Genomic DNA, 112,804 nt, shown 5'->3' with positions numbered 1-112,804 from the left:
TTGTGATATTGGCGCCATTATCATTTTTTGTTATGCCCTTACGCTTGCAATAAGGATTACCGAAATCATATGAAAAATAACCAAAGAGAAAACATGTTTATTGGATTAATATCTATTCCCAAGGTTTATGGGGGTTTCTTAAATTAATCTTGTTATATATCTTTTGATTGAGGCAGGTTCAGTATTGATACTTAAGTTATGCGTATAAACGAAAGTTGATGGCGCGGGCTGCCCGATCGAAAGCAAACGAAAGAGGCACGGAAGATTGGGGAAACCGCGTGCTGAAAGACCGCTCCGGCCCCAAATCGTCATCAAGCGGTTGCTTTCTTATTCAAAAAGAAGAAATTACCAGCTTGCGATCCGAAAAAACCTGTTGCCGGAAACAATATGCAGCTTACGCCTCGCCACAACGCCATTCTGGACATTGCCCGCCGTCAGGGACAGGTTCTGGTCGATGACCTTGCCGGAACTTTCGATGTGACGCCGCAGACCGTGCGCAAGGATCTCAACGATCTTTGCAAGGCGCGCCTGTTGCGCCGCATTCATGGCGGGGCGCTCTATCCGTCCGGTGTGGAGAATATGGAATATGAGGCGCGCCGCCGAATCGCCGCACACCAGAAAGAGCAGATCGGCCACGCCGCCGCCGCGATGATCCCGGAAGGCGCTTCGCTCTTCATCAATATCGGCACGACGACCGAGGCCGTCAGCCACGCGCTGATCGATCACGATCACCTGATGGTCATCACCAATAATATCAATGTCGCCAATACGCTGCGCGTCTATCCCCAGATTGAAGTGGTCATCGCGGGCGGGGTGGTGCGCGCCTCCGATGGCGGTATCGTCGGCGAAGCGGCAGTGGACTTCATCCGCCAGTTCAAGGTCGATTACGCAATTGTCGGCGTCTCCGCCATGGATGAAGATGGCGCGCTGCTCGATTTCGATTTCCGGGAAGTGAAAGTGGCGCAGGCGATCATCGCCAATGCCCGCCATGTCATTCTCGTGACCGATTCCACCAAGCTGGAACGCACGGCGCCGGTGCGCCTTGGGCATATTTCGCAAATCGGCACCTTCATCACCGACCGCTGCCCTTCGCAGCAATTGCGCGACATTTGCCGCGAGCATAATGTCGAACTCATCGAAACGGCGGTGGAAGCGGAAAGCGAAAAGAAAGTTTGACGCTTTCGTTTCATTTTCATTTTGCTTTCATATAAGATGAATTATATTCGCTTTGGTGGACAGGAAGCCTTCAGGATTCGCCATGGCGCAGGAACAGATATTCGACATTTTCATTATCGGCGGCGGCATCAATGGCTGCAGCATCGCGCGCGATGCGGCGGGACGCGGCTTTTCCGTGAGACTTGCGGAAATGAACGATCTGGCGAGCGGCACTTCCTCGCGGGCGACAAAGCTCATTCATGGCGGCTTGCGCTATCTGGAACATTACGAATTCCGGCTGGTGCGCGAGGCGCTGATGGAGCGCGAGGTGCTCTGGGCCAATGCGCCGCATATCATCCACCCGATGCGTTTCGTGCTGCCCTATCACAAGGGCGGCGTGCGTCCGGCATGGCTGCTGCGCCTTGGGCTGTTCTTCTATGATCATCTCGGCGGGCGCAAGGAACTGCCTGCCACGCGCACGCTCGACATGCACACCGATCCGGCAGCGGCTCCCCTCAAGCCGCTTTTCACCAGGGCGTTTGAATATTCCGACTGCTGGGTTGATGACGCGCGTTTTGTGGCGCTGAGCGCGCGTGATGCAGCTGATCGCGGTGCCGCGATCCAGACCCGGACAAAGGTGGTTTCTGCGCACCGCGATGCGCGCGCCTGGACGCTGACGCTTGAACATGCCGATACGGGTATGCAGGAAGAGGTTCGTGCGCGCCTTCTCGTCAATGCCGCCGGTCCATGGGTGGATCAGGCGTTGCAAAAGATCGAAGGCGAACGCCAGTTGCACAATGTCCGTCTCGTGCAGGGCAGCCATATTGTGGTGCGTCGGAAATTTTCCGATCCACGCTCCTATTTCTTCCAGAACAATGACGGGCGGATTATTTTCGCAATCCCCTATGAGGACGATTTTACGCTGATCGGCACGACCGATCAGGATTATCACGGTGATCCGGCAAAAGTAGCGATCACCCCGCAGGAAACCAGCTATCTCTGTGCCGCCGCCAGCGAATATTTCCGCGAGCCGGTGGAGCGCAAAGACATCGTCTGGACCTATTCCGGCGTGCGCCCGCTTTATGATGATGGTGCAAGCAAGGCGCAGGAAGCGACGCGCGATTATGTGCTCAAGGAAGATGCGCCACAGGGCGCGGCCCCGCTCATCAATGTCTTTGGCGGCAAGCTGACGACGGCGCGAAAGCTGGCGGAACATATGCTTGAAAAGATCGGGCAGCGGCTGGGCCGCAAAGCCGCACCATGGACCCATGCAGCGCCTTTGCCGGGCGGCGATTTCCCGCAAACAGCCTTCGAGCGCGAGTTGAAAAAGCTGCTTGCCGCTTATCCTTTCCTCTCGCCCGCCCATGCCCGCCGCCTGTTTCGCCTTTACGGCACGCGTGCCCGGATATTGCTTGGAAATGCCGCTTCGCTTGCCGATCTGGGGCAGCATTTCGGTGCTGATCTTTATGAGGCGGAAGTCCGCTATCTGATTGAAAACGAATGGGCCTGCACGGCGGAAGATATTTTGTGGCGCCGCACCAAGCTGGGACTGCGGCTTGCCAGCGCGCAAATCTCCATGCTGGAGACTTTCATGCTGCCCGAGACCGTTTCACATCGGTAACCCGCAACCTTAAAGAGCCGCCCGGCATAATAAATTGACTTTACTCTTTTCCTTGGCTTTCAAACTGTCTAGTTAGGTCGTGGAGTTTTGGGAGGAGCGATGACCGGGCATGGCCGCGACAGGTAAGAGGGCGACGATCCATGATGTGGCGCGGCTCGCCGGAGTATCGATCAAAACCGTATCGCGCGTCTATAATGACGAGCCCAATGTGCGCGATGCCATCCGCGAAAAGGTCCGTCAGGCAGGCGCGGAGCTGCGCTATCGTCCCAATGCGGCGGCGCGCAATCTGGTCGAACGCCGCTCGCATCTGATCGGGCTGTTCTTTGAAAATCCCAGCCAGAGCTATGTTTCGGAATTGCAGGTCGGCGCGCTCGACCGGCTGCGCGGCACGCGCTACCGGCTGCTGATATTCCCCATCGAAAATCGCGATGATATTCGCGGTTCCCTGATCGAAACCGCCCATGCATCCGGTCTGGACGGCATTATCGTAACCCCGCCAATGTCGGATGATCCGGAAATCTTGCAGGAACTTATCGCCTCGGCCATGCCTTTTGCGCGCGTGGCGGGCGATTTCAATGTGCACCCCACCGATAGCGTGGCCATTGACGATGACGCCGCCACCGTCGAACTGATGCAATATCTGCTCGATCTCGGCCATGAAAGGATTGCCATCATCACCGGCGATCTTTCGCACCGCTCGGCGCAATTGCGTCTTGAAGCCTATCGCCAGACCTTGCAAAAGGTCGGAATCACGCGCAATCCCGCTTATGAAGTGGAGGGCGGCTTTAGTTTTGCAAGTGGCTTGCAGGCGGGGAAAACCCTGCTTTCCTTAAAAGATCGGCCCACGGCCATTTTTGCATCGAATGACGATATGGCTGCGGCGGTGGTGCAGGTCGCCCATGAGCGCAAGATCAAGGTGCCTGACGATCTGACGGTCGTGGGCTTTGATGACAGCAGCATCGCCAGCATGGTGTCGCCGCAGATCACGACCATCCGTCAGCCCATTCTGGAAATGACCCGCGATGCGGTCGATATGCTGCTTCGCCAGATCGACACGAATGAAACATCTCCCTCGCGCCGCATCGACTACCAGCTTGTCATCCGCCAGTCTTCCGGCAAGGCGCGATTATAGCTTTTTGGGCCATGCCGCGAGCCTGTGGGCAAGATGCGAAACCGCCCCATGCAGGATCATGGTGAAAGCGGCCAGAACCAACAGGCAGGCGAACATCAGGTCCACCTTGGCGCGCCCATTGGCCAGCAGCATCAGATAGCCAAGCCCTTTGGACGCTCCCACCCATTCGCCGACCACCGCGCCGATGGGGGCATAGACGGCTGCAAGGCTAAGGCCCGAAGCAAGCGCGGGAAAAGCCGCCGGTATGCGCACGCAAAACAGGATGGCGTTCGGCTTTGCGCCAAGATTTTCCGCCGCATCGATCAGATTGCGGTCGGTGCGCTGCATACCATCGAAAAAGGTGGAAACGACCGGAAAAAAGATCATCAGCAGGATGACGGCGATTTTTGATGTGGGTCCATATCCGAACCATAGGGTGAGGATCGGCGCGAGCGCGAAAATCGGGATGGCCTGACTGAACACCAGCAAAGGCATCACCAGCCTTTGCATGAGCGGTGACATCATCAGGGCGATGGCGGTAATCGCTCCCACCGCACTGCCAAGCACAAGACCGCCCAGAACCTCGCCAAAGGTGACAATGGCATTATCCACGATCAGCCGCCCATTGGCGAAAAGCGCATGAAACACATCGAGCGGGCCGGGCAGGATGAAGCGCGGCATCTGCCAGAGGCTCACCACCGCCTGCCATAGTAGCAGAACGGCGCCCGCCGACAGAAATCCGTCGGCAATGCGCCTTTTGCGGGGGCGTTTTGAGAGAACGCTTTCCACCTATGCGGCCTTCAAGCCCATCTGCCAGAAGGAAGCCTCAAGCCTGCTTGCGGTTGCAAATATCTGGCACAGGCGCGGCCAGCGCGGGCTGTTCTCGAAATCCTCGCCGATACGATCCTTTGCCGCCTGATCAAACAGCTTGCCGACATCATGGCACATCTGCTGAAAATCATCGCCCGCATAGGTATCGATCCACTCCCGATAGGGCGTGTCGGGGGCGGCGCTGGCAGCGAGATTGAGGCCGATCTCGCCATAGCCATGCGCGCAGGGAACGAGTGCTGCCAGAAGATCGAGAAAATCTCCTGCCTGTCCGCAATCGAGCACATAGCGCGTATAGGCAAGGTTTTCCGGCTCTTCGCGCGTGATGAAAAGCTCTTCCTCGCTGATCCCCTCACGCGCGCAGATGCCGATATGCAGCGGCAGTTCCACGCTGGCCAGACCATGCATGATGTCGGCGCAAAGGCGGCTTTCCTGCAAGGTCGTGGCCTTCACGACGCCAAGCGCCCATGCGCGCGCATAATGATGCAGATAGACATAATCCTGCCTGAGATAATGCAGGAAAGCAGATTTCGGCAAGGTTCCATCGCCCAGCCCGCGCACGAATGCGTGGCCGATGAAGGGCTTCCAGTCCTCTATTGTCGCAGCACGCAGGCGGCTGAAAAGCTTTGACGAAAAATCCGGTTGCGGCAGGTTCATGACTTGTCTCCTTCAGCATTTACATCGATGGCGAGCTGTTCGACGGGCAGGATGGATGGGACGAGGCCATTCTCATGCAGATAGGCCTCGTAGCGGCTCCAGCGCCCATGATCGAGGCTGGCGGGTGCACGCGAAAAGCGTGCAACCGTGTCTTTCCATGCGCGCTGGTTCAACTCATCCTTGAGTTCGCTGCTATAGGACGAGAACAGCGCATAGCCCTTGTCGGGATGGTTGACGATGAATTGCGCGGCCTTTTCCGTGGCGCCCAGAAAGCGCGATATTTTATCTTTCTCCAGCCGGTCCTTGTTGGCGACATAGACCAGTTCGTCATAGACCGGCACGCCTTCCTCCTCGACGAAGAAGCACTTGCCTTTGACGCCTTCGATTTCCATCTGGTTCAATTCGACGTTGCGATAGGCTCCCATCACCGCATCGACCTGTTTCGACATCAGCGCCGGCGCGAGCGAGAAATTGACATTGATCAATTCGACGTCGGACATTTTTACGCCATGCCCGCCCAGAATGGTTTCGAGCAGGACTTCCTCCACCCCGGCGACGGAAAAGCCGATCTTCCTGCCCTCAAGATCGGCGATTTCGTTCACCGAACCATCGTCACGCACCATCAGGCAGTTGAGCGGGGAATCGACCAATGTGCCAACCCGGATGAGCGGCATGTCGGCGTGCACATCCAGATGCACCTGCTGCTGATAGGAAATGGCAAGATCGGCCTGCCCCGCCGCCACCATTTTCGGCGGCACCGAGGCATCGGCGGGCGCGATGATTTCGACATCCAGCCCCGCATCGGTGAAATAGCCCAGCTTCTCTGCGACGATGATCGGGCCGTGATCGGGGTTCACATACCAGTCTAAAATGAGCTTGAGCTTGTCATTGGCCTGCGCGCCTGTCGTCAGGGCGGCAGAAAGGGTGGCGCTGAAAAGCGCGGCAAAAATCAGTTTTTTCATGCATTCCTCCGTAAAAGATCAGGCCATGATCTTGTCAGTTACATGGGCGCGGGTGATGTCGATCCATTCCCGCACGCGGGCTTCAGGGTCGGCATTCAGCGTGATGTCGGTGACGACAGACACAATATCGGCCCCCGCGGCAAAGACGCCGGGCGCGCGCTCGACGCTCATGCCGCCAATGCCGACAAGCGGAATATCGCCAATGCGCGCCTTCCATTCGCCAAGGCGCGGCAGGCCCTGCTGCTCCCATTTCATCTTCTTGAGAATGGTCGGATAGATCGGGCCGAGCGCGATATAATCAGGCTTGAGCGCAAGCGCGCGGTCGAGTTCCGCTTCGTCATGGCTGGAGACGCCAAGCTTCAGCCCGCCCGCGCGGATGGCTCCAAGATCGGCTTCATCAAGGTCTTCCTGTCCCAGATGAATGAAATCGCAGCCTTCTTCCAGCGCCAGTTGCCAGTAATCATTAACGATCAACTGGCAGTCATGGGCCGCGCAAAGTGCGCGTGCTGCGCGAATTTCTGCGCGCAGTTCCGCCTCGCTTTTGTCTTTGATGCGAAGCTGCACCAGCTTGATGCCCAATGGCACCAGCCGCCTGAGCCAGTTCGTACTGTCGAAAATCGGGTAAAAGGGATCAAGAACCATCACAGAAACGCCTTTCCAATAAGGGGAGTGGAGGGAGCGGCCATGTCGCGCGCTTCGATCGGGTCCGCCTCATAGGCGATGCGTCCGGCCTCGATGGCCAGGGCGAAGGCGCGTGCCATGGCCGCAGGCTCGCCTGCCTTGGCAACCGCGGTATTGAGCAGCACCGCGTCATAACCAAGTTCCATCGCTGCTGCCGCGTGTGACGGCACGCCGATGCCTGCATCGACCACGAGCGGAATATCGGTAAAATGCGCGCGCATGGTTTTGAGCGCATAGGGATTGTTCAGCCCGCGCCCGGAGCCGATCGGCGCGCCCCATGGCATCAGCACCTTGCAGCCTGCCTCGACGAGTTTTTCCGCGACCACCAGATCGTCATTCATATAGGGAAATACCTCGAAACCCTCGTCGCAGAGGATGCGGGCGGCTTCGACAAGGCCGAACGGATCGGGCTGCAATGTATCGTGATCGCCAATGACTTCGAGCTTGATCCAGTTGGTGCCGAACACTTCACGCGCCATTTTTGCGGTGGTGACGGCTTCGCGTGCCGTGTGGCAGCCAGCCGTATTGGGCAGAACCTGCGCGCCAAGCTGGCGGATCAGCGCCCAGAAATCCTGCCCCGCGCGCGCTTCGCCGCTTTCACGCCTGAGCGATACGGTGACGATCTGGCATCCGGAGGCACGCACCGCATCGGCCAGAATGGCGGGCGAGGGATAAAGTGCTGTGCCGAGCAGCAGGCGGCTTTCAAATTGTTTGCCGTAAAATTCCAGCATTTCAGCCTCCCTGCATCGGGGCGAGCACTTCGATGCGGTCGCCTTCGGAAAGGACGGTTGCAGCGCGCTCATCGCTTGCGATGAATTCGCCATTGAGCGCGGTTGCCACCACCGCTTCATCAAGCTCGATTTCATTGAGCAATGCTGCAAGATTGCTTGATTGCGTTTTATGCGCTTCGCCGTTCAGAACGATATTCATGCATGGTCCTCCATGAATTCAGGATGAGCTTGGGGATCGGTTGCGGCTGCGACTGCCATGCGCGCCACCGCTGGCGAAAGCAGAAAGCCGTGCCGGTAAAGCCCGTTGAGGAAAATGGTTTTGCCGCGCCTGTGCACACGCGGCAGGTTGTCGGGAAAGGCCGGACGCGCATCGACGCCGGTTTCAAGAATTTCCGCTTCGCCAAATGCCGGATGCAGCGCGTAGGCGGCGCTGAGCATTTCCAGCGTCGAGCGCACGCTGATATGGCCTTTCTGGTCGCTTTCGATCATGGTTGCGCCGACCATATGCACGCCGTCGCCGCGCGGCACGATATAAAGCGGAATGCGCGGATGCAGCAGCCGCACGGGACGCGAAAGATTGATGTCGCGCGAGCGGATGAGCAGCATTTCCCCCTTCACGCCGCGCAATTCCGGCAGCATGTCGCGGGCGGCAAGCCCGCGCGCATCGACAATAATATCGGCATCGATTTCCGCCTCTTTCGCATCCGTGCCGAGGCGAAAAACCACGCCCTGTTTTTGCAGATGGTCGGCAAGCTCGATCAGCGCCTTGCGCGGATCAAGATGACCTTCGCCGGAAAAGAACAGCCCCTGCCGGAAACGGCCTGCAAGGTCTGGTTCCAGCGCGTCGATGCGTTCCTGATCGATGATGCCGAAGGCGCTGGTGCGGCGGGAAAAGCGGCGTAACTCGCTGGCATCGCGGCTGTGCGTAAGCACCAGCGTGCCCTCGCGCCTGACGCCTGAAACATGCCGCTCCCACCAGTTTAAGGCTTCCTGCCCAAGACGCACCACCGGTTCTTCCGCGCTTTCGCCCTCGCACCATGGGGCCAGCATCCCGCCTGCAAGCCATGAGCAGCAATCGGCCCCGATTTGCGCACTGCGGGCAATCACGGTGACGGCATGGCCGTGATCGGTAAATTCTGCGGCAGCGGCAAGTCCTGCCACGCCTGCGCCGATGATCGTAACCCGCATCACACCCTCTCCCACAGATTATGGAAGTGGTGCACCGGGCCGTGGCCGCTGCCGACCGCAAGCTGGTCTGCTGCACGGATTGCGCCTTGCAGATAAAGATGCGCTTGCGAAAGCGCGTCGTCGAGCGGCAGCTTTCGCGCCAGCCCCGCCGCAATGGCCGAAGACAGCGTGCAGCCCGTGCCATGGGTGTTTTTGGTTGAAATGCGTGTTGCTTCGAGCCGCAGGGTCGGCTGGTCCGGGCGGATGAGAAGATCGGTGCAGACGTCCCCTTCCGCATGCCCGCCCTTCATCAGAACCGCTTTCGCGCCAAGCGCAAGCAGGGCGTGACCCTGTTCTTCCGCCTCGTCTTCGTTGCGTGCTGCATCGACATCGAGCAGGCAGGCTGCTTCCGGCCTGTTGGGGGTAAGCAATGTTGCCAGCGGAAAGAGCATCTCACGCAAGGCCGAGATCGCGGTGTCGCTTAAAAGCCGGTCGCCCGATTTTGCCACCATCACCGGATCGAGCACGACAGGGCCGGAAAAATGTGCAAGTCCGCCTGCAATGGCTTCAATGGTTTCCGGCACCGACACCATGCCGATCTTCACCGCCGCCACATCAAGATCACCGAACACGACATCGATCTGCGCCGAAACGATTGGCGCGGGTACATCATGGACCGCCGTGACGGTGCGCGTATTCTGCGCGGTAATGGCGGTAATCACGCTTGCGCCATAGACGCCAAGCGCCGAGAATGTCTTGAGGTCGGCCTGAATGCCCGCACCACCGCCGCTGTCGGAACCGGCAATGGTTACGCATATCGGCGCAGATGCGGCATTGCCGTCAATCAGTTTGGTTTGGGAGAGGTTTTGTATCTGGTTCATCGTGACGTCTCTCATTCCGAACGGAAAGTGAGACGTCTTGAACTGGTATGGAGCCTAAGCTCCATTGAGGGATTGCCCCTCATCCGCGACGCGTCAAACTCCGTTCCCTACGCAGGTATTACCCGGATCAGGTTCAATGGGTTAACGCGTAGCCGCGTCTCTCAGCCTCGAAAGGCACCCCAACGAATTTTGTGCCTCTAGGCATAGGCCGGAAACTCGGACGGGTCAAGGGGCGCGAAAAGACCGGGCCAGAGGGGCTTGACCTTCCAACGGTGGGAAGGCTTATTTATAGAGCAACTCTTGATATTGCGCCCTTCCTGCGAGGGCGAAAGGAATTGCCATGAACCAACAAATCAAAACGGATCTTGCCAGCTTTGCCGTTCCCGTCGAGGGAATGAATTGCGCCTCCTGCGTTTCATCGGTTGAAAAAGCGGTCGCGAAAGTGCCGGGTGTCGACAGGGTTTCGGTCAATCTTGCCACCGAGCGCGCCGATGTGACCTTCAAGGATGCGCCGGACATGCCCGCCGTGATCGAGGCCATTCGCAAGGCGGGCTATGACGTTCCATCCGCCAGCATGGATCTTGCGATTGAAGGCATGAGCTGCGCTTCCTGCGTGAGCAAGGTCGAAAAAACGCTCCTTGCCGTTCCCGGCGTCACGCGCGCCAGCGTCAATCTGGCGACAGAGCGCGCACATGTGGAACTGGCCGGTGCGGTGTCGACTGCCGATCTGGTCGGGGCGGTTAAAAAGGCAGGCTATGAAGCGCATGCACTGAATGAGGCGGGCAGTGACGCCAAGGCGCAAACCCAGTCCGACAAGCGCGATGCGGAAGCGGCAGAGCTGAAAAAGAGCGTCATTGTGGCCGCTATCCTCACCTTGCCGGTTTTTGTGCTGGAAATGGGTTCGCACCTTTTTTCGGCGGTCCATATGTTCGTCATGGACACGATCGGCATGCAGAATAACTGGTATCTGCAATTGGTACTGACCACGCTGGTCCTGTTCGGGCCGGGCCTGCGTTTCTTCAAGAAAGGCATCCCCGCATTGCTGCGCGGCACGCCGGATATGAATTCGCTCGTTGTGGTCGGCACTGCGGCGGCATGGGGATTTTCGGTCGTGGCCACCTTCTGGCCCGACCTGCTGCCGGAAGGCACGGTCAATGTCTATTTCGAGGCGGCGGCGGTCATCGTTACGCTCATTCTCATTGGCCGCTACCTGGAAGCGCGCGCCAAGGGCCGCACCAGTGCTGCAATCGGGCGTCTCGTCGGCTTGCAGGCAAAGTCGGCGCGTGTGGTGCGCGATGGCGCAGCGCTTGACGTGCCGCTGGAAGATGTGCGCGAAGGCGACATCGTGCAGGTGCGTCCGGGCGAAAAAGTGCCGGTCGATGGCGAGGTGATCGAAGGCTCGTCTTATGTGGATGAATCGATGATTACCGGCGAACCGGTGCCGGTCGCCAAGGAAGCGGGCGCGCAAGTGGTGGGCGGCACCATCAACAAGACGGGCGCTTTCACTTTCCGCGCCACCAAGGTCGGGCGCGATATGGTGATCTCGCAGATCATCCGCATGGTCGAGGAGGCGCAGGCCGACAAACTGCCCATTCAGGCCATGGTCGATAAGGTCACAGGCTGGTTCGTCCCGGCGGTGCTGGCCGCAGCAGCGCTCACCTTCGTGGTCTGGCTGGCTATAGGCGGCACGGCCATGATGGGCTATGCGCTGGTCAATGCCATCGCGGTCGTCATCATCGCCTGCCCCTGCGCGATGGGGCTTGCAACGCCGACCTCCATCATGGTCGGCACTGGCCGCGCTGCTGAATTTGGCGTCCTGTTTCGTCGCGGCGACGCATTGCAAACCCTGCGCGACGCATCGGTGATCGCGGTCGATAAGACCGGAACGCTGACGCAGGGCAAGCCCGCTCTGGCGCATTTTGCGGTTGCAGAGGGTTTTGACGCCGATGCAGTGCTGGCGCAGGTGGCTGCGGTCGAGGCGCGTTCCGAACACCCCATCGCCCATGCGATTGTCACGGCGGCGAAGGAAAAAGGGCTGAGGCTCGCGGATGTGTCATCGTTTGAATCCGTCCCCGGCTTCGGCCTGAAGGCCAGCGTGTCCGGTCAGGAAATTGCCATCGGGGCCGACCGCTATATGGCGAAGATCGGTGCTGATGTCGGAATATTTGCCGATGACGCACAGCGTCTGGGCGACGAAGGCCAGACCCCGCTTTATGCGGCGATTGATGGCCAGCTTGCCGCCATCATCACGGTTGCCGACCCGATGAAGGAAACCACGCCCGCAGCCATTGCCGCCATGCATGAGCAGGGGCTGAAAGTGGCAATGATTACCGGCGACAATCGCCGCACCGCGCAGGCGATCGCCAAGCGCCTCGGCATCGATGAAGTGGTGGCGGAAGTTCTGCCCGATGGCAAGGTCGATGCCCTGAAGCGGCTTTCGGCGGGGGGCGCGCGCATTGCTTTTGTCGGCGACGGCATCAATGACGCGCCAGCGCTTGCTGCCGCCGATGTCGGCATCGCGATTGGCACCGGCACGGATATTGCGATTGAAAGCGCCGATGTGGTGCTGATGTCGGGCGATCTGCGCGGCGTCGTCAATGCCATTGCCATCTCGAAGGCGACGATCCGCAATATCGGCGAGAACCTGTTCTGGGCCTTCGCCTATAATGTGGCGCTGATTCCGGTTGCGGCAGGCATCCTTTATCCGTTCACCGGCACGCTGCTCTCGCCAGTGCTGGCGGCAGGCGCCATGGCGCTTTCAAGCATCTTCGTGCTGTCCAATGCACTGAGATTGCGCGGCTTCAAAAGCCCGATGGCGTCTTAATGTGTTCCCACTGCCTTGCCATAGGTACGGATGACATTGCGCACGGCTTCGAGCATGAGCGCGCGGGGGTTGGCTTCAACCGCCCCCGCAGCCACAGCCGGATAAAGCGTTCCCAGATATTGGCTGATGAGCGTTTGCGGAATCCTGCGCCCTTCAAGCTGCTTTAACAGGGCATCGACCGCTGCCGCCGCATCCTTGTGCGGCCAGTAATAGCGGATGCGGTCGCTATAGGAAAAATGACGCTGGAGGCGGAGTTCGTCTGCATCGCCATGGTAATATTTTTCCCAGTTCTTCGGCTCTGCAAGCAGCAGCCTTTCCATCTTGCCGCGCAATGTTTCTTCCTCTGGCAGCTTGTCGAGGAAAGCTGCGATCTGGTCCAGCCCATAAAGCGCTTCGCGCAGGGCGAAGGTGAGGCCGGGGCCGACCTTGAGAATGGCAAAACCGTCATGCACCAGTGCAGACAAGGCTTCCACCGGCTGATAGTCGGTCGAATGGGCCTCAAAGACGAATTGCGGCATCTCCTTGAGAGCGCTGCTCAATGAAGCCGCTTTTTTGCTGTCGTAAAAGACGACATTCTCATTGCCGAATTCCACACCCGGCTGCACCACTGCGCCGATGGCGCGTGAAAAGGCGTCCTGAAGCCCAAGGGCTGCAAAAGCCTCGCGGTGAATGGCGACAGTCTCAAGTGCCGCTTGCGGCGCGGTCAGTTCGAGGTCCTCGATCTCTTCCATCGCGCCGCCGGGGATCGGAACCTCGGTGCCGATCACATAGACGGGCAGGTTGAAGCCCGCTTCACTGGCGGCTGCTTCCGATATTTTCGCAAGGCGCGCCGCGCGTTGTGCGGTGACGGCATCGGGCAGCGCCACCGGCTCGCCCGCACAGCCCATGGATGTGTCGAGGTGGATTTTGGTAAAGCCCGCGCGCACGAAGGCGTCGATCATGGCTTCGGCCTTTTGCATGGCTTCCTCGGCGGAAAGATGCTTCCACGGATTGGGGCCAAGATGATCGCCGCCCAGAATAAGACGTTTTACGTCGAAACCGATGCGTGCGGCGATTTCTTCCACGAAGCGGCGGAAATCGGCGGGCGTCATGCCGGTATAGCCGCCATCCTGATTGACCTGATTGCAGGTCGCCTCGATCAATACATCCGTATTGGTTGCAATGCCTTCGAGAAGTGCTGCTTCAATGACGAGCGGATGGGCGGAGCAGATCGACGTGATTCCGCCGTGATTGCCTTTGGCAAAGCGCGCGGGCAGGGTGCTCAGACGTTGGGTGCTGCTCATGCCGATGCTCCCTGTGCTTCAAGAAATGCTTCGATTTCGGCCATGGTCGATGTGCCTTCCATCGGGCCTTTGACGCTGACCGCGCGCGCACCCGCGGCATTGGCAATGCGCAGTGCGGCAGCGGGTTCCATGCCGCGCAGCCAGCAGGTGACGAAGGCCGCGCCAAAACTGTCGCCAGCGCCGGTCGGGTCCACTTCCTCGACCTTGAACGCGGGCGAAAACACTTCACCGGCGCGGTCGAAATAGCTTGCGCCTTCCGCTCCGCGCTTGATGACGACGGCCTTGATGCCGCGCGCCAGCAATTCGTCCACGGCGGCTTTTTCCTCGGTGGCCTTGGTGAAGAGAAAGATTTCCGCGCCGCTTGGCATGAAGAGATCGGTATTTTCCAGCGCATGGGCGAGCGCCTGGCGCATACCGGGAAGATCGAGCATTTCCTTGCGGATATTGGGATCGAACGAGACGGTGCCGCCCCTGGCCTTGATGCGCACGGTCGCTTCATGAATGGCTGCGACGATGCCGTCCGAAAACAGCGCCGACCCCATAATATGCAGGTGATCGGCGCTTTCGATGAGCTTTTCGGCATCCGCCGTGAGGCCAATGGCGCTGCATGCGCTGTGCCTGATATTGAAGATGAAATCGCGCTCGCCATCGGGGCGATAGCGCACGAAGGCGCTGCCCGTCGCTGCTGTCGGGTGCACGAGGATAGCCGAAACATCCACGCCATCGCGGCGCAGCCGCTCAATATTGAGCGCGCCGAAATCATCATTGCCCACCGCACTGACAAGCCCGCCGGGCTGGCCCATTTTTGCAGCCTGATCGATGAAGATCGCAGGCGCGCCGGAAGGGAAGGGACCAATCAGCGGTATGGCTTTTTTAAAACCTTCGCCCGGCTCCAGAGCCATGATTTCCACGACGATCTCGCCGAAAGTGACGATCTTTTTCATATGACACTATTCCAGACGCAAAAGCGCATTCAGACTGGTAGAGAATATGCATCGAGTCAATGTAAAACTTGTCGCGCGTAAATTTACTTACGCCCACCTTGCAATGAAGGAAATCAGACCTTGCTTTGCAGCAATTCGCCCTTTCGCGGTGCATGGCTGCGGATTTTCTGCGAACCGCGATCGGCCAGTTGCTGGATGATCGGGCAATCGGGGCGGTCGTCACCATGGCAATTATGGGCGAGATGGCGCAGCGTATCGGCCATTTCCTGCAACTGGCGCATCTTGGCTTCCAGTTCCTCGACATGCGCGAGCGCCACTTTTTTCACATCGCCAGAGGCCCGGTTGCGATCGCGCCACAGCGCGAGCAATTCCCTGATCTGGTCAACCTGAAAGCCCAGATCCCGGCTGCTGCGGATGAAGCGCAGTGTTTCGACGTCTTTTTGCGTGTAAACCCGATAGCCCGAACTGGTGCGCTCGGCGGCTTCGATCAGCCCTATGGCTTCATAATGGCGGATCATCTTGGCCGAAATGCCCGAGGCCGTTGCGGCTTGTCCGATATTCATCGCGTTCCTCACCGGTCTGTGCGTTCAGCCGTATATAAGAACGCCGCGCGGCGATGCAACGCGCAGACAAGGAAAACTCCCGCCCGGTGAGGGGCGGGAGCGAAGTTCATTGAGCTTTTCAGCCTGCGAAATCGTTCTGCGTGCCGTGCGCCTCGATGGCCTGCGCCAGACGGACAAGCGCATGCACATAGGCTGCGGTGCGCAGGGTCAGGCCATGTTCCTTGGCATGATTCCAGATGGCGCGGCCTTCACGCTCCATGATCCTTTGCAGGCGCTCATGGATTTCTTCCAGACCCCAATAATAGCCCTGACGGTTCTGAACCCACTCGAAATAGGAAACCGTGACGCCGCCGGCATTGGCAAGAATGTCGGGCAGGATGACGACGCCCTTCTTGCCGAGGATTTCGTCGGCTTCCGAGGTCAGCGGACCGTTGGCGAGTTCGACGATGAGCTTGGCGCGAACCGAAGCGGCATTGTCCTCGTCGATCATGTTTTCCATGGCGCTTGGAACCAGCACGTCGCAATCCACGCCGACCAGTTCCTCGCCGCGCAGGGCCTCATGGCCCTTCTGGCCGATGGTGGCGATCACGGACTTGTTTTCGTTCTTGACGGCGAGCAGAAGATCGAGATCAAGACCGTCCGCGCAATAGACCGCACCGGCGGAATCCGACACGGCGACGATTTTGTGACCGTCGCTGGCCATCAGCCTGGCAATATGCTGACCCGCATTGCCAAAGCCCTGAATGGCGACGCGAAGCTGCGGCGCAAGGCCGAGATCGGGCGCGAGATGACGCACCAGATAGAAGCCGCCGCGCGCGGTTGCATCGTCGCGGCCGAGCGAACCGCCCAGCGCCAGCGGCTTGCCGGTAATAACGGCAGGGGAAGACTGGCCGACGATCTGCGAATATTCGTCTGCCATCCAGCCCATGATCATGGAATTGGTGTAGACGTCCGGTGCCGGAATATCGCGGTCGGGGCCGATAATGCCGGAGAAAGCCTGAATATAGGCGCGCGAAAGGCGTTCAAGTTCGGCCTTGGAAAGCTGGCGCGGATCAACCTGGATCGCACCCTTGCCGCCGCCATAAGGCAGGTTCATGACCGCGCATTTGAAGGTCATCCAGAAGGCAAGTGTCTCGACTTCCTCGTCGGTTGCATGCGGATGATAGCGGATGCCGCCCTTGGTCGGGCCGCGCGTGTCGTCATAACGGCAGCGCCATGCAAGAAAGGATTTTCGCGATCCGTCGTCCATACGAATCATGAGACGGACCTTCATCGTCTCGCGCGCAAATTTGAGCTTCTCAATAACGTCCGGGTCGATATTGATGTGGCTTGCTGCGTCATCGAGACGGACGAGCGCGCTTTCGAGCAGATTCTCCTTGGTCACGAAATCACCTTTCTTGCGTTTAATTTTTTAAAATGCGCTTTTACGGACATCTGACTATCGTTTTACGCAATAAAAGAAAAGCAAAAAGGACAACCATGTTGTCCTATTTTTCATTTTTTTGCCTGTTCGACTGATCTGCCCCGTCAGGTGGGGCCGGTCAGGCAGGCAGGTGAAATCCATCGCGGAATGTCATGTCGCAAGATGGTGTTGATGTCGCATTTATGACCGGTTTTGACGCAAGCCTGCTGTCGGGCTTTCGCGCGAAGCCATACAAATATCATCAATGGCTTCAAGCGGCCCATAAGTCCTCAAAGGGCCTGTGGCGCCCTGTGTAACTGGTGGTGGTTCATGTCCCGCTTTTCTTTAGCTTCTGTCGTCAGCAATGCCTTTTCGGGCAATAAAAAATGGGAGCCGCAATGGCCGGATGCCGAACCCAAGGCCGAATATGATGTCATCATCGTCGGCGCTGGCGGGCATGGTCTTGGCACCGCCTATTATCTTGCCAAAGAGCATGGCATCACCAATGTCGCGGTGATCGAAAAAGGATGGCTTGGCGGCGGCAATACCGGGCGCAACACCACCATCATCCGCTCCAACTATCTTTATGACGAAAGCGCCCATCTTTATGATCACGCCGTCAAGCTCTGGGAAGGGCTGAGTCAGGAACTCAATTATAACGTCATGTTCTCGCAGCGCGGCGTCATGATGCTGGCCCATACGGTGCACGACGTGCAGAGCTTCAAGCGCCATATTTATGCCAACCGCCTCAATGGCGTCGATAATGAATGGCTGACAAAAGAGCAGGCAAAGGAATATTGCCCGCCGCTCGATATTTCCCCCAATGCCCGCTATCCCGTCATGGGCGCCACCTTGCAGCGGCGCGGTGGCGTGGCCCGCCACGATGCGGTGGCCTGGGGCTATGCGCGCGGTGCGTCGCAGCGCGGCGTCGACATCATCCAGAATTGCCCCGTAACCGCGATCCGCCGCGACCCGACGGGCCGTGTTTCCGGCGTCGACACGCCGCGCGGCTTTATCAAGGCAAAGAAGGTCGCGGTGGTGGCCGCAGGCAGTACATCCGTGGTCATGGATACGGCGGGCGTGCGCATGCCGCTTGAAAGCTTCCCGCTTCAGGCGCTGGTTTCCGAGCCGGTCAAGCCGATCTTCCCCTGCGTGGTCATGTCGAACACGGTCCATGCCTATATCAGCCAGTCCGACAAGGGCGAGCTGGTGATCGGTTCAGGCACGGATCAATACGTCTCCTATAGCCAGCGCGGCGGCCTGCCGCTGATCGAGCATACGGTCGCCGCCATCTGTGAGGTGTTTCCGATCTTCACCCGCATGCGCATGCTGCGCAAATGGGGCGGCATCGTCGATGTCACGCCTGATCGTTCGCCGATCATCGGCAAGACGCCGGTGCCGGGGCTTTACGTCAATTGCGGCTGGGGCACGGGCGGCTTCAAGGCGACGCCGGGATCGGCCCATGTTTTCGCCCATACGGTTGCGCGCGATGAGCCGCATTGGATCAACGCGCCCTATACGCTTGAGCGTTTCAAGACCGGTCGCCTCATCGATGAAGCGGCAGCCGCCGCTGTGGCTCACTAAAGGAAAAGGAATAGGGGAAACCTCATGCTTCTTATCCGTTGTCCCTATTGCGAAATGGAACGGCCTGAACTCGAATTCGCCTATGCGGGCGAGGCGCATATTGCGCGGCCTGCCGATCCTTCGGCGCTTTCCGACGATGAATGGCGCGATTTTCTGTTCATCCGTTCGAACCCGCGCGGCACCCATCATGAACGCTGGCGGCATATCAATGGCTGCGGCTGTTTCTTCAATGCCGTGCGCGACACGGTGAGCGACAAGTTCGTGACGACTTACAAGGCGGGAGAACCGCGTCCGGTGCAGGTTGAAACTGCGGCTGCGGAGACGAAATGATGACCGATATGCGTATTCAGGATAAAGGCCGCGTCAACCGTTCAAAGCCGGTGCGTTTTTCTTTCAACGGCCAGAATTATAATGGCTATGAAGGCGATACGCTCGCCTCCGCCCTGCTTGCCAATGGCGAGCATCTGGCGGGCCGCTCGTTCAAATATCACCGTCCGCGCGGCATTCTCTCCGCAGGCTCCGAAGAGCCGAACGCGCTGATGGGCGTTTCACGCGGCGGCGGGCGCTATGAGCCGAACACGCGCGCAACCGTGCTTGAGCTTTATGACGGGCTGAAAGCCGAAAGCCAGAACCATTGGCCCTCGCTCAAACACGATGTCGGCGCGGTCAATGACGCGCTTTACATGTTCTTTTCGGCGGGCTTCTACTACAAGACCTTCATGTGGCCCAAAAGCTTCTGGAACAAGGTCTATGAGCCCTTCATCCGCGGCGCTGCCGGTCTTGGAAAGTCGCCCTCCGAGCCTGATCCGGATAGCTATGCCAGCCGCTATGCCTATTGCGATGTGCTGGTTGTGGGCGCTGGTCCCGCCGGTCTTGCGGCCGCACTTGAAGCTGCAAAAAGCGGCGCAAAGGTCATGCTGGTTGACGAACAGGCCGAAATGGGCGGTTCGCTCCTTTCCGAGCCGGAGCCGGTCGTCAATGGCCGCGCAAGCTGGGACTGGCTGCAAGAAACGCTGGCAACGCTTGGCGCGATGCCCAATGTCACGCTTTTGCCGCGCACCACGGCGATTGGTTATTATCATCAGAACATGCTGGGCCTCTGCCAGCGCCTGACCGATCATCTGTCGAAGCCTGCGAGCAGCGCGCCGCGCGAACGCATGTGGCGGGTGCGCGCAAAGCAGGTGGTGCTGGCGCAGGGTGCAATCGAAAAGCCGCTGGTCTTTGCAGGCAATGACCGTCCCGGCGTCATGCTGGCAGGGGCCGCGCGCACCTATCTCAACCGCTATGGCGTCAAGGTCGGCAACAAGGCTGTTGTCGTCACCTCGCATGACAGCGCATGGCTTGCGGCCTTCGATCTGGCGGTCGCGGGCGTCAAGGTTCCCGCGATCATCGATATACGCGAAAATGTCGCCGACAGTCTTCTCAACCGCGCCAAGATGCTGGGCATCGAAACGCTGACGGGCTGGACGGTGACCGACACGGCGGGCCGTCTGCGTGTCTCTTCCGTGCGCGCCAACCCTGTAAAGGGAGGCACGGTCGGAGCAGCGCGCACCATTGCCTGCGATGTGGTGCTGATGTCGGGCGGCTGGAATCCGAGCGTGCATCTTTTCTCCCATACCAAGGGCCAGCTTGTCTGGGACGAGGAACGCCAGATCTACCTGCCGGGCGAGCCGACCGAAGAAAGCCGCTGCGCGGGTGCGGGCAACGGCAATTTCGACCTTGCGGCCGCCTTGCGCGAAGGCGCGCAATGTGGTGCTGCCGCCGCAGCCGATGCAGGCCATAAGGCCCGGGCGGGAGAATATGCGGTGGCGGGTGATTTCATCTGCTCCGGCGTCAATTGCCGCGAATTGCCCACCGATCGCGATCCGGGCAAGGCCAAGGCTTTCATCGATTTCCAGAATGACGTGACCGCCAAGGATATTCGACTGGCCGTGCGCGAGGGCTTCCGCTCCATCGAGCATATCAAGCGCTATACCACCAATGGCATGGCGACCGATCAGGGCAAGACCTCCAACATCAACGGTCTGGCGGTTGCCTCCGATGCGCTCAGCCGCCCCGCGCCGCAGGTGGGCCTCACGACCTTCCGCCCGCCCTATACGCCGACGACATTTGGCGCATTCTGCGGCTATAATCGCGGGCCGCTATTCGACGTCACGCGCAAGACGCCGATCGATTCATGGGCCGAGCAGCATGGCGCGGCCTTTGAGCCGGTTTCGCTGTGGCGCCGCGCCTGGTATTTCCCAAAGCCCGGTGAGGATATGCATCAGGCTGTGGCGCGTGAATGCAAGGCAACGCGCCAATCGCTTGGCATGTTCGATGCCTCGACGCTCGGCAAGATCGAAGTGGTCGGGCCTGATGCTGCCGAATTCATGAACCGCATGTATACCAACCCATGGACCAAGCTTGGCGTCGGTCGCTGCCGCTATGGCCTGCTTCTGGGCGAGGACGGCTATATTCGCGATGACGGCGTTGTGGGCAGGCTCTCGCAGGACCGTTTCCACGTCACCACCACGACGGGCGGGGCGGCGAGCGTGCTTAATCTGATGGAGGATTATCTCCAGACCGAATGGCCGGAGCTGAAAGTTTCGCTGACTTCCACCACCGAACAATGGGCGGTGGTGGCGATCAACGGGCCGAATGCGCGCAAGCTCATCGAGCCAATGGTCGAAGGGCTGGATATTTCGGATGAAGCCTTCCCGCATATGTCGGTTGCGCAATGCACATTCCTCGGCGTGCCCGCGCGCCTGTTCCGCATGAGCTTCACCGGCGAACTGGGCTTTGAAATCAACGTGCCCGCGCGCTATGGTCTGGCGCTCTGGAAGGCGCTCTATGAAGCCGGCCAGCAATATGACATCACGCCCTATGGCACCGAAACCATGCACGTTCTGCGCGCTGAAAAGGGCTATATCATCGTCGGGCAGGACACCGACGGCACGGTGACGCCGGACGATGCCAGCCTTGGCTGGGCCATCGGCAAGCAGAAGGCCGATTTCGTCGGCAAGCGCTCATTGTCCCGCCCCGATATATTGAAAACGGATCGCAAACATCTGGTCGGCCTGCTGACCAGCGATCCGAAGGTCGTGCTTGAAGAAGGCGCGCAGATCGTTGCCGATCCGAAACAGGCGGTGCCGATGACCATGCTTGGTCATGTCACCTCGTCCTATTGGAGCGAGCCGCTGGGCCGTTCCATCGCCATGGCGCTGGTCGCGGGCGGCAAGGATCGTATGGGCGAGACACTTTATATGCCAACCACCGATGGCCGGGTGCTGGAAGCCACCGTCACGGGAACGGTGTTCTATGACCCCGAAGGCAAGAAGCTGAACGGATAAGGATTAAATCATGCTCGAACAATTCAACCCTTATTCGAATCGCCGCATCGCCATTTCCGGGCGTCTTGACGTGCGCCCGGCGCAGGATACGGCACGCTTCATTTTACGCATTGCACCCGCCCGGCTGGCGCTGGCCGAAAAGGCGCTGGGCGCAAAAATTCCGGCAAAAATCGGCGAACTGGTGAAAACCGGCGAAACAGCGGTCGCCTGTATCGGCCCCGATGAATGGTATATCTGGGCCGAAGAATCCAAAGCTGGCGCAATCACCGGGGCGTTCGGCAAGCTTTATGAAAGCGAACCGCATAGTCTGGTCGAAGTCAGCCATCGCGAGACGGGCATCGACATCAGCGGCCAGCAGGCGGAATGGCTGCTCAATGCCGCTTCGCCGCTCGATCTGTCGGCCATGGCGGCACCGGGTGCCGCACGCACGATCTTCGATCGCGTGCAGATCATTTTGATCAAATGGGATGCCGATCATTACCGGATCGAAGTGTGGAACTCGTTTGCCGATTATGTCTGGACCTTGCTGGAAGCGGCAAGCCGTGAGGTCGAACTGGCAGTCTAATCCGCGCTGCCCAGATCCGCGCCCACTAGTTTGGACAAGTCCCGAACCGTGTCGAGAAGCAGGGTAATGGTCTGCGTTATATCGGGTGCGGATGCGGGATTGGCGAGCGTGACGAAGGGGCAGGTAAGGGCGGCGATGCAGGCGTCGTCCGGACCGAGAATGGGAGCGGACAGATTATAAACGCCAGCCACTTGCGCGCTGGGCATCATCTCATAGCCGCGCTCCCTGATCTGGTCGAGATGTTCGTAAAAGCCTTCGCCAAGCTCGGCGGAGCCGCCTTCCATGCCGTGGGCGGCGATCATCATCCTGCGCTCCTCGGGCGAGCGGAAGGCCAGCAGCACATGTCCTGAACCTGTATCGAACAGGCTGATGTGAGAGCCGACGCGAATGGAAATCCCCCAATAATCGGGGGCTTCCTGCTGGGCGATGACGACGACCGAGCCCCGGTCGAAAACCACCAGTTGATTGGCCTGTCTGGAGCGCTCGGCAAGATCGCGCATGAAGGGCGCTGCAAATGAGGCGAGCCTGCGCACGGGCGCATGCAGCTGCGCAAGACCGAACAGCTTCAGCGTCAATGAATAGCGGTCGCCATCGAGCTTTGTCACATAGCCGCGCTTCACCAGCCGGTCGAGCATGCGGTAGAATTCATTCGGGCTGCGGTCGAGATTCTTTGCGATCTCCGCCTGACTAAGCCCGCCATCCACACTGGCCAGCAATTCGAGAATATCCAGCCCTTTGTCGAGCGCAGGGGCGCGGTAGCGATCATCTGTCTCCAAACCTGTCCCCTTCATGAATAATTTCTTCGATATGAATGACAACATGGATGAGGTCGCTGGTACAGAATGCGCCTTGACCGCTTTTGAATATTATGTTTGCATATAAATACCGAATTGACAATCGGGCATGGATCGGAGGAGTTGTCCGTCCTGGCGAGGAGAAGCATGCGGCATTTCAAGGCATCTCTTCGGGCTGATTCTATCCTGCCGGTGAGGGGGATGGTATCCGCTGGGGCGGTTTGCTGCGACCATATCCTGCCTGCCGAGTGGAAGGCTTGAGAATGACGATACGATTTGACGGAAAAACCGCCCTTGTGACCGCTGCGGCACAGGGTATTGGCCGCGCCAGCGCGCTGGCTTTTGCCGAGGCTGGCGCAAAGGTCTATGCAACCGACATCAATATGGATGCATTGCAGGAGATCGAAGGTGTGTCGGGCATCGTCACGCGCAAGCTTGACGTTCTCGATGAGGCGGCAGTCAATGCGCTTGTGGCCGAGATCGGACAGGTCGATATATTGTTCAATTGCGCGGGCGTCGTCCATGGCGGCTCCATTCTGGAAATGAAGGATGAAGACCTCGACTTCGCCGTCAATCTCAACGTCAAGGCGATGATCCGCACCATTCGCGCCGTGCTTCCGGGCATGCTGGAGCGCAAGGACGGCTCGATCGTCAACATGGCCTCGGTCGCATCCAGCGTTAAGGGCGTGCCTAACCGCTTTGCCTATGGCGTCACCAAGGCTGCCGTCATCGGCCTGACCAAAGCCGTCGCCGCCGATTATATCGGGCAGGGCATCCGCTGCAACGCGATTTGCCCCGGCACGGTGGAAAGCCCGTCGCTGCAGGCTCGCCTGCGTTTGCAGGGTGATTATGAAGAGCAGCGCGCCGCCTTCATCGCGCGCCAGCCCATTGGCCGTATCGGCCAGCCCGAAGAAATCGCCGATCTTGCCGTCTATCTCGCCGGTGCCACCTACACCAGCGGTCAGGCCTATAATATCGATGGCGGCTGGACGATCTAGCTGCCGTTCCATTTCCCAAAGAGGAGTATGACAATGAAGTTTCTTCGTTACGGTGAAGCCGGTCAGGAAAAGCCCGGCCTTCTCGATGCCGATGGCAATATCCGCGATCTTTCCGCCCATGTGAGCGATCTCTCCGGCGCAGCCCTCAGCCCTGATGCGCTGGCAAAGCTTGCCGCGCTCGACGTGAATTCACTGCCGAAAGTCGAAGGCAATCCACGTCTGGGGCCTTGCGTCGCGGGCACCGGTAAATTCATCTGCATCGGCCTCAACTATTCCGATCATGCCGCTGAAACCGGCGCGAGCGTGCCGCCGGAGCCGATCATCTTCATGAAGGCCACCTCGGCCATCGTCGGCCCCAATGATGATCTTGTCATCCCGCGCGGCTCCGAAAAGACCGACTGGGAAGTCGAGCTTGGCATCGTCATCGGCAAGACCGCGAAATATGTCAGCGAAGAAGATGCGCTCGATTATGTCGCCGGTTACTGCACCATCCACGACGTTTCCGAGCGCGCTTTCCAGATCGAGCGTCAGGGCCAGTGGACCAAGGGCAAGTCCTGCGACACGTTTGGCCCGACCGGCCCATGGCTGGTGACGAAAGACGAGATCGCAGACCCGGAAAACCTTGCCATGTGGCTCAAGGTCAATGGCGAAACCATGCAGGACGGCTCGTCGAAGACCATGATCTACGGCATCCGCCATCTGGTTTCCTACCTGTCGCAGTTCATGTCATTGCAGCCGGGCGACATCATCTCCACCGGCACGCCTCCCGGCGTCGGCATGGGCATGAAGCCGCCGCGCTATCTCAAGGCTGGCGACGTTGTCGAACTCGGCATCGAAGGCCTTGGCTCGCAAAAGCAGAACGTGCGCGCCGACATCTGATTACGGACAGAAAATGACAAAAATTACTGATCTTCGGGTCTTCGATCTCCGTTTCCCGACATCGCAAAGCCTCGATGGCTCGGACGCGATGAATCCCGACCCGGATTATTCGGCAGCCTACGTCATCCTTGATACGGATGACGAGGCGCTGAAGGGCCACGGCCTGACCTTCACCATCGGGCGCGGCAACGACATTTGCTGTCAGGCGATCCTCGCCATGCGCCATCTGGTTGTTGGCTCCTCGCTGGATGATTTCCGCAAGGCTCCCGGCAAGTTCTGGCGCTATCTGACCGGCGACAGCCAGTTGCGCTGGATCGGTCCCGACAAGGGCGCGATGCATCTGGCGACCGGTGCGGTCGTCAATGCGTTCTGGGACCTTCTGGCGAAGCAGCCGGGCAAACCCGTATGGCGGCTTGTGGCCGACATGTCGCCTGAAGAGATCGCCGATATTGTCGATTACCGCTATCTGACCGACGCCCTGACGCGCGACGAAGCCGTTGAAATCCTGCGTAAAGCGGAAAGCGGCAAGGCGGAGCGTATCGCCGAACTCGAACAGAACGGCTACCCCTGCTACACGACTTCGGCTGGCTGGCTTGGCTATGACGACGACAAGCTGCGTCGTCTTTGCCAGGAAGCCATCGATGAGGGCTTCAACCACGTCAAGATGAAGGTTGGCCGCGATCTGGAAGACGACATTCGCCGTCTCACGATTGCGCGCGAGGTGATCGGCCCCGATCGCTATCTGATGATCGATGCCAATCAGGTCTGGGAAGTCGATCAGGCGATCGAATGGGTCAACAAGCTGGCCTTCTCCAAGCCCTTCTTCATCGAAGAGCCGACCAGTCCGGACGATGTTGCGGGCCATCGCAAGATTCGCGAAGCCATTGGCGATGTGAAGGTTGCGACCGGCGAAATGTGCCAGAACCGCATCATGTTCAAGCAGTTCATCGCGGAAGGCGCCATCGATATAGTCCAGATCGATAGCTGCCGTATGGGCGGGTTGAACGAAGTGCTGGCCGTGCTGCTGATCGCAGCCAAATTCGGCAAGCCCGTCTGGCCGCATGCGGGCGGCGTGGGCCTGTGCGAATATGTGCAGCATCTCTCCATGATCGATTATGTGGCGGTTTCCGGCACCAAGGAAGGCCGTGTGATCGAATATGTCGATCATCTGCATGAACACTTCCTCGATCCTTGCGTGATCAAGGATGCGGCCTATATGCCGCCGTCTCTGCCGGGTTTCTCCATCGAGATGAAGCCGCAATCGATTGCGGAATATACCTTCAAGGGCTGATACTGAAAACGCCGCGCTCAAAAGCGCGGCGTTTTTATTGAGGCATAGCTGCGCAAACGCTCTATAAGCGTGAACATAGCGCTCGCACGCTGCCTGAACGTAATCACAACAATAGATTGTCTGGAAATTAGTGGTGCCCGGAGACGGATTTGAACCGCCGACACGCGGATTTTCAATCCGTCCAGAGTCATTGATTTGTAATGGAAAAAATGAAGATATGTTCCATTATGTTGCAGGTTTTGGCGCTCCCAGTAAGGCGTGTTGTGCTGCGGCAAGTTCGTCCGATGTATCCGCGCCGGGAAATAAGTGGCCATAAACGTCTGCCGTAATGTTGATCGTCGCGTGCCCCATGCGGGCTTGCACCATTTTTAAAGGCAGGCCGAGGCCGCCATCCTCTTTGCGATTGATCATCCAAGAGGCATAGAAATGCCTAGCTGCGTGGAGGCCGGGATATTTCGCATCCAAAATAGGATCCCCGTTTTTATCCTGCCTGCCGGTATCGACGGCAAGGCCAGCCTTAATCTGTGTGGCTATCCAGCCGCGGCGACGCATATTGGCCAGACCTTCTACCGATCCGGCTCCGGTTGGAAAGCATAGGTTGAGTTTCCCCTTTGGACACTCGTGCCTCCAGTCCTTCAAGGCATCGATGACGATTGGCGGGATCGGTATTGTCCGCTCGCCAGCTTCTGTTTTGGGCGGCCCGATTTCATTGAAGCGGTCGGCGCGCTGCCGGACCTGGATTGCGCCTTTATCAAGATCGACATTGGACCAGGTCAGGCCGCGCAATTCGGATGCGCGCAGGCCGGCGAAGATAGCGACGAGGAATAATGGCCGCCAGCGACCTTCAAGCGCACCGATTATCGACCGAATTTCTCCCGGTGTCGGAATATCGACGCCCACCTTCAATTTGCCTTTCTGGCGTTTTTCTTGGCGGCTTGTCGATGATCTTGTTTTCGATTTCTCGCGCACGACGTTGCGCACGACCAATCCGCGATCCTGCGCATCGGCAAGCAGCGAACCGAGACTGACCAGTACCTTGCGGACCATCGCGGGCGACCGACCTTCTTCGCGCAGCTTATCTTCAAACGCGCGGACCGACGCGATATTCAGGCGCGATAGCTTCGTTGCCCCTATGAACGGCACGATGTGAAGTTCGACATGCTGGCGGTATTGATTCGCTGTTGTGCGCTCAAGGCCGCGCGCATCCACCGCTGCAAGCCATAGCTCGCCAGCCTTCTTGACAGTGACGCTTTCGGATTCCGCGACGTGAACGCCTTGGCGGACCTCGCCGCGCACGGTTAGCAGGAAATCATCGGCATCTTTTTTACGGACGAACTGTTTGAATCTGCGCTTGCCGTCACCGTCACGATATTCGGCGAGCCAAGCGATTTTGCCTGATGGGAGAGTACGTTTTCGAATTGCCATAGTGTTGCATAACCGACACGCGGAATATGTGCAACACATAACAACAAGCGGAGCCACTTGACAAACGGCGTGGAGTCGCTTTCAATCCGTTGCGCTTCAGAAATGAAGGCGCAATTGTCCTTATGGGGAATAACTAGGATTTTATCAAAACTGTGTCAAGCACAAAAAACGAAAAAGGAAAAAAATAAATGCAGGCTGCCAATGACGACCTTGCTTCTGACCTTCTGGTCGGCGCCGATGCCATTGCAGATTTTACCGGAATGAAGGCCAGGACTATCTACCATTTAGCGGCCAAACGGGCCTTCCCGACCTTCAAAATGGGCGACCTTGTATGTGCTCGGAAATCCAAAATTCTGGAATTTATTGAAAGGCAGGAGGCGGCATGAAAAACGACTATTCTTCACTTCTTGAACTTATGAAAATGCACCGCCGTGATTTGGTGGATCGTCTTGAAAACGATGATGACCCGAAGACTGCAAAAATGCTTGGTGAAGCCCATCTGGCCATCCTTGCCATTGAAGCGGTCATGTCCGAGCGCCCCTCAGAGAAAACCGGTCCGAAAATCGAATTCGATGAAAAAGGCTGGCCTATCGCCCCGGCATAATTAGCGAGCTTGGCGCATTGCCGGTTAAAAGGAAACACCATGAAAAAGATTGAGGCAGCGCCTCTCGATTTGACCGAGGATCAGGCGACCATCCTTTGGGATTGGTCGTACGAAATTGAGACGGTAATCAAACGCAGTGCTGGCATTGCGATTGCGATGAACGTGGGCAGGAATACGCTTCTGCACGGAGAATCCAGTGTCTCTCATAAAGAATATGGGCGCCGCTGTGGGGTTTGTCGTCGCACTATTGATACCGCAGTGAAGCAATTGAAGCAGCACGACATCATACAGCGCATCGGCACCACAGAGGCGGGGGTAGCCATCTATCGTGCTAATTTCCAGTGGCGGAAGGCCCCAGCGAATGGCGTGGCATAGAATCCGCGTAAAGGACAAAGCCGCCTTCCGAGAAGACATGCAGGAAGACACAACCCTGACCGACCTTCAAAAGCGTATGATTTCGGTTATTGTCAAGCACTGGAGCAATGCGCGCATGGCTGCGGAATGCAGCAACTCATTCATCGCAGTCGGCGCCGGCACGACCGTGAAAATGGTGAAGAAGTATAAGCCATCACTGATTGCCAGCGGTCGAGTATCGGTAAAGAAAGAGCACACCTTCACGGAATCGACGCTCTGGGATGTGAACTGGTTTTTTCGCGGCAGCGCCTATACTCGGCATATGAACGGTGGCAAGCCTATTTCTGATTGCCGCAAGGTGGCCCCCAAGGATGCGCAGGGGAGCCCCCCGTATATGCATAAGGGTGCCCCCCAAGATTGCATAGGGGGGTGGCCCCCAGATATGCATGGGGGTGGTCCCCAAGTGGGGGCCCAATTCCATCCTCTACGAGGATGTATAGGCGCCCCTACAGGAGCGCGCCCTTTGGGGGGCGCGCAGGGAGTGGCGCCATTAAAAGAAAAGAAAAACAACCCGCGCGCGCAACCCGGTTTTGCCCGATGGAAAATCGTTCATGCTGAATATGAAGGCGAGGACGAGGATGTGTTCGTAGCTCACCTTCGGAGCGGCGCAAATCGTAAATTTGTTTTGCGCTGCCATATCGAGAGCGAGGAATATTGTGCTCTTGATGACGCCATAGGCATTGATGGTGATACGGAATACATAATCGGAACTCAGATCGCCATGTCCGTGAACCGAACTGGCCCTAAAGAGATCAGGCGTGCCGATCCTCTGCCGTGGCAGACGGCAGACATCGTATCGGGTGAAACAAATCCAGACGGCAGCGCAATCATGCGCGTCATCATTGATGGCGAGGAATCAAAGATGCGCCTGACCTCTCCGCAAGCTGCCGCCCTTATCGAATCTTGCGGGGGCGAAAAAGAAACCATAGGTGCGCGGGTTCGCTTTCGGTTGATGCCCGACGATAGCATGGAGTTTTATACCGCATGAAACATCCAGAAACTTACGAACTGCCGATCGACATCCCGGCAGAAAAAGCAGCAGCCCGCGAATGGCTGGCAAAAAAAATGGAAGGTGCCACAGTGACACGATTGCCGACAAAGCCACAGCCAGAGCCGCGAGGATGGAAGCCGCGCGAGCGCAGTTCACCGGCCAATGATAACGAACCGGCGATCCCGATCTGCGAAGCGCTGGTCCGCGATAAACGCCCTGACGATGCTGCGATGATCCGGCGCTATCGTTATCTTGTGGATGTAGCTGGGCTGCCGCAAGAGGACATCCAAGCCGAAGTCGGAACGCAGGGCATCGACGTTGCCCGCCGAACTAGCTTCGATGACGATGGCAGGATGCGTGATCATGGCGCGCGCATTTCCGCAAAGGTGGCAACTTCATACGGCAACCGCAACACTGTTACCGCCGATGACATTCCCCGCCGCGCACAAGCCCCCACAGTGCCGACGATCGGTGAGGGCAGCATCATTGCTCACATTGACGCGAAGGCCGTCATTGGGCCGTTACGGGCCGCTGTGGGGCCTTTGCTTGACGTTTTTGAAGATGCGGCGATAGGCGGCATGACGATGACGCGGATTGGCGAGCATCATGGCTTTAAGGGTAAGCAGGCCAGCGCAGCGGGCAAGGCGCTGGTATACGCCGCCGTGGATGCGGTTCGCGATGCGTGGAACCGGGACAATCGTCTGGCAGCGGTGCAGGCACGGCTAGCTGACGAGGCGGTCCGAAAGGCTGGGGACAAGCGAGATGCGGAGAATATTCTATACTTCGGCAAGGACATAACCACGAAGCCGGGCATGATTTATGGGCGATCGAAGGCGGCATAGCTTTCTCGTTGGCTGGCAAGCATATGCCAGCAAACGAGAACTATTTGATCGAGCACAGGAAAGTAGCCTGACCGTCGCTAACGCGCACTCAACTCCCCTATGACGGGGGAGCTAAAACAAATTGCGGGGCCGCTTCGGTGGTCCCTTTTTCTTGCGGACTTGTGAGCCGCCCCGACAATCTTGCCGCCGCATTGAAAAAATCTGCGGCCTAACTGCCGCTTTTTGCAATCTCGCAACCTGTTGCGGTGAAGGGGTTCAACCGCTATGCGGTTGCGGTGCACCCCAAAACCGCTTTTGCGGTTACAAGTGAATACACATTTTCAAAAGGTCGCTTCGGCGGCCTTTTCTGTTCTGGCGCTTTGAGTAGCTGCCGGACTCGCAGGCGGTTGCGGTGTTTTCTCCTCACGCAATCGCCTGCGCCCAATCCCCGCGCTGCGAACTGTTTGGGCCGCCCTCGTCCGCGCTGAATACTGGACGGATTCCGTTCACCAGCCTGCTTTTTTTTAGCCGCTCATTCGGCAGCAACACGAAACACGTCAAAATTGAAAGGACGAAATATGCACCTTCCAGACAGGTGGAGGCGGGCCGCCTTTGGCGTGGCCGAATCCGCCGCAATTTTAGCAATACCAGAGGACACCCTGCGAACATGGATGGCCCGAGAACCTTCAGGGGATTTTGCCGGTGCAAAGACTGGTGGCCGGGTTTTCCTGTCCGGGGCCGACTTGTTTTTTTACAGCCTTATCCGCGAATTTACGGCTTATGGCGTGGCGGTGCGCACGGCCATGGGTGAGGCGGGGAAGATCGCCAATGACTCGCTCTATGAAATGCCAGCGCAGAAATATGTCGCCATCAGGCGGCGCGTCGGTTTTTCCGAATTTGAACTCACTGACGCGCCCAATCTCGATGACAGGCCAGTTGCCATCATTCCGATTAAACAGATGATGCACATGCTGATCCAGCGTGTGGAAGGGGCATACTAATGTGGCCGTTCCAAACGAAAACCGCGCCCGTCGAAGAAACCAAGGCCAGCAGCGACATAGTAAGCCCTGAAGGCTGGTTTGTTGCGCACTTCGGTGGTGGCCCGGACGACATCGCAGCGACCGCGCACACTGCCTTGCAGGTGCCAGCGGTTGCATCGGCGATCCGCCTCATAAGCGAAGCTGCGGCTTCATTGGATGTTCGCGTCCAACGAAAAGTTGGCGGCGTCTGGAAGGACGTGCCTAATCATCCAGCCGTCAAGCTTTTGAACAATGAGGCGAACGAATGGACCAGCGGCTTTGAACTGACGCGCGGCTTGCTCATTGAGACGCTGACGTCCGATCCCGGCGGCTTTGCGCTTGTGACGCGATCCAGCGACAACCGACCGATTGCGATCCGCAAGTATAAGCCCGGCATAATCCAAGTCGAGTTTTCGGCAGAAGGCGACGGCCAGCCCTTATATAAAAAGAACGGCAAAGCTCTTCGCTCCAGCGACGTCATACATGTTCGGAACGCTTTCAATACGGCACCGATCAGTCATGCGCGCGACGCCATCGCTTTTGCCAGAGGATTGCAAGCCTATGGACGGCAATTGTTCCAGAACGGCGCACGACCGGGCGGCCTTTTGAAGACGACAAAGCCCATCGGTGATCGGGGCGTGGAGGCGATGCTGAAAGGATGGACTGCGGCTTTCTCCGGCTCCCAGAATGCAGGGAAGACGCCAGTGCTATGGGATGGCACCGACTACACGCAGCTCGGTCTTTCATCCACCGATGCGCAGTTTCTCGAAAATCGCCGGTTCCAGAACGAGGAAATCGCCCGCGCCTTCCGTGTGCCGCCCACAATGATATTCGACCTTGAGCGTGGAACATGGGGCAATGCCGAGCAGATGGGGCGAGAGTTTCTGACATACTGCTTGGAACCTTGGCTGCGAGAGCTTGAAGGTGCCTATGGGCGGGCTTTGCTCACCGATGACGAGCGGCGCAATCATCGCATCCTGTTTGACCGCGATGACCTGACCCGCGCCAGCCTGACCGAACGCGCCACGGCGGTTTCATCACTTATTTCCAATACATCGATCTCCCCGAACGAGGCTCGCACTTGGTTGCTGGACCTTCCTCCTCGTGAGGGCGGAGACGTGTACCAGAACCCTGCCATTCAAGTGCAGGCGCAAGAGCCAACGGCAGAAACAAAGCCTGCGGCATAAACTTCCAAAAAAGGAATATTCCATTGGTTGAAATCACTCGTGATTTTGATGGTGTCGAGCGCACCTTCAGAGTCAAAGACCCCGCTTTGTTCGAGCAAATCACGCCTCGCAAATCGGTCTATGCCTACTTGCAGCTTTTTACCGCTGGCGACTGGAGCATCGATGATGTTGCACTCGTGCTTTCCTTCGCCCTACACGGCCCCACTCCCCATTTAGCGCGGGAGTGGAGTCTGATGAAGCAGATGGGCAGATGGGGCAGCGCGCTGCAATATCGTCTTTCATACACGCCTCACCCGGACGTCGTGGCCGTCGTGTCAAAAGCGCCCGGCAATTACGCGCCCATTGCGATCGATCTGCTAACTGAACTCGTCTTTGGATCTGGCGCATCAGTGGAGGCTGACGATGAGTAACACGCTCGCAGCGGTGGAACTCGACGTCAAGTCGGTCCAGGAGGATGGCACATTTTCCGGCTACGCGGCTGTTTTCGACACGAAAGACCAGGGCGGCGATATTATCCGCAAGGGTGCTTTCGCCGCCTCTCTGGCCCGTCTGCCGGCTAACAAGGTCAAGATGCTTTGGCAACATGACCGAGATGAGTTGATCGGTATTTGGACGAAATTCGAGGAGGACGACTACGGCTTGAAAGCCGACGGTCGTTTGCTTCTCGAAACCACCCGCGCCCGCGAAGCGCACGCGCTGATGAAGGCGGGCGCACTGGACGGCATGTCCATCGGGTTCAACACCATACGCGCCACCCGTGATCAATCCAATTCTGCCCGCGTCTTGGAAGAAGTGCTTCTAAAAGAGGTCAGTCTCGTGACCTTTCCCATGCACAAAGACGCCATCATCTCCAACGTCAAATCCGACAATGAAACAATCGCCGCCATCCGTGCGGCCACTCAGGCAATTAAGGAAATCTAATGACTGCTATTCTCAAACTCGAAACGAAATCCGAATCCGAACTCGACGTCAAGGCCGTCCTTGATGACCTCACTAATGAAGTAAAAGCCAAGGCGGAGAATGATAATAAGCTCGTCGATCGTCTGGACAAGCTGGAGGCCAAACTGGCCCACAATGACAATGAGCCGACCGAAACGAAGTCTGCCGGCGAGCAGCTTGTTGAAAGCGATGCCTTTAAAGATTGGGCGGTGTCTGGTAAAAAGGGCAGCGCAGACATCGAGTTGAAGGCCATCACCACTGGCGCCGCCACGGTGGGCACCGGCACTGATGGCAGCACGTCTCTTGTGCCGTCTCACCATGTTCCGGGCATCATCGCTCCGGCTGTTCGTCCGCTCACTATCCGCGCACTTCTTGCGCAGGGCAGCACCACGTCGGGCGTGATCCAGTACGTGCGAGAGACCGGCTTTACCAATAATGCGGCCCCTGTCGCGGAAGGCGCTGCCAAGCCGTATTCTGACATCACATTCGATCAGGAAACCGAGAACGTTCGCGTGATTGCTCACCTATTCAAGGCCAGCCGCCAGGTGCTTGAGGACTCGGCCCAGCTTGCCAGCTACATTGATACCCGCGCTCGGGATGGCCTTGCGGACGTTGAGGAAGCCCAGCTTCTCAATGGTGACGGCACCGGCCAGAACTTGAACGGCTTGATCCCAAACGCAACCGCGTTTGACACCGCTCTCGTTGACGCCGATGATAATAAGGCAGACATTATTCGCCGCGCAATCTTGCAGGTTCGCCTTGCGGAATACCGGGCCGATGGCATCGTGCTTCACCCAACCGATTGGGCAGACATTGAAGTCCTTAAGGAAACCACGGGCGGGTATATATGGTCTAATCCTACCATCAATAACGGGCAAAACTTGTGGGGCATCCCTGTGGTCGATACCACGGCCATGCCGGTCGGCAACTTCTTGGTCGGCGCTTTTGCCCGTGCTGCGCAGATATTCGACCGCTGGCAGGACCGCGTTGAAGTGTCGAACTCGAACGTGGATGATTTTGAAAAAAACCTCGTCACCATCCGGGCAGAGGAACGCCTGGCGCTGGCAATCTACCGTAAGGAAAGCTTTGTGTACGGCGCGTTTGAAGAACCTGTCGGCGGCGTGTAACTTCTAATCTGGCGGGAGGAACGACGGGCTAGCTTTCAGTCCGAAAGGTGCATCAAGGCCCGCCACCATCCAAATAACCTTGATGCGCCATGAGCGCCACGGGAGGCCGCACGCGCGACGCTGCGGTCTCCTTTTTTAATAGGAGACCCTAATGGTCAACCGTATTACGTCATGCGGCTGTTCGGTGCCGAAGGGCAGCAAGTGCGTCCATGAGCTAAAACGGCAGGCCGCCCGGCAGCGCCAGAATGACGAGGAGCGCGGCTCTAGCGCCAGCCGAGGCTATGACAAAGACTGGTCGAAGCTGCGCTTCCGCTTCCTGCACCATCATCCATTGTGCGTGGTGTGTGGCGCAAAGGCCAGTCACGTAGACCATATCCAATCGGTGCGCGACCGGCCCGAGCTACGGCTCGAATGGACTAACCTGCGCTCAATGTGCGGGCCATGCCATGGCCGAAGGACGGCGCGCGATCAGAGCCAGAACTGGGGGAAGCGATGAACAGAGCAGACATGGCCAGCGTCTGGCCGCCGACCGCCGCCGTCGCTCGCGAGGCAGGACATGCGCAGGTAAGTCCGATGCGCGCGATCCGTGCGAAATGCACAGATTGTTGCGCTGGTCAGCTTTCCGAGATTCGGGCCTGTGAGACGGTTGCTTGCGCCCTGTGGCCCTTCCGCAGTGGTAGCCATCCCTACACAAGCGCGAAGGTGAAAAACCCTCTCGTGGAGCGGGATTTTTGACGGGAACCCCCCACCGGGGGGTGGTTTCGAACTTTCTCCGATCAGACGGAGACCACCCGCGCCCCACAATTCACATTTCCCTCTAAATAGGAATTTCATCCTATGTCAATTGTCGACTTGGCCGTTATGAAGGCCGAACTAGGTATCATCGATGATGCCGATGATAACCTGATTGCATCCAAAATTGACGCCGCTCAGGCACATCTTGAAGCGCTTTTGGGCTTTGAAATCGAAGTAAAGTTTCCTGACGGCGCCCCTGCCGATCTTGTTGCTGCGGTGAAGATGCTGGCGGCTGGGTGGTACGAAAACCGAGAATCCGCCCTCGTCGGCTTGTCGGGCATGGAAGTGCCGCACGGAGTCTGGGAGATTGTCAATAACCGCCGCAACTATTGGGGTGTCAGCGATGGCGCGTAGTAAAGACCTACAGGCTCTTATCAACACACTGAACGCTATCCCCAAAGCCGTCCGCGCCAAGATCGATCCCGCCATTGAAAAAGGTGCGGACGAGATGGTCGAGCGCATGCGTCTGCTCGTTCCTGACGATCCGAAAACCGGCGGCAAAGACTTGAAGGCCAGCATCAAAAAGGTGCGCGGACCGGTGCCCATGGCGATCCGCGTTCAAGCGATCGATGAGAACGCCAAAGGCGAGGACAATGCGCTGTTTCAGGAATATGGCACACTCAAAGGCGACCAAGGCCGACCGCAAACGGCTCAGCCTTTCTTTTGGCCGTCTGTCAACACCACGAAAAAGCGCGTGCGTCGTCGCATCGATCGGGCGATTTCCAAGGCGGTGAAGGAGGCGTTCGAGAAATGAATATTTTCATTTTGCGAATGAACTTGTGCAACGTCGATTGCGAGAGATCGACCATTGTCGCTTCGTTCGATGCGAGAGTGGGCGACTTCAAAATCCATAACGCGCAAGTGCGTGCGGACCATCGTGACGGGCGCTTGTTCATATCGCTGCCCGGGCGTCAGCGTGGCGGTATCTCTCTGGCATTCGGCGATGTGCGCACCGCGTTGGCGGAGGCAGCATTGGAGGCGTACAATGAGCGAAGCTAGTTTGGCGGCCCAGCGGCTTGCCGTGACGGCCATGCGTGCCCGCGCGGCGCTGACGGCGCTTGTGCCTGCGTCAAGCATCATGGATCGGAACGAACGGCCTGAAGTTTTTCCGTGTATCATTGTGGGTGAAGCGCAGACGGTCGGCGATGACATCGACTGCGCCGACCTTTCGACGGTCTATCTGACTCTGCATGTCTGGACGCGCGAAAACACCTTCACCGAATGCAAATCGATCTGCGGCGAAATCCGCCGTGCACTGCGCCGCTTGAATGAGATTCAGGACGGGTTTGCATTGGATTTTAGCTTTGAAGATGCGCGCTATCTGCGCGATCCATCCGGCGAGCATAGTCATGGCGTCGTAACATTTCACGTCACTGCGGAGGATATGGTTGCGATATGAGGGCAGGAAAACTCGCTGAAACGATCACGCTGCGCGGTGCCACATATGTTGATGACGGCTATGGCGGGCAGGTGCGTGTCGAAGTCGATCACGCCACCTTGCGCGCGCAGATTATCGAAGAATCAACCGATGAATATATGCGCAATTACGGCACCAGCACCGAAAGAGTCACGATCTTCCGCACGCGGTTCATTGATGGCGTCACGTTAGACATGAGCGTCGTTCACGACGGGCGGTCGTATAATCTCAAGCAGATAAAAACGATAGGAAGGCGGCGCGGTCTGGAATTGCGCTGTGTGGCATTGAATGGCTAGGGGCAGGAAAGCAGAAGTACGGGCGCTCGATGGCGCATTGGCCGAAGCACCGAAACCGCCTGCATGGATGCCAGCGCATGGCAAGGCCGAGTGGCGCCGTGTCGTGCCGCAACTGGTAGCTGATCGTAAGATCGCCGCTCATGAATTGCAGACGGTTGAAGCTTATTGTCTGGCGGTCGCAACCATGAGGCAGGCCGAGGAAGCGGTTCGTCTGCATGGTTTGACCTTTGAGTCCGATAGCGGTCCTAAGCGACGGCCCGAAACAACCATCCTGAAAGAAAATCTGGAAGCCGCCAGACGGCTTGCCGCAGAACTTGGCCTGACACCGGCCAGTCGCAACAAGAATAGCGGAGGCGCACGCGGTGACGGAGAGGCTGCCGAATTTGGCGTGGATATTTGACGATAGCCCGATCCCTGATCCTCACGGTAAGGGCGAAGCTGCCGTCAAGTTTATTAAAGCGCTGAGACATCCAAAATCCAGCCTGCCGGGGCGGGCATTCGTCCTTGATCCGTGGCAGGAACGCATAGTTCGCAAGATTTATGGCGATACCGCCGAGGACGGCACGCGGAAAATTCAAGAGTTATTTCTTATGGTCGGACGCGGCAACCGTAAGACAAGTCTTATGGCTGCCTGCCTCATGCTTCATCTGATCGGGCCGGAGCGCGTGCCCATGTCATCGATCAGCAGCATCGCCAATGCCCGCGACCAAGCTGGCCTGACGTTTCGCGAAATGGCCGGCATATGCCGAGCAACGCCGCGCATTCTAGAGGCCGTTCATATTCAGGACAGTGCCAAGCGCATCACATACACAAAGCATAACATTGTCTATGAAGCCCTGTCTTCCGACGCCAAGTCTGCACATGGACGTTCTGATGTGGCCGTCTTCTGGGATGAGGGCCATTGCGAAACCAAGTTTGACCTTATTGAAGCTGCCGAAACGACGCTCAATAAGGGGCAGAATACCCTCCTGCTTTCTGCGTCAACGGCGGGCATCGGTCAGCTAGGGCCGTTCTATGCGAAATATGACCATGCGCGGAAGATCGTTGACGGTCGCGTGCAGGATGAAACATTCCTGCCGATTCTGTTTGAAGCGCCGCGTGACGTCGATTTCCGTGACGAGGAATGGCTGTTCGCAACCAATCCCGGCTTGCGGCACGGTTATCCGAATATCCGAAAACTGCGGCGCTATATAGAGAAGTGCGAACACAGCCCCAGCGAACGCGAGTCGTTCAAGCGGCTACACTTATCGGTCTGGCTTGACGGCGCCGCCAATCCCGAATGGGACTTATCGATCTGGGATGAAGGGCATGGCGAGATTGACCTTGAAGCGCTGGCAGGTCGCCGCGCGTGGATAGGAGTGGATTTATCCAAGCGCATCGATCTATCGGCGGTGGCCTGCGCCATTGAACTGGATGACGATAAGTTTGCGTTGCACGTCATGGGCTTTTCTCCTGAAGCTCAATTACGCCGACGCGCCGATGAGGACAGCGCACCTTACTCGCAGTGGCGCGATGAAGGATGGCTGACTGCCTGCGAGGGCGATATTGTCGATTACGGCACGGTTGAAGGATATATCCGCGAGCTATGCGACCGCTTTGAAGTGCACGAGGTCGTCTTTGACGTGGCCATGGCCCGCGAGATGATGGAATCGCTAGAACGCGACGGCATTCCAGTCGCGGCGTTCCCGCAAACGCTCATGAACTTCGCCAAGCCGGTCGACACGTTCGAGGACATGTTTCTCAATCGCCGGCTTGTGCATGACAGCCCGCTCCTACGGTGGGCCGTGGGTAACACGGTCATGATGCGTGACCAGAACGACAATCGCAGGCCAGCTAAGAACAAGTCTGCCGATCGTATCGATCCATGTGTTGCGAGCATCATGGCTGTTTCGCGTGCCGCACAAGGCGCATCGGGCCGTTCGTCCTATGACGATGCGCCGGACGATTATGCATTTTTCTCAGTATAGGAGCCGACATGGCTAATAACGCCTCAAGAAAACTTATGGTGGACGTCGTCGCGCGCGTCGATAAACTTGAAAAGGCCATGAAGCGCGGCGTGCAGGTCTCTGACCAGCAGATGGGCCGCGTTGAAAAGCGCGCCAAGACGATGGTTTCCCGTGTCGACCGGCAGTTTTCAAAGCTGACATCTTCAATAGGAGGGCTTGGCAAAGCCTTTATTGGAGGTCTAGCCGGCGGCGCCTTAGTCGGCGGCTTTGAAGGACTAGCGCGAGGTGTTCGCAGCGTCGTTGCGGAGTTGACAAGTATCGGCGATATAGCGGCGAAGGTCGGCTTAACAACGGATGCGTTACAGCAATTACGTCATGTCGCGAGCCTGTCCGGCGTGGGTGTGAACAATCTCGATACAGCAATGCAGCGTTTTTCGCGCCGTGTAGGCGAGGCTGCAAACGGCTCGGGCGTCCTCAAAGATGTCCTGCAAGCCAATAATGTCCAACTGCGCAATGCGGATGGCACCATGCGCAATCAAGTCGATATACTTCGCGATTATGCAAACCTGATAAAAAACGCGGGTTCAGAACAAGAGCGGCTCCTACTGGCGTTTAAGGCCTTCGATTCCGAAGGTGCAGCCTTGGTCAATGTGTTTAAAGATGGTGCCAGCGCAATCGACAACATGCGCCAGAAGACCGAAGAAGCGGGCGGGGTTATCGATGCGCAGTTGATCAAACGTGCCGCCGAGCTTGACGTTGCCTGGACGAACACATGGCGCAATTTCGAGATCAACTCCAAAAACGCGATTATGACTGCCATCGACGCAATGACGCAACTGCGTGGCGCGTTTGATGACTATGAAAAGAGACTGGCTGCCGCAGAAGCAGGCCGCGTCGTTGGCGGCATGATGCTCAAGGGAGATACGCCTGAAAACCGCTTGGCGAGGCGCATGGCTGGTCAACCAATCAGCCCCGAAATGGCAGATGCGAATCAGAAGCTGGTGGAGGCCCTTGATCGGCGTTATAAATCTAATGATCCGGCAAAGGTTACGATTATCCCGCAAGGCACCAAAGAAGGCGGTAAAGGTAAGTCGGGCAGTAGCCGCAACACCGCCGCCGAACGTGCCTTGCGGGAAGCCGAAGCCGTACAACAGTTAATCGATAACTTGTCAGAGGAACTGCGGTTGGTGGGCGCCAGCGACGTCCAGCGCGCGAAGTCCAACGCCTTGCGTATGGCCGGTGCCGCCGCCACAGCAGAGCAGCGCGAAGAAATTTCCCGCATCGTGGAGGCGATCTATTCCGAACGCGAGGCCGTTGAAGCGGCACGCAGCCAGTACGAGGCGATGAACGACGCCGCGCGCGAGGCTACGGGGACGTTAGTGTCCAGCCTGATGAATGGAGAGAGCGCCGCTGATGCTCTTTCTAATGCTCTGGGCCGTGTCGCAGACCGCCTGTTGAACGAAGTGCTCGACGCGATATTTCAGGTCAACAAGGCTGGCGGCGGCGGCATCTTCGGTTCCATCCTCGGGCTGTTCGGCGGCGGCCAGATGGGCATCGCTATGAACGGCGGTATCGGGCTGTATGACAAAGGCGGCTACACTGGCCCCGGTGGCGTGAAGGAACCTGCCGGAGTTGTGCATAAAGGCGAAGTCGTCTGGTCGCAGAAAGACGTGGCGCGTCATGGAGGCGTGGCGACCGTCGAGGCAATGCGGCGCGGCCTGCGCGGTTACGATGTGGGCGGTGCACCGGGCTTCAGCATGCCTGCCGTACCGAAAATGCCGAACATCTCGAACGTCACGAATAATAATAGCGCCATCAACAGTGCACCCGTGATCAACGTCAATGTTGATGGCGCAACCGGGAATGCGGAAGTTGCCATGATGGTGAAGGCCGGAGTTGAGAAAGGTATTCAGGCTTGGCAGAAAACACCTTATTTTGCCAATGCCGTTGCTGGTGGCGTGAAGCAGGCGCGCCAGCGCGGGATGATTCGGTAACTTCCCCGAAGCGGGTATTCCCGCAACGGATTAATTCAATCAGTTAGAGGTGCGGAGCCGACCCTCCGCCACTCCCAAGGCCCTATAAACGAGCCTTGCCAGAAAGACTGAGGAAGGCAAGCAACTGGGTTGGGTGGCTGATAAAACTGGCCGGCATATTCCTTGCCCTTCAATTCTGCCTTGAAATATGCTTGCCTCTGGTTATCTGGGGGGCGGCAGAATGACAGAGATAATTAATCCGGCAGTTCATACGCGAAAGAAGCGCGTGATCGTCGTGGACACTGAAACAACTGGGGTTCTGCCCTTCGACAGAATAATCACGATCGGCGCGGTCAAAGTCGAGGGCGACGAGCTTCAAAGGCAATCGCTGCACTTAATCTTTGATCCTCGCAAGGATAGTCACCCGCAAGCTGAAGCCGTCCATGGCTATGATAATTGGATGACTCGTTACCAGGATTTGTTTGCCGATCTGGCCGCGCCATTGCGAAAGTGGTTCTCATGGGCCGATGAAATCGTGGCGCACAACGCAGAGTTCGACATGCGATACATCCAGCGGGAGTTTCGTAAGGCAGAAGTCGATATGCTGGACCATCCGATTTATTGCACCATGGAACGCGCACGCGAGATATGGAGAGGCGAGTCGGCCAAGCTTGATCATTGCCTGTCAAAGATTGGTCTTTCTCGTGTGGGTCAGCGCCACGGCGCGCTGGAGGATGCATATTTGACAGCTGGTCTCTATTTGCACCAACAGGGCGTCAAGAAGCCGTTGCCGCGCGTGAAGTCATGGTATCCGCCCAAAAACCTAAAGCCCTTCCCCGAGCGACCTTCAGGTGATCTACCGCGGCGGTCGCCAAAGCGTAGGAGCGCTGGAGGTTGAAGGGAATCCATTTGCTGAGTACGCTCACCATTCACAGATCCACAAGCTTCAGTATCCGCCAGCCTTCAGTGGTAATGCGTGCCCAATAGGTGCCGTCACTATCTTCTTCATATATAATCCAGCCGCGGAGTGCCATTCTGCGTACGACATCGACAGCCTTTGCTGGAACGTCATTGAACCGCAGCCGGTTGCCGGACACAAGGCGCAGGGCAGCTATTTGTGGCTGCGTGAGGCGCAGTACAGGCTTCTTGGATATATAACCGCTGGTGCTGAGCTGCGCGCCTGCTGCGGTTAGTACGAGGGTAATCTTGCCGCGCCTTGGTACTTGCATATCGACAAAGCCGAGCTTGGCCAGCTCCTGATACGCAACGATTTCTGGGTATTCCATTTTGTCCATAAGCAACCCTGTTTCAGTGGCTGCGATGCGGTCAACAAGCGCAATCTGTACCGGTGTTAACTTGTAGATCAAAATGGGCTTGGTGGACATATAGTCAGTCCTGCCTGTCTCTCAGCCTAACACCGTATCCGCCGCCGTTTTCGGGGATGAATACGACGCCCGCCGATTCGAGGGCGGCGCGGATGGCATCTATAGTGCGGGGTTGCAATTCTTCGCCGCGTTCTAAGCGTGAGATTGTATCCACTGAAACACCAGCTTCACGAGCTAAATCACGCACACCCCAGCCGATCGCTGCACGCGCCATTTTACATTGAACAGAATTAATCATGACAGTGTACCGATTTCCGCTTGACGTACTGATTTTGTATTGGTATCGGTACATTATCACGAAATCAGAACACTGCAACGCAAACCGCGCAGCACGCTTAACAGATTACTAATTCCTGATTGGCCGGTCCACAGAGCGTTCGCAACCCGTCCTCGGTATGCCCGGTCAATCAGGAACCCCACAGTTGAGGAGATACCGCCATGCAGCACCCCGTGCGAGCAAACGACACCGCTTTGCCTGAAAGGGTAGAAGTCGCGAGAGACCTGATTTTCGGGCTTGATGATGCTTTCGGACGATTGGACGCGGCCATTCGCGTTATGGACATGCTGACGGACGGAACGCCAGCCAATCTAGGGACGATTCCGCTGTATGGCCTGCATCGTGAGATTGACAGTCTTCTTTGGTCCGCAGCAGGAGGGCGGCCATGAGCACCTTCTATGACATCAGCAATCACGTTTGCGAAGTCCGCGCATTGGCCGACACGCTTTTGCATCTCGATATGCACGACGAAGATTTGTTCAATCGCGCATCTCCATACCTCATCCGGATATTGGCCGACAAAGCCGCGGAACTGGATCGGGCGCATGATGCATATGAGTTGACGCTGATGGCGAATGGGAGGGTGGCATGAGTGACTTATCGATGGGCTTCTTCATCAGCTCCGCCATATGGAGTTCACTACTGGCATGGCTCTGGCACATCCGGCCACCCCAACTAACAAGTTTCCGCGGCCTTTTTGTGTGTGGCCGCAGCAGCGACGGGTTCGTGCATGGCCCGAAGCTGCGGGACGGGATGTTTGTTCTCCGCAGGCCCGTCCAACCTATTGGATCTGTGGCGCAACTGGATAGCGCAGCCGTCTTCTAAACGGCAGGTTGCCGGATCGTACCCGGCCAGATCCTCCATCCTTGCCGTCCCGAGCGGCAAGTCGGGAAGCGGGCGATAAAGGCCTGCTCCCATTCCCGGCGGCCTCACCAGCCGTTCGGCGGACCAGAACACGAGGAGCAAGCCCCCTGCCCAAAACCGGGCAGGGTAGCCCGACCGGCCTTGCTGCTGGCGTAAACCATCCGGCGGTTGCCGGTCGGGCGATTATCAATCATTAGCGTGTTGCAGATGTGTTGCATGGAGCAGTTTACAACACGTTGAAAAGCCCGGAAAACGTGGATTTATGTTGCATGACGTTGCAACATATTCTTGGGATTTTCTATGAGCCTTGATCTAGACTAGCTCTTTGATTTCGTTGGGTTTTTTAGTGGTGCCCGGAGACGGATTTGAACCGCCGACACGCGGATTTTCAATCCGCTGCTCTACCAACTGAGCTATCCGGGCATCCCGCAAGGCTGCTGCCTTACTGCGTGGCGGCACTCATGTCCGCCGGAAGTGCGTGGGTTATAGCATTAAATTTGGCGCTGTCCAGCACCGTATCGCAATTTTTATCAGCTTTTCTCACAACCTTGCTAAAGCACCGATTTTACTGTGGAAACCGATGTGAGCGAAGCCTCAGTTATCGTTTTCTTCTTCCTCATCGATCGGCTTGCCGGGAATGACATAGCTGCCCGAAAGCCAGCGATTGAGGTCAATGCTTTTGCAACGCGGCGAACAGAAAGGATAGGAATCGCGACTGGATGGCTTGCCGCATTCGGGGCAGGGGCGTGTCGGGCGCAGAGGTGTGACGCGTGCGCCTGCGGCAGCGGATATGTCTTTCTTGTCGCTCATATCGATTCAGACCTTCCCGTTCGACCAATTGGCATGGACGGGATAATCGCCATCGCCAAGCAGGCTCACGGTTTCCTGCAAGGGCAGGCCCACGACATTGGTGTAGGAACCCACAAGCTTGACCACGAAGCTGCCTGCAAGCCCCTGTACGGCATAGCCGCCAGCCTTGCCGCGCCATTCGCCTGACGCCAGATAGGCATCGATCTGCCTGCGTGTCAGCCGCTCGAAGCGCAGCCGCGTTTCAACGACGTTCACGCGTTCTGCGCCATTGGGCAGAATAAGGCATATGCCGGTGAAAACCTTGTGTGTACGGCCGGATAAAAGGCGCAAGCATTCGCGCGCTTCATCCATGATCTCGGCTTTCGGCAGAATGCGCCGCCCCACGGCCACGACCGTATCGGCTGCGAGCACGAAGGCGCGGGCGAAATTCTCGTCGCTTTTGAGCCGCTCATGGGCGGCCCTGGCCTTTTCACGCGCAAGACGGCGCGCCAGCGAACGCGGATGTTCCGCGCGCTGTGGCGTTTCGTCAATATCAGCGGGCTGGATATGGTCTGGCTCGATGCCCGCCTGCCTCAGAAGCTCGATCCTGCGGGGAGAGCCGGAGGCAAGAACCAGCTTGTGTTGCGCGCTCATCGACACGGTTTTCCTGAAAAGCGAAGCGATTGCTTACTTGAAGCGATAGGTAATGCGGCCCTTGGTCAGATCGTAGGGCGTCATTTCGACCAGAACCTTGTCGCCTGCGAGAACGCGGATGCGGTTCTTGCGCATACGCCCGGCAGTGTGGGCAATGATTTCATGTTCGTTTTCGAGCTTTACGCGGAACATTGCATTGGGCAGCAGTTCCGTAACAACACCCGGAAATTCGAGGACTTCTTCTTTCGCCATGCGATACCTGTTTCTTTCTTTGATAAAATAGCCCCAACCGGGCCCTGAACCTGATTTTGCGCGGAACCTATATGATTAGGCGGCATTTGTGAACAACCGAATTGGGCGAACCTAATCGGACGCAAAACGCTGCGTTATTTGCCTCTTCAGGCGGTCCCGGACATCCCGATAGGCATTCATGATCTGCTCCCGGCTTCCGGTCATCAGCGTGGGATCGGGCGTCGGCCAATATTCCACATCGACGGAAAAGCCGCGCATACGCTCCAGAACCGTATGATGCGCCAGAGGCGTCAGCGTTATGATGAGGTCGAAATAGCCATCGGCCAGTTCTTCTATACCACGCGGCTGCCTGTCATCAAGTGACAGATCCTCTTCCGAAAGCACCGCATCCACAAACGGGTCGCGCTCACCCCGCTTCACACCGGCGGAAGCCACATAAATATTGGGTGGCAACAGCTTTCTTGCAAGAAGCTCGGCCATGGGTGAGCGGATAGCGTTCTTTCCGCACACGAAAAGCAATGATGTGGGGCGTTTTCGAGCCTCTTGCGTATCATCGTCGGGGGCCATGGAATCCTGCGCCGCCATCAAGGATCAGCCCCGCCAGTGCAGGACGCAAACAAGCGTGAAAAGCCGCCGCGCCGTTTGAAAATCAACCTTGATCTTGCCGTTAAGCCGCGTTTGCAATGTTTGCGAGCCTTCATTATGCAGCCCGCGCCGCCCCATATCGATGGCTTCGATCTTGCTGGGGCTGGCCGAGCGGATGGCTTCATAATAGCTTTCGCAGACCATGAAATAGTCGCGCACGACACGCCGCAGCGGCGTCAGCGAAAGAATATGGGTTGCAACCTCTTCGCCATTTTCGCGGCTGATGGAAAAGATCAGGCGCTTTTCTATGAGAGAGAGCCGCAGCCGGTAAGGCCCGCCAATACCGTCGCCTACCGGATAAAAGGCGTTCTCTTCGATCAGATCGAAAATAGCGACCGCGCGTTCATGCTCGACATCGGGCGTCGAGCGGCCGATGGATTCATCAAGCTCGATATCGACAAGACGGGCATTGGGAACACCAGCGGTCATGTTTCCTCATAAATTAAGCCGGATGGCAACCGACTGGGCATGGGCGTCCAGCCCTTCGGCGCGGGCGATTTCAATGGCTGCTGGTCCGAGTGCGCGTAGCTGATCAGGGCCGAGCCTGAGCAGCGAGGTGCGCTTCATATAGTCGAGCACCGAAAGGCCCGATGAAAAACGCGCCGAACGCGCAGTCGGCAGAACATGATTGCAGCCGCCGACATAATCGCCGATCACTTCGGGCGTATGCGCGCCGATGAAGATCGAACCCGCATTGCGGATTTTCGGCAGCAGGGCGTCCGGGTCTGCGGTCGCGATTTCCAGATGTTCGGCTGCGATGCGATTGGCCAGCGGAATGGCGGCTTCGAGATTTTCCACGAGAATGACAGCGCCGAAATCACGCCAGCTTGCAGCCGCCGTTTCCGCACGCGGCAGGGTGCGAAGCTGCCGCTCGACCGCTTCCTCGACCGCCTTCGCCAATGGCTCGTCATCAGTCATCAGGATGGATTGCGCCGCCCTGTCATGTTCGGCCTGCGCAAGAATATCGGCTGCCAGCCAGTCGGGATTGTTGTCCTTGTCGGCAATCACCAGCACTTCCGAAGGTCCGGCGATCATATCGATGCCGACGGTGCCGAAAACGATGCGCTTGGCGGCGGCGACATAGGCATTACCGGGGCCGACGATCTTTGCAACCGGCGCAATGGTCTGCGTGCCATAGGCAAGTGCGGCGATCGCCTGCGCGCCGCCCACGCGATAGATTTCGGAGACGCCCGCAAGGCGCGCGGCCACCAGCACCAGCGGATTGAGAATGCCATCGGGGGAAGGCACCACCATCACGATGCGTTCCACACCTGCAACCTTTGCAGGCACGGCGTTCATCAGCACCGAGCTTGGATAGCTCGCCGTGCCGCCGGGCACATAAAGCCCCACCGCCTCGATGGCCGTCCAGCGCGAGCCGAGTTCGACGCCGAGCGCATCCGTATAATAATCATCCTTGGGCAATTGGCGCGCATGGTGCTTTTCGATGCGCTCATGCGCCAGCTTCAGCGCTTCGATAGTGCTTGCGGGGGCAAGATCAAATGCCGCATCGATTTCCGCCGGGGTGACGGCAATGCCGGTTTTTTCCAGATCGATACGGTCAAAACGGCGCGAATAGTCGATCAGTGCCGCATCGCCCTCGCGGCGCACGCGATCGATGATTTCACGCGCGGCCCGATCGACATCCTCTGAAGCTTCGCGCTTGCCGGAAAGGAAGGCTGCGAATTTCTGTTCAAAATCGGGATCGGTTTGTCTGAGCGTCGTGACCACGCAATTATTCCTTTAGTCTGTCTGTAGAGGCTCAAAGCCTGTGTGAAATCTGATTGAAGCGCCGGTCAGACATCGTGTCGCGGGCGGGATTCGGTTTCCCAGACTGCGCCAAGATCGGTCATTTGCGCTTCGATACATTCGACATCAAGCCGGATAGCCGCATTGGCCGAGAAAGTCAGTTCTATTGTTCCCGCCGGTGCGGCGTCTGGAAGAAAGCGGATCGCCAGCAGGGAAAGCACCTCTTCGCCTTTCTGCCGGTCGATGCCGGTTGCTTTGATGGCGTTGACGCGATTGAAATGCAATGCGGTGCGGCGGCGCTGATAGGCGGGCTTGCGCAGGAATTTCGGTTTGGCTTCTTCCCAGACGAAACGGTTTGCCGTGAGGATGAAACGCCGGTCCTTGGCAAAATACTGAAGATCGGAGACTTTGAGCACGGCGTCCTGAAGATGGGCGGACAGGACCTGCAAGTCTTCCTCATCCAGCGCTACGAGCTTCAACATTTCCATAATTCGTACCAACCCCTGTCGTTTTTGAAGCAATCAGCCTGACCGCCAAGCTTACCCAATCTTGCATGTCGGCACAAAAAAATCGACAGGCTATTCAGCCTATTGGGGGAGAAATGGCGACTGAAGACAAAAGGCCGGAACGCTTGCAAGGTTCCGGCCAGTTTGAATTATGGGCACTTAGCCGCTGATGCGTTCGACATTCGCGCCGCAGCGCGAGAGCTTTTCTTCCAGCCGCTCGAAGCCGCGATCAAGATGATAGACGCGGTTGACGAGCGTTTCGCCTTCGGCGGCAAGCCCCGCAATCACCAGCGAAACCGATGCGCGAAGATCGGTCGCCATCACCTGCGCGCCCTTGAGGCGTTCCACGCCCTCGACGGTTGCGGTCTGGCCGGAAAGCGAAATCTTCGCGCCAAGACGCGCCAGTTCCTGCACATGCATGAAGCGATTCTCGAAGATCGTTTCGGTAATGCGCGACGTGCCCTTGGCCTTGGTCATCAGCCCCATGAACTGCGCCTGAAGATCGGTTGGGAAGCCGGGGAAGGGATCGGTGACAATATCGACCGGCTCGATGCCGTGGCCATTGCGCACGACCCGCAATCCGCTATTGGTCTCGGTGATTTCCGCACCCGCCTGACGCAGCGTTTCCAGCGCGGCTGAAAGCTGGCTTTCCTGCGCGCCTTCAAGCAGCACATCGCCGCCCGTCATGGCCACCGCCATGGCATAGGTGCCCGTCTCGATGCGGTCGGGGATGACGCGAACGCGCGCGCCCGAAAGGCTGGTCACGCCTTCAACATGGATCGTACTCGTGCCTGCGCCGGAAATCTTTGCGCCCATTGCGTTGAGGCAATCGGCCAGATTGACGACTTCCGGCTCGCGCGCGGCGTTTTCGATAATGGTCTCGCCCTTGGCCAAAGTTGCAGCCATCAGCATCACATGGGTCGCGCCGACAGAAACCTTTGGGAATGCGTAGCGCGTTCCGACAAGGCCGTCCTTGGCGCGAGCCTTGGCATAACCGTTTTCAATCTCGATTTCAGCGCCGAGCGCCTGAAGGCTTTCGAGCAGCAGATCGACCGGGCGCGTGCCGATGGCGCAGCCGCCGGGCAGCGACACATTGGCTTCGCCCGTGCGCGCCAGCAGCGGCGCAATCACCCAGAAGCTCGCGCGCATTTTGGAAACCAGTTCATAGGGCGCAGTGGTGTCGACGATATTGCGCGCCGTGAAATGGATGGTGCGCGAATAGGCGCCGTTCTGGTGCTCGCGGCGGCCATTGACCGAATAATCGACGCCATGATTGCTCAGGATGCGGATCAATTGCTCGACATCGGCCAGATGCGGCACATTTTCGAGCGTCAGCGTATCGTCGGTCAGCAGCGAGGCGATCATCAGGGGCAGGGCTGCGTTTTTCGCGCCGGAGATGGGGATGACGCCATTGAGCTTGTTGCCGCCGATGATTTTGATGCGATCCATGCTGTTTCACTTTCTGGGCCGAAGCAAATGCCCGATAATTATTTTGCAATTATTTTTTGCAAGGCTTCGCAAGCCTTCCGGCTTGGCGACGATGCAGCAATAAAGTACAAATCTTGCGGCGGAATTAGGTCGATTGCGAATCATGGGCCGACCACGGCGCAGTCAAGAGTTTGAACGCGCTTTTAGCGCAGCCGTCCCCTCTCTTCAAGAACGGCTTTTCCCCACGGCATCATTCCGTATCTTTGCCGGCTGCGGCAATGCCGTCTGTGCGCTCATCGGCCTCGCCTGCGCGCCGCGAGCGCAATTGCGCCTTGCGCCGCATCAGATTCGCACGAAGCTGGTCCGCGCGCCGCTTTTTGCGCGGATCGGACGCGCTTGATTTCTTGTTCTGGGTCGTTTCTTCGCTCATATGCCCTGTTTACTACGCTGGAATGGCTGCGAAAAGGTGCTTTCCACGGCTCTCTTCGCCGATTTCCACATTATATGCAAAGAATTGTAATTGCTTGCTTGCGATTTGCGTAATGATGTGGCAGAAGTCCGCCGCGTTCAGGCGAATGCTGCGGTAGCTCAGTGGTAGAGCACTCCCTTGGTAAGGGAGAGGTCGAGAGTTCAATCCTCTCTCGCAGCACCATTCATCTTTCCAAAAATATAACGATAAAAGACCGTCATCCTGTTCGGGATGATGAGCAAATATGTTCTCCGTGCTCACATGCGGCCGCTCCCGCCGAGATGTGCGGGAGCGGCTCTGCAAGCTCGGTATTCCATAGGTTGATGAATTAGCTGCGTGGGTAGGCCGTATATACCCGGTTGATGAAATTATTGAATTCGCTCATGTAGTTAGCCAGAAAATCCCGGGTCGATTCGGAACTGACCACACCATCGTCGGAGATCAGGTCGGGGGTGAAATGGATATAGGCTTCGATCGCATTCATCATCGGCGAATTGCAGAAGCTCAAAATAGTTTTAAGATGCTGCTGGCCAACGGCGGTGCCGATTGAACCGGGCGATGTGCCGATAATGCCGGACGGCTTTCGGGTGAAGGAATTTTGTCCCCATGGCCTGCTTGCCCAGTCGATGGCATTTTTCAGGCCGCCGGGAATCGAGCGGTTATATTCGGGGGTGACGAAAAGCACGGCGTCCACGGCGGCGATGGCCTCTTTGAAATCCCGCGCGACTTTCGGGTAATCGGCATCATAATCATAGCTGTAGAGCGGAAGATCCCTGAAGGAAATCTCCTGCATTTCCAATTCGGCGGGCGCCAGCTGCACCAGTGCCAGCGCAAGCTTGCGGTTGATGGAGCCTTTGGCGAGGCTGCCCACAAAATATCCGACTTTGTGCTTGGTCATCATGTCCTCCGTGTTGAATTAGAACACATCCCGAAAAGCGTGAAACGGTCTTTGGGCAAGACGCGCATAAAACAAGGATTTAGAGGCTTGATCGCATTCAATCGAACCAGAATACTCCAAATACGCAAGTTCGTATGCCACATCTCTAAATAACATGTCGCGGATGACCTGTCACGAATAACGCAACGCAGCATTTGCAGCCAATGCCCGGTCCGGCGTTCTCTCATTGGTGTTCATTGTCCTGGAAAAATGGCGCGCTGGAGCAGATGAAACTGGGCACCGCTATGTCATTGTAGCTGCTCTATAATTTCTGATTGTCGTTTCTGCCGTCGGGGTCCGGCTATGCAGCGTTGTCTACCGCTATTCTCTTGGACCAGATCTGCCGTGGGTTGCGGGGATTTGATGAAGTCTGTATGGAGCATAGTACCCGAAATCGCAACTTGCCTTCAGATGTCAATAATTTGGCTGATATAGACGCCAAGATGAGGGGTGTATCATGGTATTTCGGTCCTGCAAAAAGTCCCGCGGTCGGGAGTACGCCTGCCGCAGCCCCCAAGACCAGCCAATTGTCACCGACAACAGCCAGGCCCTGTCGCCTTGGTATGCCGCTGTCATTGTGTTGTCCCTCTGCAGCGCACATTCCGCCTATGGCGCGGATGCTACCCTTAACGTGGCAGAAGAGCATGTTTCGGCGGAGCCTCAAAATTGGGCCTTGCAGATTACGCCCTATATGTGGGCGGCAGGCCTCGATGGGCATATTTCTCCGTTTCGGCGTGGTCCGACTATCGGCGTCGAGAAGTCGTTCTCCGACGTCATGGACGAGCTGAATTTTGGCGGGTTCATCAACATTTGGGGACGCTACGACCGCTTCGTCTTCTCGGGCGACATCATGTATGTCGATACGACGGACGGCCATGGGGTTGGGCCGCTGCCGGCACTCGCGATTCCCGGGGTCGGCACAATACCGCCGGGCGGCAGCATCGATGCGAAGGTTGACACGAGGCAATTCACTGCAACCCTGATGGGCGGCTACCGGGTCGTTGATACGTCGCAGTTCACGCTCGATGCCCTTGGCGGCGCGCGCTTCTGGCACATCTCGAATGATGTGACGCTTACCGGGAGCCTTGGCGGTTTCAGCGGGTCTGTTAGCCACGAAGAAAGCTTCGGCTGGGTCGATCCACTGGTCGGTTTGCGCGCCTTCCTTCCAATCACGAAAACCTTGTCAGCGCAGGCGCAGGCAGACATCGGCGGTTTCGGTGCGGGATCGGACTTCACTTGGTCAGCGATGGCTACCGTCAATTACGCCTTCAGCGACCACTTTTCCGCTTCCGTGGGTTACAAGGTGCTCGACGTTGACTATGATCACAAAGGTCACGTCTATGATACGCGCCTCAGCGGCCCGGTTCTGGGAATGACCTACCGGTTTTGATTTGTACCCACTTCCCGCAGTCTTCTTATGGATTGGTGTTCAATATGTCTCGCTTCACACGCATTCTTGCTGGTTTGACTGCCGCTGCTGCATTGCTGACCGCCCAGGCCGAGGCCTGCACTCGGGTCGTTTATCACGGCCCTGACGGGAGGAACATCACAGGCCGCAACATGGATTTCAAGGATCCGATGGTCAGCAACTTCTGGGTCTTTCCTCGCGGGATGAAACGCAGCGGGGCCGCCGGTCCGCGTTCGCTGGAATGGACATCGAAATTCGGCAGCCTGGCCGTATCCGGCTATGACATCTCCACCGTTGACGGCATGAATGAAGCAGGGCTCAATGCCAGCCTGTTATGGCTGAACGCCACAACATTCCCGCAGGACGATGGGACAATGCCTCGTCTCTCCCTTTCGATCTGGGCGCAGTTCTACCTCGATCAGTTCGCAACGGTCTCGGAGGCGATCGAATACACGCGCAACCATCCTGTGGATGTGGTGAGTGGTGAGGTGCCCGGACGCCCCGGCAGTCTCGCACCGCTCCATTTGACGCTCTCCGATGCAACCGGCGACAGTGCCGTTCTGGAGTGGATTGATGGAAAGCTGAGCATCCATCACGACCGCTCCTATCAGGTGGTGACGAACGACCCGCCCTATGACGACCAGCTCGCCAACCAGAAATACTGGAGCGCGATTGACCCTCTCAAATTTCTCCCCGGTAGTGGCCGCTCCGAAGACCGTTTCGTACGCGCCGGCTTTTATATCAACGCAGTGACCCAAAGCGACGACCCCCGGATTGCCGCTGCCGCAGTGTTCAGCGTGATCCGCAACGCCTCGGCGCCCTATGGCGTGAGCATTCCCGAGGCACCGAACCTGTCCACCACCCGCTGGCGTGTGGTGGCGGATCAGAAGGGCATGGTCTTTTACGGTGAGTCAGCGACCTCGCCCAACGTTTTCTGGGTGGATATGAAGAAGCTCGACTTCTCCGAGGGCGCGCAGGTCCGCAAACTGGATCTCGGGGTGGACATGGCCCGTGTCCTTACCGGCGAGGCGTCCAGTCAGTTCGTCACGGCAAAGCCGTTCGACTTCATGGAAGCCGAATGAAGTAAAGTAGAGCGTGGCGGAGGCATATGAGGTGCCGCTCCTCGCTTTGCGATAGAAACGTTTACCGTCGATATATTGGCTGCCCCTGAAATTGAAGGAGCACTTCTAAAGCATGTCGCCCGAAAGTGGGAACCGGTTTCGGGATATCGACATGCATTAAAACAACAACTTAAAGCGTAAGGAGCGAATCTGAAAGATCGCGACACGCTTTAACGCAAAAGTCGGTGGCATTGCGAGGAGTTTGGAATACTTGAGGCTGCTCTTTGGTCAGCCGATTCGAAAAGGGGAGTGTCCTGAACTTTGTGTATCTGTCCCGGCCCATTGGGTTTCAGATACTCAAGCGTCGAATCGCTCGCCGAACATTATGGCGAACCATGCGAACATCGCTACGCCCGCCAGATATAACCGTAATACGATCGAAGAGAGGCGCAGAGTTGCTGAATTGCGCGTGGCTCACAGAACGCCGAAGAACGTTTGAAAAACATTCTACAGGAACGCCAAAGGAACGTCGTTACTGCTAAGTCATTGAAAAGAGAATGGCGCACCCGAAAGGATTCGAACCTCTGACCCCCAGATTCGTAGTCTGGTGCTCTATCCAGCTGAGCTACGGGTGCTTGCCTGCGCGACCGATCATTGCGGTGCAGGCGGTTGATAATCGGACCCGGTATTAAATGCAAGCACCTTCTGAGAAAAAAATGCGCTTATGTGAAGTTTTCTTGAATGGAGCCGGTTTTGTCCACCTCCGAATGGGCCGGGGGGGGGGGCCGTAATTGCGTCATTTATCCTGCCAGTCCGGCAGGTCGGGCAGGCGTATCTCGAAATGCGCGCCGATGGGGCGATCCTCGCGCAATTCTATCGTGCCGCCATGGGCCTGTATCAGTTCCTGTGCGATGGCAAGGCCAAGGCCGGTGCCGTCGCTGCGCGTGGACCCTTTGAATGCGGTAAAAAGATGCTCACGGGCCTTTTGCGGCAGCCCCGGCCCGGTATCCTCCACGCCGATGATCGCCGCGGTTCCGATTCTCCCCGCCGAAAGCGTGAGCCTTTTGATAACGGCATCGCCATGGCGCGAATCACGCTCCATTGCCTGCACGGAGTTGCGGCACAGATTGCTCAGCACGCGAAAAAGTTGCTCCGAATCGACATTTATTTCGAAATCATCGGCAACGCGGTTCTCAAATTCGATACCGCTCGTGCTGCTCAGATCAAGCATCTGCTCGACATCCTTGATGATGGTCCCCAGCCTTACGCGGCGCGGACGCGGTGGCGGCTCCTGCGAACGGCCATAGGCCATGACACTTTCCGAATAGCTGATGGCGCGGTTGAGCGTATGGATCAGCTTGGGCGCAAAGCGCTGCACCATGGGATCTTCGGTGTCTGCCAGCCGGTCGGACAATAATTGCGCCGAGGCGAGAATATTGCGCATGTCATGATTGATCTTGGAAACGGCCAGGCCAAGATCGGCGAGATGCCTTTTCTCCTTGAGCGTTCGTTGCAGATCGCTCTGCATATGGGCGATCTGATATTGCGCTATGCCGAATTCGTCCTTGCGGTCCTCGGGCACCAGAATCCGGGTCGGGTTTTCAGGCGCAGCAGCGAAATCCATCATATTGCGATGCATGATGCGGATGGGCAGCAGCAAGGCTTCATGGATGATGAGATAGATAAGGCTTGCGGCAATCACCGATATGAGCAGCGAAACAAAGGCCACATTGCCCGCATAGAGCAGCATGGCATGGCGCAGGGGAGCATCGGATGTGACGATCTCAATGAAGCGACCAGAATCTTGCGGTGCATCCTGTGGTGAAATCGAGCTGTAAATGCGCAGGGTCCTGTCGCCGCCATTGAACAGGGTTCCGAATGCGTCCCAGATTGCCGCCGCTTCGCTGATATTATCGAGGTCGATTACCTGATCGATCCTGTCGGGCATTTCGCTCATGGCCAAAAGATGCGAGGCCCCCGCCTCGCGCAAGGCGATGGCTTTGGTGCCGGTGGTGACGAGCACCTTGTCCTGAACGTCGCGCGGAATGTTCATATTGCCGCTGGCAATCAGGACTTCGCTCACCGCTTCCACCGTATCGAGGCGCGACTCCATCCAGCGTATGCGCATATTGGCGATGGAGGGGACGAAGATCAGAACTTCGGCGATGAGAACGGCGAGAACGATCAGAAGCAGGAGCTTGCTCGAAAGCCGGTTGCGCCAGCGCAGCCGCGTAAACTGGCCTTCAGAAATCTTTTCACCCGGATCGGCAACCGGCATTGCGGCGTTTTCGCCCTCCGCATCCCTGCCTGTATCTTTTTGCGCAATCGCCATCGCCTGCTTCCAAATCGACGGCCTGGCCGGTCGTGGCGCCGCTCGTTCAGCCTGTTGTGCACCCTGTGAGTTTTGAACACGGTTTATATATGGAATGGTTCTGGAAATCCAACAGGCTTTGTCGCTTTCGTTAAGCTAATCAGCATATTGGCAATGGTTTACATTACCGAAATTTAACTCGACCCGTGGAAGCTGCTTGTGCAGAGTCGCCGGGAAAGATCTTGATTTGTGGATAAGCCCGCGTGGTTTGCATTCTATCGGGATAGTCATCGTTCTGATAATATCAGCTGGCAATTTCTGCGCCCGAAGGAAATATCGATGCCTTAACGTATTTCCTGCAAAAATATGAAGCGGAATTGCCGCTGAAGAATGTGTGAAAACAATGAGATGGAATGGCCTGGCCGATCCCGGTCCAGCCGGAGCCGTTCCAGAACAAGGTCTTTCAAAGCCTATGCGACCGACCTTGCCGGAGAGCTGAATGAAAGCCTGGAAGCAGACGGCCCTGTGCCTGCTCATAATTCTTGCCGCCGCTGGCGGCTGGTATGTTTATAGCGGCAAGAACGCAGCAATGGAAACCACTGGGGAAACCCCCGCGCAAAACAGGGGGCCCGGATCATCCGGCGACAGGGGCGCGCCTTTGGTCGTCGTCGAGCCCGCGGGCGAGGAGACGATCAATAATCGCCTCACCGCCATCGGATCGGCGCGCGCCCTGAAGACGGTCTCGGTGACGCCCTATTCCAGCGGTTATATGACCAGGCTTCTGGTCAAGGCGGGAGATGTAGTCAAGGAAGGCGATACAATCGCCGAACTGGACAACGAGACGGAGACGATTGCCGTCGCCAAGGCGCAGACGGCGCTTGAAGATGCGGAAAATACCCGTGCGCGTACGGCGCGCCTGCGCGAGACCAACACGGCCACGCAGGTGCAGGAGGTCGCAGCCGAACTTGCCGTTGCCAATGCCCGCCTTGCATTGCAGGATGCGCAACTGGCCTTGAGCCGCCGCACGGTGCGCGCGCCGATTTCCGGAATTATCGGCATTCTTCCGGTCAATGCCGGTAATTACATCACCGCGCAGACCCCCATCGCCCGTATCGATGATCGCTCGACGGTCCTCATCGACATCTGGGTGCCGGAGCGCTTCGCCCCGCAGATCAGGGTCGGGCAGGCCCTGACCGCCGAATCGACGGCATTTCCCGGCGTCACTTACCAGGGCACCATCAATGCGGTCGACAATACGCTGGACGAAGCCAGCCGTACCCTGCAGGTAAGGGCGCAGATCGCCAATGATCAGGACCGGCTGCGCGCCGGCATGTCCTTTTCGGTAACGATCCTTTTCCCCGGCGACCGCTATCCTTCGATCGATCCGCTGGCAATCCAGTGGGGTCCCGACGGCTCGTTCGTCTGGCGGATTGAAGAGGGGGTCGCCCGAAAGGTCGCAGCGCGTATCATACAGCGCAATTCGACCAATATCCTGATCGACGGCCCGGTCAGCCAGGGCGATCTGATCGTCACGCAAGGGGTGCAGACGGTGCGCGAAAATGCACCGGTAAAGCTTCTCGACGATCAGGGGACGGCCCTTGCCGATCCCGACGCCGTCAGTCGCGTTGCAGGGTGAGGACAGAGCGCGTGAGCAGTTCCCAAACCCCGCCTCAGGCCCGGCCCGAAAAGAGCAATGGCGGATCGACGGCACTTTTCATCCGCCGTCCCGTCTTTGCCTTCGTCATCAATGTCCTGATCATCGTTGCCGGACTTGCGGCTTTTACCGGCGTCGACATTCGCGAACTGCCCGATGTGGACCGGCCTGTCGTGACGATCAGCACCAATTTCAGCGGCGCATCCGCCGAAACCATCGACCGGCAATTGACGCAGGTTCTTGAAAATGCGGTTGCCCGCGTGTCCGGCGTCAAGTCGATTTCCTCCACATCCTCGTTCGAGCGCAGCCGCGTTACCGTCGAATTCAACGATGGTGTCGATCTCAATGTCGCCGCCGCCGACATGCGCGACGCGATTTCACGCGTGGCCAATACGGTCCCCGAAGAAGCCGATCCCTCGCGCATCATCAAGGCTGATTCGAACGCCGATCCCGTCATGCGCCTTGCCGTGACCTCCGACACGCTTTCGGTGGACGATATGACGGTTCTGGTGGAGGACCAGATCGAGGACGTGCTTTCGGCTGTGCCCGGTGTCGCCGATGTGCAGATCAATGGCGAGCGGGAGAAGATTTTCCGCATCGACATCAATCAGGCGCGGCTTGCCAGCTATAGTTTCACCATTGCCGATCTTGCCAGCGCGCTTTCGTCCATGGGGCTGGACGCCCCCGCCGGTTCCCTGCGCAGTTCCGATCAGTCCATCGTGGTGCGCGCGACGGCCAATCTTGAAACACCCGAAGATTTCGAGAATGTCTTCATCAATGAACGCGTCCAGATCCGCGACATAGCCACTGTCACGCTGGGGCCTGATATTGAAAGCTCCGCCGTCCGCTCCAACGGCAAGACGGCGATTGGCCTTGGCATCGTGCGGCAGGCCCAGTCCAATACGCTCGATATTTCACAAGGCATTCGCGCGGCGGTCGATAATCTGCAAAGCACCCTGCCGCCGGGCGTGAATATCACCGTCACCAGCGATGACGCGAATTTCATCAATGGCGCTATTCATGAAGTCGAGATCGCGCTGATCGCCTCGGTGCTGATCGTGGTCGCGATCATTTTCATGTTCCTGTGGGATATTCGCGCGACCCTTATCCCGGCTTTGGCCATGCCGGTGGCATTGATCGGCACCATCGCAGCAATCTATCTTGCCGGTTTTTCCGTCAATATCCTCACGCTTCTGGCTTTGGTTCTGGCGACGGGCCTTGTGGTGGATGATGCCATCGTGGTGCTCGAAAATATCGTGCGCCGCCGCAATCAGGGCATGGGGCCGCGTGCTGCGGCTGTGCTCGGCACGCAGGAAGTCTTCTTTGCCGTCATCGCGACCACGCTGACGCTGGTTGCGGTTTTCGTGCCGATTTCCTTCCTGCCCGGACAGGCGGGCGGCCTGTTTCGCGAATTCGGCTTCGTGCTGGCCATCGCCATCATGCTTTCGGCCATTGTCGCGCTCACGCTTTGTCCCATGCTTGCTTCCCGCCTGCTGAAAGAAGGCAATGGCGAGGCCGAAGGTTCACACGGACCAGCCTTTCTGCGCGCGATCGGTCGGGGCCTTGCGAATTTCTACCGCAAAAGCCTGCATGTCTGTCTTTCCGCACCGTTTCTCGTCGTGCTGGTGGCGCTGCTTTTTGCGGGTGTCTCCTATATAGGCTACGGCCAGATCCGGCAGGAACTGACGCCGACGGAAGATCGTGCGGTCGCACTTTTGCGCATCAACGGCCCGCAGGGCATCAGCGTCGATTTCCTTCAGACGCAGCTCAACCGCATCGAAGATGCGATCAGGCCGTTGCGCGACAGCGGCGAAATCCGCACCACCTACGCCATTGCCGGTTCCGGCGGTTCCTCCAATAATGGTTTCATGGTGTTGACCCTCGCGCCCTGGAGCGAGCGTGAGCGCAGCCAGCAGGAAATCATGGCGGATATTAACCAACGGGTCCGCAACATCGCCGCTGTGCGTATCTTCTCGATGCAGCCCAACAGCCTCGGCATTCGCGGGGCTGGCAACGGCCTGCAATTTGCGGTCCTCGGCAATGATTACGCCCGGATCGGCCCGGCGGCGGAAGCAATCGTGGCGGCGCTGGAAAAGGATTCGCGTTTCGTCCAGCCGCGCCTGTCCGTCGAGCCGACCCAGCCGCAGCTTTCCGTGGAGATCGACCGCGTGCGCGCCTCCGATCTCGGCATCGATATTACCGGCCTTGCCAATGCGGTTCAGGCCGTGCTCGATGGCCGCAAGATCGGCTCGGTCTATGTGGGCGACAGAAGCTTCGACGTGAAGTTTGTTTCCACCACCAATCCGATCAACGATCCGACCGATCTGGAAAATATTTTCCTCAAGACCGGCGATGGCCGCTACGTGCCGATGTCATCCATCGCCTCGGTGGTGGAAAAGGCGGTTCCGCCGCAACTCAACCGCGAAGCGCGCCAGCGCTCGGTTTCGATCACGACAGGTCTTCGTGATGACTTCGCCCTTGGCGATGCCTATGCCGCCGCCTTGCAGATTGCAGAACCGCTGCTGCCTCCGGGCAGTCACATCATCCCGCTTGCGGAAGCGCAGACGCTGAGCGAAACCTCCACCGGACTCGCGCTGGTCTTTGGTTTTGCAATTGTCATTATCCTGCTGGTGCTGGCTGCGCAGTTCGAGAGCTTCATCAGCGCGCTGATCGTCATGGCCACCGTTCCGCTTGGGCTGGGCTGCGCCGTCTTTGCGATGATTCTCACCGGCACCAGCCTGAATGTCTATAGCCAGATCGGCCTTGTCCTGCTGGTTGGCATCATGGCGAAGAACGGTATTCTTATCGTCGAATTCGCCGACCAACTCCGCGACAAGGGCCTCAGCGTGCGCGAGGCGATCGAGGAGGCGGCAAATATTCGCCTGCGTCCCGTCTGCATGACCATCATCTGCTCGGTGCTGGGCGGCCTGCCGCTGGTTCTGGCGAGCGGGGCAGGGGCCGAAGCGCGCATATCGCTGGGCTGGATCATTGTCGGCGGATTGGGACTTGCGGCCATCACCACGCTCTACGTGACGCCAATCGCCTATCTGCTGCTCGGGCGCTTTACCAAGCCCAAGGTGGAAGAAGAAGTCCGTCTGGAACGAGAGCTTGCCCACGCGCTTAGAAATGAGAAGCCGGTTAAATAGTCCGGGCAATGCGTTTTAGAAATAGCCAGAGCGGCCCCAACGATTTCACTGCTGGGACCGCTCTAGGCAAAGTTACGAATGCCGTTATTTCTTCATCGCATCGGTCACTTTGCTCGTCCATGCGCCTTCCGGCTTTTTGGTGATGACCGGATCGGAGCCGCCGCCCAGAAGCGTTTCCACGGTGCGGTCGGCAGCCGCCACGTCAAGCGTGCCGTCCGAACCGTCGAGCAGCTTGCCGATTTCTTTGACCATGCGCTCCTGCACTTCCTGCGTCTGCGCGCCGGATGCATCATTTTCGAGTACGATCTCGGCTGCTTCCGCCGGATTTTCGGCGGCATAGTTCCAGCCCTTCATGCTCGCGCGCACGAAGCGGGCGAGCTTTTCGACCGTGGCCTCGTCCTCAAGGCTCTTTTCGAGCACGTAAAGCCCGTCCTCAAGCGTCGCCACCCCCTGTTCTTCATAGGGGAACACGACGAGCTGGTCGGCGGGAATGCCCGCATCGATGACCTGCCAATATTCATTATAGGTCATGGTGGAAATGCAATCGGCCTGTTTCTGGATCAGCGGATCGACATTGAAGCCCTGCTTGAGAACCGTTACGCCATCCGCACCGCCTTCGGTCGGGATTTTGAGATGGCTCATCCATGACAGGAACGGATATTCATTGCCGCCGAACCAGACGCCGAGTGTACGGCCCTTGAAGTCTTCCGGCTTGGTAATGCCGGTTTCCTTGCGGCAGGTCAGCATCATGCCCGATTTCTTGAAAGGCTGCGCAATATTGACGAGCGGCACACCCTTTTCGCGCGTGGCCAGCGCCGAAGGCATCCAGTCCACCACCACATCCGCCCCGCCGCCCGCGATCACCTGCGGCGGGGCTACGTCCGGCCCGCCCGGCTTGATCTCGACATCGAGGTTTTCTTCCTCGTAAAAGCCCTTGTCCTTGGCGACGTAATAGCCCGCAAACTGCCCCTGCGTCACCCATTTTAGCTGCAAGGTCAGCTTGTCCGCCGCCATTGCCGTTCCTGACATGAGCGCCATTGCCAGCCCCGCCGTCAGCAAGATTGCCTTTTTCATGCCCGTTCTCCCTCTGCTTGATGGCCCCACCTTATTTTGGCGGATGCCGGATTGGGTCAGTTCTTCCGATAGGAAGGATGCCAGAATGTCATTCTTCGCTCGATGAGCGCGATCAGCCCATAAGAGAGCGACCCGGCCAGCGCCGCGACAAAAATTTCAGCCCATACCATATCCACATTCATGCGCCCGATCTCGGCTGAAATGCGAAAGCCCATGCCGACGATGGGCGTGCCGAAAAACTCCGCCACAATGGCCCCGATCAGCGCCAGCGTGGAGTTGATCTTGAGCGCATTGAAGATGAAGGGCATGGCCGCAGGCAGGCGTAATTTGACGAGAGTCTGCCAGTAATTCGAGCCATAGGTCTGCATCAGGTCGCGTTCCATCGCGCCGCTGCTCGCCAGCCCCGCCACCGTGTTTACCAGCATGGGGAAGAAGGTCATGATGATGACCACGGCGGCCTTCGACTGCCAGTCGAAGCCGAACCACATCACCATGATGGGGGCAACGCCGACAATAGGGAGTGCTGCCGCCAGATTGCCAAGCGGCAGCAGTCCCTTGCGCAAAAAAGGAACGCGGTCGGCGATGATGGCGGTGATGAAACCCAGTCCGCAGCCCGCCGCATATCCGATGATGACGGCCTTGAGGAAGGTCTGGCGGAAATCCGCCCAAAGGATGGGGACGGATGCGACGATACGCGCCCATATGGCTGATGGCGCGGGCAAAAGCACCGAAGGAATTGCGAAAAGCCGTACGGTCGCTTCCCATAACAGCAGCATGGCGATGCCGAAAAGCGCGGGAACTGCAATGTCGAGAAGTTTCTGCACCTGCGCATTGCGCGATTTGAGGCTCGCCACCCAGCCCACGACGAGCCATGAAACTGCAATCATTGCTATCAGGGAAAGGATGTTGCCGGTCATGCCGTGGCCCTTTCGGGTCTTGCGCCCATGCGGCGGTTGACGATCCGCGCCGCCAGCCCGACAAGCGCCACCAGCACTCCCGCCATGACGGCTGCGGCGATCAGCGCCGCCCAGATCTGCACCGTCTGCCCATAATAAGACCCCGCCAGCAGCCGCGCGCCAAGGCCCGCCACAGCACCCGTGGGCAGTTCGCCCACAATGGCGCCCACAAGGCTGATGGCGACCGCAATCTGCATCGAGGTGAACAGGAAGGGTATGGCCGCTGGCCAGCGCAATTTCCAGAAGATCTGCGCGCGCGAGGCATTATAGGTGCGCATGAGGTCGAGATGCATCACATCGGGCGAGCGCAGCCCCTTCACCATGCCCACCGCCACCGGAAAGAATGACAGATAGGTGGAGATGATCGCCTTGGGCAGCAGGCCGGATATGCCGATGGCGTTGAGCACCACGATAATCATCGGCGCGATGGCGAGAATGGGGATGGTCTGCGAGGTGATGATCCACGGCATCAGGCTTTTGTCGAGTGTGCGTGAATGCACGATCCCCACCGCAAGCAGCACGCCGAGCGCCGACCCCATGAGAAAACCCAGCAGTGTCGAAGACAGCGTGACCCAGCCATGGAAAACGAGGCTGCGCTTGGAGGTTGGCTTGATGACAAATATGCTTTTCCACATTTCCGCGGCCACCTGATGCGGCGCGGGCAGGACCGGGCGATCCTGGCTCATCGTATTGGCGAGCATTGTGGAAAATGAAATTTCGGTTCCCGCGCGCTCCGCCTGATCACGCTCGAAAGGCGCGTTGAGAAACACCGCCAGCGCATACCACAATGCGATGATGACGATGAGGATTGTCGTCACCGGAATGAACCTGTCGCGCAGGAAGCTCTGCATCATCGCCCTCCGCCATACGGAATGAACAAGCCCCGCTCACTCATGGATATGCCCCAGCCGCAGGCCCTCGCGAACGCGATGGGCAATTTTTAGAAAGGCTTCCGAATCGCGGATTTCCAGCGGCCGGTCCGGCCCCAGATCGCAATCGATGATCTCATGAATACGACCGGGGCGGGGGCTCATCACCACGATACGCGTCGACAAAAACACCGCTTCAGGGATCGAATGGGTGACGAAGATCACCGTTTTTCGCGTCGCCGCCCAGAGCTTGAGAAGCTGCTCATTGAGATGGTCGCGCACGATTTCATCCAGTGCCCCGAAAGGCTCATCCATCAAAAGCATGTCAGGATCGAACGACAGCGCGCGGGCAATGGATGCGCGCTGCTGCATGCCGCCCGAAAGCTGCCAGGGATATTTTTTCCCAAAACCGGAAAGATTGACCAGCGCCAGGTTCTTTTCGATACAGGCTTTGCGCTCGGCTTTGGAATAACCCATGATCTCGAGCGGCAGGCCGATATTGTCCTCGATGCTGCGCCATGGAAAAAGGGCTGCTGCCTGAAACACATAGCCATAGGAACGATCAAGACGCGCCTGTTCCGGCGTCTTGCCGTTCACGCTCACCGAACCGGCAGTGGGCCGTTCCAGATCGGCCACCACGCGCATCAATGTGGTCTTGCCGCAGCCCGACGGGCCGATGAACGAAACGAACTCGCCCCGTTCGATGCTCAGATCGATGTCGGAAAGCGCATGCACCGGCCCGTCATTGGTCTCGAAGACCAATGACAGATTGCGGATGTCGATAACCGTCTGCGCATTTGCTCCGCCCCGTTCGGGGGCCATGCTTTGGATTGTGTTCATGCGCGGTTCCCGAAGTTGAGCTATGGTCATGTCTCAGACCCCGATAGGCATATGTTCGTCGCTGCGTTCCACCTTGCGGGGAGCCACCACTTCCTTCCATTGCGAAAGTGCCCGGTTGACTGCGCCATTGGGTTCGCGCTCGATGAAACGCCCGTCGCCCGGCTCCGCCGTCACCCGGCCCTTGTCGAAGGCCACCCGCCCGCGCGAAAGCGTGCAGACCGGCAGGCCCTTGAGTTCGAAACCCTCGAACACATTGTAATCAATGGAAGAATGCTGCGTTCTGGCCGAAACTTTCTTGCTCGCCTCCGGGTCCCAGATCACCAGATCGGCATCCGAGCCGGGCAGGATCGCCCCCTTTTGCGGGTAGATATTGAGAATTCTGGCAATATTGGTCGAGGTGACGGCCACGAATTCATTCGGCGTCAGGCGTCCGGTGCGCACGCCCCGCGTCCACAGCACCGGCATTCTTTCTTCAAGCCCGCCCGTGCCATTGGGGATTTTGGTGAAGTCGCCAATGCCGTGGCGCTTCTGCTCGGTGGTGAAGGCACAATGGTCGGTCGCGACAACCTGAAGCGAACCGGCGGCAAGCCCGGCCCACAGGCTGTCCTGATTAAGCTGATCACGGAAAGGGGGCGACATGACGCGCCGCGCGGCATAATCCCAGTCGCGATTGTGATATTCGCTTTCATCAAGGGTGAGGTGCTGGATCAGCGGCTCGCCATAGACGCGCATGCCCTTCTGCCGCGCGCGGCGAATGGCTTCATGGCTTTGCTCGCACGAGACATGCACCACATAAAGCGGCACACCTGCCTGATCGGCGATCATGATGGCGCGGTTGGTGGCTTCGCCTTCTACTTCCGGCGGGCGCGAATAGGCGTGTCCTTCCGGCCCATTATTGCCTTCCGCCATGAGTTTGGCCTGCAATTGCGCGACGATGTCGCCGTTTTCGGCATGGACCAGCGGCATGGCCCCCAATTCCGCGCAGCGCTGGAATGAGGCGAACATCTCGTCATCATTGACCATCAGCGCGCCCTTATAGGCCATGAAATGCTTGAATGTGTTGATGCCGCGCTTCACCACTTCGGCCATTTCATTGAAGGTGCGCTCGTTCCAGCCGGTGATTGCCATGTGGAAGGAATAATCGGTGCGCGCCTTGCCCGCCTTCTGGAACCATTCCTGAAGCGCATCGAGCAGATTGCCCTCCGAGCCGGGCAGCACGAAATCGACCACCATCGTCGTGCCGCCCGCAAGCGCTGCCGCAGTCCCCGTGTCGAAATCATCCGATGAATAAGTGCCCATGAAGGGCATTTGCAGATGGGTGTGCGGGTCGATGCCGCCGGGCATGATATAGCAGCCCGATGCGTCGATCACTTCGTCGCCGCTCAGATTATCGCCAATGGCGGCGATCTTCTCGCCTTCGATGAGAATATCGGCTTTATAGGTGCGGTCCGCCGCAATGACGGTGCCGCCCTTGATGACCTTGCTTGCCCCATTCTTGGCATTCTGCGCCATTGTTCGTCGTTCCCTTATTGGTTTTGTTGCGAACAGAAGCAGTATTGGTGCCTTTATAGCAGTTTAGCTTACAATTTCGGCAGTCTCCAATACGGCATGAAGTAGCACGTCGGTTCCCGCCGACGCCCATTCCCTTGAAATATCCTCGTCCTCATTGTGGCTCAGCCCGTCCACGCATGGGCACATGACCATCGCGGTCGGCGCCACCCGGTTGACCCAGCAGGCATCGTGGCCTGCGCCCGAAACAATATTGCGATGGCTGTAGCCGAGCCGTTCCGCCGCATTGCGGATGGCGTCGACACAACCGCTGTCGAATGTTACCGGATCGAAATGCCCTGCCACGTCGATCTGGATACCAATGCCGAGTTCTTCGGCGATTTTCGGCGCTTCCGTCTCAAAACGCGCCTTCATCGCATCGAGCGTGGCCTGATCGGGCGAGCGGAAATCCGCCGTGAAAACAATCTGCCCCGGCAGCACATTGCGCGAATTGGGAGAGACATCGATATGGCCGACGCCGCCAACTGCGTCGGGCTGATGCGCCATGGCGATCTCATTGACCAGTTGCAGCATTTTGCCGAGGCCAAGGCTGGCATTCTTGCGCATCTTCATCGGCGTGGAGCCGGTATGGGCTTCCTTGCCGGTCAATGTCACTTGCAGCCACCACAGGCCCTGCCCATGGGTGACGACACCAATATCCTTGTTCTCCGCTTCAAGAATCGGGCCTTGCTCGATATGAAGCTCGAACATGGCGTGAATCTTGCGCTGGCCCACCGGCTCGTCGCCCTTCCAGCCGATGCGCGCCAGCTCATCGCCGAATTTCTTGCCCTTGGCATCCTGCCGCTCATAGGCCCAGTCCTGATCGAGCGCACCGGCAAAAACACCGGATGCGAGCATGGCGGGCGCAAAGCGCGTGCCTTCCTCATTGGTCCAGTTGACCACCACGATGGGGCGCTTTGTCCTGATGTTCATGTCGTCGAGTGTGCGCACGACTTCCAGCGCGCCGAGCACGCCCAGAACGCCGTCGAACTTGCCCCCCGTCGGCTGCGTGTCGAGATGGCTGCCCATATAGACCGGATCGGCATCGGCATCCTCGCCGGGGCGGGTGAAGAACATATTGCCCATCGTATCCACGCCCATCGAAAGGCCGGATTTTTCGCACCAGCCCTGAAACAGCTTGCGGCCCTCGCCATCCTCGTCGGTCAGCGTCTGGCGATTATTGCCGCCGCGCAGGCCGGGGCCGATCTTGGCCATTTCCATCAGGCTGTCCCATAGACGGTCGCCATTGATGCGAAGATTGCTTATTTTGGGGTTGTTGCTGAGCCCCATATGCTCCGCCTCCACATTCCTGTAGACAAGACTGCCCATCATCTCTCATGGCAGCCTGCCTTGTTCCCGCGACCCCGGCTCTCTGGCCTCAATTTTCTTGCAAAATTTGCAAAAACTTGACTAGTTGGTCAAAATGCAGGCTAGAAGAGCCTTCAACAACGGTCAAGCGGTTTTAATGAATTCTGCCTGCGCAAAGGTGTTATATGGTCACGGACTCAGGCAATACCGCACAACCGGCCCCCGGCGAGAAGGCGGCCAATGACAGAGCAGAAGGCGCGACGCGCATTCAGGCGATCAATCGCAGGCTCATTCTCGATGCAGCGCTCGATGTCTTTTCCCATTTTGGTTTTCGCGGCTCGACCGTCGATCAGATTGCTGAAAAAGCAGGAATGTCCAAGCCGAACCTGCTTTATTATTTCCCGCGCAAGCAGAATATTTACGTCACCGTTCTCGAAGAAACCCTGACCGCATGGCTGGAGCCGCTAGAAAGCATCGATCCGGACGGCGATCCGCTGGCGGAACTGCGCCGCTATATTGCGCAAAAGCTTGAAATGTCGGCAAAAAAGCCGGAGGCCTCACGCCTTTTCGCCAATGAAATCCTGCATGGCGCACCGGCGATTACCGATTTTCTCAAGGGGCATCTCAAGGATCTGGTTGATGAAAAAGCGGCTGTCATTCATCATTGGATCGCGCAAAAACGCATCGCACCGGTTGATCCCCATCACCTGATCTTCACGATCTGGGCCGTCACGCAGCATTATTCCGATTTCTCGGTGCAGGTTTCCGCAATCTTAGGCGAACGTGCGCAGGCCCCGGATTTTTACGACGAAACCGCCCGCTCGCTTGCGGCGATCATTCTCGATGGCGTGCGCGTGCGCAATGAGGTGCCGGGCAGCTAATCACGGCCCGGCGCCTTGTTTCACTCCGCCGCTTCCCGCGCCGCCATCGGATTGTTGGGATGCGTGGTCCAGTTGGCATATTCGGGCGCAATCGGCTCTTTCGTGCGCGGGTCGTAACCGGCGATCTGCTCCATGGTGATGCAGTTTTCGACCGGGCAGACATTGACGCAAAGATTGCAGCCCACGCATTCTTCGTCGATCACCTCGAAATGCCGTGCGCCATCGACCATGGCCGTGATCGCCTGATGCGAGGTGTCCTCGCAGGCAATGTGGCAGCGCCCGCATTTGATGCACAGTTCCTGATTGATGCGCGCCTTGGTGACGTAATTGAGATTGAGATAGCGCCAGTCCGTGACCTGACCCACGGCGCGGCCCTGAAAATCATCGAGCGAGGTAAAGCCCTTTTCGTCCATCCAGTCCGAAAGCCCGTCGATCATTTCCTGCACGACCTTGAAGCCATAGGTCATGGCGGCGGTGCAGACCTGAACCGTGCCGCAGCCCAGCGCGATGAATTCCGCCGCGTCGCGCCATGTGGTGATGCCGCCAATGCCTGAAATCGGCATTCCCGCAGTTTCCGGATCGCGGGCGATTTCCGCCACCATGTTGAGTGCGATCGGCTTGACTGCCGGGCCGCAATAGCCGCCATGGCTGCCGCGTCCGTCGATCGAAGGCACCGGCGAGAAATTGTCGAGATCGACCGAGACGATGGAATTGATCGTATTAATGAGCGACACCGCATCCGTGCCACTGGCGAAAGCCGCGCGCGCAGGATTGCGGATATCGGTGACATTGGGCGTCAGCTTGGTGATGACCGGCATGCGGCTATATTGCTTGCACCATTTGACGACCATGCCGACATATTCAGGCACCTGTCCGACCGCAGCCCCCATGCCGCGTTCGCTCATGCCGTGCGGACAGCCGAAATTAAGCTCGATACCGTCCGCGCCGGTTTCCTCCACCAGCGGCAGGATTGCCTTCCACGCCTCCTCCTCGCAAGGCACCATGATGGATGCAATCAATGCGCGGTCGGGCCAGCGCATCTTCACTTCTTTCATTTCGCGAAGATTGATCTCCAGCGGACGGTCGGTGATAAGCTCGATATTGTTGAGACCCAGCAGCCGCCGGTCCGCGCCATGGATCGCGCCATAGCGCGGCCCGTTGACATTGACCACCGGCGGGCCTTCTGACCCAAGCGTCTTCCAGACCACGCCGCCCCAGCCTGCCTTGAAGGCGCGCTCGACATTATAGGCCTTGTCGGTGGGCGGGGCCGAAGCCAGCCAGAACGGATTGGGTGATTTGATGCCAAGGAAATTCGTTGAAAGATCAGCCATGTCCTAAACCTCCTCAGCCTTGCTCGCCCGCGAGCCAGTTGGCCGGTTTGACGGGTGTTTCGCGCGCAAGCGAATGGTGGACGCCGCCTGAAAGCACCGCTTCCGCAAAGCCTTCCACGGCCTGCGGGCGCTGCGTCAGCGCGGCATGGATCGATTCGGCGGCAATCTTGCCGTCCTCCACCGATGCGACCGTCAGGTCCTTGCCGCCAGCGACACAATCGCCGCCTGCCCAGATGCCTTCGACCGAAGTGCGGCCTTCGCCATCCACGCTGATGCGGCCCTTCGAAAGCCCGATGCCGGAGCCGCGCAGTGGTTCGGGATCGAAAGTTTGCCCGATTGCCTTGAAGACCTGATCGGCTTCCAGCATCAGATATTCGCCGATGCCCGAAAGCCTGCCGTCAGTATTTTCGGTATATTCAAAGACCACCGAATGCACGGTGCCGTCTTCATTGCATTCAAGCGAATCCGGTTGCAGCCAGTGGCGGATGGTGACGCCGTGAATTTGCGCCAGTTCCTGCTCATAGAGGCTGGCATTCATGCTTTCCTGTCCGCGCCGGTAAACGACTGTGACATTTTCAGCACCCAGCCTCTTGGTCTGGATGGCGACATCGATTGCGGTCATCCCGCCGCCGATGACGACGATATTGCGACCCACGGGCAGGGCGGAGAGGTCTTTTGCCTGCCGCAGATTGGCGATGTAATCAACCGCATCAAGCACGTTGGGCGCGTCTTCCCCATCAAGGCCAAGACCGTTCACGCCGGGCAGGCCCATGGCGAGAAACACCGCATCATATCCGGCCTTGAGCGCATCGATGCTGATGTCCTGGCCAAGCGTCTGGTTATATTCAATCATGATGCCGCCAATTTTCAGCACGAATTCGAGTTCGCGCTGGGCGAAATCATCGACCGTCTTATAGGCGGCGATGCCATATTCATTGAGCCCGCCGCCCTTGGGCCGCGCTTCAAAAATCGTCACTTGATGGCCGTAAGTCGCCAGCCGGTGGGCGGCGGAAATTCCTGCCGGACCGGCCCCGACAATGGCTATGTGCTTGCCTGTTTCGGGCGCGCGGGTGAAAGGATGCATGCCCTGCGCCATCAGAACATCGGTCGCATAGCGTTGCAGATGGCCGATTTTCACCGGCTTGCCCTCCGCCACTTCGCGTACGCACACTTCCTCGCACAGCGTTTCGGTGGGGCAGACGCGCGCGCACATGCCGCCGAGGATATTTTCGTTGAGAATGGTTTTGGCCGCACCCACCGGATTGCCGGCGCTGATCTGCCGGATGAACAGCGGAATATCGATGCTCGTCGGGCAGGCATTCATGCAGGGCGCATCATAACAGAAATAGCAACGATCGGATTCGACGAAAGCTTCATGCCGCGACAGCGGCGGATGCAGATCATCGAAGACATGCGCATAATCGCCAGCCTCAAGCCGTGCGCTGCTTATGTCCGGACCAAATGCACCAATGGATGAATTTCCTGCTGATCCCGTGTCTGTCATGGATCGCATCTCCCATTTTGCTGGTGTCGTGACGCGGGTTCCCTTTGCGCATCGCAACTATTTTCCGGCCTGCGATCTTGTTTGTCGCTTATGCCGGTTATGCACAGGATGACATATTTTTACGGAAGGTCAAATTTTTTATCATCTGGTCAAGAATAGGTGTTGTCACCCCGCCGCAATTGCCGCACCCGATGCCGCCAGCGCTATATTGGCAAAGAAGCGATCGGCGATTTTGCGCGCGACCGAGCCGAGCAGCCTTGTGCCGAGTTGGGCAAGTTTGCCGCCTGCATCGCCGCGAATGGCATAGGACAGGATGGTCTCACCCTCTTCCTCATCGAGCCGCACATCCGTATCGCCATGCGCAAAACCGGCAATCGAGCCTTCGCCGCGCCCGGAGATGGTGTAGGAAAGTGGCGGGTTCATGTTGGAAAGTTCGAGGATGCCGTGAAAACGCACATTGATCACGCCGAGTTTCACCTTGAGCGCGGCGCGGATTTCCGTCTCCGAAATTCGTTCCAGATGCTCGCAGCCGGGAATGCAGCCCTTGAGCGTCTCGATATTGTTGAGCGCATCCCACACCGCCTGCCGGGGCGCGCTAATTCGTTCTTCTCCGGTCAGATCCATGCTTCACTCCCACGCGGAATTCATTTTAAATCGATCAATAGGATGTATATGGCAATTCATCCATATGAAAAATCTGGTATTTAAATTGCCGTCGATCATCACGAACTGCTCTAATATCGGCAATTAAATCGATTTGATTCGGGAGAGTAGCATTATGGCACGAGACGTGGCGAAGCTTGAGGCAACCGTCGCAAGGCTGAAGCAGCATTGGGTTGAATCCGCACCGCAGGATATGCGCGCGGCGTTCAAATCCGATCCCGGCCGCTTTGAGCGTTATTCGCTGGCGCTTGACGATCTTTTGTTCGATTGGTCGAAATGCCGCGTCAATGATGAGACGATCTCGCTCCTCTCCGAGCTTGCCAGAGCCGCCGATGTCGAAGGGCGGCGTGCGGCAATGTTTGCGGGCGAGCATATCAACAATACCGAGGACCGCGCGGTGCTTCATGTCGCGCTGCGCGATACGTCTTCAAAGCAAGTGCTGGTCGACGGCCATGATGTCTTGCCCGACGTCAAGGCGGTGCTCGATCGCATGGCCGAATTTGCGGATGGCATCCGCACTGGCGCAATCAAGGGCGCGAATGGCAAGAAGATCACCGATATTGTCAATATCGGCATTGGCGGCTCCGACCTTGGACCCGTCATGGTGACGCTGGCGCTTTCGCCCTATCATGACGGCCCGCGCGCGCATTTCGTTTCCAACATCGATGGCGCGCATATTGCCGACACGCTGGCCCCGCTCGATCCGGCGACCACGCTGGTCATTATCGCTTCCAAGACCTTCACCACCATCGAAACCATGACCAATGCGCAGACCGCGCGCAAATGGGTGGCGGATGCGCTGGGCGAAGCAGCGGTCGGCGCGCATTTCGCTGCCGTTTCAACAGCGCTCGACAAGGTTGCGGCCTTCGGCATTGATCAGGATCGCGTCTTTGGCTTCTGGGATTGGGTCGGCGGGCGCTATTCGGTCTGGTCGGCCATCGGCCTGCCGGTGATGATCGCCATCGGACCGGATAATTTCCGCAAATTCCTTGCGGGCGCCCATGCCATGGACGTGCATTTCCGCGATGCGCCGCTGGAAAAAAACCTGCCCATATGGCTCGGGCTGATCGGTTACTGGCACCGCGCCATTTGCAGCTATGGCAGCCGCGCGGTCATCCCTTACGACCAGCGGCTGGCACGCCTGCCTGCCTATTTGCAGCAACTCGATATGGAATCGAACGGTAAGAGCGTGAGCGTCGATGGCAAGCCGGTTTCCGGCCCCACCGGCCCGGTCGTATGGGGCGAGCCGGGCACCAATGGCCAGCATGCTTTCTTCCAGCTTCTGCATCAGGGCACCGATACGATTCCGCTCGAATTCATCGTTGCCGCCAAAGGTCACGAGAAACACCTCGACCATCAGCATGAAATGCTGCTCGCCAATTGCCTTGCCCAGTCGGAAGCCTTGATGAAGGGTCGCACGCTTGATGAAGCGCGCGCGCAATTGCAGGCAAAAAACCTGTCCGAAGCGGAAGTGGAGCGCCTTGCACCGCACCGGGTTTTCTCCGGCAATCGCCCTTCGCTGACGCTGGTGCATGATAAGCTCGATCCCTATGCGCTCGGTCGCCTAGTGGCGCTTTACGAGCACCGGGTCTTTGTCGAGGCGCAGATTTTCGGCATCAATGCCTTCGACCAATGGGGCGTGGAACTGGGCAAGGAACTGGCGACCGAACTGCTGCCGGTCGTGTCCGGCAAGGAGGCCGCAGATACGCGTGACGCCTCGACGCAAGGGCTGGTCGCGCATTTGCATGCGCGCCGTAAAGCCTGATAGTAAACTGCCAGCCGGGCGCTTTGCCCGGCTTTCATCTGTGTAATGGGAACGACAATGAAGACTGAAATTATCGGGTTTGCCGGAGATGTACCGGGCAATGCCATAGAATTGCGTGTGCTGCGTTTTGCTGGCACGGATGCGCAGGCGCCGACAGCCTATCTGCAATCTTCGCTCCATGGCGCGGAACTGCCGGGGCAGGCGGCGCTTCATTTTCTCGTTCCCATGCTCAAGAAAGCTTCTGACGAAGGCCGCGTTCTTGGCAATATCACGGTGGTCCCGCAAGCCAATCCCATCGGCTCCAATCAATGGCAGGCGCATCAGCATCTGGGGCGTTTCGAGTCTTTTTCGACGGTCAATTTCAACCGCGCTTTCCCGCTTCTGCCCGATTTCGACACGTCCGAACTGCCTGCGCCCGACGCGCCGGTGGCCCTTGCGCAGCGCCTGAAAGCAGCCCTTCTGCGCCTTGCTCTGCCCAATGACATCGTGCTCGATCTTCATTGCGACGATGAAAGCGAAAACTATCTCTATATCGCCAAAGAATTCGTGGACGACATGAAAGACCTCGCGGTCGCTCTGGGTTCGACCGCGATCCTCGCCTGGGATACGACGGCAGATGCAGCCTTTGAGGAAGCCTGCGCGCATCCGGTCCTGCAATTGCCTGCCGAACAGCGCAACATGAAGCGCCGCGCCGTCACCACGGTCGAGTTTCGCGGATTGAGCGACGTCTATGCCGATATGGGCAAGGGCGATGCGGAAGGACTTTACAAATTCCTCGTCCATCGCGGCGTGATCCGCGACGAAAGCGTCAAGCTTGATCTTGATTACAAGGGTCTGGTGACACCGCTTGAAAATGTCGAAATGCTGCGCGCGCCGGAAGGCGGCATGGTGCTTTATCACGTGGCACCCGGCGATGTGGTGGAAGAGGGCGCAAAGCTTGTGACGGTTGTGACCCGTCCCGGCGAGCCGGAAGGCGACATGACGCTGACCGCGCCGCAGGCCGGTCGCATCCTGACGCGGCGTTCGCTGCGCTATGTGCGCCGTGGCGATGATCTTTTAAAGCTGCTGGGCGCAAAGCCCTCGGCAGTCAAAAAGCGCGCCGGTGCGCTCGAAGCATGAGCGGCGCACTGCCATCGGAGCGGCTTGAAAACATCCGTGCCATCCTGTTCGACAAGGATGGCACGCTGATCGATTTCGACCGCACATGGTTTTCGGTCTCGTGGCATCTGGCGCAGCGCGCGGCGGATGGCGATGAGGCGCGGGCGCGCTCGCTGCTCGAAGCGGGCGGTTATGACTGGCAGGCTCTGTGTTTCCGCCCCAATTCGGTGATCGCAGCAGGGACCGGACACGACATTGTTTCGCTCTGGCATCCCACGCTCGCCGGAGCCGATTTTACGGCGAAACTCGCAGAATATGACGCCTATTGCGTGGCCGAAGGCGCGCGCTCGGCGGTTGCCATCGAAGGCTTGCGCGAAACCCTCCAGAGCCTGCATGAGATGGGCTTGAAGCTCGGCATCGCCACCAATGATTCCGAGGCGGGCGCCCATGCGACGGCCAAAGCGCTGGGCATTGATGGCTTCTTCGATGTGGTGATCGGCTATGACACGGCGGCGCGCCCCAAGCCGCATCCCGATCCCCTGCTTTATTTTGCGCGTAAGACCGGGCTGGAACCCGAACAGATCGCCATGGTCGGCGATAATCTGCATGACCTTGAAACCGCGCAGGCGGCAAAGGCCGGACTGGCGATCGGCGTGCTTTCGGGCAACTCCCCGCGCGAGGTGCTTGAGCCTCACGCCGATCTGGTGCTCGATTCAATTGCGGGCCTGCCTGCCTTGTTCAATCCCGTAATTCGCGCCTGAGGATTTTGCCCACATTGGTCTTGGGCAATGAATCGCGAAATTCCACTTCGCGCGGGCGCTTGTAATTGGTCAGCCGCTCGGCGCAGAAGGCTTTTATCTCGTCCGCCGTAAGGCGGGGGTCGCGCCGCACCACGAAAAGCTTAACGACTTCGCCCGAATGTTCGTTGGCAATCCCGATTGCCGCCGATTCCAGAATGCCGGGGTGCTCCGCCGCCACTTCCTCGATTTCATTGGGATAAACATTGAAGCCGGAAACGATGATCATGTCCTTCTTGCGGTCGACGATCTTGGTATAGCCGCGCTCGTCCATGAAACCCATATCGCCGGTGCGGAAGAAACCGTCCGGCATGAGCGTGCGCGCGGTTTCCTCGGGTCGGTTCCAGTAGCCGAGCATGACCTGCGGCCCGCGCACGCAAATTTCGCCGACCTCGCCCAGCAGCAGATCGTGGCCTTCATCGTCGCGAATGGCAATTTCCGTCGAGGGCATGGGCAGGCCGATGGTGCCGCTGAATTCAGTCGCATCGAGCGGATTGGCGGAGATCACCGGCGAAGTTTCCGACAGGCCATAGCCCTCGGTAATGCGGCACCCCGTCATTTCCGCCCAGTGCTCGGCAACGGGGCGCTGCACGGCCATGCCGCCGCCAACCGTCAGCACCAAAGGCTTGAAATCGAGTGCTGCGAAATCCGCATTGTTCATCAAGGCGTTGAACAGCGTATTGAGGCCGGGGAAGATATGGAACGGATATTTCTGCAATTCCTTGACGAAAGCCGGAATATCGCGCGGATTGGGAATGAGAATATTGCGCCCGCCAAGCTTCATGCCGATCATCGCATTCACGGTCAGCGCGAAGATATGATAGAGCGGCAGGGCGCAGATCAGATGCAGTTCCTTGGGCTTGCCCCGGTTGCGGAACGCCACTTCCAGCCATACCCGCATCTGCTCCATATTGGCGAGAATATTGGCATGGCTGAGCATCGCGCCCTTGGAAATGCCCGTGGTGCCGCCGGTATATTGCAGAAAGGCTATATCCGAACTATCCACCGGCACTGGATTGAATGAATTGCTGCGGCCCTGCGCCAGCGCGTCCCTGAAGCGGATATGGCCGGGAATATGCCATTCCGGCACCAGTTTCTTCACATTGCGCACGACGAAATTGATGAGATGGCCCTTGAAGCCGTGCATGTCGCCCATGGAGGCGACGATGATATGGGGCACATCGAGCGAGGGCAGGGCCTTTTGCACGGTCGCTGCAAAATTCTCCAGCACGATCAGCGCCGTGACACCCGCATCGTTTAGCTGATGCTCCAGCTCGCGCGGCGTATAGAGCGGATTGACATTGACGACCACCAGCCCGGCGCGCAGCACGGCTGCGATGGCGATGGGATATTGCAATATATTGGGCAGCATGAGCGCGACGCGATCGCCCTTGACCAGTCCGCGCGATTGCAGCCAGGCCGCAAGCTGGCGGGATTGCTCTTCAAGCTCCTTATAGCTCAGGTCACGACCCATGCAGGTAAAGGCAGGCCGGTCGGAAAACTCCCGGCTGGCGCTGACGATCATATCGCCGATGGAACCCGTCTTGCTCAGGTCGATTTCATGGGGGACGTCTGGCGGATAGGAATTCAGCCAGATTTTTCCCGGCGCAGTGATGTTGGCAGCCTTTGTTGCTGGCGTTATGGAGGGGGAGTTGATGCTTTCCCCGCCCGACGTGCTACCCGATGTGCCAGATGCGGTCTTTATTGTATTTTTGGCCATTATCCCTCCCCGGATCGCAACGTCTTGCAGGCTGTATAGCTGCTAAAGCATGTCGCCCGAAAGTGGGAACCGGTTTCGGGATAACGACATGCGTTAAAACAAAACTTAAAGCGCATCCCGAAAAGTGTGAAACGGTTTTCGGCAAAGATGCGCGTTAAAACAACAAAAGCATAAGGAGCTAATCTGAAAGATCGCGACACGCTTTAATGGTTGCGCAATGCCGCTCGCTCCCGGCAATCTTTTTAACAATCAATTTGGTCGAGTTTGTTCTGATGTGCAATGGCTACATTAACGTAAGCGTAAATTATTTGGTGGGTACAAGCATTTCCAGCAAAAGTGTGAAACGGTTTTGCGTTGGATAATGCGATGAAACAAAGCATTTCCAGCAAAATTGCGCAGCACCTTCGCAGGGAAATCACTTCACTGGAGTGATTTCTTTTCCTGCTCCGATACGCCCGGACAATGCGTAAAACCATTACCGAAAACCGTGGCATGGTTTTCGGCGCGCATTCAAGGTGGGAACGGGCCTGATGGCTCCATGAAAAAGAGATGGCTTTAGAATAAAGAGGTAAGGCTTGCGGCGATCGCCCATAGGATTATGGCGGCTGGCACGCTCAGGCAGGCGAGAAAGATGCCGAAAAAGACATAGAGCGCTTCATTCGGGCGGCGGGTCTGTTCGGGGGCCTTGTTCCAATAGCCGGTGGTGTCGAGATACATTGCTTTCTCCTCCTTCTCCCTCAATATGAGTATTGAACGAAACGAAGATTTCACAAAGCAAATAAATCTGTTTATTTTTGATGATACTGTGCTATGAGCCTATCTAAACAAGAGTTCACACCATATCTTCACCGCAGCATTATATTTATTTCCAGATAATGGTTTGATTTTCAATGATTTTACTTTTATACTGTAAGTATTGAAAGATCAGAATATTCAATAATTGCTGAAATTTGCCGGATATTTTATGCGGCACAAAATGCCGCATCTCCTGCCTCATGCCCTTGCCTTTGTGCGGCGGGACGGCATTTGCGACTCCCGCTCTGTTTTCAGTAAAAGCTGATCGGGAAATAACGCAGATACAGTTCGGCAAGGGTACCTTTTTCCTGCAGCGCCTGAAGGGCATTGTTAAAGGCTGCAGCCAGCGGGGCATTTTGCTCGCCCACGGCGATGGACAGGCCCGGTCCAAGATATTGCGGGGCGGGATATGGCCCGTCGCTAAAGGAGCAGCAATCGCCGGACTGTCCGTGGTCGAGCCAGAATGAGAGCGTCATTCCATCATCGAATATGGCTTCTACGTCGCCTTTTTGCAAGGCGCCGAGCATGGCCTGCCGCTGCGGAAACGGTTTGGCTTCCGCTTGCGGAAAGTAATTTTTCAGGAGTTGCTCATGGGCGGTTCCGGCAATGACGCCGACATTCTTTCCAGCCAGCGCCCTGGCCGCCGTTCCATTGAACATATTGGTCTTCAGGGTGACAAAGCGGGCAGGCAGGCGCATATAGGGGCGCGTGAAGGCGAGGGTTTGCCGGTTTTGCTCATTCGGCCCCAGCCCCGCTATGATCGCTTCTGCTTCACCCTTTTCCAGATGGCTTTCCAGATCGTCCCACGCCACCGCCTCGATCTGGCATATATCGTTCAACCCCATCTGGCTGCACAGCGCTTTGGCGAGATCGACATTATAGCCCGAAAGCTGGCCCGCATCGTTGAGCATGTTGAACGGCGGAAAGTCGAGCGTCGTGACAAAACGAAGCCGGTTGAGCCCCTGCAGGGACGGCAGCGGCAGCCTCTCCATCTGGTTGAAGAAATCCGGTGCCTTGGGTTCTGCCCGAGCGTGAAGGGACAGGCTCCCCAAAAGCCAGCAAAAAGCAATCGCAACATTCAGAAAATGCCGTCTCATCGCGTCCTGTTTAAAGTTTTTTTAACGCACATCTTTTCCAAAAACCGTTTCACACTTTTCAGGATGCGCTCTATTTCAAGCTTAATTGTATTTTCAAGCTTTGCAAAGTCTCTTTTAAAATACACATTTTAATTTCAATAAAAAAATGTAATACTGATTATATTAATATAAAAGAAACTACTAATAAAGAGAGGAAGAAAATATAGAAGTATTAAAAAAGTAATTATGTCAACGATACTTTAGTTGTAGTGCCGGGGGGACTATGAGATGAGTTTCGATCAAGACGTGTCCAGCGCGCTGTCGGCCAGAATGGCGCGGCGCGGCATATCGCATGCAAGCCTTACACGGGCATATGAGGCTGCCATTTTGAATGGAACCAGCTTTTGCGAGGAGATCACACATCAGCCCGATGTTTCCGAGAGGCTGTTTTATGAGGTCGTGGCGGATTATCTGGGAGTGCCTTTTACCGATGAAATATTGCCGTCGCGTATTTTCATTTCCGGTGAGGAGCTTCCATCCACTTTCATCGAGGCGGGGCAGTTCCGGGTGATAGGGCCGGGTGGCTCCACGCTGCTCTATATCGCGCCGACCCAGAAGCATATTCTCAGATTGCGAAATCACTTGCGCGATTTTCCCGATCTTCGGGAGCGGATACGCATCTGCACGCCGTCATTGCTCAGGCAAATCATCAGAAAACGGCATCAAAAGGAGCTGCTTTCCAGAGCGCATGGCATGACGCCGCAGCTTTTTTCCGCCGAGCGCGTGCTTGAGACGCCGCAGGCATTCTTCATCGCCATGGCGCTTTATGCCTTTATCGCCGCCTTGGTAAACTGGCCCGCGCAGACGATATTGATATTGCATGTGAGCATGACATTGTTCTTCCTGGGCTGTGTGCTGATACGTCTGCTCGCAGCCATGTCCGGTCGGCGTCTGCAATTTCCGCAGATCGCGCCTTTTCGCAGAAGCGAGCTTCCGGTCTACACTCTTCTGGTGCCGCTCTATCGCGAACAGGCGGTCATCGGTCAGTTGATCGACGCGCTGGAGCGCCTGAACTGGCCCAAAAGCAAGCTCGACATCAAGCTTTTGTGCGAAAAGGATGATTTCGATACGCTGGCCGAGATCCGCCACCGGAAATTGCCGCCAAGCTTTGAGCTGGTTCTGGTGCCGCCGGGCGGGCCGCGCACCAAGCCCAAGGCGCTCAATTACGGCCTGCAATTTGCGCGCGGTGAAGTGGTTGCGGTTTTCGATGCCGAGGATCGCCCGCATCCCGATCAACTGCTGGAAGCATGGCAGGCTTTTCAGCAGGGCGGCGAAAGGCTGGCCTGTGTGCAGGCGCCGCTCATCATCGGCAATTTCCGGCAAAACCTGCTCACCCGCATGTTCGCATTCGAATATGCCACCCTGTTTCGCGGGCTGCTGCCGTGGCTGGCTTTACAGGGGCTGGTCATTCCGCTGGGCGGCACGTCCAATCACTTTCGCCGCTCCTGCCTTGAGGAAGTGGGCGGATGGGATGCCTATAACGTCACCGAGGATGCCGAACTGGGCATGCGCCTGGCGCGCTTCGGTTACAGGATCAGCGTCATCTCGCGCGGCACCGTCGAAGACGCGCCCGAAAACTATGCCGTCTGGCACAGGCAGCGCACACGCTGGATCAAGGGCTGGATGCAGACCTGGCTCGTGCATATACGCCTGCCGCACAAGGCGGTGCGCGAACTGGGCTGCTGGCGCTTCCTCGTCAACCAGCTTTATACCGTCGGCATTATCGGCTCGGCGCTGCTGCACCCTTTCATGCTCGTGACGCTTCTGGTGCTTTTCCTCATGAGTCTGGCCGGGCCTCTCCCGCCGGAAAAGCAATGGCTGCTGCGCGTTGACCTGCTCAATATATTGATGGCCTATCTCAGCTTCCATTTTCTGGGCCTGCGGACCATGGAGCCGACGGAACTGGGCGGATATGGTTATATCTTCGCCATCCCCGTCTATTGGGTGCTGATTTCGTTCTCCGCCTGGCGGGCCTTGTGGCAGCTGGTGCGCAAGCCGCATCTTTGGGAAAAGACCCCGCACCAGCCAAGCCTGTTTTATGTGTCGGCAGTCGATGATTTGCCGGTGCTGGAGGCAAGAAACGCCGCGCCGCGCCCGATGATCGCCTCGTCTTCGGGCCCGATCGCTTCAAGATCGCGCCCGCTATAGGGCAATGACAGCAGGATGCGCCGGATTGCAGCCAGTCTGGCGCGTCTCTTGTCGTTGGAGCGGATGATCGTCCATGGCGCATAGGGCATGTCCGTGCGTTCCAGCATCACATGCAGGGCTTCGGAATAATCATCCCAGCGGGAGATGCCCGCCACATCCATCGGCGAGAATTTCCAGCTTTTAAGCGCGCTGTGACGGCGCTCATGAAAACGCTTGAGCTGCATTTCCTGCCCGATGTCGAGCCAGAACTTGAACAGGTGAATACCCTCGGTGATGATCATGCGTTCGAAATCCGGCGCTTCGGTGAGGAAGATTTCGACCTGCTGGCGGGTGCAGAATTCCATGACCCGCTCCACTCCGGCGCGATTGTACCATGAGCGGTCGAAGGTGACGAATTCACCCGATGTCGGAAAATGTCCGGCATAGCGCTGGAAATACCATTGTCCGCGTTCGGTCTCGGTGGGTTTGGGCAAGGCCACATTGCGCGCGGTGCGCGGGTTCATGAATTGCCTTATGGTGAAGATGGTCCCGCCCTTTCCGGCGGCGTCGCGACCTTCAAAAACGCTGATGACGCGCCCGCCGGTCTCTTGCAGCCAGTATTGCATCTTGACGAGCTCTATCTGGAGCCGTTCGAGCGTGTCTTCATATTCCTCCTCCTTCATCTTGGATGAATAGGGATAACCGCCCGATTCAAGCGCATGATCGTCGATCCAGCCGGGGAGCTTGGGCTGGTCTATATCGAACTCGCGGGTTTCGCCTGCAATCTTGAGCTTGATCGGCTTGACCGGAAGCGCATTGCCGTTTGAAGACTTCTTGCCGTTCTTTTTGTTAGCTGTCTTTGAACTGTCACCCACGGAGAACTCCTTTCGTTTATATCAGGACATGATATGGGCTGTCTGGCAGGCTCGTAAAGAATATCTTGTCAGGTTCTGGCCGGGTTTGGCCGGTTTCGACTTGCAGGATGCAACGCGTGCAGAGAGAATTGCGGAATGAGCGACAACAATATCGAGCCTGGATCGGCACCGGCACCCCATAATACTCTCCTTGCGCCCCTTCGCCGGGTCCGGGGCGTGCTGATTGTCAGCATCATCCTGTGCCTGTGCATCATGTTTCTGGGACTGCCGCTCTGGTTTCGCGCGCCGCTGATCATCGTCATCCTCGTGGGCACCGTCTGGGCGGCGGCGGTGGCGGAGGATGAAGAAGCGGCCAGCAAGCCGGTGAAGAAAGAGCCGCGCAACGAAATGGCGGGTGTCACCGGCGAACGCCTTGCCGATATGCTCTCCGACCCGATGATCGTCTTCGATCATCAGGGAACGGTGCTTTTTGCGAATGCATCGGCGCTGGAGGCATTTCAGTCGCTTGAAAAGGGAACCGCGCTTTATCTGCGTTTTCGCGCCCCCGAAATGCATGCGCTCATTCAGGGCGTGATTGCCGATGGCGAGCCGCGCAGCATCGACTATTTCGAGCGGGTTCCCATCGATCGCTGGTATAAGGCGCTGGTCAAGGTGCTGCGCAATGCGCAAGGCAAGCCGGAACTCTTCGTGCTTTTGTTCCGCGACCAGAGCGAGACGCGCCGCATCGACCGCATGCGCTCCGATTTCATCGCCAATGCCAGCCACGAACTGCGCACGCCGCTCGCCTCGCTGCTGGGCTTCATCGAGACATTGCAGGGACCGGCGCGCAACGATGCCGCTGCCCGTGACCGCTTTCTGGAGATCATGCAGAAACAGGCCGAACGCATGTCGCGGCTCATCGATGATCTTCTCTCGCTGTCGCGGCTGGAAATGCGCGCCCATCTGGCCGTGAATGAATGCGTGGACATGACGGCCGTGCTCAACCATGTGGCCGATACGCTCACGCCGCTTGCCGATGGGCTGGGTATTGCCATCGAGCGGCAATTGCCGGACCATCCGGTGGAAGTCACCGGCGCGCGGGATGAATTGATACAGGTCTTCCAGAACCTTGTCGAAAATGCCTGCAAATACGGGCAGGGCGGCAAGCGCGTCATCGTGAAACTGGGCGAGGAAGAAAGCGAGACCGCATCGGAAGCGGTGGCCTCGGTGCAGGATTTTGGTCCCGGCATAGCCGCCGAGCATCTGCCGCGCCTGACCGAACGCTTCTATCGCATCGATGTGGAGACAAGCCGGGCGCGCAAGGGCACCGGCCTGGGGCTTGCCATCGTCAAGCATGTTCTTGCCCGCCACCGTGGACGGCTGGTGGTGCGCTCGCAGCTTGGTGAAGGCTCGACCTTCACCGTCCGCCTGCCCAGACGGAAATAACGATTGCGGCCAGAAGGAGAGCGGTTCTAAAGCGGTTCCTGTTAAACGGAATCGTCGGACCCGCTCTATTTATTTGTTTTAACGCATGTCGTTATCCCGAAACCGGTTCCCACTTTCGGGCGACATGCTTTAAAAAAGCCCCGGAAGCATCGCGGCTCCGGGGCGAGAGAGGAGGAGGCCTTGCGCGTTCAGCCTGCCAAGTCAGCCTGTCAAGTCAGCGTGCGCGGCGGCGCTCCGCCGTGGGCTGGAAGGCCAGACGCGAATGATAGCTGCAATAGGGGCTGGATTCGCCGGATTCGCTTCCGCAGAAATGGAAGTCCTCATTGAGCGGATCGCCGATGGGCCATTTGCAGGTGCGCTCGCTCAGTTGCAGCAGCGACAGGCGGCGCGAGATCGGAACGACGACATCCGACTGCGGACGCAGGACGGTCTCGGAAACAGCATCGGCGACATATTCCATCTGCAATGCGGTGGCGCCGACGGTCTTGGTGATCGTCGCGGTGCGAATGGTGGTGGTCGCCGCCTGCGGACGATTATTGTTCTGGCTTGGCACCGCGCGCGGTGCCGGTGCGGCCGTATTGACTTTCTTGCTGCGCGGGGCGGCAGTCGTCGTCTTGCCGCGGCCCGAAAGTTTGAGACGGTGCACCTTGCCGATCACCGCATTGCGGCTGACGCCGCCGAGCTGGGCAGCGATCTGGCTGGCGCTCAGGCCCTCATTCCATAATTTCTTTAACAGCTCGACGCGCTCGTCTGTCCAGTTCATCGCCCTGGGCTCCAATCAGTTTTCGTTATCCGGAATCCGCCAGTGCTCCCGGATTTCTCCGGGCACAATCACTATATCTATCCGGGTGACTAGGTCTGTCGCACGAAATGTAGCTTTTAACTTTAAAAACAAACTACAATACCGAACGACTCCATGACAAGGGATAGCCCTGTCAGGCGGATTTCATTTTTGTGGTTTTCCCCAACTTGGACGCCAAAGATGATTTTTCTGAGTCGGTTTTGCCGTTGACGGCCCGTTTGCAGAAAAATATCCGGCGGGAGGAAACTTCTGCCGCCTATATATCCGCCCCGTCGCAAAATTGCCAGCCTTATGCGCGGCCAAAGTCAGCCGCCATTCTGCGCATGATCTCATGAATAGCCGGATGATTATCCTTGCGCGCTTTGATTGACATTTTTCAGAGGAGCGCCAATATAAGCGCTCTATAAGCAATGCCGCCCGGAGGGCGGCTTTTTATTTCATCCGGGAGGTTCGTGCCGAGCGCATGAGATCGCCCGATCCGTTCCGTAAAATGCCGAAACCGGGGTTCGGAACACCACGACAATGGGAACGCTGCTTTGCCGGCCGGGCCGGACAGACAGTATTTTAATAAAGGCTAATGGAGGCCTGAGCGCTATGACCGACGTGACGACTGTGCAACCGCTTTACGACACCTATAATCGTGCGGCTCTGCGCTTCGAGCGAGGTGAAGGCATCTGGCTGATTACCGAAGGCGGTGAGCGCTATCTCGATTTTGCTGCCGGCATCGCGGTCAATTCGCTCGGCCATTCCCATCCGCATCTGGTCGAGGCGCTCAAGGCCCAGACCGAAAAGCTGTGGCATCTTTCCAATCTCTATACCGTTCCCGGTCAGGAAAAGCTCGGTCGCCGTCTGGTCGAGGCGACATTTGCCGACAAGGTGTTCTTCACCAATTCCGGTGCCGAGGCGCTCGAATGCGCGATCAAGACCGCACGCCGCTATCATTATGTGAACGGCAAGCCGGAGCGTTTCCGCATCATCACCTTTGAGGGTGCGTTCCATGGCCGCACGCTGGCGACCATCGCGGCTGGCGGACAGGCCAAATATCTCGAAGGCTTCGGCCCCAAGGTCGAGGGCTTCGATCAGGTTCCCTTTGGCGATGAGGCGGCCCTTCGCGCAGCGATTTGCGATGAAACGGCGGCAATCCTGCTTGAGCCTGTGCAGGGCGAGGGCGGCTTGCGTGTCGTTCCCGACGATTTCATGCGTCTTCTGCGCAAGATCTGCGATGAAAATGGCCTGCTGCTGATGCTTGACGAAGTGCAGTCGGGCGTGGGCCGCACCGGCAAGCTCTTCGCGCATGAATGGTCCGGCATCACACCCGACATCATGGCGGTCGCCAAGGGTATCGGCGGCGGCTTCCCCATGGGCGCATGCCTTGCCACGGCTGAAGCCGCCAAGGGCATGACCGCAGGCACCCATGGCACCACCTATGGCGGCAATCCGCTGGCCATGGCGGTCGGCAACGCCGTGCTGGATGTGGTGCTTGCCGACGATTTTCTCGACAATGTGCAGGCGACGACGCTTGTGATGAAGCAGGGCCTTGCTTCCATCATCGACCGCTACCCCGACATCGTATCCGAAATCCGCGGTCGCGGCCTGCTGATCGGCATCAAATGCGTCGTGCCAAACACGGCTCTTATTCAGGCGCTGCGTGAGGAACACCTGCTCAGCGTGGGTGCGGGCGACAATGTCGTGCGTCTTCTGCCGCCTTTGGTCACCACGCCCGACGAGGCGCGTGAGGCATTGAAGCGCATCGAAACGGCTGTAGAGCGGCTTTCCACTGCAAACCCGACCAGCAAGCCGACCAGAAAGATTGCGTGATACCATGGCTAATAATAACGGCATCAGACATTTTATCGACCTCTCGGCGGTTCCGGCGACAGAGCTTCGCACCATCATGGAAGACGCCAAGGCGCGCAAGGCGCGGCTGAAGGCAGGCGAGATCGAAAAACCTTTCGCCGGCAAGGTGCTGGCGATGATTTTCGAAAAGCCCTCCACCCGCACGCGCGTTTCCTTCGATGTCGGTATGCGCCAGCTTGGCGGCGAGACGATCATGCTCACGGGATCGGAAATGCAGCTTGGCCGTAGCGAGACCATCGCCGATACGGCCCGGGTTCTATCGCGCTATGTCGATGCCATCATGATCCGCACCACCACGCATGATCGCATGCTTGAACTGGCCGAACATGCAACGGTTCCGGTCATCAATGCACTGACCGACGACACGCACCCTTGTCAGATCATGGCAGACGTTCTTACATATGAGGAACATCGCGGCGCGGTCAAAGGCAAGACCTTCGCCTGGATGGGCGATGGCAACAATGTGCTGCACTCGCTTCTCGAAGCTTCCGCGCGCTTTGACTTCAACGTCAATATCGCAACGCCTGAAGGCAGCGAGCCGAAGCAGGACTATATAGACTGGGCCAAAGCCAATGGCGCGCGCATCATGACGACCGCCGATCCGCAAAAGGCTGCAAGCGGCGTGGATTGCATCGTCACCGATACATGGGTCTCGATGGGTCAGGAAGACCGCGCGCGCGGCCATAATGTGTTCATGCCCTATCAGGTCAATGCACAGCTTATGGCGCAGGCCGACAGCAAGGCATTGTTCATGCATTGCCTGCCCGCCCATCGCGGCGAGGAAGTGACCGACGAAGTAATCGACGGACCGCAATCCGTTGTTTTTGATGAAGCTGAAAACAGGCTCCACGCCCAGAAGGCCATTCTGGCCTGGTGCCTGCAAGGAGCATGAATTGTCCGACAAGACCAGCAATATGCGTCATGACGCCGAAACCGATATACAGATCGGCCTGAGCAGCCTCAGCTTTGCAGGCGATGACGCCGTTGTGCCTTTTCAGGTGGAAGGGCTCGACGTGCGCGGCCGCGCCGTTCAGCTGGGAACCAGCATCGACGCCATTCTTCAGCCCCATGACTACCCGGAAGCCGTGGCCCGCCTTCTGGCGGAAGCGGTCGTTCTCACCGTTCTGCTGGGCACATCGCTGAAATTCGATGGCAAGTTCATTTGCCAGACCAAGTCTGACGGGCCGGTGGATATGCTGGTCGTGGATTTCCGCACCCCGCGCTCGGTGCGCGCCTATGCGCGTTTCGATGCGGAGCGTCTGGAAGAAGCGGTGCGTGCCGGACATACCCGTCCGGAAGAGCTGCTCGGAAGCGGCACGCTGGCCTTCACCGTCGATCAGGGCGCCTATATGCAGCGCTATCAGGGTATTGTCGCCCTTGACGGCTCGACGCTTGAAGAAATCGCGCGCACCTATTTCCGCCAGTCGGAACAGATACCGACCGACCTGAAACTGAGCGTCGCCAAGCTGGTCGAACGTGACGCGGACGGCAGGCTGGTGGAGCAATGGCGCGCGGGCGGCCTCATCATCCAGTTCCTGCCCGAATCCGAATTGCGTTCGCGCATGCCCGACCTTCCCGGCGGCGACGGCGACGAAAGTGAAGCCGTGCACCATCCTGACGATGATGGCTGGGACGAGGCGCGTTCGCTGGTCGGCACGATTGAAAGCTCGGAACTGACCGACCCGCAGGTCGGTGCGGAACGGCTGCTCTATCGCCTGTTTCATGAGCGCGGCGTGCGCATCTATGAATCAGTGCCGGTTCTTGCGGAGTGCTCCTGCTCGCGTGAAAAGATCGAAGGCGTTCTTTCGGGCTTTACCGCCGAGGAAATCCGCGACAGCATTGAGGACGGCAAAATTTCCGTCACCTGCGAATTCTGCTCGAAACAGTATGAATTCGACCCGGCAAAGTTCATCAAAGATTAGAGCGGTTCCTGTTTAAACGGAATCGTTGGAACCGCTCTATCTATTTGTTTTTACGCATTATCCGGACGCAAAACCGTTTCACACTTTTGCTGGAAATACTCTAGTTCAGCGTCCGCCGCGCCTCTGGAATATCCAGTGAAAAGGCCGGAATATCGACCTCGAAGGCGCTGCCGCTTGCACCCTGCATCTGGTAGCGCCCGACCATGACGCCGGAGGCTGTCGTCAGCGGACAGCCGGACGAATATTGAAACGAGTCGCCGGGATCGAGCGTCGGCTGCTCGCCGACGACGCCCGGCCCCTCGACTTCCTCGACATGGCCGTTGGCGTCGGTGATCTGCCAGTAACGGGAGCGCAATTGCACCGTTTCGGCGGAATTATTGGCAATGGTGATGCGATAGCCCCAGACATAGCGGTTTTCTTCCGGGTCGGATTGCTCCTCCAGATAGAAGGGCTCTGCCGTCACCTCGATCCCCCGCGTTACCGCCCTGTACATATGCGCTCGCCTTTCCATCATGCTCCACGACATTTCCACCTATCGCTAAACGCGGCAATAAGGTCAATCGGGACATTTGCAGGCGGGACATTTGAGGACGCCGCCCGGTTTTAACCCGCGCAGCGCCCTGAAGCGGTTTTATGAGCGCAATGTCTTGAGTGCTTCCTCGACGTCTTCAAGAAGATCGTCGGTATCTTCCAGACCGACCGATATACGCAGCAGCCCGTCCGTGATCCCCTGTTCGGCGCGCGCCTCATCGGTCAGGCTTTTATGCGTCGTCGTGGCGGGATGGGTGATCATGCTTCGCGTGTCGCCCAGATTGTTGGTGATGCTGAACAGTTCAAGCGCATTTTCGAATTTGAATGCAGCTTCCTTGCCGCCTTCAAGCTCGACTGCGATCATGGTCGATCCGCCCGTCATCTGCCTGGCGATGACGTCCGCCTGCGGATGATCGGCGCGTCCGGGATAGATCACGCGCCTGATGCCCGGCTTGCCCGCAAGGAAATCGGCTACCGCACCTGCGGCCTGCGTCATCTGGCGAACGCGCACGGAAAGCGTCTCCAGCCCCTTGAGCATGATCCACGCATTGAAGGGGCTCATGCCCGGACCCGTATGGCGGAAATAATCCTGCAGCGTGCCCTCGATCCATTCGCGATCGCCAAGAACGATGCCGCCAAGGCAGCGGCCCTGACCATCAATATGCTTGGTGGTCGAATAAACGACGATATGCGCGCCCAGTTCCAGCGGTTTCTGGTAGAGCGGGGTTGCGAACACATTGTCGACGATGAGCTTTGCCCCGACCTCGTTGGCGACCTGCGCCACGGCGGCGATGTCGATGATTTCCAGCGTCGGGTTCGACGGGCTTTCGAGGAACATGACCTTGGTATTGGGGCGGACGGCGGCTTTCCAGTTTTCAATATCCGAACCGTCGATGATCGAGATTTCCACGCCGTATCGGGGCAGGATCGTATCGATAATATAACGGCAGGAGCCGAAGACGGCGCGCGCGGAAATCACATGATCACCCGCCTGCACCTGACACAGAATGGCGGCTGCAACTGCGGCCATGCCCGATGTGGTGGCGCGGCCTTCCTCGGCGCCTTCGAGCGCGCACATGCGCTTTTCGAACATGTCGGTCGTGGGGTTGGCGTAACGCGAATAGATGAAGCCCGGATCTTCTCCGTTAAAGCGCGCTTCGGCGGCTTCGGCTGTCGGATAGAGAAAACCCTGCGTCAGAAACAGGGCTTCGGACATTTCGGCGAAGCTAGAGCGTTGCGTTCCGGCACGAACGAGCTGCGTTGCGGGGCGAAATTTGCGGGTAGTCTTGTTCGTCATTTTTCCAACCTGTCGAAAGCTGGTCGGCCGGGGCAGGACAGGCAAGCCTCGGCGGCCAATAAAAAACCGGCCTTGCGAAAACGCAAAAGGCCGGTAACAAACCGCGGCCCTTTTTAGCGAATTCTTTAACGTGGCTGCAAGCCGGCCGGCCAAATCACCACGGAATGTTTTTTCTTTATGCCTCTTGCGCCGGGGCGTCAATGTTTGAAATTGCGACAAAGCTGCAAGAAGGGCGCGCTTTCTTGCGGAAAACCCAACAAAGAGGCGCGCAAATGGCGCGATAGGTGCTAATACCGATCAGTTCTTGGAAAGACCGTGATACGGCAGATGACGGGGTGCAGGCTCGATGGCGCAAAATGAAGCGGGAATTCTGGCGGATGCGGATATTGCCGCGCTGTTTGAAAGTGGTTTGCTGGCGTCGGCGCGTCCGCTCGACGCCGACCAGATACAGCCTGCCAGCCTCGATCTGCGCCTGGGGACCAAGGCCTATCGCGTTCGCGCCTCCTTCATGCCCGGCCCCGCAACGCCGGTGATCGACAAGCTTGAACGTCTCAAGCTGCATGAAATCGACCTCACTGCGGGCGCGGTTCTCGAAACCGGCTGCGTCTATATCGTGCCGCTGCTTGAAAGCCTCGCGCTTTCGCCGGACCTTTCCGCTGCCGCCAATCCCAAAAGCTCGACGGGGCGTCTTGATATTTTCACTCGCGTCATCGTGGATGGCGCGCAGGAATTCGACAAGGTTCCCGCTGGCTATAAGGGGCCGCTTTATCTGGAAGTCAGCCCGCGCACCTTCCCCATCGTCGCGCGCACCGGCTCGCGCCTGTCGCAAATACGGTTCCGCAAGGGCCGTGCGCAGCTTGACGAGGCAGAGCTTGCGGCACTTCATCAGGCGCAAACGCTGGTCGCTTCAGAGCAGCCCAATATTTCCGGCGGCGGCATTGCGCTTTCGGTCGATCTTTCGGGCGGCGAGGACAGACTGGTCGGCTATCGCGGCAAGCACCACACAAGCGTCATCGATGTCGATAAGCGCGCCGCCCATGACGTGCTCGATTTCTGGGAGCCGATCTATGATCGCGGCGCGCGCGAACTCGTGCTCGACCCGGATGAATTCTATATTCTCGTCTCGCGCGAAGCCGTGCATGTTCCCCCGCTCTATGCGGCAGAAATGACGCCTTTTGATCCGCTGGTGGGCGAATTCCGCGTCCATTATGCAGGCTTCTTCGACCCCGGTTTCGGCCATAGTGCCGCAGGCGGCACCGGAAGCCGGGCGGTTCTGGAAGTGCGCAGCCATGAAGTGCCGTTCATTCTGGAGCATGGCCAGATTGTCGGGCGGCTGGTCTATGAACATATGCTCAACCGTCCGAAAGCGCTTTACGGGCTCGATCTGGGTTCCAACTATCAGGCACAGCGATTGAAGCTCTCCAAGCATTTCAGATGATTGCGTTTCTCCCGCTCCCGCCCGTAAGATAGGAGCACGGCGGAGGAGGCCGGCAGAGTGACGAATGCAATGCATCAGGGATTGGAGAAACAGCCGGAAGGGCCGGTCGAGCCGCCGCACCGGCTGTCGGTGGGTATTGTAGCGCTTCCCGGTTTCACGCTGACGGCGCTCAGCCTTTTTCTCGATCCTTTCCGCCTTGCGGCCGATGATCGCGACAAAAGCCGCCAGATACGCTGCGGATGGAAAATCTGCACGCTTTCGGGCGATCCGGTCACATCGAGTTCCGGCATGATTATCGAACCGACGGCACCTGTCGGCGAGCTTGATGAATGCGATTACGTGGCGGTCGTCGGCGGCATATTGGGCCAATATCGTCCGCGCCAGAAAGCGCTGATCGAGCTGATCAGGCGTGCGGACCGCCGCGGCCAGACCGTGGTCGGCCTTTGCACGGCTGCCTTTCTTCTGGCCGAAGGCGGTTTGCTCGAAGATCGCAATTGCTGTGTAAGCTGGTTTCACCGCGACGATTTCATTGAAATGTTCGACGGATATACCGCCGACACCACCAGTCTTTTTCACCGCAGCGGGCGCCATTATACCTGCGCGGGCGGTCTGGGGGCTGCCTCTCTGGCGCTTTCCATCATCCAGAAGGAAATCTCGGAGGAGCTGGCGCGCAAGAGCGCATCGATCCTGATGTTTCCCTATGAGCTGGTGCGCTCGGAACAGCCCGCACTAAGCTTTAACGGCGTGCGCTCGCCGATGATCCGCAAGGCGATCCGCATTTTCGAGGCAACGCTGGAAGAGCCGGTGCCGATGGTCGATGTGGCGCGCAGGCTGGGCATTTCCGTGCGGCAGATGGAGCGCGGCTTTAAAATGACGCTGGGGCGCACGGCCTTCGAGGTGCGCGAGGAATTGCGCGTGAAAAAGGCGCGCGAACTGTTGTCCGAGACAGCACTTTCCCTGCTCGAAGTGGCGGTTGCCAGCGGCTTTACCGATACACGCAGCATGAACCGCTCCTTCCTGCGCCAGAAACAGAAAGCCCCGCGCGAATATCGCAGGCATGGTTGATCCTGGGGCTATTTCAGGGCTGATTCTGGATACGGCGTGTTGCGAAGCCTGCAATGAGCGCCTATGTCTTGCGCCGCAACTGGTGAAATCGACACGCAGGAGAAATGCATGGCTGATGGTGTGAACCGTTTTCTGGGCGATACGCCATTGCGCGTCATCGTCAAACTGGTGCTGATCTCGCTCGTCGTCGGCGTGGTCATGAGCGCCTTTCACTGGACGCCCTATGATATTTTATGGGCTATCCGCGATTTCTTCCTGCGCCTGTGGAATATGGGCTTCTCGGCCATCGCCCGCTTCGCCGATTATCTCATTCTTGGCGCGGCGGTCGTCATCCCTGCCTTTATTTTGCTCCGTATCCTCAGCTACCGGAAATAATCCTTTCCGTAATTCGAGACCATACCGAGCCTATGCAGCACAACGATAAATTCATTCTTTCCCGGCGCGGCTTTCTCGGCCTTGCCGGGGTCACGCTCGCAATTTCGGCCCTGCCACCTGCATTTGCGCAGGCCGCAAGCGACCCGACGCAATTGTTCAACCGCATTCGCAAGGCCCATGGCCTGCCCCTGATGGCAACCGATGCAAGGCTGGAGGAAGCAGCGCTTTATCAGGCCCGGCGCATGGCAAGCCACGGCAAGATCAGCCATTCGGTCGGCTGGGGCAATGGTTTTGTTGCGCGTCTCAAGAAGGCGGGCATTCGCGGCCCCGCTGCGGAAAATCTTGCTTCCGGCCAGTCCGACACCGATGCGGCCTTCGATGCATGGATGCAATCGCCCGGCCATCGCAAGAACATGCTCGACCCGACCTTTGCCCATTACGGCCTTGCCTGGGCAACGCCGGAAGACAAGCCGCGCTATATCTACTGGGCGATGGTGCTGGGCCTCTAAAATTTAGGAGCCGAATCCTCTGTCGTTTCGAGCGATTCCAGAGTAGAAGCTTTCGCAGATACTCCTGCAATGATGAGGCGGCAGAATGGATCAGGCGCTTTACGGCTCTGGCGCGGTTTCGCGACCGTTTGAAGTAACCCATCGCATGGTGATGATGATCGCCGTGCCGATGACGCTTGCCGCCGTGACCACGCCGCTGCTTGGCCTTGTCGATATGGGCGTGGTCGGCCAGATGGGGCAGGCCGAACTGATCGGCGGGCTTGCGATCGGTGCGCTGGTCTTCGACTTTCTTCTGACCATGTTCAGCTTCCTGCGTTCCGGCACCACCGGTCTTGTCGCGCAGGCGGTCGGTGCGGAAGATCCTGCCGAAGAACAGGCGATATTCTGGCGCGCCATCATCATTGCTGTTCTTGCCGGCTGTGCGATGATCCTGTGCCTGCCGCTTATCCTGTCCATTGCCTCGGACTTTATCCATCCCACGCCTGCCACGCAGGAAGCGATGGTAACCTATGTTTCCATCCGTATGCTGTCGGCGCCGGTCGCGCTCATCAATTATTCCGTTCTCGGCCTGCTTCTGGGGCGCGGGCAGGGCATGCTCGGCCTTAGTCTTCAGGTGCTTCTCAACGGCATCAATATCGTGCTTTGCATCATACTGGGGCTTGAACTTGGCTGGGGCGTGGCAGGCGTCGCATGGGCCACCGTGACGGGCGAGACGGTCGCAGCCATTGTCGGGCTTTCGCTTGTCGTGAGGCATTTCTACAAGGTGGCAGGCCGTCACCCCGACCGCACGCGCATTTTTCACAAGGCAGGCATCTTGCGCATGATCGCGCTCAATCGCGACATCATGATCCGCTCGATCCTGCTTCTGACGGCCTTTGCCTTCTTCACCCGCGCCGGGTCCGATCTTGGCCCGGTGACGCTGGCGGCAAATGCGGTTTTGCTGAATTTCTTCCTCGTCTGCGGCTTTTTTCTTGATGGTATGGCCGCAGCCGTCGAGCAGATCATAGGCCGCTCCATCGGCGCGCGCTACAGCCCCGCCTTCGTGCGCGGGGCAAGGCTCACCTTCGTCTGGGGACTGGTGATGGCCGGCATCGTTGCGCTGCTTTTGCTGGTGTTTGGCGATGCGATCATCGGCCTGCTTTCCAAAGCGGAAGATGTGCGCATCGAAGCCGTCAAATATCTGCCATGGGCGGCGCTCACAGGAATAACCGGCCTGCTGGCCTTCCATATGGATGGGGTCTATATCGGCGCCACCTGGTCGCGCGACATGCGCAACATGATGTTTTTGTCGCTCGTCTTCTTTCTGGCCGTTCTTTATGCGGTAAAGCCCGTGATGGGCAATCACGGGCTTTGGCTGGCGCTCAATCTTTTTCTGTCGATCCGTGGCTTCACGCTTCTGGCAATATTGCCGCGCCGCTATCGTGCAGAATTCCGCTCCTGATCACTCCGGCAGGCGGCGCGCGGCCCAGTCCTTGGTGTCGCGGTCGCGCAGGGCTGCGATATTCTCGACGCCCTCGCGTTTGACCGCATCCGACAATCCGCGCAGGATTTCGCACGCCAGACCCGGCCCGCGATAGATCATGCCGGTATAAAGCTGCACCAGATCGGCACCCGCCCTGATCTTGGCCAGCGCGGTATCGGCGCTGTCGATGCCGCCCACGCCGATCAGCGGCATGGCGGGGCCGACGCGTTCGCGCATACGCGCGAGAATGATGGTCGAGCGCTCGAAAAGCGGCGCGCCCGAAAGCCCGCCGGTTTCATCTCGGTTTTCGGCGCTTTTCAGGCCGGTGCGCGCCAGCGTCGTATTGGAGACGATGATGCCGTCAAGCTTCTGCGCGAGGGCTTCTGCGGCAATATCGTCAAGTTCCTCATCCGCGAGATCGGGCGCGATCTTGAGGAAGACCGGGCGCTTCAGCGTGCATTTGCTGCCTTCCTCATTGCGCGCTTCCAGCACGCGGGCGAGAAGCTCATGCAGGATCTCGCGCGATTGCAGATTGCGCAGCCCCGGCGTATTGGGCGAGGAAATATTGACGGTGAAATAGCGCGCCAATTGATAAAAGCGGCGGATACCGGCCACATAATCGGCGACGCGATCTTCGGCATCCTTGTTTGCGCCGATATTGACGCCGACAATGCCGCTCTTGCCTGCGCGTCTGGACAGGCGTTCGAAAACGGCATCATGGCCTTCATTGTTGAAGCCAAGCCGATTGATGACGGCGTCATCTTCGGTCAGGCGGAAAATGCGCGGGCGCGGATTGCCGCTTTGCGGGCGCGGCGTGATGGTGCCGATTTCGGTGAAGCCGAAACCCAGCCGCAAAAGCGCATCGGGCACTTGCGCGTTTTTGTCGTAACCCGCTGCCATTCCGAGCGGATTGGGAAATTGCAGCCCCGCGACCTTGAGCGCGAGCGCGGGATCATTGGGCTTGCGGCAGGTGACGATGCCGCTTTTAAGACCCGCGATGGAAAGGCCGTGCGCCTGCTCCGCATCGAGCGAGAATAAGGCCCGCCGCCCGAAAGTTTCAAAAAGCCCGCTCATTTGTCCTCAAGCTCCGGAAAAACATGGAGACCGTTTTCATCGAGCGGCAAAGGCTCGACCTTGGCAACTGCCTTCATTGGCAGTTTTGCATAAAGATGCGGAAAAAGCGCCCCGCCGCGTGAGACTTCATATCGCAATTGGCTGCCGAGCGCATCCGCATCGACGCTGACAAGAAGCAGGCCGGTCTGGCGCGCAAAATGCTTTGCAGCGGTTTCGCGCACCTGCTCTCTGGTGGAAAGATGGATATAGCCATCGGCAATATCAACCGGCGCACCGTCGAACGTGCCTGTCTTTTCCGCTTGCGCCCAGAGATCGCGGGGGACGATCTTGTAGATGGTCGTTTTGCTCATTGCTGCTCTCTAGACTGAATTTCTTCAGAAATCAAAGCATGGAGTGTTCGTTTTTGCGCATAGCTGCCCTATGATGGGAGTGCAAATGAGGAGATGGAACCATGTCCGGTAAAATTGCGCCGCTTGCCGGCGCGCTGGCGGCAATTTCCCTGCTCGGCACCGGCCTTGCGCCAGGCAGCGCGCAAGCGCAGGAAACGGGCCGTTATCGCCTTGAAAAGACTCAAACCGGCTATGTCCGGCTTGATACGCGCACTGGCGCGCTTTCGGTGTGCACCGAGCAGCAGGCGCAGCTTGTGTGCAAGATGGCGACGGAAGACCGCGAGGCCTATGAGAATGATATTTCTGACTTGCAGGATCGCGTAAAGCAACTTGAGAACAAGGTTGCAGCGCTGGAAAAAGCCGGTGCGCCTGCCGCATCCGCCCTGCCGTCGGAGGATGAATTTGAGAAATCCATGAGCTATATGGAGCGTTTCATGCGCCGTTTCATGGATATTGCCCGCAGTTTCGACCGGGAAGCGGAAGAGCCGCAACCTGATCCCGCTCCGGGCCGCACCTGATGCGACGCTCTTTATAGGCAGGTGAGGGGGGCTGCCGGGGATGCAGGGCTGGGGGATTATCGGCGCGGCTTTTCTGTATCTGCTGCTGCTTTTTGCGGTGGCGAGCATCGGCGACCGCCGCGCGGCGCGCTGGAGCAACGCGCCTCGACCTTATATTTACGCACTCAGCCTTGCCGTCTATTGCACGTCGTGGACCTTCTTCGGCTCGGTCGGCCTGTCCGCCCAGCGCGGGCTTGAATTTCTCGGCATCTATATCGGCCCGATTCTCGTCTTCACGCTCGGCAATCGCCTGCTGCGTCATATCGTGCGGCTTGCCAAAGCCGAACATATCACCTCGATCGCCGATTTTCTCGCCGCCCGCTATGGCAAGAGTTTCGGCGTGGCCTCGCTTGCCACCTGTATCGCGGTCGTCGGCTCGATCCCCTATATCTCGCTGCAACTCAAAGCGGTTTCGGGCAGCGTCGGTCTCGTCATGGACCATTATGGCGCATCGCTCGATCCCTCGATTTTCCTCTTTGAGGATATTTCTCTGCCAGTGGCGTGCGTGCTTGCTCTTTTCGCCATTTTGTTCGGCACGCGCCACACCGACGCCACCGAACACCAGAACGGCCTTATCCTTGCTGTCGGGCTGGAATCGGTCATCAAACTTTGCGCTTTTCTGGCGGTCGGCTTTGCCTGCACTTTTTACCTCTTCGGCACGCCTGTGCAATTGATCGCGCAGCTCTCGCAATCGCCCGCCGTGCTTGCAGCCTTCCACTACGAAACCTCGACCGGCACATGGATCGTGCATACGGCGCTCAGTGCCGCCGCCATCATCATGCTGCCGCGCCAGTTTCATGTAACTGTGGTCGAAAACCGCAGCGAAAAGGAACTGCGCACCGCCTCATGGCTGTTTCCGCTTTACCTGATCCTCATCAATATCTTTGTTTTTCCAATCGCGCTGATCGGGGTCATGACGCTCGGCGGCAGCGTCAACGCCGATCTTTACGTGCTGGCCCTGCCGCTCTCGGTCGATGCCCATTGGCTGGCCCTGATTGCTTTTCTGGGTGGGCTGTCGGCTGCGACCGCGATGGTGATCGTCGCCTGCGTGGCCTTGTCGATCATGATTTCCAATCACCTGCTCCTGCCGCTCATCATCCGGCAACTGGCGATACGCCATCCCAGCCCGCAGCGCGATCTCACCAGAATCATCCTCAATACCCGGCGAATAACCATCATCGCCATTCTCGCGGTGGCATTCGCCTATTACCGCATGACGTCGAACAATATTCATCTCGCATCCATCGGTCTGGTGTCCTTTGCGGCGATTGCGCAGTTCGTACCGGCCTTTCTGGGAGGGTTGTTCTGGCGCAACGCCAACGGACGCGGCGCGATACTGGGCTTGTCTGCCGGGTTTCTCATATGGGCCTATACGCTGCTTTTGCCGACCGTTGCCCCCGACGATGCCGCCATCCTGCGTGACGGGCTTCTCGGCTTCAAGGCATTGCGGCCTGAAGCGCTTTTCGGCACCGACGCGCTGCCGCTGACCAATGGCGTGATATGGAGCCTTGCGATCAATACGCTGTTTTACGTATTGGGCTCGCTCTCGCGCGCCTCGACGCCGCTTGAGCGCATTCAGGCCAGCATTTTCCTGCCGCGTTATTTTATTGCCGCCCCGGCTCTCAAGCGTTTTCGCACGACGGTCACGGTCGGCGAACTTCGCGACACGCTGGCGCGTTATCTGGGTGCGCAACGCGTTGAACGCGCGCTTTTGCGTTTTGAAGATCGCGAGCAGCGCAAGCTGGAACCGGGCGCCACCGTCGATACGCCGCTTGTTCGTTATGCGGAACAATTGCTCGGAACCGCGGTCGGCTCCTCTTCGGCGCGGCTCGTCTTGTCGCTGCTGTTGCAGCGCAATGATGCCTCCGCGCGCGGTGCACGGCAATTGCTTGATGACGCCTCCGTCGCGCTGCAACAAAACCGCGACCTGTTGCAGATCGCGCTCGACCAGATGGATCAGGGCATTACCGTGCTCGACAAGGATCTGCGCCTTACCTGCTGGAACCATCAGTTCCGCGCATTGCTGAATCTTCCCGATGAGGTAACGCAGGTGGGGATGCCTATTTCGGAAGTGTTCGAGCATCTGGCCGCGCGCGGCGAGCTTGCGCAGGCGCATAATATCGCCATCCATTCGGTCGGGACGATCCGCGAACCATGGCGGATGACGCTCAGATCGAGCGGCAGGATATTGGAGATCAACTCGAACCCGATGCCCGATGGCGGGATGGTCACGGCCTATAGCGATATTACAGCAAAGGTCGAGGCGGATATTATGCGCCAGAAAGAGGCCGAAGTGCTGGAGCAGCGCGTGGCCGACCGCACGGCTGAACTCACGCGCGTCAATCAGAAACTTGCCAGGGCGCAGATTGCCGCTGAAGAAGCCAGTCTTGGCAAGACGCGGTTTCTGGCGGCGGCGGGGCACGATATTCTGCAACCGCTCAATGCCGCGCGCCTCTACAGCACCGCTCTGGCCGAGCAGCTTGAAGGTTCGCAGACGAGCGATCTTGCGCGCAATATAGATTCCTCCCTTGAAGCGGTGGAAGCGATTCTGGGCATCGTGCTCGATATATCGCGCCTTGATACCGGCGCGCTCAAACCGGAAATCTCCGTCTTCCGCCTCGATCACCTTCTCAGGCAGATCGCGACCGATTTCACGCCGCTTGCCCGCAAGAAGGGCCTGAGACTGCGTGTCGTTCCCTCAAGCGTCGTGGTGAAAACCGACCGCAACATGCTGCGGCGTCTTGTTCAGAATCTGGTGTCCAATTCGATCAAATACAGCCGTGAAGGCAGCGTCCTTCTGGGGGTGCGGCGCCGGGGCGCATGCGTCGAACTGCAAGTGCTCGATACGGGCATAGGCATCGCAGCGGAAAAACTCAAACTGGTGTTTCGCGAATTCACGCGCCTTGATGAAGGCGTGCGCGAGGCCGAAGGTCTGGGACTGGGCCTTTCCATCGTGGATCGCATCGCGCGGGTTCTCGGTCTGCCGCTGACATTGTCGTCGACGCCGGGCAAGGGCAGCCTTTTCACGCTTGGCATCCCCGTCAGCCATGCCCTGGTGCCTGTGCAAACCGTCAGGAACCCGCAAGCGCTGCATGCCGCAACTGAACTGACCGGGCTTGAAGTCCTGTGCATCGACAATGACCAGATGATTCTTGCCGGCATGGATAGGCTGCTGACGGGCTGGGGCTGCAAGGTTGCGGCAATTGCCGACGGGGCGGGGCTGAAGGATTTCTGCGCAGGCAGCGGAGCACAGCCTGACATCATTATCGCCGATTATCATCTCATCAATGAAAACGGGCTGGATATGATCGGCTTTGCGCGTGAATACTTCGCAGCCGAAATTCCCGCCATTCTCCTGACGGCAGATCGCTCCAAGGAAGTGCGCCAGCGCGCGGACGAAGAGAACGTAACCGTCCTGCACAAGCCCTTGCGCCCGGCAGCGCTGCGCACGCTGCTGTCGCAGATTTATTACCGGCAGGAGCGGCTCTAACCCGTGACCGCCGTCAGGGCCTCGTTGCCAATGCGTGAGAAGAGAATGACGGCCTGCGTGCGGCTGTCGACGCCGAGCTTTTGCAGGACGGCGGAGACATGCGCCTTCACGGTCGCCTCGGATACTTTCAGCTCATAGGCAATCTGCTTGTTGAGAAGCCCGTCGGCAAGCATGGTCAGCACACGGCTCTGCTGCGGCGTAAGGGTTCTGATCCGCGCGATCAGCGCTTCGATTTCCGGGTCGCTTTCCTGCGCGGGATCGATGCCGGACGGGGTCCATATATCGCCTGCAAGCACCGCATCGACCGCTTCGCCGATGGTTTCCATGCTGGCGGATTTGGAAATAAAGCCCGACGCGCCAAGCTTGATCGCCTGGCGGATCGTCGCGGTATCATCGGTCGCGGAAACGATGATCGTCGGAAGTGCGGGTTGCAGCGCCTTTATGGCAACAAGTCCGGACAGGCCCGCGCCGCCGGGCATGGTCAGGTCGAGAAGCAGCAGATCGAGATCGTCGCGTTCGCTCACCAGCTTTTTCACCGCGTCGAAATCCCCGGCCTCGATGATTTCCGCGGCGTTCCCCTTGATGGAAAGAACCTGCCGCAATGCCCCCCTGAACAGCGGATGATCATCAGCTATGACGAAACGCATTTTCCTCCTGCGCCATCTGCGTGGCGATCCACTTCCATATCAATTCTACCGTTCTATGCTGATTTTCGCTACGGGAAAACAAAAATTGCGCCTCAGGCACTTGCCATCATGCGCTTTGCCGCCATCTGGCCGCATTATGTGGTAGATATATTGGGTTAACACAACAACGGCTCCCCGCTAAAGAGAGCAAAAGGCAGTTCATGACGCGCAACACGCTTTATCCGGAAACCCAACCCTTCAAGGAGGAGATGCTTCAGGTCTCTGCGCTGCATCACATCTATGTCGAGCAGTGCGGAAATCCGGACGGCAAGCCGGTCATCATGATTCATGGCGGTCCCGGCGGCGGCATTACGCCCGCCATGCGCCGCCTGCACGATCCCGAGCTCTATCGCATCATCCTGTTCGATCAGCGCGGCTGTGGCCGTTCGACGCCGCACGCCGAACTGCGCGAGAACACCACCTGGGATCTGGTTGCCGACATCGAGCACATCCGCGCGCATCTGGGTATCGACAAGTGGCAGGTCTTCGGCGGCTCATGGGGATCGACTTTGGGACTTGCCTATGCGCAGACCCACCCCGAACGGGTTGCGGAACTGGTCTTGCGCGGCATTTTCATGATCCGCCGTTTCGAGGTGGACTGGATGTATTCCAACGGCGCCAGCATCATCTTCCCCGATCATTTCGAAGCCTATCAGGAGCATATTCCCGAAGACGAGCGCGGCGACATGATCGCCGCCTATTACAAGCGCCTGACCGACCCCGATCCGCAGGTCCAGCTTGAAGCGGCCCGCCGCTGGGCGCGCTGGGAAGGCTCGGTGCTGTCGATCGAGCCCGATCCGGCGCGCGTCGATGCCTTTGGCGAAGATCTTTATGCCGTGGCTTTCGCGCGTATCGAATGCCACTATTTCCAGAATCGCGGCTTTCTGGAAAGCGACGACCAGCTTCTGCGCAATGTCGAACGCATAAGGCAGATTCCCGGCGTGATCGTGCATGGCCGCTACGATATGTGCACGCCCTTCATCAATGCATGGCAATTGAAGAAGATGTGGCCGGAAGCCGATCTGAGAATCGTCGAAGATGGCGGCCATGCCGTGACCGAACCGGGCATTACGCACGAGCTGATCGAGGCGACCAGACGCTTCGCGGCCTGATCTTTCAGCTTTATTCCGATCGAACCGATAAAATGCACCGATTAATGGTGCATTTTTCTTCATTCATCTTTTCTTTGATTGTTTTCGCCTACAAACTGTAAGTGGCCGGTTGCGATCAATGCCGATTGTGATTGTCCATTATTGGAACTTCATTTGGCGAACCTTGAACCAGAGCGGAGACGGCCCGGTTTGGCGTTCGTGTTCGAGAGGGATACAGGTTTATGTTGAAAGAATTCAGAGAATTCGCCCTGAAGGGCAATATGGTCGATCTGGCAATCGGTGTCATCATTGGCGGTGCCTTTGGCGGCCTCGTCAACTCCATCGTCAATGACATCATCATGCCGATCATCGGCTTGATCACCGGCGGCATCGATTTCTCCAATATGTTCATTCAGCTTGCGGGCGCGCCGCAATCCACGCTGGCTGCCGCGCGCGATGCCGGTGCGACGCTTGCCTATGGCAATTTCATCACCCTTCTCATCAACTTCCTCATCATCGCCTGGGTCCTGTTTCTCGTGGTCAAGGCCATGAACCGGATGAAGAAGAAGGAAGAGGCAAAGCCCGCTCCGGAAGCGCCACGCGAGGAAGTCCTGCTCACCGAAATCCGCGATCTTCTGGCACAGAAGAAAGTCTGATTTCCTCGACCTCATTCGGGGCCCCGTCTCGCCGGGGCCCCGTTTTGCCTGATCCATCACCAGAACTGATCGGATCATCACAAAATGCCGCGTGATTTCGCGATAGCGCCTTGCTAAGCAATCTGCATCATCGGACCTTGCAGGGACAGAAAATGACGCTTATTGCCAGACTACGCCATGAAGCCGCCCATTCACCCGAAAGCGGCATTGTCGCCGTCGCCAATCATGGCCGGGGAAAAGAGGGCCTCATTCCCCTCTGGGTCGGCGAAGGCGATCTGCCGACTCCTCAATTCATCCGCGACGCAGCCCAGAAGGGCATTTCCGACGGCGAGACATTCTATACATGGCAGGCCGGGATTCCGGTGCTGCGCGAAGCGCTCGCCCGCTATCATGCCCGCCATTTTCCCCTGCCCCTCGGACCGGAAAATTTCTATGTCACCGGCTCGGGAATGCATGCCATTGAAATGGCGCTGAAGGCGACGACGGGCGCAGGCGAAGAAGCGATCTATCTTTCGCCCGCATGGCCGAATTTCGTCGGTGCGGCGGGTCTTGCAGGGGCCATTCCGGTTCCGGTGAACCTTGAATTCGGCGCAAATGGCTGGGCGCTCGATCTGGAAAAACTCGTGGCGGCCATCACGCCGCGCACCCGCGCGCTGTTTATAAATACGCCTTCCAACCCGACCGGATGGACCGCGGACCGCGAGACATTGCGCTTCATCCTTGATCTGGCGCGGGAAAAGGGCATCTGGATCATCGCCGACGAGATCTATACCCATTTTTACTATGGCGGCGGTCGTGCGCCCTCCTTCATGGACATCATGGAGCCGGACGACCACGTAATCTTCGTCAATTCCTTTTCCAAGAACTGGGCCATGACCGGCTGGCGCGTCGGCTGGATGACGGTGCATCCGTCGCTGGGGCCGGTGGTCGAAAACATGATCCAGTATTCCAATTCCGGCGTGGCGCAATTCATGCAGCGCGGAGCGGTCGCAGCTCTCGATGAGGGCGATGATTTTGTCGCCATGCAGGTTGCCCGCGCCCATGCCACGCGCGACCGGCTATGCGCGACCTTGCAGGACACCGGAAAAGTGCGCCTGACGCCGCCGCAGGGTGCATTCTATCTGTTTTTCGGCGTCGAAGGCGTGACGAATTCCGTCCGTGCTGCCATCGACATGATCGACAATGCCAATGTGGGTCTTGCGCCCGGCAGCGCCTTCGGGGCAGGGGGCGAGGGCTATTTCCGCCTGTGCTTCGGGCGTGATCCGCAACAGATCGACGAAGCCGCCGCAAGGCTGGTCGCATGGATCGATAAAGGAAAAGGCCGGTGAAAACCGGCCTTTTCTTTTTATTATATTACGCGTTTTAACCGCCTGCCTTGGAAACCATCAGCGCAATGATGCGGTCGGAATTGGCGGCCTTCGGAGCTTCCGGCTCGGCGAAGGGAATGCCCAGCTCGTTCCACACTTCAAGCAATGCGTCCTTCAGCCCGTCGATCAGCGCATCATCATGCAGCGGCGACGGCGTGATGCGCAGGCGCTCGGTGCCGCGCGGCACGGTCGGGTAGTTGATCGGCTGGATATAGATCCCATGCACGTTCAAAAGGCGGTCGCTGGCCTTCTTGCACAGTTCCGGATCGCCGACCAGAATAGGCACGATATGCGTTTGCGACGCCATGACGGGAAGACCGGCTGCCGCAAGCACATCTTTCGCGCGCTGCGACTGGCGCTGCTGCCCGTCACGCTCGGCCTGCGAGACTTTCAGATGACGGATTGCAGCCGTCGCCGAAGCTGCGACCGCAGGCGGCAGTGAAGTCGTGAAGATGAAGCCCGGCGCATAGGAACGCACGGCATCGATGATGGCGCGCGATCCGGTAATATAGCCGCCCAGCGCACCGAATGCCTTGGCCAGCGTGCCCTCGATAATATCGATGCGATGCGCAAGGCCGTCGCGTTCGGTAATGCCGCCGCCGCGCGGGCCGTACATGCCGACCGCATGGACCTCGTCAATATAGGTCATGGCGTTGTACTTCTCGGCAAGATCGGCAATCTGTTCGATTGGCGCAATGTCGCCATCCATCGAATAGACGGATTCGAAAACGATCAGCTTGGCGCGCGAATGGTCTGCGGATTTGAGCAATTGCTCCAGATGCTCGACGTCATTGTGACGGAAAATCTTCTTCTCCGCGCCGGAACGGCGCACGCCCTCGATCATCGAGGCATGGTTGAGTTCGTCGGAAAGGATGAGGCAATCGGGCAGTAGCCGTCCGATGGTCGAGATCGAGGCTTCATTGGAGACGAAGCCCGATGTGAAGACCAGCCCGGCTTCCTTGCCATGCAGATCGGCCAGTTCGGCTTCCAACTCCACCAGAGGATGGTTGTTGCCCGAAATATTGCGCGTGCCGCCAGCGCCCGAACCATTGGCCTGCGCCGTCTCGCACATGGCATTGATGACATCGCAATGGTGTCCCATGCCCAGATAGTCGTTCGAGCACCAGACGGTGATTTCACGGGCCGCGCCATTCTCACGCCAGATCGCGCGGGGAAAACGCCCGACGATGCGCTCGAGATTGGCAAAAACGCGATAACGCTTCTCGGCGTGTAGCTGATCGATCGCTTCTTCGAAAAAACGGCGATAGTCCATTATGCGCTCCTTGTCATTGTTCTAGTAGCGCTTTTGGTTTCGTGCGTCCATGGCGCAATTGTGGGCAATTTGCCACGCTTTGAAGGGTATGCATTGTTTAAGATCAATGACGTAGCATATTTCAGCGCGTCATCAGCCGCAGGATGAATTTGGGTGCGAGATCGCGGCGGCGCACATAAATGCGCGGCATGCCGAACGGGTCGTCGCTGGCCCGCGCCCGTGCGCGCACGGTGGTCGTCGCGGTTTCAAAACCGGCCTCGCGGCACATGGCGCGATGCACGGCCAGATTGCCGCCATAAGGATAGGCGAAATTATCGACCGGCGCACCAAGCATATCTTCCAGCATGGTTTTCGACAGCGCGATCTGCCGCTGTGCTTCTTCGTCCGGCGTCTTTTCCAGATTGACGTGATCGAGCGTATGCGCGCCGACCTCATGGCCCAGCGCCGCCCATTCGCGCATTTGCGCCACCGTCATGCAGGGCGAGACCGGTACGCCCACGCCCTTGTCCCAGATATTGCTGCCGCCAATCTGGTTTGCGACAAAATAATTGGTCGCCGTAAAGCCATGATCGGCAAGAACGGGAAGGGCGTTCTCATAAACATTGAGAAAGCCGTCATCGAATGTAATGACGGCCACCTTGCCGTTCTTTTCGCCGCGAATATAAGGCATGGCATCGCGCAGCGAGAGGCCCTGATAGCCGAGCCGCTTGAGCCATCTCATCTGGGCGCGGAACTTGTCGGGATGCACCCATAATCCGCGAAAGGGAATCTTCTTGTGCGGCAGCGGCGCGATCTGGTGGTATAAAAGAACAGGGACGGCCATGGGCTTCACCTTTTCGTCCTGCTGGAAAAGCGGCGAATGCGCATGCGATAGATCGGGCGCATGATTTCGCGATGTAATTTATCGATGAAAGATTTTCTGAGCTGAACCGTCGTGCCGCCCAGCCGCGCGGAAATTTCGCGCACGCCGCCCGGCAGCACGCTGAGCGGTTGCAGCCCCGTCATCCAGCGCATCTGAATGGTGGTGTCGACGGGACGGTCGAACTGGCGGGTGACCTCCAGAAGTTTTTTCGCCGCATCATGGCTGACAAGTTGCGCCACCATGCCCAGCCCGATCGGATCGGGGATGATGATCCGCACCTTGCCGCTGCGAAAGACTTCGCGACCCTGTTCCCGGTCCTCGCGAAAGGCAAAGCGGATGAAGCCGCCGGGTTCCAGATGATCGAGCGCGGCCCGCAAGGCGCTTTCAAACACCTCGGTCAGCTCAATATCATCTTCGATGACGAAGCCCGCATCGAGCTTCTGGTCGATAATGGCCTGCCATGCCTTGCGATGCGATAAAAAGCAGGCGATCTCGTTGCGGCTGAGCCTGAACGGATAATGCGGCGCATGCAGGTGCCGCTTATAGACCTGTGCGATGGCTGAATCGGAAAGGGTGCGGCTGTCGACTGCGTCGATGACCTCAGCCTTTAGCGGCAGTTTGCGGATGAGCTTTTCCACCTGCGACGCGCGTTCGCTCGCCCGGGCCAGATGAATGATGAAGGCTTTGACGTTCATGGGAACCGGGCGCAAAGGATTGAAGATATGCCGTAATGGTTCCCTATATCTGCTATGTACCGGCTTTCTGCAACCCGAACTTATTTGGGCGTTATTTTAGAACCTGCAATCTGCCTTCTTCCATCCTCGCTTCGATCCACTGGCGCTCTGCGGCCCAGTCATGGCGCTTCCAGCCTTCCCAACTGAAGCCGCATATTTTCACCTGCCAGTCGGGCAGGGAATATTTGCCCAGAACCAGCCAGATGCCGAAGAAGCCGGTGCTGGGAAAGACCTCCTTCATGCGTTCGCGCTCGATGCCCAGTTCCTTGCAGACGTCAAAATAGAACTGTGAGGGCATGATGCGGATTTTCTTGCCCGCCTGCCCGAAATAATCGATGGCCTGCATGGTCCAGTCGGCACGCCGTCCCTTGAGGCGTGAGAGCAAATTGGGGTGATGATGGAAGCGCCGGATGATGCTGGGATGGAATGCAAACAGGATTTCCGGCGTATTGCGCACGATCCGGGAATTCACAAAAGCCGGGTCGCTGATCCATTGCTGCATCTGCTTGCTGGATGTGGCAAGCATGAGCATATCCGTCTTGCTGCCGCTCATGCCGATGGAGACGCGTGGCTCATTGAAGCGCAGCACGAGATCGGCGGCATCGATTTCTTCGGAAAGATCACGCTCCAGCGGGCCGTTTCCAACGATGATGAAGGTCTTTTTCATATAGCCGGTTTTGTCTTTTCTAAATTAGCGAATCAGAAAAACGTAAAACGAGGCCATTCTAAGAAAAAATGCCACCCCTTTTACGGGTGGCATTTTTTGTAATCGATTTTTTTTGAAACGTAACGATGAATCGCCGGATCAGATGTCGCCCGGATGCTTGAAGCGAATATGAATATCGTCGCCTGCCAGATCGAAACCGGCATAATTGCGCTGGAAGGCGATGAGCGCATCATTCACGCCCTTGGAATAATCGTCGTCCTGCACATCGATATGATGCCGGTAGATGATCCGGTCGCCTTTGTAGAATATGACCTGTCCGTCCATGATGTCCTCCTCTGACAGCGTTTCAGGCAGTATAGGGATGGAGATAAGGGAGGCGCGGGGGATTTCAACCTTGCGTCCTCGCGCAAATATACGCCATTTTCCCCAGCGGCGGCTAATTTGCATAACTGATATGCATTATTGACCCTTGTTTGCAGGGCAGGCCGTGGCTACATAGCAGTCATTGAGTTCACTCCTCCTCCCAGAACTCAATACGGATACGGCACTCCTCCTCCTAAGCCGTATTCAAGATCAGGCCGCGCATCCTCCTCCCGCGCGGCCTTTTTCTTTTTCAGCTTCATGTTTCCCCAAGTCCATTTCATAGGCCGATTCTGTAGGCAAATCGCGGCATCTGCGCTATGTCTTTGTTCTCAGGCAGGAGAGCGGCATGACCAGCGGGATTCACCACCTCACCCTCATCACCCATAAGGTACAGGCCAACGTCGATTTCTACGCGGGCTTTCTTGGTCTGCGCATCGTCAAGCAGACGGGCGGCTTCGAGGATGCGCAGCAGCTTCACATTTTTTATGGCGACCGCACCGGCACGCCCGGTTCGCTGGTTACATTTCTGGTATGGGAAGACGGCGCGAAGGGGCGGGTCGGTCACGGGCAGGTAAGCGAGATTGCCTTTGCCGTGGATCGCACATCCATCGGCTTCTGGCTGGAGCGCGCCTTGCGCCACCAGATCGCTTCCGAAGGCCCGGTGCAGGAATTTGGCGAGCCGGTGCTGCGCCTGCGCGATCCCGACGGCGTGATCGTCAAGCTGGTGGGTTGCGATCTTGATGCAAACGACCTCTGGCAGCCTGCCGATATTCCAGCCGAACATGCGGTGCGGCGGCTGCGCGCTGCCACCCTACTTTCCGAGACGCCCGAACAGACGGCGGATTTCATCGGGCGCTATTTCGGCTTCACGCCCAAAGCGCGGGAAGGGGCGATCAACCGCCTGCTCTCGCAGGCGGGCGATGCCGTCGACGTGCGTGACGCAACCGGCTTCTGGCCCGGCATACCCGGCACGGGCACATTCGATCACGTCGCCTTTCGCGCCAGCGACAATGAAGCGGTCATGGCGGCGGAAAAGGCATTTTCCGCGCTCAATTCCAGCGAAACAAATCTGCATGATCGCAAATATTTCACATCGCTCTATGTTCGCGAACCGGGCGGCATCCTGTTTGAACTGGCGACGGATGCTCCCGGCTTCACCATTGACGAACCGGTCGAGGCGCTGGGGCGGACACTCTTCGTGCCGCCCGGCAATGAAGATGAGGAAGCCGCCATTCGCCTCCGCTTGCCGCAATTCGCACTGCCCGGCGAAGAGCGTGTGATCTATCGCGATCTGCCTTTCGTGCATCGCATGTACCAGCCTGAAAATCCCGATGGCTCGACGCTGGTGCTGCTGCATGGAAGCGGCGGCAATGAAAGCGATCTTATGCCCTTGGCAGGCATGGTTGCGCCGCGCGCAACGCTTCTGGGCTTGCGTGGCCGCAGCACCGAAGAGGGCATACAGCGCTGGTTCCGCCGCTTTTCCATGAATGATTTCGATCAGGCGGATATTGCCTTTGAAGCCGATGCCCTCGAGGCTTTCATCGAAGGCGCAATAGTCGCCTACGGCCTCGATCCTGAACGCATGGTCTTTCTGGGCTATTCCAACGGGGCGAACCTGCTTGCAGCCTTCCTGCGGCTGCACCCGCATATCGTGCGCAAGGCGATTTTGCTGCGCGGCATAGAGGTGCTGGAAAATCCGCCCGAGGCCGATTTATCCGATGCATCGGTGCTGCTGCTCAGCGGTGCGAACGATCTTTTTGGTGGATTGTCGGCGCCGCTGGAAAGCTCTCTTCGGCAGGGCGGGGCCGATCTGGATGCACGCCGTCTGCCTGCGGGACACCTGATCGGCGATGAAGATATGCGCGCCGCCCGCGATTGGGTGCAGGAAAAGCTCCCTAAGTGAAAATGTGTAACCGGGAAGCCGCAATGCTGCATCTTTCTGTGTTCATCGGCCAATCGGGCTTGGATTTCCCGGCGATGTGCTGATTATATTGCGCTATCGAGGGCCTATTGCCTTTGTTTGCCTGTTGGGAGAACCCACGTCGTGCGCAGCCCCATTCGCCGCCCCATACGGTGCATCGTCCCCGCATTGCTTATGGCGGTGTTCCTGCTTGCCGGTTGCGCAAACAGGCTTGATGGCGTGCTCATGCCGCTCGGCGCAACCACTCCCGAGGCATCGATAGTCGATTTGCTGGTGGCGACCACCCGCAGGCCCTCCGGCAATCCCGCCACGCTTTTTTCAGGCGAACGCGACAGCGACACGAGCCTGACCGATATTGCGGTTTCGATCCCGCCGGACAGGAACCGCAAGGTGGGCGAGGTGCAATGGCCCAAAAAGCTTCCGCCCGATCCGATGAAGGACTTCACCACCGTCAGCGTGACTCCCATCGATGGCGAGACAGGCGCGCGCAAATGGCTCGATGAGCATCTGACCAGGACGCGCCGCGTCATGGTCTTCGTGCATGGCTTCAACAATACATACGAAGACTCGGTCTATCGTTTTGCGCAGATCGTGCATGATTCGGGTGCGGACGTTGCGCCGATCATCTTCACATGGCCGTCGCGCGCCAGCATTTTCGATTATAATTACGACAAGGAAAGCACGAACTATTCGCGCGATGCGCTGGAAACCATGCTGCGCCGCATCGCTTCCGATCCGCGGGTCAAGGACATCACCGTCATGGCCCATTCGATGGGAAGCTGGCTGACGGTGGAGGCACTGCGCCAGATGGCGATCCGCAACGGGCGCGTCAACCCCAAGATCACCGACGTCATTCTGGCTTCGCCTGATCTGGATGTCGACGTGTTCAGCAAGCAATTCAAGGCCATGGGCAAGGACCATCCGCGCTTTACGCTGTTTACGTCGCGCGATGACCGTGCGCTCAGCCTTTCGCGCCGCATCTCCGGCAATATCGACCGTCTCGGCCAGATCGACCCTTCGGTCGAGCCCTATCGTTCCGAACTGGAAAAAGCCGGTATCACGGTCATTGACCTGACGCAGCTTAAAGCCGGTGATAGACTCAACCACAATAAATTTGCTGCCAGCCCCGAAGTGGTGCAACTGATCGGAACGCGCCTCGTCGCAGGCCAGACCATCACCGATTCTGAAATCGGGCTGGGTGACAGGCTCGGCGCGGTCGCGCTTGGAACGGCGCAAGGGGTCGGCACGGCGGCATCATTGGTGGTCAGCACGCCGATTGCGGTTTTCGATCCCAATACCCGCAAGACCTATCAGCAGCAGATCGACCGTTTTGGCCGCGCTGTCGGCAATACGGTCGGCGCGCCGTAATTAACGGGCGTAAGAGTATTGTCATAATTTATGGGAGCCTGTAGGACAGCCCCTGATCTGGCTTGAGCGACAAGAAAGCCGGGCAGGGGAGGGCCGCATGCAGATCATCCATACCATCGACGAATTGCGTCAGGCCTTAGCCGCCCGGCGCAGTGCTGGCCATAGGATCGGTTTCGTGCCGACCATGGGCTATCTGCATGAGGGGCATCTGGAACTGGTCCGGCACGCGCGCGAGCAAAATGACGTGACGGTCGTGTCGATCTTCGTCAATCCGCTGCAATTTGGCGCCAATGAGGACCTCGATAAATATCCGCGCAATCTGGAGCGCGACGCAGCCTTGCTGCGCGAGGCGGGCGTTGATTATCTTTTTGCGCCGTCCGTTGCGGATATGTATCCGCGCCCGATGCTCACGGTTGTGGATGTGCCGGCCCTTGGCAATCAGATGGAGGGCGAAGCGCGTCCGGGCCATTTTGCCGGTGTTGCGACCGTCGTCACCAAATTGTTCAATATTGTCGGGCCGGACCGCGCCTATTTTGGCGAAAAGGATTTCCAGCAACTGGTCATCATTCGCCGCATGGTCGAGGATATGGCCATGCCGGTACGGGTCGTGGGCGTCGAAACCATGCGCGAGCAAGATGGTCTCGCCTGTTCCTCGCGCAATGTCTATCTGACACCTGAGCAGCGCGCCGCAGCACGTATCGTGCCAAGGGCGCTCGATGAGGCGGAACGGCTTTACCGCTCCGGCATGGATGATCCGCAGGCGCTTGAAGCCGCCATCCGCGCCTTTATTCAGACGGAGCCGCTGGCTGTGCCGGAAGTGGTGGCATTGCGCGATCCGCAAACACTGGAGCGCCTGACGAATCTTCAGGGAAAGCCGGTTCTCGTCGCGCTTTTCGTGCGGTTTGGTGCGACGCGGCTTCTCGATAATCGGGTGATTGCGCCGATAGCGCATCCCAACGCAAAAAAGGGCTGCATGAAATGAGTGCGACCATCAGAAAGAAGCGTCTTTCTCCCAAGGCGATTGAAGCGATGAAGGGCGAGCGCCCGATTGCAAGCCTCACCGCCTATACGACGCCGATCGCGCGTTTGCTCGATCCGCATTGCGATCTTCTGCTGGTTGGCGACTCGCTCGGCATGGTGCTTTACGGCATGGATTCCACGCTGGGCGTCACGCTCGATATGATGATCGCGCACGGACAGGCGGTCATGCGCGGCGCGGAAAATGCCTGCGTGATCGTGGATCTGCCCTTCGGCTCCTATCAGGAATCGAAAGAACAGGCTTTCCGCAATGGAGCGCGCATCATGCAGGAAACCGGCTGCGATGGCGTCAAGCTCGAAGGCGGTGAGGAAATGGCCGAAACAGTCGAATTCCTCGTCAGGCGCGGCATCCCGGTTTTCGGCCATGTCGGGCTGATGCCGCAACAGGTCAATACGGTCGGCGGTTTCCGGACATTGGGACGCGGGGATGAAGAGGCAGATCGCATCCGTCGCGACGCACAGGCCATCGCGAATGCCGGTGCCTTTGCCGTGGTGATCGAAGGCACCGTCGAACCTCTGGCGCGCGAGATTACCGCCGCTTTGGCAATTCCGACCATCGGCA

112 protein-coding genes, 4 tRNA genes and 2 riboswitches (1 of these 118 running past the window's edge) are annotated in these 112,804 nt (G+C 58.1%); of the genes, 62 read left to right on the top strand and 54 right to left on the bottom strand.

The window, feature by feature from the left end:
- The first annotated feature begins 387 nt into the window (after positions 1-387).
- From DKP76_RS01675 to DKP76_RS01665, 3 genes are all read left to right on the top strand, one after another.
- Positions 388-1,176, top strand: coding sequence for a DeoR/GlpR family DNA-binding transcription regulator (locus DKP76_RS01675; protein ID WP_109704687.1), 789 nt, complete (start codon positions 388-390; stop codon positions 1,174-1,176).
- 82 nt (positions 1,177-1,258) lie between these two features.
- On the top strand, positions 1,259-2,776 hold the full coding sequence (glpD, locus tag DKP76_RS01670; protein WP_109704686.1) for a glycerol-3-phosphate dehydrogenase: 1,518 nt from the start codon (positions 1,259-1,261) through the stop codon (positions 2,774-2,776).
- Positions 2,777-2,885: 109 nt separating this feature from the next.
- Positions 2,886-3,908: a LacI family DNA-binding transcriptional regulator gene (locus DKP76_RS01665; protein WP_109704685.1), complete on the top strand. Its 1,023-nt coding sequence runs from the start codon at positions 2,886-2,888 to the stop codon at positions 3,906-3,908.
- Here DKP76_RS01665 and DKP76_RS01660 read toward each other — a convergent pair.
- From DKP76_RS01660 to thiD, 8 genes are read right to left on the bottom strand one after another with little or no spacing between them, the layout of a single operon-like run.
- A complete protein-coding gene (locus DKP76_RS01660; protein ID WP_109704684.1) occupies positions 3,903-4,676 on the bottom strand; it encodes an ABC transporter permease in 774 nt (257 codons plus the stop codon). The genes DKP76_RS01665 and DKP76_RS01660 overlap by 6 nt on opposite strands.
- Complete coding sequence (gene tenA, locus DKP76_RS01655; RefSeq protein ID WP_109704683.1) at positions 4,677-5,372, bottom strand: thiaminase II; 696 nt, start codon at positions 5,370-5,372, stop codon at positions 4,677-4,679.
- Entirely contained in the window at positions 5,369-6,334 is a 966-nt protein-coding gene (locus DKP76_RS01650; protein WP_109704682.1) for an ABC transporter substrate-binding protein, read from the bottom strand. Before DKP76_RS01650 ends, tenA begins: the two co-directional genes overlap by 4 nt.
- Positions 6,335-6,352: 18 nt before the next feature.
- Positions 6,353-6,979: a thiamine phosphate synthase gene (locus tag DKP76_RS01645; protein WP_199224725.1), complete on the bottom strand. Its 627-nt coding sequence runs from the start codon at positions 6,977-6,979 to the stop codon at positions 6,353-6,355.
- Complete coding sequence (locus DKP76_RS01640; RefSeq protein WP_109704680.1) at positions 6,976-7,746, bottom strand: thiazole synthase; 771 nt, start codon at positions 7,744-7,746, stop codon at positions 6,976-6,978. The genes DKP76_RS01645 and DKP76_RS01640 overlap by 4 nt, the downstream gene beginning before the upstream one ends.
- 1 nt (position 7,747) lies before the next feature.
- Entirely contained in the window at positions 7,748-7,945 is a 198-nt protein-coding gene (gene thiS / locus DKP76_RS01635) for a sulfur carrier protein ThiS (protein WP_109704679.1), read from the bottom strand.
- The gene (thiO, locus tag DKP76_RS01630) at positions 7,942-8,934 is read right to left on the bottom strand and encodes a glycine oxidase ThiO (protein ID WP_109704678.1); all 993 of its coding nucleotides are present in this window, start codon (positions 8,932-8,934) and stop codon (positions 7,942-7,944) included. The genes thiS and thiO overlap by 4 nt, the downstream gene beginning before the upstream one ends.
- The gene (gene thiD / locus DKP76_RS01625; protein WP_109704677.1) at positions 8,934-9,794 is read right to left on the bottom strand and encodes a bifunctional hydroxymethylpyrimidine kinase/phosphomethylpyrimidine kinase; all 861 of its coding nucleotides are present in this window, start codon (positions 9,792-9,794) and stop codon (positions 8,934-8,936) included. The genes thiO and thiD overlap by 1 nt, the downstream gene beginning before the upstream one ends.
- An 87-nt stretch (positions 9,795-9,881) precedes the next feature.
- Positions 9,882-9,986, bottom strand: a riboswitch (TPP riboswitch).
- Between the two features lie 148 nt (positions 9,987-10,134).
- Between thiD and DKP76_RS01620 the strand changes: the two genes are divergently transcribed.
- Positions 10,135-12,618: a heavy metal translocating P-type ATPase gene (locus DKP76_RS01620; protein WP_109704676.1), complete on the top strand. Its 2,484-nt coding sequence runs from the start codon at positions 10,135-10,137 to the stop codon at positions 12,616-12,618.
- On the opposite strand, the gene DKP76_RS01615 is transcribed toward DKP76_RS01620, so the two are convergent.
- The 4 genes from DKP76_RS01615 to DKP76_RS01600 all read right to left on the bottom strand — a co-directional run bounded on the left by DKP76_RS01615 (position 12,615) and on the right by DKP76_RS01600 (position 16,792).
- On the bottom strand, positions 12,615-13,901 hold the full coding sequence (locus tag DKP76_RS01615; RefSeq protein WP_109704675.1) for a D-tagatose-bisphosphate aldolase, class II, non-catalytic subunit: 1,287 nt from the start codon (positions 13,899-13,901) through the stop codon (positions 12,615-12,617). The two genes, DKP76_RS01620 and DKP76_RS01615, sit on opposite strands and share 4 nt — an antisense overlap.
- On the bottom strand, positions 13,898-14,845 hold the full coding sequence (locus DKP76_RS01610) for a tagatose kinase (protein ID WP_109704674.1): 948 nt from the start codon (positions 14,843-14,845) through the stop codon (positions 13,898-13,900). The genes DKP76_RS01615 and DKP76_RS01610 overlap by 4 nt, the downstream gene beginning before the upstream one ends.
- Positions 14,846-14,958: 113 nt before the next feature.
- Entirely contained in the window at positions 14,959-15,408 is a 450-nt protein-coding gene (cueR, locus tag DKP76_RS01605; protein ID WP_109704673.1) for a Cu(I)-responsive transcriptional regulator, read from the bottom strand.
- A 118-nt stretch (positions 15,409-15,526) separates the two neighbouring features.
- Positions 15,527-16,792, bottom strand: coding sequence for a Glu/Leu/Phe/Val family dehydrogenase (locus tag DKP76_RS01600; RefSeq protein WP_109704672.1), 1,266 nt, complete (start codon positions 16,790-16,792; stop codon positions 15,527-15,529).
- A gap of 348 nt (positions 16,793-17,140) precedes the next feature.
- Between DKP76_RS01600 and DKP76_RS01595 the strand changes: the two genes are divergently transcribed.
- From DKP76_RS01595 to DKP76_RS01580, 4 genes are read left to right on the top strand one after another with little or no spacing between them, the layout of a single operon-like run.
- Positions 17,141-18,394, top strand: coding sequence for a sarcosine oxidase subunit beta family protein (locus DKP76_RS01595; RefSeq protein ID WP_109704671.1), 1,254 nt, complete (start codon positions 17,141-17,143; stop codon positions 18,392-18,394).
- 24 nt (positions 18,395-18,418) lie between these two features.
- Positions 18,419-18,724 carry a sarcosine oxidase subunit delta gene (locus tag DKP76_RS01590; protein ID WP_109704670.1) on the top strand — a complete coding sequence of 102 codons (306 nt, stop codon included), beginning with the start codon at positions 18,419-18,421 and terminating at the stop codon, positions 18,722-18,724.
- On the top strand, positions 18,724-21,723 hold the full coding sequence (locus DKP76_RS01585) for a sarcosine oxidase subunit alpha (protein WP_109705124.1): 3,000 nt from the start codon (positions 18,724-18,726) through the stop codon (positions 21,721-21,723). Before DKP76_RS01590 ends, DKP76_RS01585 begins: the two co-directional genes overlap by 1 nt.
- A gap of 10 nt (positions 21,724-21,733) precedes the next feature.
- Positions 21,734-22,288 carry a sarcosine oxidase subunit gamma gene (locus tag DKP76_RS01580; protein ID WP_109704669.1) on the top strand — a complete coding sequence of 185 codons (555 nt, stop codon included), beginning with the start codon at positions 21,734-21,736 and terminating at the stop codon, positions 22,286-22,288.
- Here DKP76_RS01580 and DKP76_RS01575 read toward each other — a convergent pair.
- On the bottom strand, positions 22,285-23,079 hold the full coding sequence (locus DKP76_RS01575) for an IclR family transcriptional regulator (protein ID WP_109704668.1): 795 nt from the start codon (positions 23,077-23,079) through the stop codon (positions 22,285-22,287). The two genes, DKP76_RS01580 and DKP76_RS01575, sit on opposite strands and share 4 nt — an antisense overlap.
- Before the next feature lie 266 nt (positions 23,080-23,345).
- On the opposite strand from DKP76_RS01575, the gene DKP76_RS01570 reads away from it, so the two are divergent.
- From DKP76_RS01570 to DKP76_RS01560, 3 genes are read left to right on the top strand one after another with little or no spacing between them, the layout of a single operon-like run.
- On the top strand, positions 23,346-24,080 hold the full coding sequence (locus DKP76_RS01570) for an SDR family oxidoreductase (RefSeq protein ID WP_109704667.1): 735 nt from the start codon (positions 23,346-23,348) through the stop codon (positions 24,078-24,080).
- A gap of 33 nt (positions 24,081-24,113) precedes the next feature.
- Complete coding sequence (locus DKP76_RS01565) at positions 24,114-24,959, top strand: fumarylacetoacetate hydrolase family protein (RefSeq protein ID WP_109704666.1); 846 nt, start codon at positions 24,114-24,116, stop codon at positions 24,957-24,959.
- A gap of 13 nt (positions 24,960-24,972) precedes the next feature.
- A complete protein-coding gene (locus DKP76_RS01560; RefSeq protein ID WP_109704665.1) occupies positions 24,973-26,250 on the top strand; it encodes an L-fuconate dehydratase in 1,278 nt (425 codons plus the stop codon).
- Positions 26,251-26,475: 225 nt separating this feature from the next.
- Here the strand turns inward: DKP76_RS01560 and DKP76_RS01555 are convergent, their stop codons facing one another.
- Complete coding sequence (locus DKP76_RS01555; RefSeq protein ID WP_109704664.1) at positions 26,476-27,675, bottom strand: tyrosine-type recombinase/integrase; 1,200 nt, start codon at positions 27,673-27,675, stop codon at positions 26,476-26,478.
- A 188-nt stretch (positions 27,676-27,863) separates the two neighbouring features.
- Here DKP76_RS01555 and DKP76_RS01550 point away from each other — a divergent pair, with 188 nt between their 5' ends.
- The 10 genes from DKP76_RS01550 to DKP76_RS01505 all read left to right on the top strand — a co-directional run bounded on the left by DKP76_RS01550 (position 27,864) and on the right by DKP76_RS01505 (position 34,777).
- The gene (locus DKP76_RS01550; protein ID WP_109704663.1) at positions 27,864-28,061 is read left to right on the top strand and encodes a helix-turn-helix transcriptional regulator; all 198 of its coding nucleotides are present in this window, start codon (positions 27,864-27,866) and stop codon (positions 28,059-28,061) included.
- On the top strand, positions 28,058-28,279 hold the full coding sequence (locus DKP76_RS01545) for a hypothetical protein (protein WP_109704662.1): 222 nt from the start codon (positions 28,058-28,060) through the stop codon (positions 28,277-28,279). Before DKP76_RS01550 ends, DKP76_RS01545 begins: the two co-directional genes overlap by 4 nt.
- Positions 28,280-28,318: 39 nt before the next feature.
- Complete coding sequence (locus DKP76_RS01540) at positions 28,319-28,654, top strand: hypothetical protein (protein ID WP_109704661.1); 336 nt, start codon at positions 28,319-28,321, stop codon at positions 28,652-28,654.
- A 37-nt stretch (positions 28,655-28,691) separates the two neighbouring features.
- Positions 28,692-29,681, top strand: a complete 990-nt coding sequence (locus DKP76_RS01535; protein WP_146198896.1) for a hypothetical protein — start codon at positions 28,692-28,694, stop codon at positions 29,679-29,681.
- Entirely contained in the window at positions 29,678-30,526 is an 849-nt protein-coding gene (locus tag DKP76_RS01530) for a hypothetical protein (RefSeq protein WP_109704659.1), read from the top strand. Before DKP76_RS01535 ends, DKP76_RS01530 begins: the two co-directional genes overlap by 4 nt.
- A gap of 596 nt (positions 30,527-31,122) precedes the next feature.
- The gene (locus tag DKP76_RS01525) at positions 31,123-31,506 is read left to right on the top strand and encodes a hypothetical protein (protein ID WP_146198895.1); all 384 of its coding nucleotides are present in this window, start codon (positions 31,123-31,125) and stop codon (positions 31,504-31,506) included.
- On the top strand, positions 31,506-32,711 hold the full coding sequence (locus DKP76_RS01520; protein WP_109704657.1) for a phage portal protein: 1,206 nt from the start codon (positions 31,506-31,508) through the stop codon (positions 32,709-32,711). The genes DKP76_RS01525 and DKP76_RS01520 overlap by 1 nt, the downstream gene beginning before the upstream one ends.
- Before the next feature lie 23 nt (positions 32,712-32,734).
- Positions 32,735-33,121, top strand: coding sequence for a hypothetical protein (locus DKP76_RS01515; protein WP_109704656.1), 387 nt, complete (start codon positions 32,735-32,737; stop codon positions 33,119-33,121).
- Complete coding sequence (locus DKP76_RS01510) at positions 33,114-33,632, top strand: HK97 family phage prohead protease (protein WP_109704655.1); 519 nt, start codon at positions 33,114-33,116, stop codon at positions 33,630-33,632. The genes DKP76_RS01515 and DKP76_RS01510 overlap by 8 nt, the downstream gene beginning before the upstream one ends.
- Positions 33,632-34,777 carry a phage major capsid protein gene (locus DKP76_RS01505; protein WP_109704654.1) on the top strand — a complete coding sequence of 382 codons (1,146 nt, stop codon included), beginning with the start codon at positions 33,632-33,634 and terminating at the stop codon, positions 34,775-34,777. The genes DKP76_RS01510 and DKP76_RS01505 overlap by 1 nt, the downstream gene beginning before the upstream one ends.
- A gap of 214 nt (positions 34,778-34,991) precedes the next feature.
- Here DKP76_RS01505 and DKP76_RS19565 read toward each other — a convergent pair whose 3' ends face one another.
- Positions 34,992-35,150, bottom strand: a complete 159-nt coding sequence (locus DKP76_RS19565) for a hypothetical protein (protein ID WP_245410110.1) — start codon at positions 35,148-35,150, stop codon at positions 34,992-34,994.
- Here DKP76_RS19565 and DKP76_RS19790 point away from each other — a divergent pair.
- The 10 genes from DKP76_RS19790 to DKP76_RS01460 all read left to right on the top strand — a co-directional run bounded on the left by DKP76_RS19790 (position 35,115) and on the right by DKP76_RS01460 (position 42,102).
- Positions 35,115-35,273, top strand: a complete 159-nt coding sequence (locus DKP76_RS19790; RefSeq protein WP_425349359.1) for an HNH endonuclease — start codon at positions 35,115-35,117, stop codon at positions 35,271-35,273. The two genes, DKP76_RS19565 and DKP76_RS19790, sit on opposite strands and share 36 nt — an antisense overlap.
- Positions 35,274-35,614: 341 nt before the next feature.
- Positions 35,615-35,926: a head-tail connector protein gene (locus DKP76_RS01495; RefSeq protein WP_109704652.1), complete on the top strand. Its 312-nt coding sequence runs from the start codon at positions 35,615-35,617 to the stop codon at positions 35,924-35,926.
- A complete protein-coding gene (locus DKP76_RS01490) occupies positions 35,880-36,326 on the top strand; it encodes an HK97-gp10 family putative phage morphogenesis protein (protein ID WP_158279395.1) in 447 nt (148 codons plus the stop codon). Before DKP76_RS01495 ends, DKP76_RS01490 begins: the two co-directional genes overlap by 47 nt.
- On the top strand, positions 36,323-36,571 hold the full coding sequence (locus DKP76_RS19120; protein WP_158279394.1) for a hypothetical protein: 249 nt from the start codon (positions 36,323-36,325) through the stop codon (positions 36,569-36,571). Before DKP76_RS01490 ends, DKP76_RS19120 begins: the two co-directional genes overlap by 4 nt.
- Positions 36,558-36,971, top strand: a complete 414-nt coding sequence (locus tag DKP76_RS01485) for a DUF3168 domain-containing protein (protein ID WP_158279393.1) — start codon at positions 36,558-36,560, stop codon at positions 36,969-36,971. Before DKP76_RS19120 ends, DKP76_RS01485 begins: the two co-directional genes overlap by 14 nt.
- Positions 36,968-37,285, top strand: coding sequence for a phage head closure protein (locus tag DKP76_RS01480; RefSeq protein ID WP_109704649.1), 318 nt, complete (start codon positions 36,968-36,970; stop codon positions 37,283-37,285). The genes DKP76_RS01485 and DKP76_RS01480 overlap by 4 nt, the downstream gene beginning before the upstream one ends.
- Positions 37,278-37,685, top strand: coding sequence for a phage terminase small subunit P27 family (locus DKP76_RS01475; protein ID WP_109704648.1), 408 nt, complete (start codon positions 37,278-37,280; stop codon positions 37,683-37,685). Before DKP76_RS01480 ends, DKP76_RS01475 begins: the two co-directional genes overlap by 8 nt.
- Positions 37,669-39,252, top strand: coding sequence for a terminase large subunit (locus DKP76_RS01470; protein ID WP_158279392.1), 1,584 nt, complete (start codon positions 37,669-37,671; stop codon positions 39,250-39,252). Before DKP76_RS01475 ends, DKP76_RS01470 begins: the two co-directional genes overlap by 17 nt.
- 8 nt (positions 39,253-39,260) lie before the next feature.
- The gene (locus DKP76_RS01465; protein WP_146198893.1) at positions 39,261-41,225 is read left to right on the top strand and encodes a phage tail tape measure protein; all 1,965 of its coding nucleotides are present in this window, start codon (positions 39,261-39,263) and stop codon (positions 41,223-41,225) included.
- 220 nt (positions 41,226-41,445) lie between these two features.
- Complete coding sequence (locus DKP76_RS01460) at positions 41,446-42,102, top strand: 3'-5' exonuclease (protein WP_109705123.1); 657 nt, start codon at positions 41,446-41,448, stop codon at positions 42,100-42,102.
- Between the two features lie 31 nt (positions 42,103-42,133).
- Here DKP76_RS01460 and DKP76_RS01455 read toward each other — a convergent pair whose 3' ends face one another.
- Together DKP76_RS01455 and DKP76_RS01450 are read right to left on the bottom strand one after the other, a co-directional pair.
- On the bottom strand, positions 42,134-42,589 hold the full coding sequence (locus tag DKP76_RS01455; protein ID WP_109704645.1) for a hypothetical protein: 456 nt from the start codon (positions 42,587-42,589) through the stop codon (positions 42,134-42,136).
- Between the two features lie 4 nt (positions 42,590-42,593).
- Positions 42,594-42,827, bottom strand: coding sequence for a helix-turn-helix domain-containing protein (locus DKP76_RS01450; protein WP_245410109.1), 234 nt, complete (start codon positions 42,825-42,827; stop codon positions 42,594-42,596).
- 200 nt (positions 42,828-43,027) lie between these two features.
- Between DKP76_RS01450 and DKP76_RS01445 the strand changes: the two genes are divergently transcribed.
- The 3 genes from DKP76_RS01445 to DKP76_RS01435 all read left to right on the top strand — a co-directional run bounded on the left by DKP76_RS01445 (position 43,028) and on the right by DKP76_RS01435 (position 43,729).
- Positions 43,028-43,255: a hypothetical protein gene (locus tag DKP76_RS01445; protein WP_109704644.1), complete on the top strand. Its 228-nt coding sequence runs from the start codon at positions 43,028-43,030 to the stop codon at positions 43,253-43,255.
- Positions 43,252-43,458 (top strand): hypothetical protein, encoded by a 207-nt coding sequence (locus DKP76_RS01440; protein WP_109704643.1) that lies wholly within the window; start codon positions 43,252-43,254, stop codon positions 43,456-43,458. Before DKP76_RS01445 ends, DKP76_RS01440 begins: the two co-directional genes overlap by 4 nt.
- Positions 43,459-43,652: 194 nt before the next feature.
- Positions 43,653-43,729, top strand: a tRNA-Arg gene (locus tag DKP76_RS01435).
- 348 nt (positions 43,730-44,077) lie between these two features.
- Here the strand turns inward: DKP76_RS01435 and DKP76_RS01430 are convergent.
- The 10 genes from DKP76_RS01430 to DKP76_RS01385 all read right to left on the bottom strand — a co-directional run bounded on the left by DKP76_RS01430 (position 44,078) and on the right by DKP76_RS01385 (position 50,180).
- Positions 44,078-44,153: transfer RNA gene (locus DKP76_RS01430), tRNA-Phe, on the bottom strand.
- Between the two features lie 171 nt (positions 44,154-44,324).
- Complete coding sequence (yacG, locus tag DKP76_RS01425) at positions 44,325-44,540, bottom strand: DNA gyrase inhibitor YacG (protein ID WP_109704642.1); 216 nt, start codon at positions 44,538-44,540, stop codon at positions 44,325-44,327.
- A gap of 6 nt (positions 44,541-44,546) precedes the next feature.
- Complete coding sequence (locus DKP76_RS01420; protein ID WP_109704641.1) at positions 44,547-45,173, bottom strand: Maf-like protein; 627 nt, start codon at positions 45,171-45,173, stop codon at positions 44,547-44,549.
- A gap of 33 nt (positions 45,174-45,206) precedes the next feature.
- On the bottom strand, positions 45,207-45,425 hold the full coding sequence (infA, locus tag DKP76_RS01415) for a translation initiation factor IF-1 (protein ID WP_002965531.1): 219 nt from the start codon (positions 45,423-45,425) through the stop codon (positions 45,207-45,209).
- A 111-nt stretch (positions 45,426-45,536) separates the two neighbouring features.
- Entirely contained in the window at positions 45,537-46,010 is a 474-nt protein-coding gene (locus tag DKP76_RS01410; RefSeq protein ID WP_109704640.1) for an arsenate-mycothiol transferase ArsC, read from the bottom strand.
- A 6-nt stretch (positions 46,011-46,016) separates the two neighbouring features.
- A complete protein-coding gene (locus tag DKP76_RS01405) occupies positions 46,017-46,499 on the bottom strand; it encodes a UPF0262 family protein (protein ID WP_109704639.1) in 483 nt (160 codons plus the stop codon).
- 6 nt (positions 46,500-46,505) lie between these two features.
- Positions 46,506-47,798, bottom strand: a complete 1,293-nt coding sequence (hisD, locus tag DKP76_RS01400; protein ID WP_109704638.1) for a histidinol dehydrogenase — start codon at positions 47,796-47,798, stop codon at positions 46,506-46,508.
- A 65-nt stretch (positions 47,799-47,863) separates the two neighbouring features.
- Complete coding sequence (locus tag DKP76_RS01395; protein ID WP_109704637.1) at positions 47,864-48,304, bottom strand: DUF2948 family protein; 441 nt, start codon at positions 48,302-48,304, stop codon at positions 47,864-47,866.
- Between the two features lie 177 nt (positions 48,305-48,481).
- A complete protein-coding gene (gene murA, locus DKP76_RS01390; RefSeq protein WP_109704636.1) occupies positions 48,482-49,771 on the bottom strand; it encodes a UDP-N-acetylglucosamine 1-carboxyvinyltransferase in 1,290 nt (429 codons plus the stop codon).
- Positions 49,772-50,000: 229 nt separating this feature from the next.
- Positions 50,001-50,180 carry a hypothetical protein gene (locus DKP76_RS01385; RefSeq protein WP_109704635.1) on the bottom strand — a complete coding sequence of 60 codons (180 nt, stop codon included), beginning with the start codon at positions 50,178-50,180 and terminating at the stop codon, positions 50,001-50,003.
- A 147-nt stretch (positions 50,181-50,327) separates the two neighbouring features.
- Between DKP76_RS01385 and DKP76_RS01380 the strand changes: the two genes are divergently transcribed.
- Positions 50,328-50,402: transfer RNA gene (locus DKP76_RS01380), tRNA-Thr, on the top strand.
- Between the two features lie 145 nt (positions 50,403-50,547).
- Here the strand turns inward: DKP76_RS01380 and DKP76_RS01375 are convergent.
- The gene (locus DKP76_RS01375) at positions 50,548-51,117 is read right to left on the bottom strand and encodes an NADPH-dependent FMN reductase (RefSeq protein ID WP_109704634.1); all 570 of its coding nucleotides are present in this window, start codon (positions 51,115-51,117) and stop codon (positions 50,548-50,550) included.
- Between the two features lie 670 nt (positions 51,118-51,787).
- Here DKP76_RS01375 and DKP76_RS01370 point away from each other — a divergent pair.
- On the top strand, positions 51,788-52,546 hold the full coding sequence (locus DKP76_RS01370; protein WP_425349355.1) for a porin family protein: 759 nt from the start codon (positions 51,788-51,790) through the stop codon (positions 52,544-52,546).
- Between the two features lie 44 nt (positions 52,547-52,590).
- On the top strand, positions 52,591-53,646 hold the full coding sequence (locus DKP76_RS01365; RefSeq protein WP_109704633.1) for a linear amide C-N hydrolase: 1,056 nt from the start codon (positions 52,591-52,593) through the stop codon (positions 53,644-53,646).
- Positions 53,647-54,183: 537 nt separating this feature from the next.
- Here the strand turns inward: DKP76_RS01365 and DKP76_RS01360 are convergent.
- Positions 54,184-54,260 (bottom strand) — tRNA-Arg (locus tag DKP76_RS01360).
- A gap of 161 nt (positions 54,261-54,421) precedes the next feature.
- Positions 54,422-55,957: a sensor histidine kinase gene (locus DKP76_RS01355; RefSeq protein ID WP_109704632.1), complete on the bottom strand. Its 1,536-nt coding sequence runs from the start codon at positions 55,955-55,957 to the stop codon at positions 54,422-54,424.
- 478 nt (positions 55,958-56,435) lie between these two features.
- On the opposite strand from DKP76_RS01355, the gene DKP76_RS01350 reads away from it, so the two are divergent.
- Both DKP76_RS01350 and DKP76_RS01345 read left to right on the top strand, forming a co-directional pair.
- Positions 56,436-57,572, top strand: coding sequence for an efflux RND transporter periplasmic adaptor subunit (locus tag DKP76_RS01350; protein ID WP_109704631.1), 1,137 nt, complete (start codon positions 56,436-56,438; stop codon positions 57,570-57,572).
- Between the two features lie 11 nt (positions 57,573-57,583).
- Entirely contained in the window at positions 57,584-60,736 is a 3,153-nt protein-coding gene (locus DKP76_RS01345; RefSeq protein ID WP_109704630.1) for an efflux RND transporter permease subunit, read from the top strand.
- A gap of 84 nt (positions 60,737-60,820) precedes the next feature.
- Here DKP76_RS01345 and DKP76_RS01340 read toward each other — a convergent pair whose 3' ends face one another.
- The 6 genes from DKP76_RS01340 to DKP76_RS01315 all read right to left on the bottom strand — a co-directional run bounded on the left by DKP76_RS01340 (position 60,821) and on the right by DKP76_RS01315 (position 67,313).
- On the bottom strand, positions 60,821-61,810 hold the full coding sequence (locus DKP76_RS01340) for an ABC transporter substrate-binding protein (protein ID WP_109704629.1): 990 nt from the start codon (positions 61,808-61,810) through the stop codon (positions 60,821-60,823).
- 56 nt (positions 61,811-61,866) lie between these two features.
- Positions 61,867-62,727, bottom strand: coding sequence for an ABC transporter permease (locus tag DKP76_RS01335; protein ID WP_109704628.1), 861 nt, complete (start codon positions 62,725-62,727; stop codon positions 61,867-61,869).
- A complete protein-coding gene (locus DKP76_RS01330; protein WP_109705120.1) occupies positions 62,724-63,617 on the bottom strand; it encodes an ABC transporter permease in 894 nt (297 codons plus the stop codon). The genes DKP76_RS01335 and DKP76_RS01330 overlap by 4 nt, the downstream gene beginning before the upstream one ends.
- Positions 63,618-63,653: 36 nt before the next feature.
- On the bottom strand, positions 63,654-64,475 hold the full coding sequence (locus DKP76_RS01325) for an ABC transporter ATP-binding protein (protein ID WP_109704627.1): 822 nt from the start codon (positions 64,473-64,475) through the stop codon (positions 63,654-63,656).
- Positions 64,476-64,508: 33 nt separating this feature from the next.
- The gene (gene hydA, locus DKP76_RS01320) at positions 64,509-65,987 is read right to left on the bottom strand and encodes a dihydropyrimidinase (protein ID WP_109704626.1); all 1,479 of its coding nucleotides are present in this window, start codon (positions 65,985-65,987) and stop codon (positions 64,509-64,511) included.
- Positions 65,988-66,050: 63 nt separating this feature from the next.
- Positions 66,051-67,313 carry a Zn-dependent hydrolase gene (locus DKP76_RS01315; RefSeq protein WP_109705119.1) on the bottom strand — a complete coding sequence of 421 codons (1,263 nt, stop codon included), beginning with the start codon at positions 67,311-67,313 and terminating at the stop codon, positions 66,051-66,053.
- Positions 67,314-67,516: 203 nt separating this feature from the next.
- Between DKP76_RS01315 and rutR the strand changes: the two genes are divergently transcribed.
- Positions 67,517-68,212 carry an HTH-type transcriptional regulator RutR gene (gene rutR, locus DKP76_RS01310; protein ID WP_109704625.1) on the top strand — a complete coding sequence of 232 codons (696 nt, stop codon included), beginning with the start codon at positions 67,517-67,519 and terminating at the stop codon, positions 68,210-68,212.
- A gap of 20 nt (positions 68,213-68,232) precedes the next feature.
- Here rutR and preA read toward each other — a convergent pair whose 3' ends face one another.
- The 3 genes from preA to DKP76_RS01295 form a co-directional block, all read right to left on the bottom strand.
- Positions 68,233-69,543, bottom strand: coding sequence for an NAD-dependent dihydropyrimidine dehydrogenase subunit PreA (gene preA / locus DKP76_RS01305; protein WP_109704624.1), 1,311 nt, complete (start codon positions 69,541-69,543; stop codon positions 68,233-68,235).
- A 13-nt stretch (positions 69,544-69,556) separates the two neighbouring features.
- Complete coding sequence (locus tag DKP76_RS01300; RefSeq protein WP_109704623.1) at positions 69,557-71,047, bottom strand: NAD(P)-dependent oxidoreductase; 1,491 nt, start codon at positions 71,045-71,047, stop codon at positions 69,557-69,559.
- A gap of 165 nt (positions 71,048-71,212) precedes the next feature.
- Positions 71,213-71,671, bottom strand: a complete 459-nt coding sequence (locus DKP76_RS01295) for an SRPBCC family protein (RefSeq protein WP_109704622.1) — start codon at positions 71,669-71,671, stop codon at positions 71,213-71,215.
- A 154-nt stretch (positions 71,672-71,825) separates the two neighbouring features.
- Between DKP76_RS01295 and pgi the strand changes: the two genes are divergently transcribed.
- The 3 genes from pgi to DKP76_RS01280 are packed head-to-tail and all read left to right on the top strand — an operon-like array spanning position 71,826 to position 75,334.
- The gene (pgi, locus tag DKP76_RS01290; protein ID WP_109704621.1) at positions 71,826-73,475 is read left to right on the top strand and encodes a glucose-6-phosphate isomerase; all 1,650 of its coding nucleotides are present in this window, start codon (positions 71,826-71,828) and stop codon (positions 73,473-73,475) included.
- 57 nt (positions 73,476-73,532) lie between these two features.
- The gene (locus tag DKP76_RS01285) at positions 73,533-74,594 is read left to right on the top strand and encodes a M14 family metallopeptidase (RefSeq protein ID WP_109704620.1); all 1,062 of its coding nucleotides are present in this window, start codon (positions 73,533-73,535) and stop codon (positions 74,592-74,594) included.
- Positions 74,591-75,334: an HAD family hydrolase gene (locus tag DKP76_RS01280; RefSeq protein ID WP_109704619.1), complete on the top strand. Its 744-nt coding sequence runs from the start codon at positions 74,591-74,593 to the stop codon at positions 75,332-75,334. Before DKP76_RS01285 ends, DKP76_RS01280 begins: the two co-directional genes overlap by 4 nt.
- Here the strand turns inward: DKP76_RS01280 and DKP76_RS01275 are convergent.
- From DKP76_RS01275 to DKP76_RS01270, 3 genes are all read right to left on the bottom strand, one after another.
- Positions 75,312-77,090 (bottom strand): long-chain-fatty-acid--CoA ligase, encoded by a 1,779-nt coding sequence (locus DKP76_RS01275; protein ID WP_109704618.1) that lies wholly within the window; start codon positions 77,088-77,090, stop codon positions 75,312-75,314. The two genes, DKP76_RS01280 and DKP76_RS01275, sit on opposite strands and share 23 nt — an antisense overlap.
- Before the next feature lie 555 nt (positions 77,091-77,645).
- A complete protein-coding gene (locus DKP76_RS19305; protein WP_199224724.1) occupies positions 77,646-77,807 on the bottom strand; it encodes a hypothetical protein in 162 nt (53 codons plus the stop codon).
- A 329-nt stretch (positions 77,808-78,136) separates the two neighbouring features.
- The gene (locus DKP76_RS01270) at positions 78,137-78,982 is read right to left on the bottom strand and encodes a transporter substrate-binding domain-containing protein (protein ID WP_109704617.1); all 846 of its coding nucleotides are present in this window, start codon (positions 78,980-78,982) and stop codon (positions 78,137-78,139) included.
- A gap of 267 nt (positions 78,983-79,249) precedes the next feature.
- Between DKP76_RS01270 and DKP76_RS01265 the strand changes: the two genes are divergently transcribed.
- Positions 79,250-81,169 (top strand): glycosyltransferase, encoded by a 1,920-nt coding sequence (locus DKP76_RS01265; RefSeq protein WP_109704616.1) that lies wholly within the window; start codon positions 79,250-79,252, stop codon positions 81,167-81,169.
- Here DKP76_RS01265 and ppk2 read toward each other — a convergent pair.
- A complete protein-coding gene (gene ppk2 / locus DKP76_RS01260) occupies positions 81,058-82,023 on the bottom strand; it encodes a polyphosphate kinase 2 (RefSeq protein WP_109704615.1) in 966 nt (321 codons plus the stop codon). The genes DKP76_RS01265 and ppk2 overlap by 112 nt on opposite strands.
- 135 nt (positions 82,024-82,158) lie before the next feature.
- Between ppk2 and DKP76_RS01255 the strand changes: the two genes are divergently transcribed.
- Positions 82,159-83,448, top strand: coding sequence for an ATP-binding protein (locus DKP76_RS01255; RefSeq protein WP_109704614.1), 1,290 nt, complete (start codon positions 82,159-82,161; stop codon positions 83,446-83,448).
- Between the two features lie 214 nt (positions 83,449-83,662).
- Here DKP76_RS01255 and DKP76_RS01250 read toward each other — a convergent pair whose 3' ends face one another.
- Positions 83,663-84,211: a GcrA family cell cycle regulator gene (locus DKP76_RS01250; RefSeq protein WP_109704613.1), complete on the bottom strand. Its 549-nt coding sequence runs from the start codon at positions 84,209-84,211 to the stop codon at positions 83,663-83,665.
- A gap of 633 nt (positions 84,212-84,844) precedes the next feature.
- Between DKP76_RS01250 and DKP76_RS01245 the strand changes: the two genes are divergently transcribed.
- Genes DKP76_RS01245 through DKP76_RS01235 form a run of 3 tightly spaced genes read left to right on the top strand, consistent with a single transcriptional unit; the run spans position 84,845 to position 88,029 of the window.
- A complete protein-coding gene (locus tag DKP76_RS01245) occupies positions 84,845-86,068 on the top strand; it encodes an aspartate aminotransferase family protein (protein WP_109704612.1) in 1,224 nt (407 codons plus the stop codon).
- 4 nt (positions 86,069-86,072) lie between these two features.
- A complete protein-coding gene (gene argF / locus DKP76_RS01240) occupies positions 86,073-86,999 on the top strand; it encodes an ornithine carbamoyltransferase (RefSeq protein ID WP_109704611.1) in 927 nt (308 codons plus the stop codon).
- Between the two features lies 1 nt (position 87,000).
- Complete coding sequence (locus DKP76_RS01235) at positions 87,001-88,029, top strand: Hsp33 family molecular chaperone (RefSeq protein ID WP_109704610.1); 1,029 nt, start codon at positions 87,001-87,003, stop codon at positions 88,027-88,029.
- A 100-nt stretch (positions 88,030-88,129) separates the two neighbouring features.
- Here DKP76_RS01235 and apaG read toward each other — a convergent pair whose 3' ends face one another.
- Entirely contained in the window at positions 88,130-88,522 is a 393-nt protein-coding gene (apaG, locus tag DKP76_RS01230) for a Co2+/Mg2+ efflux protein ApaG (protein WP_109704609.1), read from the bottom strand.
- A gap of 138 nt (positions 88,523-88,660) precedes the next feature.
- Complete coding sequence (locus tag DKP76_RS01225; RefSeq protein WP_109704608.1) at positions 88,661-89,857, bottom strand: O-succinylhomoserine sulfhydrylase; 1,197 nt, start codon at positions 89,855-89,857, stop codon at positions 88,661-88,663.
- A gap of 91 nt (positions 89,858-89,948) precedes the next feature.
- A riboswitch (SAM riboswitch) is annotated at positions 89,949-90,028 on the bottom strand.
- Positions 90,029-90,203: 175 nt separating this feature from the next.
- Between DKP76_RS01225 and DKP76_RS01220 the strand changes: the two genes are divergently transcribed.
- The 5 genes from DKP76_RS01220 (at position 90,204) to DKP76_RS01200 (ending at position 94,685) form a co-directional block, all read left to right on the top strand.
- Positions 90,204-91,295 (top strand): 2'-deoxycytidine 5'-triphosphate deaminase, encoded by a 1,092-nt coding sequence (locus DKP76_RS01220; RefSeq protein ID WP_109704607.1) that lies wholly within the window; start codon positions 90,204-90,206, stop codon positions 91,293-91,295.
- A 69-nt stretch (positions 91,296-91,364) separates the two neighbouring features.
- A complete protein-coding gene (locus DKP76_RS01215; RefSeq protein WP_109704606.1) occupies positions 91,365-92,360 on the top strand; it encodes a GlxA family transcriptional regulator in 996 nt (331 codons plus the stop codon).
- Between the two features lie 108 nt (positions 92,361-92,468).
- Positions 92,469-92,735 carry a DUF6460 domain-containing protein gene (locus tag DKP76_RS01210; protein ID WP_109704605.1) on the top strand — a complete coding sequence of 89 codons (267 nt, stop codon included), beginning with the start codon at positions 92,469-92,471 and terminating at the stop codon, positions 92,733-92,735.
- Positions 92,736-92,767: 32 nt separating this feature from the next.
- A complete protein-coding gene (locus DKP76_RS01205) occupies positions 92,768-93,244 on the top strand; it encodes a CAP domain-containing protein (protein WP_109704604.1) in 477 nt (158 codons plus the stop codon).
- 85 nt (positions 93,245-93,329) lie between these two features.
- Entirely contained in the window at positions 93,330-94,685 is a 1,356-nt protein-coding gene (locus DKP76_RS01200; RefSeq protein WP_109704603.1) for an MATE family efflux transporter, read from the top strand.
- Here the strand turns inward: DKP76_RS01200 and DKP76_RS01195 are convergent, their stop codons facing one another.
- Together DKP76_RS01195 and DKP76_RS01190 are read right to left on the bottom strand one after the other, a co-directional pair.
- Entirely contained in the window at positions 94,686-95,780 is a 1,095-nt protein-coding gene (locus tag DKP76_RS01195) for a quinone-dependent dihydroorotate dehydrogenase (RefSeq protein WP_109704602.1), read from the bottom strand.
- Positions 95,777-96,130 carry a DUF952 domain-containing protein gene (locus DKP76_RS01190; protein ID WP_109704601.1) on the bottom strand — a complete coding sequence of 118 codons (354 nt, stop codon included), beginning with the start codon at positions 96,128-96,130 and terminating at the stop codon, positions 95,777-95,779. The genes DKP76_RS01195 and DKP76_RS01190 overlap by 4 nt, the downstream gene beginning before the upstream one ends.
- 101 nt (positions 96,131-96,231) lie before the next feature.
- Between DKP76_RS01190 and DKP76_RS01185 the strand changes: the two genes are divergently transcribed.
- Entirely contained in the window at positions 96,232-96,687 is a 456-nt protein-coding gene (locus DKP76_RS01185) for a hypothetical protein (RefSeq protein WP_109704600.1), read from the top strand.
- Positions 96,688-96,727: 40 nt separating this feature from the next.
- Positions 96,728-100,216, top strand: a complete 3,489-nt coding sequence (locus DKP76_RS01180; protein ID WP_109704599.1) for a PAS domain-containing hybrid sensor histidine kinase/response regulator — start codon at positions 96,728-96,730, stop codon at positions 100,214-100,216.
- Here DKP76_RS01180 and DKP76_RS01175 read toward each other — a convergent pair.
- The gene (locus DKP76_RS01175) at positions 100,213-100,863 is read right to left on the bottom strand and encodes a response regulator transcription factor (RefSeq protein WP_109704598.1); all 651 of its coding nucleotides are present in this window, start codon (positions 100,861-100,863) and stop codon (positions 100,213-100,215) included. The genes DKP76_RS01180 and DKP76_RS01175 overlap by 4 nt on opposite strands.
- Before the next feature lie 200 nt (positions 100,864-101,063).
- Here DKP76_RS01175 and pip point away from each other — a divergent pair, with 200 nt between their 5' ends.
- From pip to DKP76_RS01160, 3 genes are all read left to right on the top strand, one after another.
- On the top strand, positions 101,064-102,014 hold the full coding sequence (gene pip / locus DKP76_RS01170; protein WP_109704597.1) for a prolyl aminopeptidase: 951 nt from the start codon (positions 101,064-101,066) through the stop codon (positions 102,012-102,014).
- 221 nt (positions 102,015-102,235) lie between these two features.
- Positions 102,236-102,649, top strand: coding sequence for a large conductance mechanosensitive channel protein MscL (gene mscL, locus DKP76_RS01165; protein ID WP_109704596.1), 414 nt, complete (start codon positions 102,236-102,238; stop codon positions 102,647-102,649).
- A gap of 152 nt (positions 102,650-102,801) precedes the next feature.
- Positions 102,802-103,977 carry a pyridoxal phosphate-dependent aminotransferase gene (locus DKP76_RS01160; RefSeq protein ID WP_109704595.1) on the top strand — a complete coding sequence of 392 codons (1,176 nt, stop codon included), beginning with the start codon at positions 102,802-102,804 and terminating at the stop codon, positions 103,975-103,977.
- A gap of 34 nt (positions 103,978-104,011) precedes the next feature.
- Here DKP76_RS01160 and hemA read toward each other — a convergent pair whose 3' ends face one another.
- From hemA to DKP76_RS01135, 5 genes are all read right to left on the bottom strand, one after another.
- Positions 104,012-105,289, bottom strand: a complete 1,278-nt coding sequence (gene hemA / locus DKP76_RS01155; RefSeq protein WP_109704594.1) for a 5-aminolevulinate synthase — start codon at positions 105,287-105,289, stop codon at positions 104,012-104,014.
- A gap of 121 nt (positions 105,290-105,410) precedes the next feature.
- Positions 105,411-106,112, bottom strand: a complete 702-nt coding sequence (locus tag DKP76_RS01150; protein ID WP_109704593.1) for a polysaccharide deacetylase family protein — start codon at positions 106,110-106,112, stop codon at positions 105,411-105,413.
- A gap of 5 nt (positions 106,113-106,117) precedes the next feature.
- Complete coding sequence (locus DKP76_RS01145) at positions 106,118-106,846, bottom strand: glycosyltransferase family 25 protein (protein ID WP_109704592.1); 729 nt, start codon at positions 106,844-106,846, stop codon at positions 106,118-106,120.
- Positions 106,847-106,937: 91 nt separating this feature from the next.
- Positions 106,938-107,552, bottom strand: coding sequence for a glycosyltransferase family 29 protein (locus DKP76_RS01140; protein ID WP_109704591.1), 615 nt, complete (start codon positions 107,550-107,552; stop codon positions 106,938-106,940).
- A gap of 138 nt (positions 107,553-107,690) precedes the next feature.
- A complete protein-coding gene (locus DKP76_RS01135; protein ID WP_109705118.1) occupies positions 107,691-107,876 on the bottom strand; it encodes a hypothetical protein in 186 nt (61 codons plus the stop codon).
- A gap of 385 nt (positions 107,877-108,261) precedes the next feature.
- Between DKP76_RS01135 and DKP76_RS01130 the strand changes: the two genes are divergently transcribed.
- The 4 genes from DKP76_RS01130 to panB form a co-directional block, all read left to right on the top strand.
- Positions 108,262-109,818: a VOC family protein gene (locus DKP76_RS01130; protein ID WP_109704590.1), complete on the top strand. Its 1,557-nt coding sequence runs from the start codon at positions 108,262-108,264 to the stop codon at positions 109,816-109,818.
- A 192-nt stretch (positions 109,819-110,010) separates the two neighbouring features.
- On the top strand, positions 110,011-111,204 hold the full coding sequence (locus DKP76_RS01125; RefSeq protein ID WP_109704589.1) for an alpha/beta hydrolase: 1,194 nt from the start codon (positions 110,011-110,013) through the stop codon (positions 111,202-111,204).
- Positions 111,205-111,301: 97 nt separating this feature from the next.
- On the top strand, positions 111,302-112,186 hold the full coding sequence (panC, locus tag DKP76_RS01120) for a pantoate--beta-alanine ligase (protein WP_109704588.1): 885 nt from the start codon (positions 111,302-111,304) through the stop codon (positions 112,184-112,186).
- A protein-coding gene (gene panB / locus DKP76_RS01115; RefSeq protein WP_109704587.1) for a 3-methyl-2-oxobutanoate hydroxymethyltransferase crosses the window boundary here: on the top strand, positions 112,183-112,804 show its 5' portion. The gene runs 206 nt beyond the window's last position; only the first 622 of its 828 coding nucleotides appear in the window; the start codon lies at positions 112,183-112,185; the stop codon falls past the right edge of the window. Before panC ends, panB begins: the two co-directional genes overlap by 4 nt.

The sequence above is a fragment of the Falsochrobactrum shanghaiense genome, from assembly GCF_003149535.1.
Classification (GTDB): domain Bacteria; phylum Pseudomonadota; class Alphaproteobacteria; order Rhizobiales; family Rhizobiaceae; genus Brucella; species Brucella shanghaiense.
The sequence above is the reverse complement of the archived record's forward strand: the minus strand, read 5'-3'. Positions and strand labels throughout refer to the sequence as shown.

Excerpts from the sequence above, each read along its gene's own strand:
- cueR (WP_109704673.1), bottom strand. The coding sequence starts at position 15,408 with ATGAATATCGGACAAGCCGCAACGGCCTCGGGCATTTCGGCCAAGATG.
- DKP76_RS01150 (WP_109704593.1), bottom strand. The coding sequence starts at position 106,112 with ATGGCCGTCCCTGTTCTTTTATACCACCAGATCGCGCCGCTGCCGCAC.
- DKP76_RS01445 (WP_109704644.1), top strand. The coding sequence starts at position 43,028 with ATGCAGCACCCCGTGCGAGCAAACGACACCGCTTTGCCTGAAAGGGTA.
- DKP76_RS01145 (WP_109704592.1), bottom strand. The coding sequence starts at position 106,846 with ATGAACGTCAAAGCCTTCATCATTCATCTGGCCCGGGCGAGCGAACGC.
- DKP76_RS01175 (WP_109704598.1), bottom strand. The coding sequence starts at position 100,863 with ATGCGTTTCGTCATAGCTGATGATCATCCGCTGTTCAGGGGGGCATTG.
- thiO (WP_109704678.1), bottom strand. The coding sequence starts at position 8,934 with ATGCGGGTTACGATCATCGGCGCAGGCGTGGCAGGACTTGCCGCTGCC.
- DKP76_RS01275 (WP_109704618.1), bottom strand. The coding sequence starts at position 77,090 with ATGGCCAAAAATACAATAAAGACCGCATCTGGCACATCGGGTAGCACG.
- preA (WP_109704624.1), bottom strand. The coding sequence starts at position 69,543 with ATGGCTGATCTTTCAACGAATTTCCTTGGCATCAAATCACCCAATCCG.
- DKP76_RS01245 (WP_109704612.1), top strand. The coding sequence starts at position 84,845 with ATGACCGACGTGACGACTGTGCAACCGCTTTACGACACCTATAATCGT.
- DKP76_RS01285 (WP_109704620.1), top strand. The coding sequence starts at position 73,533 with ATGAAGACTGAAATTATCGGGTTTGCCGGAGATGTACCGGGCAATGCC.
- DKP76_RS01640 (WP_109704680.1), bottom strand. The coding sequence starts at position 7,746 with ATGCTGGAATTTTACGGCAAACAATTTGAAAGCCGCCTGCTGCTCGGC.
- DKP76_RS01325 (WP_109704627.1), bottom strand. The coding sequence starts at position 64,475 with ATGAACACAATCCAAAGCATGGCCCCCGAACGGGGCGGAGCAAATGCG.
- DKP76_RS01420 (WP_109704641.1), bottom strand. The coding sequence starts at position 45,173 with ATGAGCGCGCAACACAAGCTGGTTCTTGCCTCCGGCTCTCCCCGCAGG.
- DKP76_RS01615 (WP_109704675.1), bottom strand. The coding sequence starts at position 13,901 with ATGAGCAGCACCCAACGTCTGAGCACCCTGCCCGCGCGCTTTGCCAAA.
- DKP76_RS01205 (WP_109704604.1), top strand. The coding sequence starts at position 92,768 with ATGCAGCACAACGATAAATTCATTCTTTCCCGGCGCGGCTTTCTCGGC.
- DKP76_RS01595 (WP_109704671.1), top strand. The coding sequence starts at position 17,141 with ATGTCCCGCTTTTCTTTAGCTTCTGTCGTCAGCAATGCCTTTTCGGGC.
- DKP76_RS01485 (WP_158279393.1), top strand. The coding sequence starts at position 36,558 with ATGAGCGAAGCTAGTTTGGCGGCCCAGCGGCTTGCCGTGACGGCCATG.
- DKP76_RS19120 (WP_158279394.1), top strand. The coding sequence starts at position 36,323 with ATGAATATTTTCATTTTGCGAATGAACTTGTGCAACGTCGATTGCGAG.
- DKP76_RS01220 (WP_109704607.1), top strand. The coding sequence starts at position 90,204 with ATGGCGCAAAATGAAGCGGGAATTCTGGCGGATGCGGATATTGCCGCG.
- DKP76_RS01590 (WP_109704670.1), top strand. The coding sequence starts at position 18,419 with ATGCTTCTTATCCGTTGTCCCTATTGCGAAATGGAACGGCCTGAACTC.
- hydA (WP_109704626.1), bottom strand. The coding sequence starts at position 65,987 with ATGGCGCAGAATGCCAAGAATGGGGCAAGCAAGGTCATCAAGGGCGGC.
- DKP76_RS01545 (WP_109704662.1), top strand. The coding sequence starts at position 28,058 with ATGAAAAACGACTATTCTTCACTTCTTGAACTTATGAAAATGCACCGC.
- DKP76_RS01215 (WP_109704606.1), top strand. The coding sequence starts at position 91,365 with ATGCATCAGGGATTGGAGAAACAGCCGGAAGGGCCGGTCGAGCCGCCG.
- DKP76_RS01160 (WP_109704595.1), top strand. The coding sequence starts at position 102,802 with ATGACGCTTATTGCCAGACTACGCCATGAAGCCGCCCATTCACCCGAA.
- DKP76_RS01535 (WP_146198896.1), top strand. The coding sequence starts at position 28,692 with ATGCAGGAAGACACAACCCTGACCGACCTTCAAAAGCGTATGATTTCG.
- DKP76_RS01265 (WP_109704616.1), top strand. The coding sequence starts at position 79,250 with ATGAGTTTCGATCAAGACGTGTCCAGCGCGCTGTCGGCCAGAATGGCG.
- DKP76_RS01130 (WP_109704590.1), top strand. The coding sequence starts at position 108,262 with ATGACCAGCGGGATTCACCACCTCACCCTCATCACCCATAAGGTACAG.
- DKP76_RS01565 (WP_109704666.1), top strand. The coding sequence starts at position 24,114 with ATGAAGTTTCTTCGTTACGGTGAAGCCGGTCAGGAAAAGCCCGGCCTT.
- DKP76_RS01385 (WP_109704635.1), bottom strand. The coding sequence starts at position 50,180 with ATGAGCGAAGAAACGACCCAGAACAAGAAATCAAGCGCGTCCGATCCG.
- DKP76_RS01405 (WP_109704639.1), bottom strand. The coding sequence starts at position 46,499 with ATGACCGCTGGTGTTCCCAATGCCCGTCTTGTCGATATCGAGCTTGAT.
- DKP76_RS01125 (WP_109704589.1), top strand. The coding sequence starts at position 110,011 with ATGGCGGTGTTCCTGCTTGCCGGTTGCGCAAACAGGCTTGATGGCGTG.
- DKP76_RS01295 (WP_109704622.1), bottom strand. The coding sequence starts at position 71,671 with ATGGATCTGACCGGAGAAGAACGAATTAGCGCGCCCCGGCAGGCGGTG.
- DKP76_RS01255 (WP_109704614.1), top strand. The coding sequence starts at position 82,159 with ATGAGCGACAACAATATCGAGCCTGGATCGGCACCGGCACCCCATAAT.
- DKP76_RS01575 (WP_109704668.1), bottom strand. The coding sequence starts at position 23,079 with ATGAAGGGGACAGGTTTGGAGACAGATGATCGCTACCGCGCCCCTGCG.
- DKP76_RS01185 (WP_109704600.1), top strand. The coding sequence starts at position 96,232 with ATGTCCGGTAAAATTGCGCCGCTTGCCGGCGCGCTGGCGGCAATTTCC.
- DKP76_RS01410 (WP_109704640.1), bottom strand. The coding sequence starts at position 46,010 with ATGGCGGCGCAGGATTCCATGGCCCCCGACGATGATACGCAAGAGGCT.
- rutR (WP_109704625.1), top strand. The coding sequence starts at position 67,517 with ATGGTCACGGACTCAGGCAATACCGCACAACCGGCCCCCGGCGAGAAG.
- tenA (WP_109704683.1), bottom strand. The coding sequence starts at position 5,372 with ATGAACCTGCCGCAACCGGATTTTTCGTCAAAGCTTTTCAGCCGCCTG.
- DKP76_RS01135 (WP_109705118.1), bottom strand. The coding sequence starts at position 107,876 with ATGGACGGACAGGTCATATTCTACAAAGGCGACCGGATCATCTACCGG.
- DKP76_RS01190 (WP_109704601.1), bottom strand. The coding sequence starts at position 96,130 with ATGAGCAAAACGACCATCTACAAGATCGTCCCCCGCGATCTCTGGGCG.
- pip (WP_109704597.1), top strand. The coding sequence starts at position 101,064 with ATGACGCGCAACACGCTTTATCCGGAAACCCAACCCTTCAAGGAGGAG.
- DKP76_RS01455 (WP_109704645.1), bottom strand. The coding sequence starts at position 42,589 with ATGTCCACCAAGCCCATTTTGATCTACAAGTTAACACCGGTACAGATT.
- DKP76_RS01675 (WP_109704687.1), top strand. The coding sequence starts at position 388 with ATGCAGCTTACGCCTCGCCACAACGCCATTCTGGACATTGCCCGCCGT.
- DKP76_RS01505 (WP_109704654.1), top strand. The coding sequence starts at position 33,632 with ATGACTGCTATTCTCAAACTCGAAACGAAATCCGAATCCGAACTCGAC.
- argF (WP_109704611.1), top strand. The coding sequence starts at position 86,073 with ATGGCTAATAATAACGGCATCAGACATTTTATCGACCTCTCGGCGGTT.
- DKP76_RS01620 (WP_109704676.1), top strand. The coding sequence starts at position 10,135 with ATGAACCAACAAATCAAAACGGATCTTGCCAGCTTTGCCGTTCCCGTC.
- DKP76_RS01610 (WP_109704674.1), bottom strand. The coding sequence starts at position 14,845 with ATGAAAAAGATCGTCACTTTCGGCGAGATCGTCGTGGAAATCATGGCT.
- DKP76_RS01330 (WP_109705120.1), bottom strand. The coding sequence starts at position 63,617 with ATGCAGAGCTTCCTGCGCGACAGGTTCATTCCGGTGACGACAATCCTC.
- DKP76_RS01550 (WP_109704663.1), top strand. The coding sequence starts at position 27,864 with ATGCAGGCTGCCAATGACGACCTTGCTTCTGACCTTCTGGTCGGCGCC.
- DKP76_RS01375 (WP_109704634.1), bottom strand. The coding sequence starts at position 51,117 with ATGACCAAGCACAAAGTCGGATATTTTGTGGGCAGCCTCGCCAAAGGC.
- murA (WP_109704636.1), bottom strand. The coding sequence starts at position 49,771 with ATGGATCGCATCAAAATCATCGGCGGCAACAAGCTCAATGGCGTCATC.
- mscL (WP_109704596.1), top strand. The coding sequence starts at position 102,236 with ATGTTGAAAGAATTCAGAGAATTCGCCCTGAAGGGCAATATGGTCGAT.
- DKP76_RS01530 (WP_109704659.1), top strand. The coding sequence starts at position 29,678 with ATGAAACATCCAGAAACTTACGAACTGCCGATCGACATCCCGGCAGAA.
- DKP76_RS01395 (WP_109704637.1), bottom strand. The coding sequence starts at position 48,304 with ATGGAAATGTTGAAGCTCGTAGCGCTGGATGAGGAAGACTTGCAGGTC.
- DKP76_RS01270 (WP_109704617.1), bottom strand. The coding sequence starts at position 78,982 with ATGAGACGGCATTTTCTGAATGTTGCGATTGCTTTTTGCTGGCTTTTG.
- DKP76_RS01140 (WP_109704591.1), bottom strand. The coding sequence starts at position 107,552 with ATGAAAAAGACCTTCATCATCGTTGGAAACGGCCCGCTGGAGCGTGAT.
- DKP76_RS01450 (WP_245410109.1), bottom strand. The coding sequence starts at position 42,827 with ATGATTAATTCTGTTCAATGTAAAATGGCGCGTGCAGCGATCGGCTGG.
- DKP76_RS01460 (WP_109705123.1), top strand. The coding sequence starts at position 41,446 with ATGACAGAGATAATTAATCCGGCAGTTCATACGCGAAAGAAGCGCGTG.
- DKP76_RS01520 (WP_109704657.1), top strand. The coding sequence starts at position 31,506 with ATGTGGCCGTTCCAAACGAAAACCGCGCCCGTCGAAGAAACCAAGGCC.
- DKP76_RS01335 (WP_109704628.1), bottom strand. The coding sequence starts at position 62,727 with ATGACCGGCAACATCCTTTCCCTGATAGCAATGATTGCAGTTTCATGG.
- DKP76_RS01195 (WP_109704602.1), bottom strand. The coding sequence starts at position 95,780 with ATGAGCGGGCTTTTTGAAACTTTCGGGCGGCGGGCCTTATTCTCGCTC.
- DKP76_RS01355 (WP_109704632.1), bottom strand. The coding sequence starts at position 55,957 with ATGGCGATTGCGCAAAAAGATACAGGCAGGGATGCGGAGGGCGAAAAC.
- thiS (WP_109704679.1), bottom strand. The coding sequence starts at position 7,945 with ATGAATATCGTTCTGAACGGCGAAGCGCATAAAACGCAATCAAGCAAT.
- DKP76_RS19565 (WP_245410110.1), bottom strand. The coding sequence starts at position 35,150 with ATGGTCTACGTGACTGGCCTTTGCGCCACACACCACGCACAATGGATG.
- DKP76_RS01560 (WP_109704665.1), top strand. The coding sequence starts at position 24,973 with ATGACAAAAATTACTGATCTTCGGGTCTTCGATCTCCGTTTCCCGACA.
- DKP76_RS01540 (WP_109704661.1), top strand. The coding sequence starts at position 28,319 with ATGAAAAAGATTGAGGCAGCGCCTCTCGATTTGACCGAGGATCAGGCG.
- DKP76_RS01480 (WP_109704649.1), top strand. The coding sequence starts at position 36,968 with ATGAGGGCAGGAAAACTCGCTGAAACGATCACGCTGCGCGGTGCCACA.
- DKP76_RS01440 (WP_109704643.1), top strand. The coding sequence starts at position 43,252 with ATGAGCACCTTCTATGACATCAGCAATCACGTTTGCGAAGTCCGCGCA.
- pgi (WP_109704621.1), top strand. The coding sequence starts at position 71,826 with ATGGCACGAGACGTGGCGAAGCTTGAGGCAACCGTCGCAAGGCTGAAG.
- yacG (WP_109704642.1), bottom strand. The coding sequence starts at position 44,540 with ATGAGCGACAAGAAAGACATATCCGCTGCCGCAGGCGCACGCGTCACA.
- DKP76_RS01340 (WP_109704629.1), bottom strand. The coding sequence starts at position 61,810 with ATGAAAAAGGCAATCTTGCTGACGGCGGGGCTGGCAATGGCGCTCATG.
- DKP76_RS01365 (WP_109704633.1), top strand. The coding sequence starts at position 52,591 with ATGTCTCGCTTCACACGCATTCTTGCTGGTTTGACTGCCGCTGCTGCA.
- DKP76_RS01180 (WP_109704599.1), top strand. The coding sequence starts at position 96,728 with ATGCAGGGCTGGGGGATTATCGGCGCGGCTTTTCTGTATCTGCTGCTG.
- thiD (WP_109704677.1), bottom strand. The coding sequence starts at position 9,794 with ATGAACCAGATACAAAACCTCTCCCAAACCAAACTGATTGACGGCAAT.
- DKP76_RS01510 (WP_109704655.1), top strand. The coding sequence starts at position 33,114 with ATGAGTAACACGCTCGCAGCGGTGGAACTCGACGTCAAGTCGGTCCAG.
- DKP76_RS19305 (WP_199224724.1), bottom strand. The coding sequence starts at position 77,807 with ATGTATCTCGACACCACCGGCTATTGGAACAAGGCCCCCGAACAGACC.
- DKP76_RS01210 (WP_109704605.1), top strand. The coding sequence starts at position 92,469 with ATGGCTGATGGTGTGAACCGTTTTCTGGGCGATACGCCATTGCGCGTC.
- infA (WP_002965531.1), bottom strand. The coding sequence starts at position 45,425 with ATGGCGAAAGAAGAAGTCCTCGAATTTCCGGGTGTTGTTACGGAACTG.
- DKP76_RS01475 (WP_109704648.1), top strand. The coding sequence starts at position 37,278 with ATGGCTAGGGGCAGGAAAGCAGAAGTACGGGCGCTCGATGGCGCATTG.
- DKP76_RS01665 (WP_109704685.1), top strand. The coding sequence starts at position 2,886 with ATGGCCGCGACAGGTAAGAGGGCGACGATCCATGATGTGGCGCGGCTC.
- DKP76_RS01495 (WP_109704652.1), top strand. The coding sequence starts at position 35,615 with ATGTCAATTGTCGACTTGGCCGTTATGAAGGCCGAACTAGGTATCATC.
- DKP76_RS01650 (WP_109704682.1), bottom strand. The coding sequence starts at position 6,334 with ATGAAAAAACTGATTTTTGCCGCGCTTTTCAGCGCCACCCTTTCTGCC.
- DKP76_RS01570 (WP_109704667.1), top strand. The coding sequence starts at position 23,346 with ATGACGATACGATTTGACGGAAAAACCGCCCTTGTGACCGCTGCGGCA.
- DKP76_RS01300 (WP_109704623.1), bottom strand. The coding sequence starts at position 71,047 with ATGACAGACACGGGATCAGCAGGAAATTCATCCATTGGTGCATTTGGT.
- DKP76_RS01315 (WP_109705119.1), bottom strand. The coding sequence starts at position 67,313 with ATGGGGCTCAGCAACAACCCCAAAATAAGCAATCTTCGCATCAATGGC.
- DKP76_RS01580 (WP_109704669.1), top strand. The coding sequence starts at position 21,734 with ATGCTCGAACAATTCAACCCTTATTCGAATCGCCGCATCGCCATTTCC.
- glpD (WP_109704686.1), top strand. The coding sequence starts at position 1,259 with ATGGCGCAGGAACAGATATTCGACATTTTCATTATCGGCGGCGGCATC.
- apaG (WP_109704609.1), bottom strand. The coding sequence starts at position 88,522 with ATGTACAGGGCGGTAACGCGGGGGATCGAGGTGACGGCAGAGCCCTTC.
- DKP76_RS01200 (WP_109704603.1), top strand. The coding sequence starts at position 93,330 with ATGGATCAGGCGCTTTACGGCTCTGGCGCGGTTTCGCGACCGTTTGAA.
- panC (WP_109704588.1), top strand. The coding sequence starts at position 111,302 with ATGCAGATCATCCATACCATCGACGAATTGCGTCAGGCCTTAGCCGCC.
- hemA (WP_109704594.1), bottom strand. The coding sequence starts at position 105,289 with ATGGACTATCGCCGTTTTTTCGAAGAAGCGATCGATCAGCTACACGCC.
- DKP76_RS01350 (WP_109704631.1), top strand. The coding sequence starts at position 56,436 with ATGAAAGCCTGGAAGCAGACGGCCCTGTGCCTGCTCATAATTCTTGCC.
- DKP76_RS01555 (WP_109704664.1), bottom strand. The coding sequence starts at position 27,675 with ATGGCAATTCGAAAACGTACTCTCCCATCAGGCAAAATCGCTTGGCTC.
- DKP76_RS01250 (WP_109704613.1), bottom strand. The coding sequence starts at position 84,211 with ATGAACTGGACAGACGAGCGCGTCGAGCTGTTAAAGAAATTATGGAAT.
- DKP76_RS01225 (WP_109704608.1), bottom strand. The coding sequence starts at position 89,857 with ATGACGAACAAGACTACCCGCAAATTTCGCCCCGCAACGCAGCTCGTT.
- DKP76_RS01465 (WP_146198893.1), top strand. The coding sequence starts at position 39,261 with ATGGCTAATAACGCCTCAAGAAAACTTATGGTGGACGTCGTCGCGCGC.
- DKP76_RS01280 (WP_109704619.1), top strand. The coding sequence starts at position 74,591 with ATGAGCGGCGCACTGCCATCGGAGCGGCTTGAAAACATCCGTGCCATC.
- DKP76_RS01585 (WP_109705124.1), top strand. The coding sequence starts at position 18,724 with ATGACCGATATGCGTATTCAGGATAAAGGCCGCGTCAACCGTTCAAAG.